At 69.2% G+C, this 101,896-nt stretch carries 84 protein-coding genes and 3 pseudogenes; 41 read left to right on the top strand and 46 right to left on the bottom strand.

Features of this window, described 5'->3' with window-relative positions:
- Both HNV26_RS04170 and HNV26_RS04165 read right to left on the bottom strand, forming a co-directional pair.
- Positions 1-753: pseudogene (locus tag HNV26_RS04170) on the bottom strand (hypothetical protein); the annotation flags it as partial.
- Between the two features lie 34 nt (positions 754-787).
- The gene (locus HNV26_RS04165; RefSeq protein WP_171445440.1) at positions 788-1,630 is read right to left on the bottom strand and encodes a hypothetical protein; all 843 of its coding nucleotides are present in this window, start codon (positions 1,628-1,630) and stop codon (positions 788-790) included.
- A gap of 157 nt (positions 1,631-1,787) precedes the next feature.
- Here HNV26_RS04165 and tnpB point away from each other — a divergent pair, with 157 nt between their 5' ends.
- Positions 1,788-1,940, top strand: coding sequence for an IS66 family insertion sequence element accessory protein TnpB (tnpB, locus tag HNV26_RS04160; RefSeq protein ID WP_171445439.1), 153 nt, complete (start codon positions 1,788-1,790; stop codon positions 1,938-1,940).
- 415 nt (positions 1,941-2,355) lie between these two features.
- On the opposite strand, the gene lnt is transcribed toward tnpB, so the two are convergent.
- The gene (gene lnt, locus HNV26_RS04155) at positions 2,356-3,984 is read right to left on the bottom strand and encodes an apolipoprotein N-acyltransferase (protein ID WP_171445438.1); all 1,629 of its coding nucleotides are present in this window, start codon (positions 3,982-3,984) and stop codon (positions 2,356-2,358) included.
- A complete protein-coding gene (locus HNV26_RS04150) occupies positions 3,981-4,634 on the bottom strand; it encodes a hypothetical protein (RefSeq protein ID WP_171445437.1) in 654 nt (217 codons plus the stop codon). Before HNV26_RS04150 ends, lnt begins: the two co-directional genes overlap by 4 nt.
- An 80-nt stretch (positions 4,635-4,714) precedes the next feature.
- Here HNV26_RS04150 and HNV26_RS04145 point away from each other — a divergent pair, with 80 nt between their 5' ends.
- A complete protein-coding gene (locus HNV26_RS04145; RefSeq protein WP_253816203.1) occupies positions 4,715-5,632 on the top strand; it encodes a hypothetical protein in 918 nt (305 codons plus the stop codon).
- A gap of 101 nt (positions 5,633-5,733) precedes the next feature.
- Here HNV26_RS04145 and HNV26_RS04140 read toward each other — a convergent pair whose 3' ends face one another.
- Entirely contained in the window at positions 5,734-6,786 is a 1,053-nt protein-coding gene (locus HNV26_RS04140) for an SGNH/GDSL hydrolase family protein (protein ID WP_171445435.1), read from the bottom strand.
- Positions 6,787-7,007: 221 nt separating this feature from the next.
- On the opposite strand from HNV26_RS04140, the gene HNV26_RS04135 reads away from it, so the two are divergent.
- Positions 7,008-8,309 carry a chloride channel protein gene (locus HNV26_RS04135; protein ID WP_171452766.1) on the top strand — a complete coding sequence of 434 codons (1,302 nt, stop codon included), beginning with the start codon at positions 7,008-7,010 and terminating at the stop codon, positions 8,307-8,309.
- Positions 8,310-8,312: 3 nt separating this feature from the next.
- On the opposite strand, the gene HNV26_RS04130 is transcribed toward HNV26_RS04135, so the two are convergent.
- The 10 genes from HNV26_RS04130 to HNV26_RS04085 all read right to left on the bottom strand — a co-directional run bounded on the left by HNV26_RS04130 (position 8,313) and on the right by HNV26_RS04085 (position 20,540).
- Positions 8,313-10,163: a putative metal-binding motif-containing protein gene (locus HNV26_RS04130; protein ID WP_253816206.1), complete on the bottom strand. Its 1,851-nt coding sequence runs from the start codon at positions 10,161-10,163 to the stop codon at positions 8,313-8,315.
- On the bottom strand, positions 10,163-11,023 hold the full coding sequence (locus tag HNV26_RS04125) for a hypothetical protein (RefSeq protein ID WP_171445085.1): 861 nt from the start codon (positions 11,021-11,023) through the stop codon (positions 10,163-10,165). Before HNV26_RS04125 ends, HNV26_RS04130 begins: the two co-directional genes overlap by 1 nt.
- Positions 11,024-11,102: 79 nt before the next feature.
- Positions 11,103-13,130 carry a putative metal-binding motif-containing protein gene (locus tag HNV26_RS04120; RefSeq protein WP_216611779.1) on the bottom strand — a complete coding sequence of 676 codons (2,028 nt, stop codon included), beginning with the start codon at positions 13,128-13,130 and terminating at the stop codon, positions 11,103-11,105.
- A gap of 132 nt (positions 13,131-13,262) precedes the next feature.
- The gene (locus HNV26_RS04115) at positions 13,263-14,585 is read right to left on the bottom strand and encodes a CapA family protein (RefSeq protein ID WP_171445087.1); all 1,323 of its coding nucleotides are present in this window, start codon (positions 14,583-14,585) and stop codon (positions 13,263-13,265) included.
- An 81-nt stretch (positions 14,586-14,666) separates the two neighbouring features.
- Positions 14,667-15,176, bottom strand: coding sequence for an MXAN_0125 family MYXO-CTERM protein (locus tag HNV26_RS04110; protein WP_253816202.1), 510 nt, complete (start codon positions 15,174-15,176; stop codon positions 14,667-14,669).
- 110 nt (positions 15,177-15,286) lie between these two features.
- Entirely contained in the window at positions 15,287-15,922 is a 636-nt protein-coding gene (upp, locus tag HNV26_RS04105) for a uracil phosphoribosyltransferase (RefSeq protein WP_171445088.1), read from the bottom strand.
- Between the two features lie 12 nt (positions 15,923-15,934).
- Positions 15,935-17,146, bottom strand: coding sequence for a DUF1688 family protein (locus HNV26_RS04100; RefSeq protein WP_171445089.1), 1,212 nt, complete (start codon positions 17,144-17,146; stop codon positions 15,935-15,937).
- Entirely contained in the window at positions 17,139-18,392 is a 1,254-nt protein-coding gene (locus HNV26_RS04095) for a GTP cyclohydrolase II (protein WP_171445090.1), read from the bottom strand. Before HNV26_RS04095 ends, HNV26_RS04100 begins: the two co-directional genes overlap by 8 nt.
- Before the next feature lie 74 nt (positions 18,393-18,466).
- Positions 18,467-19,993, bottom strand: a complete 1,527-nt coding sequence (locus tag HNV26_RS04090) for a CoA-acylating methylmalonate-semialdehyde dehydrogenase (protein ID WP_171445091.1) — start codon at positions 19,991-19,993, stop codon at positions 18,467-18,469.
- A gap of 136 nt (positions 19,994-20,129) precedes the next feature.
- Complete coding sequence (locus tag HNV26_RS04085; RefSeq protein ID WP_171445092.1) at positions 20,130-20,540, bottom strand: hypothetical protein; 411 nt, start codon at positions 20,538-20,540, stop codon at positions 20,130-20,132.
- 54 nt (positions 20,541-20,594) lie between these two features.
- Here HNV26_RS04085 and HNV26_RS04080 point away from each other — a divergent pair.
- Positions 20,595-20,752, top strand: a pseudogene (locus HNV26_RS04080) (DUF2380 domain-containing protein); the annotation flags it as partial.
- Between the two features lie 380 nt (positions 20,753-21,132).
- A complete protein-coding gene (locus tag HNV26_RS04075) occupies positions 21,133-22,797 on the top strand; it encodes a type VI secretion system contractile sheath domain-containing protein (RefSeq protein ID WP_253816201.1) in 1,665 nt (554 codons plus the stop codon).
- A gap of 2 nt (positions 22,798-22,799) precedes the next feature.
- Here HNV26_RS04075 and HNV26_RS04070 read toward each other — a convergent pair whose 3' ends face one another.
- The 3 genes from HNV26_RS04070 to HNV26_RS04060 all read right to left on the bottom strand — a co-directional run bounded on the left by HNV26_RS04070 (position 22,800) and on the right by HNV26_RS04060 (position 26,022).
- Positions 22,800-23,330, bottom strand: coding sequence for a GNAT family N-acetyltransferase (locus tag HNV26_RS04070; protein WP_171442781.1), 531 nt, complete (start codon positions 23,328-23,330; stop codon positions 22,800-22,802).
- A gap of 92 nt (positions 23,331-23,422) precedes the next feature.
- Positions 23,423-24,739 (bottom strand): PQQ-binding-like beta-propeller repeat protein, encoded by a 1,317-nt coding sequence (locus HNV26_RS04065; RefSeq protein WP_171442780.1) that lies wholly within the window; start codon positions 24,737-24,739, stop codon positions 23,423-23,425.
- Positions 24,740-24,774: 35 nt separating this feature from the next.
- Complete coding sequence (locus tag HNV26_RS04060) at positions 24,775-26,022, bottom strand: phospholipase D-like domain-containing protein (RefSeq protein WP_171442779.1); 1,248 nt, start codon at positions 26,020-26,022, stop codon at positions 24,775-24,777.
- A 146-nt stretch (positions 26,023-26,168) separates the two neighbouring features.
- On the opposite strand from HNV26_RS04060, the gene HNV26_RS04055 reads away from it, so the two are divergent.
- Both HNV26_RS04055 and HNV26_RS04050 read left to right on the top strand, forming a co-directional pair.
- Entirely contained in the window at positions 26,169-26,897 is a 729-nt protein-coding gene (locus tag HNV26_RS04055) for a hypothetical protein (protein ID WP_253816200.1), read from the top strand.
- Between the two features lie 155 nt (positions 26,898-27,052).
- Positions 27,053-27,217 (top strand): hypothetical protein, encoded by a 165-nt coding sequence (locus HNV26_RS04050; RefSeq protein ID WP_171442777.1) that lies wholly within the window; start codon positions 27,053-27,055, stop codon positions 27,215-27,217.
- Positions 27,218-27,314: 97 nt separating this feature from the next.
- On the opposite strand, the gene HNV26_RS04045 is transcribed toward HNV26_RS04050, so the two are convergent.
- Positions 27,315-28,535, bottom strand: a complete 1,221-nt coding sequence (locus HNV26_RS04045) for an ABC transporter permease (protein ID WP_171442776.1) — start codon at positions 28,533-28,535, stop codon at positions 27,315-27,317.
- A gap of 19 nt (positions 28,536-28,554) precedes the next feature.
- Positions 28,555-29,781 carry an ABC transporter permease gene (locus tag HNV26_RS04040; RefSeq protein WP_171442775.1) on the bottom strand — a complete coding sequence of 409 codons (1,227 nt, stop codon included), beginning with the start codon at positions 29,779-29,781 and terminating at the stop codon, positions 28,555-28,557.
- 416 nt (positions 29,782-30,197) lie between these two features.
- Here HNV26_RS04040 and HNV26_RS04035 point away from each other — a divergent pair, with 416 nt between their 5' ends.
- The 4 genes from HNV26_RS04035 (at position 30,198) to HNV26_RS04020 (ending at position 34,837) form a co-directional block, all read left to right on the top strand.
- The gene (locus HNV26_RS04035) at positions 30,198-31,484 is read left to right on the top strand and encodes a type II toxin-antitoxin system HipA family toxin (RefSeq protein ID WP_171442774.1); all 1,287 of its coding nucleotides are present in this window, start codon (positions 30,198-30,200) and stop codon (positions 31,482-31,484) included.
- Positions 31,481-31,873, top strand: a complete 393-nt coding sequence (locus tag HNV26_RS04030) for a hypothetical protein (protein WP_171442773.1) — start codon at positions 31,481-31,483, stop codon at positions 31,871-31,873. The genes HNV26_RS04035 and HNV26_RS04030 overlap by 4 nt, the downstream gene beginning before the upstream one ends.
- Positions 31,874-32,149: 276 nt before the next feature.
- Entirely contained in the window at positions 32,150-33,901 is a 1,752-nt protein-coding gene (locus HNV26_RS04025; RefSeq protein ID WP_171442772.1) for an MDR family MFS transporter, read from the top strand.
- 9 nt (positions 33,902-33,910) lie between these two features.
- Positions 33,911-34,837: a phosphotransferase family protein gene (locus HNV26_RS04020; protein WP_171442771.1), complete on the top strand. Its 927-nt coding sequence runs from the start codon at positions 33,911-33,913 to the stop codon at positions 34,835-34,837.
- 8 nt (positions 34,838-34,845) lie between these two features.
- Here HNV26_RS04020 and HNV26_RS04015 read toward each other — a convergent pair whose 3' ends face one another.
- The 4 genes from HNV26_RS04015 to HNV26_RS04000 form a co-directional block, all read right to left on the bottom strand.
- Positions 34,846-35,172: a hypothetical protein gene (locus HNV26_RS04015; RefSeq protein ID WP_171442770.1), complete on the bottom strand. Its 327-nt coding sequence runs from the start codon at positions 35,170-35,172 to the stop codon at positions 34,846-34,848.
- A 188-nt stretch (positions 35,173-35,360) separates the two neighbouring features.
- On the bottom strand, positions 35,361-36,131 hold the full coding sequence (locus HNV26_RS04010; protein ID WP_171442769.1) for a hypothetical protein: 771 nt from the start codon (positions 36,129-36,131) through the stop codon (positions 35,361-35,363).
- Entirely contained in the window at positions 36,128-37,297 is a 1,170-nt protein-coding gene (locus HNV26_RS04005) for a hypothetical protein (protein WP_253816199.1), read from the bottom strand. The genes HNV26_RS04010 and HNV26_RS04005 overlap by 4 nt, the downstream gene beginning before the upstream one ends.
- 85 nt (positions 37,298-37,382) lie before the next feature.
- Positions 37,383-38,870 (bottom strand): M20/M25/M40 family metallo-hydrolase, encoded by a 1,488-nt coding sequence (locus HNV26_RS04000; protein WP_171442768.1) that lies wholly within the window; start codon positions 38,868-38,870, stop codon positions 37,383-37,385.
- A gap of 451 nt (positions 38,871-39,321) precedes the next feature.
- Between HNV26_RS04000 and HNV26_RS03995 the strand changes: the two genes are divergently transcribed.
- The 6 genes from HNV26_RS03995 (at position 39,322) to HNV26_RS03970 (ending at position 46,911) form a co-directional block, all read left to right on the top strand.
- A complete protein-coding gene (locus HNV26_RS03995; RefSeq protein WP_171442767.1) occupies positions 39,322-40,995 on the top strand; it encodes a DUF262 domain-containing protein in 1,674 nt (557 codons plus the stop codon).
- 1 nt (position 40,996) lies between these two features.
- On the top strand, positions 40,997-42,226 hold the full coding sequence (locus HNV26_RS03990; protein WP_171442766.1) for a type II toxin-antitoxin system HipA family toxin: 1,230 nt from the start codon (positions 40,997-40,999) through the stop codon (positions 42,224-42,226).
- A gap of 13 nt (positions 42,227-42,239) precedes the next feature.
- Complete coding sequence (locus HNV26_RS03985; RefSeq protein ID WP_171442765.1) at positions 42,240-42,986, top strand: class I SAM-dependent methyltransferase; 747 nt, start codon at positions 42,240-42,242, stop codon at positions 42,984-42,986.
- 165 nt (positions 42,987-43,151) lie between these two features.
- Positions 43,152-45,431, top strand: coding sequence for a hybrid sensor histidine kinase/response regulator (locus HNV26_RS03980; protein ID WP_171442764.1), 2,280 nt, complete (start codon positions 43,152-43,154; stop codon positions 45,429-45,431).
- Positions 45,432-45,473: 42 nt separating this feature from the next.
- The gene (locus tag HNV26_RS03975; protein WP_171442763.1) at positions 45,474-46,550 is read left to right on the top strand and encodes an amidohydrolase family protein; all 1,077 of its coding nucleotides are present in this window, start codon (positions 45,474-45,476) and stop codon (positions 46,548-46,550) included.
- A complete protein-coding gene (locus tag HNV26_RS03970) occupies positions 46,543-46,911 on the top strand; it encodes a metal-sulfur cluster assembly factor (protein ID WP_140859843.1) in 369 nt (122 codons plus the stop codon). Before HNV26_RS03975 ends, HNV26_RS03970 begins: the two co-directional genes overlap by 8 nt.
- Before the next feature lie 51 nt (positions 46,912-46,962).
- Here HNV26_RS03970 and HNV26_RS03965 read toward each other — a convergent pair whose 3' ends face one another.
- The 5 genes from HNV26_RS03965 to HNV26_RS03945 form a co-directional block, all read right to left on the bottom strand.
- The gene (locus HNV26_RS03965; protein ID WP_171442762.1) at positions 46,963-50,103 is read right to left on the bottom strand and encodes a multidrug efflux RND transporter permease subunit; all 3,141 of its coding nucleotides are present in this window, start codon (positions 50,101-50,103) and stop codon (positions 46,963-46,965) included.
- Between the two features lie 14 nt (positions 50,104-50,117).
- Positions 50,118-51,254: an efflux RND transporter periplasmic adaptor subunit gene (locus HNV26_RS03960; protein WP_216611777.1), complete on the bottom strand. Its 1,137-nt coding sequence runs from the start codon at positions 51,252-51,254 to the stop codon at positions 50,118-50,120.
- A gap of 238 nt (positions 51,255-51,492) precedes the next feature.
- Positions 51,493-52,074 (bottom strand): TetR/AcrR family transcriptional regulator, encoded by a 582-nt coding sequence (locus tag HNV26_RS03955; protein WP_171442761.1) that lies wholly within the window; start codon positions 52,072-52,074, stop codon positions 51,493-51,495.
- A gap of 90 nt (positions 52,075-52,164) precedes the next feature.
- Positions 52,165-52,809: a glutathione S-transferase family protein gene (locus HNV26_RS03950; RefSeq protein ID WP_171442760.1), complete on the bottom strand. Its 645-nt coding sequence runs from the start codon at positions 52,807-52,809 to the stop codon at positions 52,165-52,167.
- 87 nt (positions 52,810-52,896) lie between these two features.
- A complete protein-coding gene (locus tag HNV26_RS03945) occupies positions 52,897-53,967 on the bottom strand; it encodes an isopenicillin N synthase family dioxygenase (protein ID WP_171442759.1) in 1,071 nt (356 codons plus the stop codon).
- 62 nt (positions 53,968-54,029) lie between these two features.
- Between HNV26_RS03945 and HNV26_RS03940 the strand changes: the two genes are divergently transcribed.
- Positions 54,030-55,241, top strand: coding sequence for an MFS transporter (locus HNV26_RS03940; protein ID WP_171442758.1), 1,212 nt, complete (start codon positions 54,030-54,032; stop codon positions 55,239-55,241).
- A 30-nt stretch (positions 55,242-55,271) separates the two neighbouring features.
- On the opposite strand, the gene HNV26_RS03935 is transcribed toward HNV26_RS03940, so the two are convergent.
- Genes HNV26_RS03935 through HNV26_RS03925 form a run of 3 tightly spaced genes read right to left on the bottom strand, consistent with a single transcriptional unit; the run spans position 55,272 to position 60,611 of the window.
- Positions 55,272-57,266 carry an acetyl-CoA carboxylase biotin carboxylase subunit gene (locus HNV26_RS03935; protein WP_171442757.1) on the bottom strand — a complete coding sequence of 665 codons (1,995 nt, stop codon included), beginning with the start codon at positions 57,264-57,266 and terminating at the stop codon, positions 55,272-55,274.
- A 14-nt stretch (positions 57,267-57,280) separates the two neighbouring features.
- Positions 57,281-58,897 (bottom strand): acyl-CoA carboxylase subunit beta, encoded by a 1,617-nt coding sequence (locus tag HNV26_RS03930; RefSeq protein ID WP_171442756.1) that lies wholly within the window; start codon positions 58,895-58,897, stop codon positions 57,281-57,283.
- Between the two features lie 4 nt (positions 58,898-58,901).
- Positions 58,902-60,611, bottom strand: a complete 1,710-nt coding sequence (locus HNV26_RS03925) for an acyclic terpene utilization AtuA family protein (RefSeq protein ID WP_171442755.1) — start codon at positions 60,609-60,611, stop codon at positions 58,902-58,904.
- 66 nt (positions 60,612-60,677) lie between these two features.
- Between HNV26_RS03925 and HNV26_RS03920 the strand changes: the two genes are divergently transcribed.
- Entirely contained in the window at positions 60,678-61,346 is a 669-nt protein-coding gene (locus tag HNV26_RS03920) for a TetR/AcrR family transcriptional regulator (RefSeq protein ID WP_171442754.1), read from the top strand.
- Positions 61,347-61,389: 43 nt separating this feature from the next.
- Positions 61,390-62,268, top strand: a complete 879-nt coding sequence (locus HNV26_RS03915) for an SDR family oxidoreductase (protein WP_171442753.1) — start codon at positions 61,390-61,392, stop codon at positions 62,266-62,268.
- Positions 62,269-62,471: 203 nt separating this feature from the next.
- Here the strand turns inward: HNV26_RS03915 and HNV26_RS03910 are convergent, their stop codons facing one another.
- Positions 62,472-62,936, bottom strand: a complete 465-nt coding sequence (locus tag HNV26_RS03910; RefSeq protein WP_171442752.1) for a macro domain-containing protein — start codon at positions 62,934-62,936, stop codon at positions 62,472-62,474.
- Positions 62,937-62,984: 48 nt separating this feature from the next.
- Positions 62,985-66,392, bottom strand: coding sequence for an amidohydrolase family protein (locus tag HNV26_RS03905; RefSeq protein WP_171442751.1), 3,408 nt, complete (start codon positions 66,390-66,392; stop codon positions 62,985-62,987).
- 160 nt (positions 66,393-66,552) lie between these two features.
- Between HNV26_RS03905 and HNV26_RS03900 the strand changes: the two genes are divergently transcribed.
- The 4 genes from HNV26_RS03900 (at position 66,553) to HNV26_RS03885 (ending at position 69,423) form a co-directional block, all read left to right on the top strand.
- Positions 66,553-67,554 (top strand): hypothetical protein, encoded by a 1,002-nt coding sequence (locus HNV26_RS03900; RefSeq protein ID WP_171442750.1) that lies wholly within the window; start codon positions 66,553-66,555, stop codon positions 67,552-67,554.
- 67 nt (positions 67,555-67,621) lie between these two features.
- Positions 67,622-68,074: a PaaI family thioesterase gene (locus HNV26_RS03895; RefSeq protein WP_171442749.1), complete on the top strand. Its 453-nt coding sequence runs from the start codon at positions 67,622-67,624 to the stop codon at positions 68,072-68,074.
- Complete coding sequence (locus tag HNV26_RS03890; protein WP_171442748.1) at positions 68,071-68,535, top strand: PaaI family thioesterase; 465 nt, start codon at positions 68,071-68,073, stop codon at positions 68,533-68,535. The genes HNV26_RS03895 and HNV26_RS03890 overlap by 4 nt, the downstream gene beginning before the upstream one ends.
- Positions 68,536-68,691: 156 nt before the next feature.
- The gene (locus HNV26_RS03885) at positions 68,692-69,423 is read left to right on the top strand and encodes a DUF4142 domain-containing protein (RefSeq protein WP_171442783.1); all 732 of its coding nucleotides are present in this window, start codon (positions 68,692-68,694) and stop codon (positions 69,421-69,423) included.
- 2 nt (positions 69,424-69,425) lie between these two features.
- Here the strand turns inward: HNV26_RS03885 and HNV26_RS03880 are convergent, their stop codons facing one another.
- Positions 69,426-70,862, bottom strand: coding sequence for a protein kinase domain-containing protein (locus tag HNV26_RS03880; RefSeq protein WP_171442747.1), 1,437 nt, complete (start codon positions 70,860-70,862; stop codon positions 69,426-69,428).
- 187 nt (positions 70,863-71,049) lie between these two features.
- On the opposite strand from HNV26_RS03880, the pseudogene HNV26_RS38155 reads away from it, so the two are divergent.
- Positions 71,050-71,160, top strand: a pseudogene (locus HNV26_RS38155) (hypothetical protein); the annotation flags it as partial.
- 630 nt (positions 71,161-71,790) lie between these two features.
- On the opposite strand, the gene HNV26_RS03875 reads toward HNV26_RS38155, so the two are convergent.
- The 3 genes from HNV26_RS03875 to HNV26_RS03865 all read right to left on the bottom strand — a co-directional run bounded on the left by HNV26_RS03875 (position 71,791) and on the right by HNV26_RS03865 (position 73,703).
- On the bottom strand, positions 71,791-72,114 hold the full coding sequence (locus HNV26_RS03875; RefSeq protein ID WP_171444537.1) for a pilus assembly protein N-terminal domain-containing protein: 324 nt from the start codon (positions 72,112-72,114) through the stop codon (positions 71,791-71,793).
- Positions 72,115-72,213: 99 nt separating this feature from the next.
- Positions 72,214-73,128, bottom strand: coding sequence for a sigma-70 family RNA polymerase sigma factor (locus HNV26_RS03870; protein WP_216611776.1), 915 nt, complete (start codon positions 73,126-73,128; stop codon positions 72,214-72,216).
- A gap of 242 nt (positions 73,129-73,370) precedes the next feature.
- Positions 73,371-73,703 (bottom strand): hypothetical protein, encoded by a 333-nt coding sequence (locus tag HNV26_RS03865; protein WP_140859821.1) that lies wholly within the window; start codon positions 73,701-73,703, stop codon positions 73,371-73,373.
- A gap of 277 nt (positions 73,704-73,980) precedes the next feature.
- Here HNV26_RS03865 and HNV26_RS03860 point away from each other — a divergent pair, with 277 nt between their 5' ends.
- From HNV26_RS03860 to HNV26_RS03845, 4 genes are all read left to right on the top strand, one after another.
- Positions 73,981-75,333, top strand: a complete 1,353-nt coding sequence (locus tag HNV26_RS03860; RefSeq protein ID WP_171444554.1) for an RtcB family protein — start codon at positions 73,981-73,983, stop codon at positions 75,331-75,333.
- A 133-nt stretch (positions 75,334-75,466) separates the two neighbouring features.
- Positions 75,467-76,396, top strand: coding sequence for a TIGR02266 family protein (locus tag HNV26_RS03855; protein WP_171444553.1), 930 nt, complete (start codon positions 75,467-75,469; stop codon positions 76,394-76,396).
- A 184-nt stretch (positions 76,397-76,580) separates the two neighbouring features.
- The gene (locus HNV26_RS03850; RefSeq protein ID WP_216611775.1) at positions 76,581-77,084 is read left to right on the top strand and encodes a cupin domain-containing protein; all 504 of its coding nucleotides are present in this window, start codon (positions 76,581-76,583) and stop codon (positions 77,082-77,084) included.
- A 140-nt stretch (positions 77,085-77,224) separates the two neighbouring features.
- Positions 77,225-78,124: an MBL fold metallo-hydrolase gene (locus HNV26_RS03845; RefSeq protein ID WP_171444552.1), complete on the top strand. Its 900-nt coding sequence runs from the start codon at positions 77,225-77,227 to the stop codon at positions 78,122-78,124.
- A gap of 9 nt (positions 78,125-78,133) precedes the next feature.
- Here HNV26_RS03845 and HNV26_RS03840 read toward each other — a convergent pair whose 3' ends face one another.
- Complete coding sequence (locus tag HNV26_RS03840; protein WP_171444551.1) at positions 78,134-80,410, bottom strand: ATP-binding protein; 2,277 nt, start codon at positions 80,408-80,410, stop codon at positions 78,134-78,136.
- Positions 80,411-80,654: 244 nt separating this feature from the next.
- Here HNV26_RS03840 and HNV26_RS03835 point away from each other — a divergent pair, with 244 nt between their 5' ends.
- A complete protein-coding gene (locus HNV26_RS03835) occupies positions 80,655-82,844 on the top strand; it encodes a tryptophan synthase alpha chain (RefSeq protein ID WP_171444550.1) in 2,190 nt (729 codons plus the stop codon).
- Positions 82,845-83,089: 245 nt separating this feature from the next.
- On the opposite strand, the gene HNV26_RS03830 is transcribed toward HNV26_RS03835, so the two are convergent.
- A complete protein-coding gene (locus tag HNV26_RS03830; protein WP_253816197.1) occupies positions 83,090-83,587 on the bottom strand; it encodes a hypothetical protein in 498 nt (165 codons plus the stop codon).
- Between the two features lie 182 nt (positions 83,588-83,769).
- On the opposite strand from HNV26_RS03830, the gene ppk1 reads away from it, so the two are divergent.
- Positions 83,770-85,932 (top strand): polyphosphate kinase 1, encoded by a 2,163-nt coding sequence (ppk1, locus tag HNV26_RS03825; RefSeq protein WP_171444548.1) that lies wholly within the window; start codon positions 83,770-83,772, stop codon positions 85,930-85,932.
- A gap of 32 nt (positions 85,933-85,964) precedes the next feature.
- On the opposite strand, the gene HNV26_RS03820 is transcribed toward ppk1, so the two are convergent.
- Complete coding sequence (locus tag HNV26_RS03820) at positions 85,965-87,086, bottom strand: App1 family protein phosphatidate phosphatase (protein WP_171444547.1); 1,122 nt, start codon at positions 87,084-87,086, stop codon at positions 85,965-85,967.
- Between the two features lie 153 nt (positions 87,087-87,239).
- Between HNV26_RS03820 and HNV26_RS03815 the strand changes: the two genes are divergently transcribed.
- Entirely contained in the window at positions 87,240-87,680 is a 441-nt protein-coding gene (locus HNV26_RS03815) for a DUF6209 family protein (RefSeq protein ID WP_171444546.1), read from the top strand.
- Here HNV26_RS03815 and HNV26_RS38150 read toward each other — a convergent pair.
- Complete coding sequence (locus HNV26_RS38150) at positions 87,667-87,810, bottom strand: hypothetical protein (RefSeq protein ID WP_253816196.1); 144 nt, start codon at positions 87,808-87,810, stop codon at positions 87,667-87,669. The two genes, HNV26_RS03815 and HNV26_RS38150, sit on opposite strands and share 14 nt — an antisense overlap.
- A 177-nt stretch (positions 87,811-87,987) precedes the next feature.
- On the opposite strand from HNV26_RS38150, the gene HNV26_RS03805 reads away from it, so the two are divergent.
- Complete coding sequence (locus tag HNV26_RS03805; RefSeq protein WP_171444545.1) at positions 87,988-89,031, top strand: DUF2169 family type VI secretion system accessory protein; 1,044 nt, start codon at positions 87,988-87,990, stop codon at positions 89,029-89,031.
- 4 nt (positions 89,032-89,035) lie between these two features.
- On the opposite strand, the gene HNV26_RS03800 is transcribed toward HNV26_RS03805, so the two are convergent.
- Positions 89,036-89,821 (bottom strand): Imm49 family immunity protein, encoded by a 786-nt coding sequence (locus HNV26_RS03800; protein ID WP_171444544.1) that lies wholly within the window; start codon positions 89,819-89,821, stop codon positions 89,036-89,038.
- A 74-nt stretch (positions 89,822-89,895) separates the two neighbouring features.
- On the opposite strand from HNV26_RS03800, the gene HNV26_RS03795 reads away from it, so the two are divergent.
- The 5 genes from HNV26_RS03795 to HNV26_RS03775 are packed head-to-tail and all read left to right on the top strand — an operon-like array spanning position 89,896 to position 92,979.
- Entirely contained in the window at positions 89,896-90,768 is an 873-nt protein-coding gene (locus tag HNV26_RS03795) for an MXAN_0050 family toxin nuclease (protein ID WP_171444543.1), read from the top strand.
- A gap of 21 nt (positions 90,769-90,789) precedes the next feature.
- Positions 90,790-91,374, top strand: a complete 585-nt coding sequence (locus tag HNV26_RS03790; protein ID WP_171444542.1) for an imm11 family protein — start codon at positions 90,790-90,792, stop codon at positions 91,372-91,374.
- A 17-nt stretch (positions 91,375-91,391) separates the two neighbouring features.
- Complete coding sequence (locus HNV26_RS03785; protein WP_171444541.1) at positions 91,392-91,976, top strand: MXAN_0049 family immunity protein; 585 nt, start codon at positions 91,392-91,394, stop codon at positions 91,974-91,976.
- Between the two features lie 6 nt (positions 91,977-91,982).
- Entirely contained in the window at positions 91,983-92,342 is a 360-nt protein-coding gene (locus HNV26_RS03780; protein WP_171444540.1) for a hypothetical protein, read from the top strand.
- A gap of 52 nt (positions 92,343-92,394) precedes the next feature.
- Positions 92,395-92,979: an imm11 family protein gene (locus HNV26_RS03775; protein ID WP_171444539.1), complete on the top strand. Its 585-nt coding sequence runs from the start codon at positions 92,395-92,397 to the stop codon at positions 92,977-92,979.
- Here HNV26_RS03775 and HNV26_RS03770 read toward each other — a convergent pair.
- Complete coding sequence (locus tag HNV26_RS03770; protein ID WP_171444538.1) at positions 92,936-94,057, bottom strand: hypothetical protein; 1,122 nt, start codon at positions 94,055-94,057, stop codon at positions 92,936-92,938. The two genes, HNV26_RS03775 and HNV26_RS03770, sit on opposite strands and share 44 nt — an antisense overlap.
- Positions 94,058-94,176: 119 nt before the next feature.
- Between HNV26_RS03770 and HNV26_RS03765 the strand changes: the two genes are divergently transcribed.
- From HNV26_RS03765 to HNV26_RS03755, 3 genes are read left to right on the top strand one after another with little or no spacing between them, the layout of a single operon-like run.
- The gene (locus HNV26_RS03765) at positions 94,177-94,641 is read left to right on the top strand and encodes a DUF4150 domain-containing protein (protein ID WP_011550193.1); all 465 of its coding nucleotides are present in this window, start codon (positions 94,177-94,179) and stop codon (positions 94,639-94,641) included.
- The gene (locus tag HNV26_RS03760) at positions 94,638-95,981 is read left to right on the top strand and encodes a TIGR02270 family protein (protein WP_171445412.1); all 1,344 of its coding nucleotides are present in this window, start codon (positions 94,638-94,640) and stop codon (positions 95,979-95,981) included. The genes HNV26_RS03765 and HNV26_RS03760 overlap by 4 nt, the downstream gene beginning before the upstream one ends.
- Before the next feature lie 40 nt (positions 95,982-96,021).
- Positions 96,022-98,697: a hypothetical protein gene (locus HNV26_RS03755; protein WP_171445413.1), complete on the top strand. Its 2,676-nt coding sequence runs from the start codon at positions 96,022-96,024 to the stop codon at positions 98,695-98,697.
- Between the two features lie 16 nt (positions 98,698-98,713).
- Here HNV26_RS03755 and HNV26_RS03750 read toward each other — a convergent pair whose 3' ends face one another.
- Together HNV26_RS03750 and HNV26_RS03745 are read right to left on the bottom strand one after the other, a co-directional pair.
- Positions 98,714-100,579: a glycoside hydrolase family 15 protein gene (locus HNV26_RS03750; protein WP_171445414.1), complete on the bottom strand. Its 1,866-nt coding sequence runs from the start codon at positions 100,577-100,579 to the stop codon at positions 98,714-98,716.
- A gap of 23 nt (positions 100,580-100,602) precedes the next feature.
- Entirely contained in the window at positions 100,603-101,688 is a 1,086-nt protein-coding gene (locus HNV26_RS03745) for a glucose 1-dehydrogenase (protein ID WP_171445415.1), read from the bottom strand.
- Positions 101,689-101,896 lie beyond the last annotated feature (208 nt).

The raw sequence follows: 101,896 nt of genomic DNA, 5'->3' as shown, positions 1-101,896 counted from the left end.
CAGCACCCCCAGCACCCCCAGCAGCTTCAAGCCCGAAACGTGGTCGGGAGACGCCGGGGCCCGCGCCAGCGTCCTCAAGCTGGAGAGCAGCCACGGTTGCCGCGCCCAGGCGGCGGCCCACCGGGCGGCGTCCCGGACCTCTGAGGACGCGTCCGCGAGTGCCGTCGGGAAGCGCTGGGCAAGCCGCTGCCGGAAGAGCGCCTGGCCCGGGGCTTCGAGCCACCGGAGCGGCAGCACCGAGACGGTCCCCCACGCGGCGCGGCGGACGTCGGACTTGGCGGCGCCCAGCAGTTCCAGGAGGCGGCCTCCCGGGTCGGGCTGCCCATGAAAGGCCAACGCCTCCAGGGCTGCGATGGCGTGACGCTCCGACGCGCCCGCCACGAGGCCCTTCAGGACGTCCACATGCCGCTCGGGGGGAGCGTAGCGGAGGGCGAGCCGGAAACCCTCCCAGGCGGCACCTTCCAGCCCGGCGGACAGCTCCAGCGTCTGGCGCGCCACGGCCGCGTCCTCCAGCAGGAGGAGGACGTGCGCGGCGCCAAACGCGGCGTACGCGTCCTCGGCCTCCACCAGTCGCGAGCGAAGGAGCGCCCAGGCCTCTTCTCCGGCCAGGACCAGGGCGTCGACATGCGCGGCGATGCGCTCATCCAACTGAACGAGCGCGCGGAAGTCGTACTCCTTGGAGCGCAAGGCCGCATGACGCTGCCGCCACAGCCACTCCAACTCGTCGACATGCACCTCCAGCAGGTCGACCATCCACTCTCCACCGCGAGCGAGCATGGACCGAATCTCAGGGCTGGACGTTCGGCGCGGACGGGGCCACCTCGAAGCGGCCCAGGTCCAGGGTGAGCTGGCCTTCCATCGTCTCCAGACCTCGCTCACCGCGCGAGGTGAAGTAGGTCAGCGCGGCCCGATAGGCGCCAGGGGTGCTCAGCATCTTCTTGCGGACCACGAAGCGGAGCTCCGCGCCCGGCTTCAGCGTGAGGCGCCGGCTCTCAGGAGGTTTCTGGCCTTCTGGCGGGTGCACGTTATCCATCCCCAGTTCCATCCACAGGGAGTCCCCGTCCCGGAGCTGCCCGGGCGGCTTGTCCTTCGACACGAGCAACCGGAGGTTGGTGCGGTCCGGGGCATGGGGGATGAAGGGGTTCTCCGTCTCGATAGCCTGGGTTCCCACGTTGCGCAGCGTGACCTCGAAGGAGACGGGCTTCTCCAGCGGGAAGCGCGGAGAGGTCGGCGCACCTACTCCCCGCAGCACCCGGAGCGGCCGCGTCAGCATATGCTCGGCGGCCTTGCGCATCTCGTTCAGCAACGGCGCCAGGGCGTCCGGGACGGCGTGGAGGGGGAACGTCCGCGTGTCGATGTCCTCGCCGTCGGAGCTCTCACCCACCGACACCGTCTTCGTGTCAGGAGGCAGCTCCGTGGTCACCGGCATGGCGCTGAAATCAATGTCACCTTGCAGTTGTTTCAGCCGCGCATACGTCCCGGGGGGCAACTCGGCCTCGTAGTAGCCAATCTCCTGCCGTCCCAGGAAGTTGCTCGACAGGTCCACGGAGCCCTTGCCTGCCGGAGGAAAGGCGGCCCCCAGGGAGCCATTCGGCAGGTCCATGAACAGCACCAGGTAACCCTTGCTCATCACGTCTCCTTCGCGCTGGGGATGACTGCCAGCGTCAGGTCGCTCCAGGGACGACACAGGGCGCGCCTCCCTCCGCGTGGCGGTGGGCGCGGCGCCCAGAAGTCCCAGCGCCAGTGGCAGCCAATCCAGGCCGCGGACTCCCCATTGGTAGCCTGTCATGCTCATCCGCCCTAGAGCGACAGCAGGCGGGCTGGTGGCCATTGAGCCGGTGGACTTCCGCCGAGGTGTTGATGGCCTGGTGCGGCAGTGCCGGGCGGCCCTCGCGGAGGCCTTCTTCGGCGGGGCGGTATTTGTCTTCCGCAACCGATAGCGAACGGCAGTGAAGCAAGAAGCAGCGCCAGTGGCTGGAGATAGACTCGGCGGAGTTGGCAGGCATTGTCGAGCGGACGAGGACGGGGCGCTGGGCGAGGGCCCGGGCCCCGGGGCATGGACGCTCTGCGGCGGCGGCTTATTCGGGCGCCAGGCGGGAGAAGGTGGCGCACGCCTTGCTGCACGGAGGGGACGCCTGCCAGGGTTGATTGAGGGGCAAGGTGTACCCGCGGAAGGAGCCCTCCGTGCGGGTACGGTTGCAGGGCACTACAGCCGGACTTCGAATCCCTCTCGCAGTAGCTCGCACGACTGGGCGCGCCGCCCCCCCTGACGCGGTAGCGAAATGACGTGACGCGTAGCGGCTCGCGGCAAGCGTGCCGGTGGCACGGAGCATCCCCGCTACGTCCTCATGCCCCTCAGGGCCGAGCCCTCCGCCGCGCCAGGGCCGCGCCCGCGAGGCCCACCACCGCTGACACCAGCGCCCATGGGCTCAGCCAGTCACCCCATGCCAGCGCGAGCGGCGTCAGCGCGGCCGTCTCCGGCACGCGCATGGTGAGTCCCGCGCGCTGGTTGTCGTCCACCTCGGCCACCACCGCGCCGGTGGTGTCGATGAGCGCGGTCACACCCGAATTCGTCACCCTCACCTGTGGCCGCCGCGTCTCGATGCTGCGGAAGGCCGCGTGCATCAGGTGCAGCCGGGGTGCGGGCGTGCCGGTGAACCACGAGTCATTGGACAGCGTGAGCAGCAGCTCCGCGCCCTGCCGCACGCCTTGCGCGACATACTCGGGGAAGATGGTCTCGTAGCAGATGAGCGGCGCCACCCGGAGCTGGCGTCCGTCGCGCAGCGTGAAGCGCACCGCCCGAGGCCCGGGCCCTCGCTTCCAGCGTCCCGTCCACGGCAGCCACTCGCGAAGCGTGGGGGTGTCGATGGCGTCCGGCACCCACTCCGTCAGCGGGAAGAGCATCGTCTTGCGGTACGCGGCGCGCTCGAGCGAGCCTCCAGGTGACGACGGCCCCAGGAACATGGCCGCGTTGAACTCGCGCTCACCCTCCAGGTCGTAGGCGCCGAAGACGAGCGGCACGCCGCGCTCGGAGACGTAGCCGGCGATCTCCGCGTCCAGCTTCGCGCCTGTCTCGCTGCGAGGCGTCCCAAAGGGCGTGGGGTACACCGTCTCCGGCCACACCAAGAGGTCCAGCGGTCCTTCTCGTAGCAGCGCGTCCGACATCGCGTAGTGCGTGTCGAGCACCATCCGCACGACCTGGTAGGCCCCCATCTCCGCCTTCAGCTTCTCGTAGCGGGTGATGTTCGCTTGCACCGCGCCCACCACCAGCCCGCCCTCACGCCGGGTTGCCTCGCGCACCTGCGCATGCCGGAAGGCGCCGTACCCCGACAACACGAGCACCAGCACCGCGAGCCCCGCCATGGGCCGCCAGGCAGCACACCAACCCCGCCGCCGTGCCAGACGGAGCGCCGCGAGCACGCACTCATTGCCCAGCAGCAGCACCAGCGTGAGTCCCGGCGCGCCCGCCACGTCCGCGCCCTGCCGCAGCCACTCGGACGCATAGAGCCCGTGTCCCAGCGTGTCCGCGAAGAGCTTCGGCGTGACGCCCTCCACGCCCACATAGGCGAGCGTCCCCACCAGGGGCGGCAACCAGCCCTGGCCCTCCCGCGCCAGGCGCCGCGCCGCGTACCGGGCCAGCGCGGCGGCGACGAATTGGAGTTGGAGCAGCGGCGCCACCAGCAGGAACAGCGCCCAACCGACCACCGTGGGTGCCCGCGAGTACGCCTGGAGCGCGCCCGGGAACCAGTGAAAGACGGCGGCGGTGAACGTCACGCTGAGCAGCACGCCCAGGCCCAGCGCCTCGCGCGCCGAGCGGGCCCGGTCCAGCGCCGCGAGCCAGGGCACCATCGCCACCCAGCCGAACGCCAGCCATCGCGCCTCCAGCCGCCCGAACAGCGCGAACAGGACCGTGGTCCCCAGGACACCGAGCAGCGCCGCCCCCAGGTGCCACCCGCGTCCCAGCCCCACCTGGACGCCGGTCACGGCGAGGGCGCCCCGCTCTCCGCGCCCTCGGGCAGCTCCAACCGTTGGATGGGCATTCCCGGAGGGGCCAGCTCCTCGGGAACCAGCCCGTCCGCGGGCTTGGGCACTGGCCGCCCGTTCGCATCCACGGGCTGATGGTCGGGATGGAACATCAGCACGGCCGACACGATTTCACCCGTGTCCTTGTACTGGAAATGACGCACGTATCCGGGCGGCAGCTCGAAGTCGTCGGGGACGACGAGGCCCCTCTTGATGGGCTTCGTCCCGGGCCGGTAGAGCTGCATGCCCGTCGGCTCGGACTCCATGGCCGGCTCCTGGACGTCGGTATCGGTAGCCAGTTCGGGAGCAGGCTCGGGGGCGGGCTGCGGAGCTGAAGCCGCGACAGGAGACGGTCGTGTCCGCGGCGCGCGGGCACGCGCCTCGGGCGTGGGAGGCGGAATGGGCAGCGGCGCCTCCGCGAGCGGCGGCGGCGCTTCCACCTCGATGTCGGTCGAGCCCCACCAGACACTCAAGCCAATGCACGCGAGCGTGAAGACACACGCGCCGCCCACGAGCCACACGCCCAGACCCTTGCCCGTTCGAGCGGGCGTGATGTGCGTGACGCCGTCGCTGTCGACACGACGCTTTGGTGCAGGGGACTGCGGCCTCATGTTCTCGCGAAGACCTCCGGGCTGCGTATGCTACGGAGCCACCCCCTCCGAGGCAAACACAGCGCATTCCGCTCGCCCTCATGAGCTCTTCGTCCATTCTCGTCACCGATGCCCCCGGCGGCACGCCACCCGCCCCCTCGCCCGAGCCCGCTCGCTTCGCGGTGCACGCCTGGACACCCGCGCTGCGAGGGCTCGCGGTGGTGACGCAGCTCGCCGCGATGGGCGCCCTGCTCCACTTCACCGCGCAGCTCTGGATGGAAATTTCCGAAGGGACCCAGCGGCTGCAGCCCCAGGCCATCGCCGTCGGGCTGGTGCTGCGAGTCGTGCTACCGCTCGCGTTCGTCTCCGCGCTGCGCCGCAGCCGCCGGGCCACCGTCGCCGTGGACACCCACCAGTGGACCCTGACACTGCGCGGCGGCGCGCGGATGGAGATTCCCTTCGAAGCCGTGACCGCGGTGCGCCCCTGGCGGCTGCCGCTCCCGGGCCCCGGCCTGGCGCTGCGGATGCGGTCAGGCCGCGCTTTCAGCCACGCGCTGGAGGTGGAGGACGCACTGCCCCTGCTGAACGCGCTGGGCCAGCACGGAGCACCAGGCGCCGCGCAATCCCACACGCTGGTTCGTTACGCCCATGCGCGCCATGCCCTGTGGCGCCGGCGCTGGTACCACCTGCTGGTGAAGTTCGTGTTCTTCCCGCTGGTGCCCACGGCCATCCTCTTCTACTCGTACCAGGTCATCTCGTTTGGAGGCGCGCTGGGTGAGTACAGGATGTACGGATTGGACGCGTACCTGCGTTCGTTCGGCCGGTACTACGCGCCCATCTCGTTGTGCCTGCTGCTCTTCGCCTGCTTCTGGCGCGTCGCAGCGGAGGGCGCGTCGCTCCTGGCCGCGTGGCTTCTGCCAGCCTGGGCGCGCGGCGTGCGGCGCGCGGCGGAGTGGTTCTGCAGGCTCGTCTACTACGTCGGGACGCTTGGGTTGATCGGCGCGCGCTTCATGATGTGACGCGCGCCAGGCGCTGGAAACGACAAGGCCCCCGGTTCCCGAAGGCAACCGGAGGCCCAGGCAGCGCGCCCACACCCGAGGCGGGAGCGCGGTCGCAGCGACTACGGCCTGGCGGGGTTGAACTTCGCGCTCTCCCAGCCCATGCGGTCGTGGCCCGTCTTGTTCCAGGTCGAGGTGTCGGTGGGCAGCGCGCCGGTGCCGCCCGAGCTGGAGATGGTGCCACCGGTGTAGGTCGGGTGGGTGTCGTCAGACTGGAGGTAGTCGTAGCTGGTGCTCGCGTTGACGAAGTGCGTGTTCGAGTCGCGCAGCGTGGAGCGCAGCGTGACGGAGATGCGCTGGACGTACGCCGCCTCGGACTCGCCCTCGATGTAGCGGATGGCCTCGGAGTCCACCTTGCCATCGCCGTTGGAGTCATAATCCGCGGCCATGTACTCCGCGAACGAGTCCGCGCACTTGAAGCCGTGGCGAGCCGCCAGGCTGCACGCACGCCAGTTGCTCCTCGCCAGCAGCGGCAGGAACTTCTCCCGCTTGTTCACCACCTGGCCCGTGGCGGAGTCCCGGCACTGGGTGTTCACGTTGTCCGCGTTGAAGCCCGGGTAGTAGATGTTGGAGATGATCTTCGTCGCGGCGGCGGGCGCGTACTGGTTGATGGTCTGCATCGCCCGCTCCATGTACGTGGTGCAGGTCGCCAGCGCGGCCTCCAGGCCGGAGTAGTTGCAGGTGCCCGTCTGCCCCGCGAAGGCGCTGCGCGCCTGGAGGTAGTCGTTGCCGCACATCTCGAACATGACGACGCGGGTGTTGGCCGCCTGCATGTACGAGCGCTCAGAGACAATCTTGTTGTTGTAGATGTCGTCCGCCTTCGCGCCGGACTTGGTGCGGCGGATGACCTCCACGTCCGCGTTCCACTTCCGCGCCAGGTCCTCGCCCTGCACCACGGGCGCAGCGCGGCGGGCCACGTTCCAGAAGAAGACGGAACCGTTGTAGCCGGCGTAGATGGAGTCGCCGTAGGCCACCACGCGGTACTTCGTCGACGTCGACGGCTGGTCGATGGTCCACGACGTGTTCTGGTTGAGGGTGCTCGCCATCGCGCTACCACCGACCGTGAAGGCCGCGCACATGGCGACGACGGACATCCCGCTGTGACGGAAAGACATGCCCCGCTCCTTTGGATTCCCACTGGGGGGTTGTTGGGGGAGCGCGGAGGCTACATGGCGTCGATTCGCAAATCACCCTGAAACAGGGATAACGCATCAAGTCAGAATAGCTGGTGTTGTTATGACCTCACCCGTCTTTGACACGATGTCGTAAGAATGACGCGACGCAAACCTATGACGCAGTGTTTCATCATGTTTCACCCAGGTCCGGAGTGTTTCACGTGAATCTTTCCCGTGGCACGAGAGCGCTGATGCAGTGGCTGCTCCTGGGTGGGCTGGTGGGCGTCGTCTGCGGCGTGGCGTCCGCGGTCTTCTTGTACCTGTTGGACGAAGCGACGCACTTCCGGGAAGGGCACCCGTGGCTGGTGTACGCGCTGCCGGTGGCGGGGCTGGTGCTGGGGGCGGTGTACGGGAAGTGGGGTGGGCCCATTCGCGGGGGCAACAACCTGGTGCTGGACACGGTGCACGCGAGCGACGCCCAGGTGCCGGTGCGCATGGCGCCCATGGTGCTGGTGGGGACGGTGCTGACGCACCTGTTCGGCGGCAGCGCGGGCCGCGAGGGCACCGCGGTGCAGATGGGCGGCAGTCTGGCGGACCTGGTGGCGCGGCGCTTCCGGGTGGGCCCGGACACGCGCCGCGAGCTGCTGGCCGCGGGCATCGCGGGTGGGTTCGGTTCGGTGTTCGGCACGCCGGTGGCGGGGGCGATGTTCGGGCTGGAGGTCGTGGTGGTGGGGCGCATGGGCTACGAGGCCCTGCTGCCCGCACTGGTGGCATCCGTGGTGGGAGACCTGGTGACGCGGGGGCTGGGCATCCACCACACGCCGTATCCGGCGCCGGCGGCGCTGCCGCTGACGGTGGCGGTGCTGGCGAAGTGGTTGGTGTTCGCGGTGGCGGTGGCCGTGGTGGCGGTGGTGTTCGTGGAGTTGATGCACCGGCTGAAGAAGCTGCTGGAGCAGCGCGTGCAGGTGTTGCCGCTGCGGATGGCGCTGGGCGGTCTGGCCGTGCTGCTGCTGTGGCTGCTGGCTGGTACGGATGACTACCTGGGCCTGGGGGTACCGGGCATCCAGCGGGCCTTCGAGGACCCGGCGCTGCCCGTGTCGGCGTTCGCGTGGAAGCTTGCCTTCACGGTGGTGACGCTGGCCGCGGGGTTCTTGGGCGGCGAGGTGACGCCGCTGTTCTTCATCGGCGCGTCGCTGGGCAACGTCCTGGCGCGGCTGTTGGGCCTGCCGTTGGATTTGGGCGCGGCGGTGGGCATGGCGGCCCTGTTCGCGGCGGCGGCGAACACACCGCTGGCGCTGTCCATCATGGCCGTGGAGTTGTTGGGAGCGAACGTGTTGCCCCACGTGGCGATTGTGGCCACGGTGGCGTACCTGCTCACGGGGCAACGGGGCATCTATCCGTCACAGCGGATTGCGCGGATGAAACACGGAGGGCCGCTGCTGGAGCGAATCGTGGCCCTGCGGGAGCTGACCCGCGAGGACCGCGCCCCGCCCTCAGGGCCTGAGGGACGGGGCGGAGGATGAGGGCTACGGCTCCGGGAAGTGGTAGACGTGTCCGTCGTCGCCGACGATCCAGAAGTTGCTTGAGGAGGTCATGGCGATGCCGCGGAGCGGCACGTTCGGTGCGCTTGGGGTGAAGGCTGGGGCCTTGGCCCAGCCGTGTGGGGTCAACCGCTGTAGCCGTCCTGCATTGCCCTCGTTGCCAATGACGTAGGCATTCATGGTCCCGGGCGGGGCAGCCACACTGACGTAGTTGAGCACGGGTCCCGCAGGCGGAAGCACCCGCTCCCAGTCCCTCGACTGGCCACTGCCTTTCACCACCAGGCCGGCGTCGCCCACCGCGTAGATGTGCTCCGCGCTCGCTGCCCACACCGCCCGCAGGCCGCCGTTGTAACCCTCAGTTCCCTGGAGATTGTGCGCAGCCGGAGTGCCCCAGTTGGTGTTGCGGGTATAGAGACTCGCCACCGGCGTCAGCGGTGACGACTCTCCTGTCGAGCCCACTGCATACAGTGCATCCTGGCCGTTCGCATGAAGACCCCAGTACCGACCGGATGAGTCGTGGCGATGAGTCGCCCCTGTAGCCTCATACAAATGGCCCAGAGTAGAGACTGCGAATAGTTGAGCTGGTCTTCCTACTCCAACGACGCTTGAGAAGTAGTCGTTCTTGCCAGGGAGGTCGGCCTGGATTGAGAAGCAGGAGCCCCCATTGTGCTCGCCCATCCAGCCGTCCTCGCCGACCACGACAAGATAATTATTTTCGGGATTGACCCACGCCGCGTGCCAATTCAGCGTGTTTCCGGCCGGCCCACAGTGAGTCGTCGTGTCCCCACTGTGACTCACGAACGCTGAAGTCGCGTCCATCTTCACCGCCAGCTTCCCACCCAATCCCGCCACCCACACCGGGTAACCACTCGGGTGCACCGCCACCGTCCTCCAGTTGCCCCCTGCCAGCACGGGGTCTTCCACTTTCCTCAGCGAGCCGCAGGACATCTGCTCATCCACCTGCCCATCGCAGTCGTTGTCCAGGCCGTCGCAGACCTCCGTCGCCTGGGTGTTCGTGCCGGGGTCAGCGTCATCACAGTCCCGCGTGTTGTCCGTCATCATCGGAGGCAGCGGCGTGCCAGGGCACAGTTCTCCCACCGGCGCGCCGTCCTTCTCGCCCTCTCCGTCGTTGTCCGCGTCCGCATAGAGCGGCGTCGGAGGCGTGCCGACGCAGACCGTCCCCGTCTGCGCGTCGTTGCAGGCATACGTCCCGTTGCAGAACTCCGTGCAAGCCGTCCCCAGGGCCCCCGGCCCATCCGTGAACCGCTCGTCGGCGCGTCCGTCGCAGTTGTCATCCAAGCCGTTGCACGCATCCACGGCGTTTGGATGAATGTCGGCCCGCTCGTCGTCACAATCCCCCGTCACCTCGACATGAAGTTCACTCGGCGGGTCACAGGCCTCCGTGCCAGGCCCATTACGTCCGAAGCTGTCGCGGTCGTGGTCCAGGTACCAGACCTTGTTGACGACACCCGTCTCCATCCGACCGTCGCAGTTATCATCCAGGCCGTTACAAAGTTCCGGAGCGCCAGGATAAGCCTCCGCGCGCGCGTCATCGCAGTCTCCCAAGGTCGTGGCGTAGCCAGCCGGAACAGCGCCACAGAACACGCGCGAAGGCGCATTCACTGCGGCGAAACCATCCCCATCCGCATCAAGGTATGCAACCGTCGGTGAGGCTGAACCACAGGGACTCTCCTGACAGGCACCCAAAACACATACCTGTCCCGATCCACAGGCATGTTGCGCATCACATGCCAAGGGACGTTCCCCTTGGAGTTCCTCCAGGCTTGGGACGGAGCACACGGTGAACAGCAGCAGCAACGCCACGCTCCAGCGCATCATCGTGCTCCCCCTTGCCGCGTGACGGCCTCGTCCCGCTCTCCCAACAAGAGCCAGGTCACCAGGGCACCCGCTGCCGCAACCCCGGCCGTACCAAAGAGGACGTTGGCCGTTCTCGCACTGCGCTGCGCACGGCCGTGATGTTCCACGAGCTGCTCGTGGAACCTCGCCTCCCGAGCGTCCGCGAGCTGTCCTCGGGAAGAGACGCCGAAGGCGGTTCCCGTACCGGTTGCCGCAATGCCAGCCCCCAGCAGCACCAGACTGGCAAGCGGTACCTGCCGCCCTCCTATGCGCCGCCAGGAAGCGCTCGACGTTGCTGTCCTGGCTTGGACCTCCACTGGGCTTGAGGCAGTGGCCTGTTCGGTAGGCGTCAACGCGGCGGGCAGCACTGAAGAGGTGTCCGCAACCGACTCCACTTCCACCTCGGTTTGCTCGATGCGGGCTGATTCTCGCGTGGGCGAGTCCCTTCGTCTACGCGCCAGTTCCGCTTTCGCGAGTGCTCGCTGGGCCTCGAACTCCCGCGCGACCTTGGGGGAAACGCGCAAGGGAAGGCGTGCCTCTGGCTCGAGCAGAAAAGCTGAACGGAACTCGTCACGCGCCGCCTGCCACCGCCCGAGGTCCGCGCTGATGATGCCGCGATGCAATGCAAGCGTCACTCGATCGCGCGACCCTCGGAGGCTCCCTCGAGCACGATCCAGTTGCTCGAGGGCACGCTCGTATTCGAGATCGTCATAGAGGCGTACGGCCTCCGCGACATGACGCTCAAAATCACCATCAGCTCTGGCCGCATGTACTGGAATGAAAATCCATATACATGCGGCGAGCGACAGGCACCGCCTCCAGGTCATGGCAACAAGCATGCCTGGATTTTAGTTCAGACAGACTCCCTGGGCAAAACCCTGCCAACTCCAACCCATCAACCTATCGCTGAGTGGAGGGTTACGGCTCCGGGAAGTGGTAGACGTTTCCGTCGTCGCCGACGATCCAGAAGTTGCTTGAGGAGGTCATGGCGATGTCGCGGAGCAGCACGTTCGGTGCGCTTGGGGTGAAGGCTGGGGCCTTGGCCCAGCCGTGTGGGGTCAACCGCTGTAGCCGTCCTGCATTGCCCTCGTTGCCAATGACGTAGGCATTCATGGTTCCGGGCGGGGCAGCCACACTCACGTAGTTGATTGCAGCCCCTGAAGGAGAGAGGACCCGCTCCCAGTCCCTCGACTGGCCACTGCCTTTCACCACCAGGCCTCCGTCACCCACCGCGTAGATGTGCTCCGCGCTCGCTGCCCACACCGCCCGCAGGCCGCCATTGTAACCTTCGAGCCCCTGGAGGTTGTACGCGGCTGGAGTGCCCCAGGCGGGAGTGGTGGTGCGGGTGTAGAGATTCACCACCGGCGTCAGCGGTGACGACTCTTCTGTCGAGCCCACTGCATACAGCGAATCACTGCCGTTCGCATGGAGCCCCCAGTACCGGCCAGGTGAGTCGTGGCGATGAGTCGCCCCTGTAAACTCATACAAGTGGCCCAGAGTAGAGACTGCGAATAGTTGAGCTGGACTTCCTACTCCAACGACGCTTGAGAAGTAGTCGTTCTTGCCAGGGAGGTCGGCGTGGGCTGGGACAGGGCAGACCGCCCCAGTGTGCTCGCCTACCCAACCGTCTTCGCCGACCACGACAACATAACTATTATTGGGATTGACCCACGCCGCGTGCCAGTCCAGCTTGTTGTCCTTCGGTCCACACTGAGTCGCCGTCTCCCCGCCGTGACTCACGAAGGCGGAAGTCGCGTCCATCTTCACCGCCAGTTTCCCACCCAATCCCGCCACCCACACCGGGTAACCACTCGGGTGCACGGCCACCGTCCTCCAATTGCCCCCTTCCAGCACGGGGTCCACCACCCTCTTCAGCGAGCCGCAGGACATCTCCTCATCCACCTGCCCGTCGCAGTCGTTGTCCAGCCCGTCGCAGACCTCCGTTGCCTGGGTGTTCGTGTCGGGGTCAGCGTCATCACAGTCCCGCGTGTTGTCCGCCATCTTCGGAGGCATAGGCTCGTCAGGACACAACCCTCCCGCCTGCGCGCCTTCCTGCTCGCCCTCTCCGTCGCTGTCCTCGTCCGCGTAGAGCGGCGTCGGAGGCGTGCCGACGCAGACCGTCCCCGTCTGCGCGTCGTTGCAGGCATACTTCCCGTTGCAGAACTCCGTGCAAGCCGTCCCCAGGGCACCCGGCCCCTCCGTGAACAACTCGTCGTCGCGCCCGTCGCAGTTGTCATCCACGTCGTTGCACTTCTCCACGGCGTTCGGATGAACGTCGGCCCGCCCGTCGTCACAATCCCCCGTCACCTCGACATGAAGTTCACTCGGCGGGTCACAGGCCTCCGTCCCGGGCCCATTGCGTCCGAATCTGTCGCGGTCGCCGTCCAGGTACCAGACCTTGTTGACAACTCCCGTTTCCATCTGGCCGTCGCAGTTGTCATCCAGGCCGTTACAGAGCTCCGGCGCGCCAAGGTAAGCCGCCTCTCTCGAGTCATCACAGTCCGTCCCCCGGTTCATCGGACCACCCGGTGGGACGAAGCCGTCACCGTCCTCGTCAGCGGTGTGCAAGTCCTCGAGCAACCACTCCTGCCGGCCCGCGGAGGCGAAGCTGAAGGTCTGCTTCCGCTCATCCACCAACTGCTCCGCCGCGCAGCCCTTCTCGAAAACCCTGACGGTGATTTCGACGTCCCGCGCCCAGTCCGCCTTCCGGAAGACGGCGACGTTCAACACCGGGTCGTTGGTGTCGAACTGACCGGGCTCCTTGAACTCCGCGAGCGCCGGCTCACCGGTGCCACCATGGGCCTCCACCGTGATGCAGCCCTGACTGAATTTCGGGTGGTGGCCAATCTTGACGTGAACCGCAGCCTGCTTCGTGTCCGGCTCTTTCGAGTCCTTCTTGCAGGCCAGCAACAACAGAGGCAGGAGGAGGATGGCGGATTGACGCATAGGTTGCACTCTACCCCAACCCCAGGCGTGACTTGCTCAGAAGCCGACTCACCCCAAAGTCCGCCCAAGTGAACGACCATGGACATCTCACAGCAAGGATGAACTTCGACACACCCACATGTGCCATTGCGGTCACGGCTGTGAGGCCAACCGCCCTGCGGGCACAGTCTCCGCCCCACGCCGACGAAGTTCGGGGGGCGCCACCGCGAACCCTTCCGGCAACATCCGGAGAATGCGCTCACGCCGGTGCTTGGAGCCTTCCAGCCGCCGCTCCAGCAAGGCCTTCTGCGCGCGTGTCTCCTTGTCCAGAGGCGCGGGGCGCGCCGCCAGCAACGCCAGCCGCGCCGTCACCTCCTCCACCTCCCGGTCGATGAGCACGGGCTGGATGTTCCGCGACTCATTTCGCGCCCGCCCCACCGCGTTGTTCTCAATCCACACCGGCAGCACCGCCACTTCCTCCAGCGCCACCGATACACCGGGCATGGGCCGCACCAGCGACAGCCGCAGCAACATCGAATCCCGCCGGTCGCCCCCCGAGCGCTTCGCCCCCGCCTCGTGCTGGTAGAAGCGGTCCTGGTTCGCCACCAGGTTGCCCAGCGAGTACGCGATGAGTCCCTTGCGCCCATCCACCGTCTGGTACGACTCCAGCGGCTGGAGCACGTGCGGATGGTGCCCGATGACCGCCCTCGCCCCCGCGTCCAGCAGCGCGCGGCCCAACTCACGGTCCTCGGGGCGTGGCTCCCCTTTGTACTCCGTCCCCCAGTGCGCCAGCACGATGAGCGCGTCACACCGAGCCGCCGCGGCGCGCACGGCTTCCACGACCTGTTCGGGCTGCATCCCCCGGTGCGCTTCGTGCCCCGCATAGGGCACCAGCGCGACGTGCGGCGCCTGCGCATCCTTCGGATTGCTGAAGCCATTGAGCATGCGCGTGAAGGACAGGAACCCCACCTTCACGCCGCGCACGTCCACGAAGGCGGGCTCCCACGCGGCGTCCTTCGTCGCGCCCGTGCCCGTATGACGGATGCCCGCCGCATCCAGGTGCCGCAGCGTCTCCAACATGCCCGCGGGGTGCTGGTCCCTCGCGTGGTTGTTCGCGGTGGACACCACCTTCACCCCGGCCGAGGCCAGCGCATGCACCATGGCCGACGGCGCGTTGAACAAGAGCTCCCGCGCGACCGCCTTCTTGTTGTCGGTGACGGGCGTCTCCAGATTCACGACGCCCACGTCCGCGGTGCGCAGCACGTCCGCGATGGGCCCGAAGACGTGGTCCCAGCCCTCATGGTTGAGCGAGGGCGCCCGGCCTCCCTCCGGTGGCGGCGCCCCGGCGCGGGCGTGCAGCCTCGCGACCTCCTTCACCTCGCCATGGGGAATCACATCCCCACCAAACACCAGCTCCACGCGCGTGGGGGAGGAGGCACAAAGCAGGGGCAACAGCAGCAGGACGGAGGCGGACACGCCTCCACCCTAGTCCAGACACCCGGCATCCCTGGAAGAGCCTCCCGGGTGCTGGCGGACCGTGCCGCTCAGCGCCTGCGCTCAAGCGCGACGGCGCCTGCGAGCCACCGCGCCCACCAGCAGCGCCACCCCCGCCGCGCCCAGCGCCCCCGGCGCCGCTGCACAACCATCGGAATCGGGGACGTCCCTGCACGTCACCTCCGCGCTGATGGCGAGCCGCTGGTCCACGCCGTCCACGCGCACCGTGTAGGACTGCTCGACGAAGCGCGACCGCTCGAACGCCGCCCTGCCGAAGATGAAGCCCGCCTCGTCACCTGGCGCGAGCGCCTGGGTGCACACACTGTCCGAACAGCTCGACAACGGCCAGTCGACCAGCGTCACCGTCCGCGCACAGGCGTTGCGCACGCTGCTCAGCCCGCATCTGACGGACGCGCGGAAGATGAGGCACGGCACCTCGGAGACGACGCTCTGGTTCGACGTGGAGCACGGGCACGGCTCCGACTCCGCCCGGGCGATTCCCGACAGTCCCAGCACACTGGCGCAGCCCAGCCAGGCCATCATGCGCCGGGCGCGAACGAGCATTCCTTGCATCACTGCACCCCAACCGATTGCGCCGGCCCCGTCCGCGGCGCGCATCCTGTCCCGGACACGGCCGCGCGCCAAGTCACCGTTGCCGGGTGAGGGGTATCTCCTCCACCGCGCTACTTGGTGCCGAAGAGCCGGTCGCCCGCGTCGCCCAGGCCCGGGAGGATGTAGCCGTGCTCGTCCAGCCGCTCGTCGACGGCCGCGGTGTAGACGTGGACGTCCGGGTGGTGCTCGCGCAGGTTCGCCAGGCCCTCCGGGCACGCCAGCAGACAGACGAAGCGCAATGAGCCGGGCTTGCTCTTCTTCAGCCGCTGGAGCGCGGCCACCGCCGAGTTCCCCGTGGCGAGCATCGGGTCGCACACCACCACGTCCCGGTCCGCGAGCTGGCCGGGCACGCGGTAGTAGTACTCCACCGGCGACAGCGTCTCCGGGTCCCGGTACAGGCCGATGTGCCCCACGCGCGCGGAGGGCACCAGTTGCAACATCCCGTCGAGGATGCCCTGCCCCGCGCGCATGATGGCCACCAGCACCAGCTTCTTGCCGTCCAGCACCGGCGCCACCGTGCGCGCCATGGGCGTCTGGATGTCCTCCTCGCGCACCTTGAGGTCTCTCAGCGCCTCATAGGCGAGCAGCAGTGAGATTTCCTGGAGCAGCGCCCGGAAGGAGGCGGTGCTCGTCTCCACCCGGCGCATCTGCGTGAGCTTGTGCTTCACCAGCGGGTGGTCCACCACCGTGCAGTTCGGAAACTCCATTGCGTCCTCCCGTCAGAACACCGTGCCGTCACTGTCCACCCGGATGGGCGGCCCACCCCCGGGACGCCGCTCCGCCGCCACGCGCCGGCCCGCGGTCCACGTGCCACCCTGGAGCACCTTCCCCAGCGGCAGCTCCTCCGCGCTCAGGCCCAGCCGGCCCCGCACCAGCGCCGCCACCCGGTCCAGCAGCGCCACCGTCAGCGCGCGCCACTCCACGATGGGCTCGTCACCCGGGTGGAAGGACTGCGTGAAGAGGCGCGGCTCCCGGGGAGACAGCACGCCCAGGTCCACCAGCAGGCCACCGTTGCGGTACTCGGGCAGGCCGGTGAGGCCATCCAGCTCCGTCACCACCACGCCCGCCTCGGACAGCGGCTCCACCAGGGAATACGTCAGCCACTGCGACAGCTTGTGGAAGGGCACCAGCGCCTCCAGGCTCTCCACCGACCCCAGCGCGGGATGTGGCCACACGTCGCCCAGGTTCACCGCGTCCACCATCACCCGGCCCGGCCAGATGGGGCCCAGCACCTCCAACACCAGCCCCAGCAGCTCCGCGGCGCGCACGCTGCGCTGCTGCGCGGTGATGATGTCCAGCAGCGTCCCTGGCCGAGGCAGCACCTTCGCCAGCCCGTGCAGCAGGTGCAACCGGCCCTCCAGCCCATCCACCGGGTTGGCCTCCGTCACCTGCATGCCCTGCGCGAGCGCCTCGCGCGTGAGCCGCCCCAGCGCCTCCGCGTCCACGCGCAGCGGCCGGTCCGGGTCCGACGAGAAGCGCCCCTCCATGAACATGCGGAAGCTGGCCACGGCCAGTCCCTCGGAGCGCGCCCACGTCTTCCCGCCGGCCTCCTGGTAGCGCCACTGCGGGCCACTGCCCGCGTCCAGCAGCACGCTCACCACCACCAGGTCCAGCTTCGCGCGCGCCCGCTCTTGAAGAGAGGCGTCCTTCAGCCGCGCCTCCAGCTCCGCCAACCGCGCCACGCCGCCCACGTCGAAGTGGCGCCAGCGGCTGTGCAGCGGCACGTCCAGCGTGGGGTAGTGCTCGCGCGTCACGTGCAGCACCGTGTCCACGACGATGGGCAGCCGCGACGGCTCGACGCGGAAGTGCTCCAGCTTGCCCGCCAGCCCCAGGTCCAACAGCTGGTGGCACCGCTCGCGGATGGCGGACGGCGTGCGCAGCCACGCCACCGCGGGAGAGAGGTCCGACCTGGCCAATGAGGAATCAGACATCGAGGTCCCGCCCCTTCACCTGCGCCAGCCCCGCCGCGTCCGCCACCGGCCCTTGCGTGAAGTAACCCGCGGCCTTCTTCGCCTCCATCTCCACCTTGGCGTCGGCGGGGATGAGCTCGTCGGGGATGGGGACGCGCTCCAGGATTTCGATGCCCGAGCGCGTAATCGCGTCGTGCTTCATGTCGCTCATCGACACGAAGCGGTGGATGCGGGTGATGCCCAGCCAGTGCAGCACGTCCGGCATCAGCTCCTGGAAGCGCATGTCCTGCACGCCGGCCACGCACTCGGTGCGCTGGAAGTAGGTGGCCGCGGAGTCGCCGCCCTCCTGCCGCTTGCGCGCGTTGTACACGAGGAACTTCGTCACCTCGCCCAGCGCCCGGCCTTCCTTGCGCAGGTAGACGATGAGCCCCGCGCCGCCCGCCTGCGCCGTGCGCACGCACTCCTCGATGCCGTGCGCCAGGTAGGGCCGGCAGGTGCAGATGTCGCTGCCGAACACGTCGGAGCCGTTGCACTCGTCATGCACGCGCGCCGTCAGCGGCACGTCCCGGTCCGCCAGCGTCTCGATGCCGCCGAAGACGTACAGCGTCAGCCCGCCAATGGGCGGCAGGAAGACGTGCAGGTCCGGGCGCGTAATCAGCTCCGGGAACATGCCGCCCGTCTGCTCGAAGAGGCCGCGGCGCAGCGCGCTCTCCGTCATGCCGAAGCGCTTCGCGATGCCCGGCAGGTACCACACCGGGTCCACCGCGGCCTTCGTCACCTTGATGTCGCCGTTGTCGCGCAGCAGGTCCCCGTCCGGCGTCAAGCGCCCGGCATCGATGGCGTCGCGCACCTCGGGGAAGTTGATGTGCGCCTTGGTGACGGCGATGGTCGGCCGGAAGTCGATGCCCTGCTCCGCGAACGGCCGGAAGGCCTGCGGCGCGATGGCGCCCCACGGGTCCAGCGAGACGATGCGCTGCGGGTCGCTCCACGACGGATGCGGCCCCACCTGCGCGGCGGGCGCGGTGTTCTTCAGGTCGGCCCGGTGGTCCTGCGGCAACATGCCCGCGGCCACGGCGAGCGCGCGGTACACGGCATACGCGCCGGCATGCGTGCCGATGACGTTGCGGTGCCCGGCTTCCGTCAGCGTGGCGACGACAGGGCCGCGGCGCGTCGGCTCGCCGTCTCCCCAGCGGATGGGGACGCTGGGGACGTCGCCATCCGGGTGGGAGGTGAGGCGGATGTGATTGGGATTCTTTTTCTCGGCCATGGGAGCGCCCTCCTTGCGGGCGCGGGAGCAAAGTCGGGGTGCGGGGGGCGGGGCTTCGCGTCGTGGGGCGCGCTTCAGCTCATCCACGAGCCGTCGGTCCGGGCCGACCACTTGCGGGTGACCTTCTTCACCTGCGTCCAGAAGTCGAGGCTGGACGGCCCGGTGATGTCCCCGTGCCCGAAGCGCGAATCACCCGTGCCACCGAAGGAGAACGGCTCACGCGGGACAGGGACGCCCACGTTGACGCCCACCATGCCGGCGCGAACGCCCTCCACCACCGTCTGCGCCACCCCACCGCTCGTGGTGAAGATGGACGCCGCGTTGCCGTAGGGCGACGCGTTCTCCACCGCCAGCGCCGCGGACAGCGTGGGCACCCGGACGATGGAGAGCACCGGGCCGAACAGCTCGCGCCGCGCGGCCTCCATCTCCGGACGCACGCCGTCCAGCAGCGTGGGGCCCAGCCAGTTGCCGCCGGACCACGGCTCGCCCTGCGGCTTGTGGCCACGGCCATCCAGCAGCACCCGCGCGCCCTCGGCCTCCGCGCGGGCAATGGCCGTCTCCAAGCGGTCCAGCGAGCCCCGGTCGATGAGCGCGCCCATGCCGGGGCCCAATTCCAGCTTCGCCGCGCGGCGGACGACTTCCTGGAGAATGGACTCCACGTTGCCCACCGCGAGCAGCACGCTGGCCGCCATGCAGCGCTGGCCCGCGCAGCCGGTGAACGAGTCCACCACCGCCTGCGGCGTCAGCTCCGGGTCCGCGTCCGGTACGACGATGAGGTGGTTCTTGGCGCTGCCCAGCGCCAGCACGCGCTTGCCGCGCTTGCAGCCCTCCGCGTACAGGTGGCGCGCCACCGCGGACGAGCCGACGAAGCCCACCGCCTGCACGTCCGGGTGCGCCACCAGCGCGTCCACCGCCTCCTTGCCGCCGTGCACGACGGAGAAGACGCCCGCGGGGTAGCCGGCCTCGCACATGAGCTCGCCCAGCGCGCACGCGGTCAGCGGCACCTTCTCCGACGGCTTGAGGATGAAGGCGTTGCCCAGCGTGACGGCGATGGGGAACATCCACATCGGCACCATGGCCGGGAAGTTGAACGGAGTGATTCCGGCGACGACGCCCAGCGGCTCGCGGCGGTACTCACAGGAGATGCCGCGGCTGACCTCCAGGTGCGCGCCCGTGTCGAGGTTCTGGAGGGACAGCGCGAAGTCGCAGACCTCCATCCCCTTGAGCAGGCCCGCGCGGGCCTCCGCCACCGTCTTCCCCGCCTCGCTGGCGGCCAGCTGGGCCAGGGCGTCCAGGTCGCGCTCGAGGAACTGGCGGAAGCGGTACAGGTACTGCGTGCGCTCCCGCAGCGGGGTCTCCTTCCAGGCCGCCGCCGCCGCCTTCGAGGCCTCCACCGCCTGGGCGACGCCAGATGCAGGCGTGAGGGGAACCCTGCCAATGACGGTGCCCGTGTAAGGACTCCGGACATCGAGGTGCGCCGCACCGGGCGGCACCTGCCAGCTTCCTCCAACGAGGTTACGGCACGAGACGACGCTCCGCGGAAGCTGGATGAAGGACACGCACACCCCCCAGGTGTCTGGCGTGAAGAAATGGCCTGCCATTGTAACCAGGGGAATGGACTGACATGCAACCCCGGGGTCCCCGAGGGTGCCTTCAGACACGCCCAATGGAAGACATCCAGGCGCTCACTCTGTCAGGTAACAGACCCATCTCTCGGACGGGTGTGAGGGATTGCGTTCAGCGGGCGTCAGGCGCCGCCAGCAGGCCGCGCAGCCGGGCGATGGTGGCCGTGTCATCCGCATCCGGCGGGAGGCCCAGGGCCTGGACTTCGTCGTACAGCGCGAGCGCGTAGTGAACGCGGGAAGTAGCCGTGGCGGCGTCGCCCTGCTCGGCGATCAACTCTCCGTCCTCGGCGACCAGGCGCGCGAGCACCTTCACGCGCGTGGGGGAGCCCAGCAGTCGCGCGGTGGACACCGGGTCCGCCATCAGCAGCGCGGCGTACTCCATGCCCAGCGTGGACAGCGCCGTCTCCTGGATGAGGCGCTGAGCGTCCGCGAGCTTCTTCTCCCGGCGCGCCTTGATGATGCGGGCCAGCGCGGCGGCGAACTCCTCGATGAGCCGCTCGATGTAATCCTTGCGAAGGGACATGGCGGCTCGAAGGTAACCGCGGAGCGGGGGACGTGCACGCCCGGGTCTTCCGTCGGCCAGGGTGGCGCTTGGAATCAGGCATGGCGCGACTTCATGCTGACCCATCCCAGGGCGACACCCGAGGAAATCTACCGGCACGCAGGGGACCTCATCTTTGCTTCCAGCTTCTGGGCGGCCCCATCCAGTCGTACTGCTCCCAGCCTGGAACATGAGGACTTCGACGCCCCGATGACACGGTTCTTCTGGCTAGGCTGGAAGACATCCGGAGCCGGAGCGCGGACGGAGGAAGAGGCGGCGCCTCAGAGAGGAGAGAGGCGCATGGGGAAGCTCCTTCCGGGAGGGGTTGGAGGGCCACTGTAGGCGCCTCACGCACCAGTAGTGACAGGTGTGCCAACCGTCGGAAACCCTCGCGCACCCGCCAAGTCCCTGATTTCGCTTGAGCCTTCGGGGCATCCGCGCCCCGTGAGGTCCTGCCCCCTGATGACTGCGGTCAGGGGGCGGTGGTCGCGGTCACCAGGCGCCGTCCGGCAGCCGTGCCGACATGCTGGCGCGCTAACGTAGCGGCCTTCTCGTCGTGGAGGGGATGCGGGACATGAGCCAGAACGGAAGCAGTGCCGAAAGCGCGCGCGTGCGCTGGCTGGTGGTGGGTGCCTTCTCACAGTCCCCCTCGGGTCGGCGCTTCCCGCTCACGGTGAACACCTTCGGGGATGAGCTCACGCGCGCCGCCAGCGGGCTCCGCGTCACCGTGGCGGACCGGCTGGGCGCGGGTGACACACGCACCGTCGAGCTGTCTTTCGACCGGCTGCGCGCCTTCAGCTACGCGGACGTCATCACCCGCGTCCCGGAGCTGCGCGCCCTGCAGCACCTGCACGAATCACTGTCCACGTCCGACCCGCTGCGCACGCTGACGCCCGACGAGGCCGCCACGCGCGTGGCCACCGTCACCGGCCCGGGCCGCCTGCCGGACGCGGTGGCCCAGGCCCTGCGCGCGGCCTCCACGCCGCCCGCCCCCACCGCGCCTGCCGCGCCCACCGAATCCGGCGAGGACCTGGTGGAGACGCTCCTCAGCCGCGCCGACGCGAGCACGCCCGCCGCCGCGTCCCGCGCGGTGGATGCCTTCCTGCGCGCCATCAATCCGCGCGTGCCCGCCACGCCCGCGCCCGTCGTCACGCCGGAGGCCGCCACCCGGCAGACGGCCCGGGGTCTGGTGGAGGAAGCGCTGCTCCTCACGGCGAAGGACCTGCTCGGCGCCGAGCCCGTGGCCCACCTGGAGTCCGCGTGGCGCGGCCTCAAGTGGCTGCTGGACCAGGTGCCCGCGTCCTCCGGCATCTCCGTGGAGGTGCTGGACGTGGCGCGCGCCGGGCTGCTGGACGCCCTGCAGGGCGCGCTGGGCGCCGAGCCCTTCGAACGCCCTGACGCCGTCTTCATCGTGGATGCCACCGACGACGTCGCCCTCCTGGGCAAGCTCGCGGCGATGGGCGAGCGCGCGCAGCTCCCGGTGGTGGCCGCCGTATCCGCGCCGCTCCTGGGCGTGGCGCAGGCGGAGCTGGCCGTGGCGCTGGAGGAGGAGCGCGAGCACGTCTCCGAGGCCTGGACGGAGCTGCGCCAGGACGAGTCCGCGCGCTGGCTGTGCGCCGTCATCAACCGCGCGGTGGTGGCCAGCGAGGGCCGCGGCGTGGCCCGACGCGTGAGCTTCACCAGCCCCGCGCTGGCGGTGGCGGCGATGCTGGCGGCCAGCTTCCGGGACACCAGCGCCTTCGCGCGCATCATGGGCCAGCAGGGCGGCCTGAAGGCGCCGGCCATGTGGGAGCTGCCCACCGGCCGCGATACCGGGCTGAGCATTCCCACCGAGCACTTCCTCCCCATCCGGGCGCAGGCGCGGCTGGAGGAGCGCGGCATCCTGGGCCTGGGCAGCGGGCGCAACGCGGACGCGGTGCTGCTGGCCGCCGCGCCCATGGTGTTCGGCGGAGGCTACGCGGTGCCACTGCCCGCGCAGCTGCTCACCGGGCGCATCGTGCGCTTCGCCACCTGGGTGCGGGACCAGTTGCCCGCCGGCACCGGCGGCGACGACGTGGACGCCATCTTCTCGCAGGCCGCGGAGGTGTTCCTCTTCCGGGGCGCCACGGAGAACGGGCAGCTGCGCGGCCAACTGGTGGCCACGGACACCGGCCGCGGCGTGCACGTCACCGCCACCGTCCGCCCGGAGCACGCGGGCACGCGCTTCCAGCTCGCCTTCACCCTGCCGCTGCGCGGCTGAAGTCAGTCCTTCTTGAAGCGCAGCACGTAGCCTTCGAGGAACACCGTGGGCAGGTCCAGGTCGCCCACGGGTTCGCGCACGAAGCCGCGCCGCTGGTACATGCGCCCCACGCCCTCCGCGCCCCTGCGGACGTGGAGGCACACGGCGTCCACGCCCCACTCGCGAGCCCGGGCCTCGGCGGCGTCCAGGAGGGGTTGGGCCAGCCCGGTGCCATGGTGGCTCACGGCGGTGGCCAGGCCGCGCAGGTCGGCGGCGTTGGGCAGCCAGGCCTCGGAGCCGGGGGCGCCGGGCTTGAAGAGCGCGACGGTGCCCACCACCTGTCCGTCCAACTCGGCCACCAGCACGGTGGCCACCTTGCGCCGGGACGCGACGTCCCGCAGCTCGCGCTTGCGCTCGTCGCCATAGACGACTTCCGGGAGCTTCTTCGCGTACTGGGTGAGGAAGGCCTCCACCAACAACTCCCCCACCGCCGCGTCATCCTCGGGCCGCGCCTCGCGAACGAGGGCCCGCTCTACGACATGCCGGGTGTCCATGGCCCGGAACTCTACGACCGGCCGCGCGTGCGCGCGATTTCACCCCGGCCAGCGCCGCTCATGCCTGCGTGCAGGCGGACACTGCGCCGGCGTCACCACGTGCCCAGGGTGCCAATCAGGTTGCCCGTCTTCGCGTCGAAGACATCCAGCCACACCCAATGCGGAACGTAGACGCGCCCACCGTGCAGCTTGATGTCGGACGCCCCCGAGCCGCTCTTGGAGTTGGGAATAGGGACGTCCCAACTGACGCTCCCCGTCCGCATGTCTCTGCGAATGAGCTGCGCGCCCCCCTCCTTCAACTCATAGGCCATGACGAGTGCGTCCTCGGAGAAGGCGAGGACCTCCACCACGCGCTCCTTCACCTTCTTGGGGTCCATGTCGGCGACGTTGCCGTGCCACAACGGGGCCTTCTGGCCCTGCTGGAACACCGCCGCCATGGGCACCCGGCTCCCAGGACTCCGCTCACCCAGGACGACGCTCAGGTCATTCAGCGTGTAGACGTGCTCGGGCGAAAACCCGGGGACGTCCGGCAGGTTGCGCGGGCGTTCACAGAGGATGGGGCTCCTCCTCACCAACTGGGAGGGACACATCCGGGGGTTCCATTTGAACGGCGCGCAGGAGGGGGGCGGCTCGATGACGGTCCGAGCGGCCGCCGTTTTCGTGTTGAGCAGGAGGTTCTGCCCATCGGCAACATCGACCCAGACGGACTCGGCGTCGCCCCGTGGGATGCAGAGGTTGCGAGGCTTGTCCGAGAGCGCCACCCGCCCGAGCTGCTTGCCCGTCCGCGGGTCGAGGATGCTCACCGCGTCAGGCGAACTCATCACCACGCGCCCGCCCTGATGAACGACGTGCACCGCGCCGGACAAGTCCGAGGCCGTCCCCTCGAGCTCCGCTTCCCAGAGCAGGTCGAACGACTTCCCATCGAACGCGGCAACCTGGTTGCGCGTCTCCGTCTTTCCGGGGGCGAGGCTGAGGCGACGGATACGGCCGATGATGTCATCCGTTCCGTCACCGTTGAGGTCCACCGCGAGGGGCACCCCCTGGGAGTCCCATTGGAACTTCGCCTTCCTCTCCGACACCGGTGAAGGCGCCGCGACGACGGGAGACGCCCCCAGGACGCTCGTTGGAGTGGGCCCGTCGGTGGACTCCGTGGCGGAGCTGAAGCTCAGGAAGGCCACGAGCCCCGCCATGAAACTGAGCGACACGATGCCCCCCACCACCAGGGCCGCCGTGTTCGCTCCCGTCCCCGTCACGGCCGGCGACTGGTACTCGGGACGCGGCGCCTTCTCGCCCTGCGTGTCGATGGAGGCGTTGCAGTAGCCACACGTATAGAGCACCCGGCCTTCCTCGAGGACGATGGGCGCATGACAGCGAGGGCAACGGGGTGATGTTGGACGGGCACGAGCCATGCCTGGTTTCTATCATCCGGCCCCGTCCGGCAGCGTCAGAGATAGTTGCCAATGAACCACGGCAGCCGCTCGCCCAGCTTCTGCAAGAGCCCGCGCCGCTTCCACCCGCTCCAGTGAATTTCTCGCGAGTGGCGCAAGTCTTTCTCAAAAGACGCGGCGAGCTGCGCCGCCAGCGTCGGGTCCTCCACCACCACCGAGCACTCCTCCAACGTCGTCAACGCCAGCGGGTCCATGTTGGTGGAGCCCACGACGGACAGGGAGTCATCCACGAGCATCGTCTTGGAATGCATCATCGACAGCTCGTACTCCCAGATGCGCACGCCGCCCTCCAGCAAGCGCGCATAGGACGCCCGCTGCGCCGCGTTCACGGGCCCGACGTCATGGTGCCGCCCGGGCACCAGCACCCGCACGTCCACGCCTTGCTTCACCTTCTCCAGCAGCATGTCACTGATGGCGTCGGAGGGAATGAAGTAGGAGTTCGCAATCCAGAGCCGCTCCTTCGCCGCCGCGATGGTGAGCAGCGTCATCCGCCGCGCGTCCGACAGGAAGCGGTTGTCCGTGCTGGCCACGAAGCCCGCGCGCGCATCCCCCGCGTAGCGAGGCTCCGGGAAGTCCGTCGCCGGCAGGAAATCTCCACCCGCCTCCTGCCAGTTCTGCGCGAAGGCGACCTGCATGTCCCGCACGGCCGGACCCTCCACGCGGATGTTCATGTCGCGCCAGGAATCCGCGCCCTGCGCGTTCCCCATCCAGCTCTTCCAGATGCCCCAGCCGCCGGTGATGCCCACCTCGCCATCCCGCACCACCATCTTCCGGTGGTTCCGCGCCCTCAGGCGGATCGCGTCCAGGGCCATGAAGTCGCCTTGGATGGGCCGGAAGTAGCGCGCGTCACAGCCGCTGGCCGCCAGCGCGGGAACCACCGCCTCGAAGTTGACGCTGCCCAATGGGTCCACCAGCACGCGGCACGCCACCCCGGGCCGCCGCGCGGCCAGCGCCCGGACCAGCCGGTCCGACGGCTCACCGGGCCGCCAGATGTAGCTGGTGATGTGGATGCTGGTGCGCGCGGCGAGAATCTCCTCCTCGATGGCGTCGAAGATGAAGCCGTTCTCCACCAGCTCCACGCGGTGGCCCGGCACCAGCGCCACGCCCAATGACTGGAAGAACGCGAGCGAGCGCGCCTCCGGGCTGCTCCCCGGCAACGCGCGCAGGCGCAGGTCATGCCGGTGATTGGGAGCGGGACACCCGGCGGCAATCAACACCACGGGCACGAGCCAGGCGAGCTTCACCGCCGGAAACTAAGCGCCCATGGCCCGCGGCGCACCTGCCGATGTCTCACGCAAGACACCCCGAGACGCGCGGAGGGAACATCCCCACCGTGAGGGTGGAAGCCCCCGCCCCGCGTGCGCACCTTCGGGACACACCGCGTGTCGCCATGCCCAACGAGCCCTCACACCGACGTCCCATCACCGCGTGCACGCTGCTGCTGGGCTGCCTGCTGTCCGCCGTGAGTCACGCGGCGGCCGCGGACGCACCGCTGCGCGACACGCCACCTCCTGAAGCACGCTCCAGGGACCTGGACACGCCCGCCGCCCCGTCACCGGAAAGAGCCGCCGTGCCCACGTACATCGAGCCGGAGGACATCCCGCTCCCCCAGGGCGCATGGGTGGCGCACGGGGGGCTCGCGCTGCTTCCCGTGGCCGGCGTCTGGGGCGCAAGCCGCGTGGGCGGGGACACGCGCGCGGGCGCCACCGCGGCGGAGACGGCGGCGGGAATGCTCCTGGGCGCCATCCCCTCGCGGCTCCTCTTCTTCCGTCCCGCGGCGCCCAGCCCGGGGCGGTGGATGGAATTGGAGACCGTGTCCTTCGGCGGCGGCCTCGTGCTGACACCGCCGCTGACGGCGCTCGGAACGTGGGGCCTGGGCGAGCTCGCCTTTGGCGAGAGTCACCATCCGGGCCGCGCCTACCTGGGCGCGCTCGGCGGCGCGGCCCTGGGCACGCTGCTGGGCGTCATCGTCCACGAAGCCCTGGTGAAGCTGTCCAAGCCCAGCGCCCGCTTGAAGAGCGGCCGTCGGCTCGTCGGCCTGGGATTCATCGGCGTGGGCGCGACGTTGGGCTATCAATGGGCAGGCGGCGGACCTCGCCCAGACGGACACACGCGATAGTTCTGTTGCGTCTGTTTCAACACGCACGCGTTGTGCACCGCCCAAGTCCTTGCAGTCTCAGACGCAGTGCGTGTGACATGCCGGGCATTGTGATTGTCAGACCCGGGCTCCACACTCCGCCGCGCTGTACGGACACCGCTGTTGGAGAGACCGCAATGACTGCTCGCAAGCACCTCCGTATCGCCGTCGTCCTCACCGCCGCCGTGCTGGGCCTGGGAATCACCATGACGCCGGCCACGGCCGTCGCCGATGACTGCCAGCCGCCCTGCTACAAGCACCCCATCACCGGTGAGTTGATTTGCGGCACCCCGTGTCCGTAATCCCCGGACACCCGCGCTGAAACACCTGGGGCCTCTTCCGCACCGCGCGGAGGAGGCCCCGTTTCATTCCCAGCCACCCCGCGGCACCGGCGAGGGGTCAGTCCGTCCGCATGGCCTCCACGGGGTCCAGCTTCGCGGCGCGCGCGGCCGGGTAGATGCCGAACAGCAGGCCCACGCCGCTGCTCATGGCCAGCGACAGCATCACCGCCCAGGCCGGCACCTGCGCGGGCAGCCCCACCATCCACTTCGCCAGCTGCGCCAGGCCCATGCCCAGGCCCACGCCCAGCGCGCCCCCCACCAGCGACAGCACCACCGCCTCGATGGCGAACTGCGCGAGGATGCGGCGCTTCTTCGCGCCCAGCGCCTTGCGGATGCCAATCTCCCGGGTGCGCTCCGTCACCGCCACCAGCATGATGTTCAGGATGCCGATGCCGCCCACCAGCAGCGACAGCATGCACACGCCGAAGCTGGCCGCGGAAATCACCTTCGAGATGTTGTTGAACATCTCCGTGGCGCTCTCGTTGGAGAACACGAAGAAGTCATCCTCCTCCAGCGGCTTCAGGTTGTGGCGCCGCCGCATCAGCAGCGTCACCTCGTCCTGCGCGCGCTGGAGCACCTCCGCCGACTGGGCCTGGACGCTCACCCGGTAGTTGCGCACCCCGAACAGCGCCTTGTAGACGGACAGCGGCATCATCACCTGGTTGTCCTGGCTGCCTCCGCCCATGAAGCTGCCGCGGCGCTTGAGCGTGCCAATCACCTGGAAGCTGCGCCCCAGGATGCGGATGTTCTGCCCCAGGGGCTGCACGCCCGGGAACAACGTGTCCGCCAGGTCCTGGCCAATCACCGCCACGCGGCGCCCATCCAGGTACTCCGCGTCCGTGAAGGGCCGCCCGAACTCCACCACCACCGAGTTCGTCTGGAAGTACTCCGGCGTGCCGGCCCAGATGACCACATTGGCGCGCGACTCGCGCTGCTGCGTGGACACCTTCTGTCCACCCTTGGAGTCCTCCGCTGCCGCCAGCAGCACCGACGGCTGCAGCCGGATGGCCTCCAAGTCGCCCTCGTTCAGCCGGGGCCGCCGCGCCAGCTCCGCCAGGGACAGGTTTCCGCCGAAGGGCAGCCGCTGCACCTGGAAGCAGTCGGAGCCCAGCTCGGACATGCTCTCGTTCACCTGGATGCGCAGGCCCTCGATGAGCCCCATCATCGACACCACCGTGGTGGCGCCAATGACGATGCCCAGCAGCGTCAGGAAGGAGCGCAGCAGGTTGGAACGGAACGTTCCGAACGCCAGCCGCAGGGTGTCCCAGATTGCCATCATCGCCGCCGTCTCCCGTCCGTCACTCGTGGCGAAGCGCTTCCACCGGGTCCAGGTTCGCCGCCCGCGCCGCCGGCCAGATGCCGAACAGCAGCCCCACCATCGCCGCGAACCCCACGCCCGCCACCACCGTCAGCGGCTCCACCGCCGCCGCCAGCGGCGTAATCAAGGACACGATGCGCGCCAGTCCCAGGCCCACCACCGTCCCCAGGGTGCCGCCCAGGGCGGACACGCAGGAGGCCTCCATCAGGAACTGGAGGATGATGGTGCGCTTGCGGGCCCCCAGCGCCCGCCGGACGCCAATCTCCCGCGTCCGCTCGCGCACCGACACCAGCATGATGTTCATGATGCCGATTCCGCCCACCAGCAGCGTGATGAGGCCCACGCCCATGGCCGCGCCATAGAGCGCCCCGGTGAGCTGCGCGTACATGCTGGCCAGCTGGTCCGGCCGGTTGATGGCGAAGTCGTCCGGCAGTCCCGGCGGCGTGTTGCGCTCCCGGCGGAGCACCGCGGTGAGCTTGTCCACCACCGCCGGCGCGTGCTCCGGCGACGTGAGGGCCACCGCGATGTTGGGTGAGCGCTTCTTGCCGAAGTGCGCCAGGAAGGTGCGGGAGGGCACCACCACCACCAGGTCCTGGTTCTCTCCCAGGATGGTGCCCTTGGCCTCCAGGGTCCCCACCACGCGGAAGGGCTTGCCCTCGAAGAGGATGCGCTGCCCCACCGGGTTCACTCCGGGGAAGAGCGAGCGCACGAGCTCCGCGCCGATGACGGCCACCTGCGCCCGGTTGTCCACGTCCGCGTGGGTGAGGAAGCGGCCCCGCTCCAGGGTGAACGAGCCCACCGTGGCGTAGTCCGGCGTGGTGCCCACCAGCAGCACCGAACCGATTTTGCGGTCCAGGAAGCGGCTCTCCACGCGCTCGAAGAAGAGCGGCGCCGCGGCCAGCACGTGCTCGGACGCGTTGAGGATGGGCGGCACCAGGTCCGCGCTCAGGTCCTTGCGGTTGCGGTACGACCACCAGTCGCCGTTGAGCGTCCAGGGGAACTTCGAGATTTGGAGCGTGTTGGCGCCAATGCTCGAAAGCTGGTCCTCGAAGGAGCGGTTGATGCCCTGGATGATGCCGACGATGGCCAGCAGCGTGCACACGCCCACGCCAATGCCCACCGTCGTCAGCACGGTCCGCAGGCGGTTGGAACGGAGCGAGAACAGCGCGATGCGCGCCCCCTCCCACACATCGACCCGGATGCTCACGTCAGATTCTCTCCGCTGCGTTGCACGTCGCGCTGGTTGGTACGGGCCCCGGAACGGGTGATTGCACGCGACATTCCCTCGGTGCAAATCCAGTGTGCTGGAAATCCGTCTGGGACCCCGCGCCTCCGCACTTCGCGTGGACCGTCGTCCAACGGCGCTCAGCACGCGACGACGCAGCAGGTCGAAGCTGGCTCTGTTGGTCCTCGCCCCCAGGCCCGCGGAGGAGCGAGCCCTCTCCAATCGGCGCACGCATGTTCGGCACCCAGCCCAGGCGGCTGTCCCGGAAAGGCCTCTGCCTCAGCACTTGAGTTCATCCGTTATAACGGATGGAGAGTGCGCCATTTGGGCTCATTAAATCCGGCATAGTGGATTAAATGCCGCAGCCTGAGCCTCTTGAATCCGTTATAAAGGATTATATGAAGGTCCATCTCCAGGTGCTGATCGAGGGGGCGTGGGAGCGGGCGGCGCTCCTTGAGTTCCCTACGGCCAAGGAGGGGCGACGCGGCGAATGCACCTTTGAGTACGAGCATGACTACCTCTTTCGGTGGATTGCCGACTCGCCGCCGCTGGCGGCAGTGAGTCTCAATCTTCCGGTCGAGTTCGCCCCCAAGGTCTGGCGCCGTTGGCCAGCGTTCCTCGATGACCTGCGCCCCATGGGAAGTGCCCGCGGCTGGTGGCTGCGGCGACTGAACCTCCCGGATGAAGCGGCGAGTGACATCGACCTCCTGCGGCACGGCACCATCGCACCAGTCGGCAATCTCCGAATCGAGGAGGCCGTTCCCGCGAAGAAGGAACCTCCTCATCGGTTCCCGCGCCAGGCCGTCATCGACCGCGAGCACGCCTTCATCACGTACGCAGCCAACGCCGGAGCGCAAGTCGGAGGTGCGACAGGCGCCGGTGGTGATTCTCCGAAGCTCCTGCTCCGCTGCGACGATACAAACCATGTGTGGATCGACGTCTGGCAGGATGACCCTGCCTGCCCGGATCGGCACTATCTGGTCAAGTTCGCGCGCAGTCGCAACGAACGCGACCGAACCATCCTCCGGTCGGAGTACGTTTATTACAAGGCGCTCGCGGAGCTCGGATTCGAAACGATTCCGCAAGAGGGGCTCGCGCTTCACGAAGGCCCTGCAGGCCCGAGCCTCTGGCTTCCCCGCTTCGATGTCGCGCGACGAGACGGCCGCGAGATTCGGTTCGGACTCGAATCCATCTACTCGCTGCTCCAGGCCGAGCCAGGCTCCTTCCAGAAGCATCAAGCGGCCTTGAGCGCACTACAACACGTCATCCCCAAGACAGACTGGCCGACGGTGCGCCTCGAATACCTGAAGCGGGACCTGCTGAATCAGGTGTTCGGCAACTCGGACAACCACTGCAGGAACATCGCCGTGCTCAAAACGGATAGCACCGTCCGCCTCGCGCCCATCTTCGACTTCGCGCCGATGAAGATGGACCTCGAAGGCATCACCCGCACCACGACATGGGAAGGGTACGAAGCCGGTGGAGAAGTCGACTGGGATGCGCTCCTCAAGAGCTTTGGTCGAGATGAGACATCGTTGCGCGACGGCCTCAACGACCTCGCCTTGCGCCTTCGTCGGCTCCCCGAGCTCCTCACCGACCTCGGGCTGCCGGGAGAAACGCTGGACTTCGCGGGACTCGACCTTCGCGGCACCGAGAAGCGCCTCCGCACGTGGGGATTCCTATGAAGCGCGCCGACGTCGCCCGGCTGACCTCGCTCGAACGAAAGGCGCTGCTGGAAGAACTCGCCGCGATGGTCGCCATCGGCGAGTTCAACCTCGGAGACGCCTCGCGAATCCTCCGCAGCACGATGCTGGGAATGGACCGGAAGACCTTCGCGCGCGCGGTGAAGCTCGCCGCCAGCGTCATCGCGAAGCTGGAGGACGGACCGAACGCGAACCCGACACTGGAGACGCTCAACAAAGTCTTCGCGCCGTTCGGCGGAAAGGTCGCGTTGACATTTCCCCGCATTGAGGAGCCACGCCCGCTCGATGATGCCGAGAAAGAACGTCGAGCGATGCTCCGCGCCGCGCTCGCGAAGAGCAAGCGGCAGCGGCGGCGCTCGACAGGGCCGTAAGCCTCTCAACACAGGTAGCCCCCTGGGCCTTTCCCTTGTCCGGCAGGCCTCATGCGTTCTCGGGTGTCTGCGATTTCGTCAGGAGGCCTCATGAGAGAGAGTGAGGCGCGGTGCGGCAAAGCCTCGCCGTTCGACCGGGGCGCCGGAACGGGCGCAATCTTGCCGCCGCACGGGAACATCTGGTGCCGCAAAGGGACTCTGCCGGTGGCCGTCTGGTAGGAGTATCCCCACCTTCCCCCTGGCACCCCATCCATGTCCCGGGAGCCACCGCGACACATGGCCCCGTCCGCCGCTCCCGCCACCGCCGATGCGCCGCCCGCCTTCCCGGCGTTCACGCGCTCCCAGAAGGTCTTCACCCTGCTGGGCGCGGTGCTGGGGCTCTTGCTCGCCGCGCTGGACCAGACGATTGTCGCCACCGCGGGGCCAGCCATCCAGGCGGACCTGCGAATCCCCGCCTCGCTCTACCCGTGGCTCACCACGTCGTACTTCGTCGCGTCGACGACGATGGTGCCCGTGTGGGGCAAGCTGTCGGACCTGCTGGGCCGGCGCGCGGTGTTGGCCGCGGGCATCCTCATCTTCCTCGCGGGCAGCTTCCTGTGCGGGATGGCGCGCTCCACGGTGGCGCTCATCCTCTTCCGCGCCGTGCAGGGGCTGGGCAGCGCGGCGCTGTTCACCGCCGCGCTGGCGGTGGTGGCCGACCTCTTCGAGCCCCGTGAGCGCGGCAAGTACCAGGGCCTCTTCGGCGCCATGTTCGGCCTGTCCAGCGTGGTGGGGCCGCTCGCCGGTGGGTTCATCACCGACCACCTGGGCTGGCACTGGGTGTTCTTCATCAACCTGCCCGTGGGCGCGGTGGCGCTGGCGCTGGTGCTGTCGCGCATGCCACGGCTGAAGCCCCAGCGTCATTCCCGGGGCGGGCTGGACCTGGTGGGGGCGTTCACGCTCGCGGTGGCGCTGGTGCCGCTGCTTCTGGCGCTCAGCCTGGGGCAGACAGACGGCGGCGACTGGGCCTGGACGTCGTGGCGCATCCTGGGACTGTTCGCGCTGTCGGCGGTGGGCCTGGTGGCCTTCCTCTGGGCGGAGCGGCGCGCGCCCGAGCCCCTGCTCGACCTGTCGCTGTTCCGCCTGCGGGCCTTCAGCGCGGGCAACACGGCGGTGTTCATCATCGGCGGGGCGTTCCTTTCGGGCGTCGTCTTCCTGCCGCTGTTCATGGTGAACGTGGTGGGGCTGTCGGCGACGCGCTCGGGGCTGACGGTCATGCCGCTGACGCTGGGCGTGGTGGCGGGGAACGTGCTGAGCGGGCAGCTCGTGTCCAGGGTGGGCCGCTACAAGGCACTGCTGCTGGGCTCGCTGGTGCTGCTGATAGCGGGCTTCGCCGTCATGGCCTTCACGCTGACGCCGGACTCCACCCAGGCGGAGGTGACGGCGAAGATGGTGCTGGTGGGCCTGGGCCTGGGGCCTTCGATTCCGCTCTACACGATGGCCATCCAGAACGCGGTGCCGGCAACGCAGATTGGCGAGGGCACCGCGGCGGCCACGTTCTTCCGGCAGTTGGGCATGACGTTGGGCGTGGCGCTGCTGGGGACGGTGTTCGCGTCCACGCTGTCTTCGGAGCTGGAGGCGCGCATGGCGCAGGCCACGTCGGCGCTCCCGGACTCCGTGAAGGCCGAGGTGACGCGCGCCGCGCCGGGCGTCAGTGGCGAAGGCGGCCCCACCGGGCAGGTGTTCCGCGCGGAGGAGGTGAAGGCGCGAGTGCGCGCGGAGTTCGACGCCGAGCGGCGCCGTGCGGAGACAGCGGCCGCTCCCGAGGCCCGGGCGAAGGTGGACGCGGACGAGCGGCAGGCCCTGGCGGCGGTGGACGCGGCGGACCGGGCGCTGAAGATGGCGTTCACTCGCGGCGTCTCCGCCGTGTACCACGTGGCCCTGTTCATCGCCGGCGCGGCGCTGCTGGTGACACTGTTCCTTCCGGAGCAGCACCTGCGCCGCAAGCGCCGGCGCATCGAGTCGCGAGCCAGCGCCCCGGAGCAGTAGAGTCGCGGCATGGCTCACGACGCGGAACAGCCACCCGCGCTCACGGACGCGGAGGCCGCCGAGCGCATCCACGCGCGCTTTCCCTCGCTCGCGACGGCGCGGGTCGTCCGCCTGGGGGAAGGCACGGACCATCAGGCCTTCGAGGTGGCGGGGCGCTACGTCTTCCGCTTCCCCAAGAGCGGCGAAGCCGCCGAGCACCTGAAGTGGGAGGCGCGCCTGCTGGCGTGGCTCGAGCCTCGGCTTCCCCTGCCGGTCCCCGACTACCGTTTCCTCGCGCCCCCTGCCGCCGACCTCGCTGTGGGCTTCGCCGGCTACGAGAAGCTCCCGGGGACGCCCGCGCTCCTCGTCGTGCCCGAGCAGCTGGACCTGTCGGACCTCGGCCGCAGGCTCGGCGCCTTCCTGGGGGCGCTCCATGCGCTCGCCCCCGCCGAAGCCGGTGCGCTCGGCGTGCCGGCGGACGACGACCCGGAGCTCGAAGCGTGGTCAGCCGCCGCCGTGGACGATTTGCGGCTCGCCGTCGAACACGGCCATGTGGAACGGCACCTGGCGGCGGCCTGGGAGCAGCGGCTCAGGGTGCGTCCCACGGAGGGACGCGGCGAGCCCCGGCTGGTCCACGGCGACTTCGCCGCGGAGCATGTCCTGGTCGATGCCCACGGTGCGCCCACGGGGGTCATCGACTGGAGCGATGCGTGCGTCGGAGACCCCGCGAGGGATTTCGCCGGACTGCTCCACTGGGGCGGAGCGGACATGCTGACCGCCGCGCTGGAGACGTACGGCGCGGTCAGCCCCGCCGTCCTCACGCGGGCGCGGTGGTTCGCCGCCTGCCGCGCGGTGGCCGACATCGCCTTCGGCCAGACGCAGGGACGGCCGGAGTACATCGCCGCCGGGCAACGGGCGCTCACCGGACTTGGGAAGCCCCTGCCCTTCGACGCGTAACGCACGGCTCAGGAGCCGCTGCAACGAACCTGGAGCGGGTGGCTCTCCAACACCACGCACTCCCCGCTGCTGCACTTGAACAAGTCACAGATTTCCGGGGACTGGACGCAGCGGACTTCGGGGCCCGAGCCCAGGTTGAACGAGGCGCAGGAGAGGCCCTCGGGGCATTGCTTCTGCTCCCCGGTACACGGCGGGCCGAGCACCTGCCCCTCCTTCAACGACAGCCTGGACTCAGTCCCCGTGGGCACCTCGCCCTCGGCGCCACGACAGCCCGCCAGGATGAACGCGGCGATGACCCACTTCAGCCCCGGAACACGCGTGCCTTGCTTCATCATGAATGTCCTCCCACGAACCAGTGACTGTCCGGACCGAGCAAGACATACGCCAACGCAGACGAGGCCCGTCAACTGAGCAGCCACCCACGTAACGCCGGCGCCGCCATGCTCCAAGGGGTGCCTCGGAAATCCAAGGGCCCCCAAGCCGCCCTCAGTTTCCCGAGGTCTTCGACTGACCAGAAGTGAGCTTAGAGATCGGCGAACAAGTCGACGGCCGCCTGAGCAAGCAAAGCCCGGTCGACCTCTTCGAGTCCTTCTGCATAGGCAATGATATCCAGCACACCTGCGGCATCCGTGCTCCAGAACAAGCGCTGCAGTTTGGCGCGGAGCGCCTGCCCTTCCTCGCCGGCCTGCTTCAGTGATGCGCGCACGTCATCCAGCCCCACGAGCTTGACGTAGGCAAAGATGTCGAAGCTGTCCTTGGTCTCCGTTGGCCGCTGCTCCAACTTTGCGCGAACCTTCATCGAGAGGAATCCAACTGCGTCCGGCAGCCGGATTCGCAGCGAGGTCTCTCCCATGGGGAGAGACACGGGCTGACTTCCACGCAGCGCCAGCCGCGCATCAGGCAGCGGCGTCATGCTCGTGGGGAGTTGTTCCAAATCGACTCCAGCAGGTGCGAACAGGTCGAGGTGCATCACCCCTCCCGGAAGGGTTTTCGACCAACGAAAACTGCGCGTTCGCTCGTACCCCCGGAGCTTGAGGACCTCAGGTAGACGCTCCGCCCCGAATTCGGTGCCATCCATGTCGAAGAGCAGATCAGGCTCGTGGGAATAGCCACGCTCAATCACGGCTCCTGTGTCGGTCGTGACGGCGATGACCCCCGACCCACCCTTGCGGAGCGACTCCAACGCGAGCACCTGCCCACCGATGAGCACGACGTTCCAGGAGAGATCTCCCAGTTGCAACAGGAGTTCACCCAATTCTCGCAGAATCTCTTCGAACTGCTCCTGCTCGGTCATGGCGCTTCCTCTGAAATGGGCAGCGCCCGTGCGAATCGCTGCACCAACTCATCCGCCTGTTCCTTGCCGCGCCCCCCACTTTGATGGAAGTCCACGGTCAACTGAGGCAACGCCACACCCAGGCCATGAGGAAGCGTTCGTGGCGAAAAGAAGACCCCTCCGGCATCCGTCTCAGCCGAGGGCTCCGCCCGCAGCACCCAGAAGTTATGGGGCATCAGACGGCGCAGCCCGAAGGCTTCGACAGCCGCGTCGATAGAGCCCGTGAGATAGAGCCCGTGAGGCAGTCCCGACACGAAGCGCTCTTCAGGCAGCAAGGCGCTCGCCAGCGTGTAGATGCCCCGAATGCCTTGGGCCTTCAATCGCTCAAGGCCCTTCCCCAACAACTCCGGCGTGGTGGAAGGTGCGTTGAAACCATCCAGTGTCACGGAGGTCTTCTCGCCACTTGCCATCCACGCCCTCAGCAGGCGCACGGGAGCCCTCAGCCGAAACCCACTCCGCTTGCCGACCGGCTCGACATACCCATCGAGCACGAGGTGACGGACGACGCCGTATGCATAGGAGTAACTGGTCTGCGTCCGCTCCGACAACGCGCGGACCGTCTGCGCTTCTCCCGGCGACTGCAACAGGGTCCGGACGATGCGGCACCCCTTCCCGTGGAACACCGGCTCACGGGGACGCCGCTGCGACGGTTCGCGCCCCTGTACACGAATGAAGGTGCTGCCTGAGCGCAGGAAGAACGTTCCTCGCTGATCGACCAATGCGACGTCTTCTTGCTCACAGGCCGCGATGACTCCAGATGACGCGGAATCCGTCGCAATCATCGGGATGCGGACAACGGGCAGGCGCTCGGCGGTCCCATCCCGCTGGTCCAGCGCCACGCTCGCCGCGCGCAGGCGTTCCCGAAGTGAGCGAACGTCCGCCGGGAGCAACGGCGCGCGGTAGGCCATCAGGACCGGCACTCGTACCTGGGGGAGAACCACCTCGGCGAGCTCATAGACCGCCTGCCCACCAGGCCCTCTGCGCGGCAACAGGAAGACGTCTTGGCGCAGGAGCTCCACCCCCCGAGGCAACCGGAGGTCCTGCTTCCAGAATGCTTCTCGAAACTCCGCGGTCGAGTCCATTAATTCTGTCGATAATACGTAGATATGCGCAAAATACGTGCGCATATTGGCCGAAAACGACCAGTATCGACAAAATTACGAATCATGAGGTCCAAGGACGTCCCGGCTGGCCGCCCACCAAGCGGCCCCCTTAGTTCCCTGAGGACTTCGACTGCTGCGCGGGCGCGGTGACCGGCGCGGGCCCACGCGGCGCTGGCGCCTCGGGGCGCGTGAGCGTGCCGGGCATCTCCGCCAGCGCGTACGTCATCCACGCCACGGCGGCGGTGCTGCGCGCCAGGTCCTGCGGGTCGACCTTGTCCAGCGTGTCCGCCTCCGTGTGGTGCACGTCGAAGTAGCGGCTGCTGTCCACCTCCACGCCGAAGAAGGGCACGCGCGCGGGCATCAGCGGGCTGATGTCCGCCCCCCCCGCCTCGCGCGCGGAGAACTGCGTCACGCCCAGCGCCGTCAGCGGCGGCAGCCACGGGCGCAGCAGGTCCTGCCCGCCCTCGCCCGCGCGCACGCTGACGCTCAGGGGCCGCCCGCCGCCCGCGTCCATCTCCAGCGCGCCCACGTGCCGGGGCAACTCCGCCGCGTGCGCCTCCGCGTAGGCCCGCCCACCGCGCAGGCCATTCTCCTCGTTCATGAAGAGCACCACCCGCACCGTGCGCCGGGGCGCCTGCGGCAGCTTCGCGATGAGGCGCGCGGCCTCCATCACCATCACCACGCCCGCGCCGTCGTCATGCGCGCCCGTGCCCACGTCCCACGAATCCAGGTGCGCGCCAATCAGCACGATTTCCTGCGGCTTCTCCCGGCCCCGAATCTCCGCCACGACGTTGGCGGAATCCGCGTCCGGCAGCTCGGAGCTGCCCAGCATCAGCTTCACGCGCACCGGGCCGCCCGCCAGCAGCCGGTGGAGCAGGTCCGCGTCCTCCGTAGCCACCGACGCCGCCGGAATCCGCGGCCCCTCACTGGGGAAGTTCGTCGCGCCCGTGTGCGGCGTGCGCAGCGACGCCGTGGCCAGCGAGCGCACCAGCGCGCCCACCGCCCCGTGCTTCGCGGCGGCGGCGGGGCCTCGTGAGCGCAGCCCCGCGAAGCGCCCGTAGTCCGCGGCCACCGTCATGGTGTGGTTGAAGAAGACGAACTTCCCCTTCACCGCCGCGCCCAGCGACTCCAACTGCTCCAGCGACGTCACCTCCACCACCTCGGCGCTGAGTCCCTCGGGCGCGGTGGGCGGGCTGCCGCCGAGGGCCAGCAGCGCCAAGCGGTGCCCCCGCGTGCGCTCGGAGGCCAGCACCTCGCCGGACGCCTCGCCTCGCACCCAGTGCGGCACCTTCACCGGCTCCAACCACGCCTTCACCCCGTCAGCCTTGAAGGAGCGCAGCGCCCACTGCACGGCGGCCTCGGCGCCCGGCGACCCCGACAGGCGCGGGCCAATGCCGTCCGTCAGCTCGGCGAGCCGCGCATAGGCATGGCCATCCGTGAGCGCGGGCCCAATGAGCTTCTCCGCGGTCGCCTGCGCGTACACGGGCGCGGCGCGCTTCGCGGGGACGGCCTTGGGCGCTGACTTCGCGGCGGGTGCGGCTCCCGACAGCAACTGGAGCGCGAGGGAAGCGGGCAGGATGAAGGTGGCGACGGGCAAGGGGCCTCCTGGGGGAGGTGCTCACTCTCCGTCGGGCCCCTGGGCCTCGCAAGCGACAGTGAGCGTCACCACCACCCGGAAGCCGACAACGCCCGTGCGTCCTGCAGGCATGGAACCGAGGGGCGGAGCGATAGTCCCAGGGGCCACCGCGCGCCGAGAGGGGGAACGCGGCGCGCGGGGCTCAACTGGGACTTCCACGACGGTGTCGCTTTTGGGGGAGGCAATCACCGCCGCCGCGTCTCACTCCGAAGAGGAAACGTGGACGGCATGTTGAAGGGCGAGCGAGCGCCCGTCAAGCACGCGCCCCCTCCAAGCCCATAATCGAACATTCACACCCGGTGAACACAGACGATTCCACTGTCACTGTCCAAATCAGGCAATTCCCCAGGGCCGCCACCGGAAGGCGGGCATCCCGTGCGGGGCGTGTTACAGGCCGGACAGAGGTAAGCGCATGCAATCCACCCTGACGCGGCGGCCCCAGGCGACGGCATTCAGCATCGAGGACCTGCTGGACCGCGTCCGGCGCGGTGAGGTGCGACTGCCCCACTTCCAGCGGCCCCTGCGCTGGGAGGCCGGCGATGTGAGGGATTTGCTCGACAGCGTGTACCGCGGCTATCCCATCGGCACGCTGCTCTTCTGGAAGCGCGAGGCACCCGCCGCCAGCGTGAGCTTCGGCCCGGTGCGCATCGACGCGCCCTCCCACAGCCAGGCGCTGTGGGTGGTGGATGGGCAGCAGCGCATCACCGCGCTGGCCGCGGTGCTCCTCCACCCGGAGCAGGAGCCCGCCGCGCGGGACGGCTTCACGCTCTTCTTCGACCTGGACACGCAGGAAATCGTCCAGCCCGCGCACGGCGAGCCGACGCCCCCGCACTGGCTGCCACTCAACCGGGTGCTCGACAGCGAGCAGCTGCTGGGCTGGCTGGACCGCTACCCGGGGCGCGAGAAGAACCCGGAGCACGTGCGCGCGGCCATCCGTCTGGGCAAGGCGGCGCGCGAGTACCAGATGCCCGCGTACGTCGTCGAAGCCGCGGAGGAGAAGACGCTGCGCATCATCTTCAAGCGGCTGAACACCTCCGGAAAGCCGCTCACCGACGACGAGGTCTTCAACGCGCTCTACGGCGGCACCGCGGGCTCGCGGCTGCCCAACCTGAAGGCGCTGGCCACCAGCCTGCTGGAGCTGGGCTTCGGCCGCATCGATGAACCCCTGCTGCTCAAGGCCGTGCTCGCGGTGCGCGGCCTGGACTTCACCCAGGACTTCCAGAGGCAGCTCCGCGAGGAGGACGACCTCACGCAGACGCTGCTCCAGACGGAAGCGGCCCTGCGCAGCGTCATCGTCTTCCTCAAGCGCGACGCGGGAATCCCCCACGGGCGCCTGCTGACGAACCCGCTCTACTTCGTGCTGCTCGCGCGCTTCTTCCACCTGCACCCGGAGCCCTCGCCGCGCACCCGGGATTTGCTCGCGCGCGGGTTCTGGCGCGGCAGCCTGGTGGACAGCTTCCTCGACAGCCGGGCCCTGTCGCCGCAGGAGCTGCTGGCCGCCATCGGCCCCGACGAGGAGCAGTCCGTCCAGTCCCTGCTGGCGCAGGTGCGGCCCCTCTCCGACGAATGGCTGGCCCAGCACGCGCAGCCCGCGACGTTCGGCCTCGCGCTGCGCTCGCGGGGCATGGCCCTCAATGCCCTGTACGCGCTCCAGCCGCGGCACCTGCGCACCGGCGCCCTGCTGGAGCCATCCCAGCTCTTCAGCGACACCGACCCCGCCAGCCTCAGCCCCGTGCTCAAGTCCCTCACCGTGCAGGAGCCCGACGCCGAGCTGAAGCTGGACCCCGCGCTGTACCGCTCCTTCCTCTACACCCCCGCCAACTACCTGCTGCACCCGCCCCTGCCCGGTCAGCCCCTGCTGGACGTGCTGCGGGGCGAGCCCGCGCCGCCGCCCGAGGTCCTCCAGAGCCAGGCCATCACCCCCGCCATGCGCGACACGCTGCGCGAGGGCGGCACGCTCGAATTCCTCATGCAGCGCATGGAGCTCATCGATAGACACATCATCGAGTTCCTGCGGGCCCGCACCCGCTACGAGGAGTCGGACCGTCCGTCCCTCCAATCGCTGGTCGTCGAGGAGGAGGACTGACTTGGAGCCCACCCGCACCACGGCCGGAATCCTCGACGTCCACCTGGGTGACGTCCACGTCGGCACGCTGACGCTGCTGGAGGACGAACGCATCGAGTTCGTCATCGCGGAGGAGTACCGCCAGCGCTACCCACGCCCGGTGCTGGGACAGATTTTCGAGGACGACCTCTCACGCCGGCACGTCAGCCGCCTGCGCCTGCCTTCGTACTTCTCCAACCTGCTCCCGGAAGGCTCGCTGCGCGAGCTCATCGCCGAACGCGAACAGGTGGCCCGCCAGCGCGAGTTCTTCCTCATCGCGCGGCTGGGTGAGGACCTGCCCGGCGCCATCGTCGTGCGGCCCGCCAGCGTGCTGTCGCTCAGCGGAATGGAGCCCCTGGAGGAGCCCCAGCCGTCCCACGCGCCGCAGGAGCAGGAGCCGCTGCGCTTCTCGCTCGCGGGCGTGCAGCTCAAGTTCTCCATGCTGCGCCGGGACAAGGCGATGACGCTCCCGGCGGGCGGACGCGGCGGCAACTGGATTGTGAAGCTGCCGGACAACCGCTACGACCGCGTCCCGGAGAACGAGTTCTCCATGATGACGTGGGCCCGCGCCGCCGGCATCACCGTCCCCGAGGTGGCGCTGCTGGACGTGGCCGACATCCAGGGCCTGCCCGAAGGCATCACCCTGCGCGAGGACGTGGCCTACGCCGTGCGCCGCTTCGACCGCCCCGAGCCCGGCCGCCGGGTCCACATGGAGGACCTGACGCAGGTGCTGGGGCTGTACGCGGATGAGAAGTACAAGAAGTACAACTACGAGACGGTCGCCAACGTCATCTACAAGGTCGCCGGCCTGGACGCGCTGCACGAGTTCCTGCGGCGGCTGGTGTTCATCACCGTCATTGGCAACGGGGACGCGCACCACAAGAACTGGTCCCTGCTCTACCCGGACGGCACCCGCGCCACGCTGTCGCCCGCGTACGACCTGGTGTCCACGCTGCAGTACATGCCGGCGGACACGCTCGCGCTCAACTTCGCGAAGTCGAAGCGCTTCGAGGACATCTCCCTGGGCAGCTTCGAACGGCTGGCGCGCAAGCTGGCGCTGCCCCCAGGCGACGTGCTGCCGGTGGTGACGTCCGCGGTGGAAGCGTCGCTCGACACCTGGTCCTCGCTTCACGCGCAGCTGCCCCTGCCGGATGAGAGCCGCCGCCGCATCGAAGCCCACTGGAAGCGCGTGCCCCTGCTCCAGGGGCAATGAACCGGAGCCCGCCATGAGCGAAGACGCCTTCTTCACCGTCTATGACAACCTGCCCCGTCACGGCCCTGGCAGCGACGACTGCACCCGGGAGGCTTTGCGACGGCTGCCTCCGCTGCCACCGCACCCGCGCGTGGTGGACCTCGGCTGTGGCGCGGGCGCACAGACGCTGGTGCTCGCCGAGGCGCTGCGCACCCGGGTCATCGCGGTGGACCTGCACGGGCCCTTCCTCGACCAACTCCAGGCGCGGGCGCGCGAGCGGGGCCTGGACGCGCTCGTCGAAACACAGCGGCAGGACATGGGCGCCCTGTCGCTGCCCGAGGCTTCCTTTGACCTCCTCTGGTCCGAGGGCGCCATCTACCACCTGGGCTTCGGCCCGGGGCTGCGGCGCTGGCGCCCGCTGCTCGCGCCCGGAGGCGTGGCCGCCGTCACCGAATGCTCCTGGCTGACCGATGAGCGCCCCGACGAAATCGCGCGCTTCTGGGGTGAGGCCTACCCCACCATGGGTACTGTCTTGGAGAACCGCGCCGCCGCAGAGGCCGCGGGCTACGAGGTGCTCGACACCTTCACCCTTCCCGCCTCCGCGTGGTGGGACACCTACTACACGCCCCTGCTCCAGCGCGTCGCACACCTGCGCGCCCGCGGTGACGCGTCATTGGAAGACGCGCTCTCGGCCGCCGAGCAGGAGACCCGCCTCTATCGCCAGTACGAACACACCTACGGCTACGTGTTCTATCTGTTGCGCAGCCAGTCAGCGCCCTGACTCCGCGTACGAGCCGCCTCATCCATAAAATCAGGACATGCAATTTTTCCACAAATAGTGTCTATGTCCTGGAAAGCGCAAAGGCGTCTACGAACACCTCGCATGCCATGACCCGGCCTTCCCCCCGAGCCGGCATAGGCTGCGCCCTGGCAACCCAAGGGAAGCATGTCGACCGAGCAGTGGGCCCACCGCTTCTTCGAGCTGTCCACGGAGCCCTACGTCATCCTGGGCCGTGATGGCGTGTTGCTCGAAGCCAATCCTGCCTTTGGCCACCTGGTGGGCCTGTCTTTGACGTCACTGCGTGGCATGGCCTTGCAGGATTTCATCCCCATCGAAGACGCCGCCGTCCTGTTCGCGCATCTGGGCTCCACGAGCCCTACCTCGCGCACCTGCCGCTGGCGCCGGCCGGATGGGTCCTGGCTGCCTCTGTCCTGGCGCATCACCGCCGCCGCCGTGGAGTCGGAGCCGCTCTACTGCGCGGTGCGGCGGGCCGAGGAACCCTCCGCCGCCCCCTGGCCAGAGAGTGACTACCTGCCCTTCGGCCTCTACCTGGTCGACATCCGCACGCGCCGGGTCCACTACGTCAACCACCGCTTCTGCCAGCTATGGGGCATCACCGCATTGGAAGGCGCCATCCAGCGGGGTGAGCTCTCCCATGACGAGGTGATCCACCACTGCCTCAAGGCCGGCGACGCGGCGGAGTTCCTGCGCCTGTGCGCGGCCCCGGACCAGGGCTGCGTGCCGGGCCTGTTGGAGGATGAAGCCACCCTGTCGGATGGACGCACCCTGCGCAGGCTGTCCACGTCCTCCTCGGTGGCGGGGGACGCCATGCGCTACCGGCTGTTCGCGTTCGAGGATGTCACCGAGCGCAAGCGCACGCAGGAGGCGCTGCGCCGCTCGGAGGAGAGCTTCCGCAGGCTCATCGACCGGGCGCCCGAAGGCATCTTCGTGCACACCCAGCGGCGCTTCATCTACGCCAACCCCACGCTGCTGCGGGCCCTGGGCTACGACGACCCGGCCGAGCTGATGGCCAAGCCCATCTGGAGCATCGTCCATCCGGATGACCTGGAGCTCGTGAAGGACCGCGTGCACACCGCGGCCGTGAAGGGCGCGCTGGCCCCGCTGCGGGAGGTCCGCTACCTGCGGCGCGACGGCACCTGGTACGACGCGGAGAGCGTGGGCATCCCCATCGAGTTCGACGGGCACGAGGCCGTCGTGGTGATGGCGCGCGACATCACCGAGCGAAAGCAGGCCCAGTCGCAGCTCCTGCAGAACGACCGCATGGTGCTGGCTGGCACGCTGGCGGCGGGCGTGGGGCACGAAATCAACAACCCGCTGACCTACGTCATGGCCAATCTGGCCTCGGCCATCGAGTCCATGAACCGCCTGGGCGCGGAGCTGACGCGGGCCGGGGAGCATGGTCCCGGCAGCGTGGCGTGGCCCGCGACGCTGCATGACACGGAGGCCCTGCTGAAGGAGGCGCAGGAAGGCGCCATGCGCGTGCGCAACATCGTGCGGGACTTGAAGTTCATCTCCCGTCAGGACGAGGAGCGGCGCGAAGCGGTGGACGTGCGGCAGCCGTTGGACTTCTCCATCAACATGGCCGCCAGCCAGCTGCGTCACCGGGCGCGGCTCATCAAGAAGTACGAGTCCGTCCCCCGCGTGTACGCGGACGGCTCGCGCCTGGGCCAGGTGTTCCTCAACCTGCTGGTGAACGCGGCGCAGGCCATCCCCGAAGGCAACGCCGAGGAGCACCACATCACCGTGTGGGTCCGCGCCGGTCCACCGGGCATCGTGCTGGTGGACGTGAGCGACTCCGGCTGCGGCATGACGCCCGCGGTGCTCTCCCGCGTCTTCGACCCCTTCTTCACCACCAAGCCCGTGGGCAAGGGCACGGGGCTGGGGCTGTCCATCTGCCACAGCCTCATCCGCAAGCAGGGCGGTGACATCACCGTCCGCAGCGAACTGGGCCAGGGCACCACCTTCACCGTCACCCTGCCCACGGCGCCGGACGCCGTCCCCACCCAGGCCGCGCCGGTGGCATCCGCGCCCCACGCCGAGCGGCGGGGACAGGTGCTGGTGATTGACGACGAGCCCGCGGTGGGCCGCTCCCTGGCGCGCATCATCGGCATGCGGCACCGGGTGACGGTGGTGAACAACGGCGAGGACGCGCTGGCGGTGCTGACGTCGGGCGCGCCCTTCGACGCCGTCTTCTGCGACCTGATGATGCCCGGCATCTCCGGCATGGACGTCTACGAGCGCGTCCGCGAGCGCGGGGATGGCATCGCCGAGCGCTTCATCTTCATCACCGGCGGCTCGTACACCACGCGGGCCCGTCAGTTCCTGGAGCGCGTGCCCAATCTACAGATTGAGAAGCCCTTCGACGTGGAGTCGATTCATCAGGGCCTGGGGCAACTCCTGGGTGCCTCTCGTGGTAGCGAATGACGCCGGGCGTCCTCCCGGCCCAACTGTGAAAGGAGTCCTCGGGTGATTGACGGCAACTTCGTCATCGATGCGGTGACACACGCCTACAACCTCCATCCCACGAACTACCGCGCCGGCAAGTACGCCGAGTCGCTCGCGGGGCTCATCTGGGGGCTGCACAGCAGCCTGTCCGGGGACACGCACCGCGTCCCCACGTCGGAAGGCTTCCTGAAGAACTGGTCCGTGAAGGAGCTGGCGCACCTGCTCTTCGTGGAGAGCGGCGTCGACCTGGCGGTGCACCACGTGCTGCCGCTCCAGACGCTGTACCACGACGGCCTGTGCTCCTATGAGAAGACGCTGGAGATTCACCGCAACTATCCCCACCGCTTCCTGGTGTACGCGGGCGTGGACCCGCTGCGCGGCACGGCGGCGCTGGATGATTTGGAGCAGCAGTACGAAACGCTCAAGCCCAGCGGCCTGAAGCTCTACCCGGCGGCGTGGCTGGGCGACAAGTTCCGCCACACGGGCTGGCGCATGGATGACCCGACCATCGCCTTCCCGCTCTTCGAGCGGGCGCAGAAGCTGGGCATCAAGAACATCGCCGTGCACAAGGGCCTGCCCATGGGCGCGGTGCCGCTGGAGCCCTACAAGGTGGATGACATCGGCGGGGCGGCGGATGCCTTCCCCGGCCTGAACTTCGAAATCGTCCACGGCGGCATGGCCTTCCTGGACGAGACGGGCATGCAGCTGTCGCTGTTCCCCAACGTGTATGTGAACCTGGAGGTGACGGGCGCGCTCATCGTGAAGCGCGAACGCTGGTTCGCCGAGTCCCTGGCGGCGCTGCTGAAGTGGGCGGGCCCGGAGAAAATCATGTGGGGCTCCGGGACGGTGTTCAGCCACCCGCACCCGGCGCTGCACAAGTTCTGGCATGAGTTCCAGCTGCCGGACGACCTGGTGCAGGTGGCGGGCATGCAGGTGACGCCGGACGTGAAGCGGATGATTCTGGGCGGCAACTACGCGCGCTACGCGGGCGTGGACGTGGAGTCGGTGAAGAAGCACATCGCCAACGACGAGTTCGCCAGGCTGAAGGCGCGCGGCGACATCCAGCCGTACGGCTACCGGGAGAGCCTGTATGAGTGAGCAGGCCCTGCGCGAGCGCATCCAGGACATCCCCGACCCGTGCAGCTGCGCCACGGGCGTGCCGCTGGGCATCGGGGAGATGGGGCTGATTGAGTCGGTGAAGCGCACGGAGGGACAGGTGACGGTGCGCCTGCACATCACCTCGCCCATGTGCATGATGGCCGCCTACTTCATGCGGGAAATCGAGCAGCGGCTGCTGACGGTGGACGGCGTCACCGCGGTGAACGTGGAGTTCGACCACGACCTGAAGTGGACGCCGCAGGACATCGAGCCGGAGGCCCGCCAGCGGCTCGCGGCCAAGCGCATCACCATGCTGGGTGGCCGCCTGCTGCCCCAGGACTCGGCGCAGCGCCGCTCCTGAGGGGTGCTGCGGCGCTGGCGGGAAGCCTCCACCCGCCAGCGCCCGGCCGCGCTAGCTGTTCTCCGCGGGCGCGTGCTTCACGAGGGGAGCGGGGCTCGCTGACTCGCGCCGTTTGAGCAGGCTCCGCACGGCGACGTAGAACGCGGGCACCAGGAAGATGGCCAGGACGGTGCCTGACACCATGCCGCCGAACACGCCCGTGCCGATGGCCCGCTGCGTCTCCGCGCTCGCGCCGCTGGCCACCACCAGCGGCACCACGCCCAGGGCGAAGGCGAGCGACGTCATCAGGATGGGACGGAAGCGCAGCCGCGCCGCCTCCACCGCGGCCTGGAGCGGTGAGCGCCCCTGCTCCTCGAGCTGCTTCGCGAACTCGACGATGAGAATCGCGTTCTTCGCGGACAGGCCGATGATGGTGATGAGGCCCACCTTGAAGAAGATGTCGTTCATCAGTCCGCGCGACATCACCGCGGCCAGCGCGCCGATGAGTCCCAGCGGCACGACGAGCATGACCGACAGCGGAATCGACCAGCTCTCGTAGAGCGCCGCCAGCACCAGGAAGACGACGAGCATCGACAGCGCCAGGAGGATGGGCGCCTCCGAGCCGGAGAGCCGCTCCTGGTAGGAGAGGCCCGTCCACTCCACCGCGAAGCCCGCTGGGAGTTCGCCCGCGATGCGCTCCATCTCCGCCATGGCGTCACCGCTGCTGAAGCCCGGTGCCGCCGCCCCGGCGATGCGCACGGCGGGGTAGCCGTTGTAGCGGACCAGTTGCATGGGCCCCCGCTCCCAGACGGGCTCGGCCACCGAGGACAGGGGCACCATCTGCCCGCGCGCGTTGCGCACGGGGAGCTTGAGCACGTCCTCCACCTGCATGCGGGACTCCGCGCGCGCCTGCAGGATGATTTGCTGCATGTAGCCCTTGTTGGGGAAGTCGTTGACGTACGTCGACCCCAGCGCGGTGGAGATGACCGAGTTGATTTCCGCGAACGACACACCGAGCGCCGCCGCGCGCTCGCGGTCCACCTGGATTCGCACCGTCGAGCCGTCCGGCAACCCCTCCTGATAGGGGAAGGCGATGACCGGGCTGTCCGAGGCGCGCCGGAGGACGTGGTTCATGGCGTCGTTGAGCGCCTTCGGGCCGTGTCCGGAGCGGTCCTCCAGCCGCATGGCGAAGCCCGCGCTGTTGCCGAGCCCGTCCACCGCGGGCGGCAGCACGTTGATGACCATGCCCTCCCGCGGAGAGGCGAAGCGCGCGTTGGCGGCGGCGACCTCACCCGCCGCCGTCTCCCCCTGGCGCTCGTCCCAGTCGCGCATCATCACGAACATGAGGCCGGCGTTCGCCCCCGAGCCGAAGAAGCCGAAGCCCTGGATGGTCAGCACGTCCTGGATGCCCTCGCGCTCGCTCAAGAAAGCCTCCAGCTCCCCGAGCACGCTGTTCGTCCGCTCGGCCGTGGCGTCCGACGGGAGCTGCACCGAGACGTTGAGGAACCCCTGGTCCTCCTCCGGGAAGAAGGCGCCCGGCAGCCGCCAGAACGCCAGGGCCACCATGGCGACCACCACGGCGTACGCGAAGAACGCCCTGCCCAGGCGTCCGACAATGGCCCGGGTCCAGTTGGCATAGCGCCCCGTCACCCGCTCCAGGAGCCGGTTGAACCCGCCGAAGAAGCCGCGGCGCTTCCCCGCGTGGCCGGGCTCCACCGGACGCAGCAGCGTCGCGCAGAGCGCCGGGGTGAGCGTGAGCGCGAGGAACGCGGAGAAGAGAATCGACACGGCCATCGCCAGGCTGAACTGGCGGTAGATGGTGCCGACGGAGCCCGTGGCGAACGCCATGGGGATGAACACGGACGTGAGCACCAGGGTGATGCCGATGACGGCGCCCGTGATTTCCTTCATCGCCTTCTTCGTGGCCTCGAGGGGAGAGAGCCCCTCCTCCGCCATGAGGCGCTCGACGTTCTCGACCACGACGATGGCGTCATCGACGATGATGCCAATCGCCAACACCATGCCGAACATCGTCAGGACGTTGATGGAGAACCCCGACGCCAGCATCACCGCGAAGGTCCCCAGCAGCGCGATGGGCGCGACGATGGCGGGAATCAGCGTGTAACGCACGCTCTGCAGGAAGAGGTACATCACCGCGAAGACGAGCAGCATCGCCTCGAAGAAGGTCTGGACGACCTTCTGGATGGAGACGCGCACGAACGGCGCCGCGTCGTACGGAATCGTGTACTCGACGCCCGCGGGGAAGGCCCGGGAGAGGTCCGCCATCCGCTCGCGGATGCGCTCGGAGGTATCCAGCGCGTTCGCCCCCGGGGCCAGCTGCACGCCGAACGTGGCGGCGTTCTTCCCATTCTGCCGGGTGGACGAGGCGTAGCTCTGGGGCCCCAGCTCCACCTTGGCGAGCTCCTTGAGCAGCACGTTCGAACCATCCGGATTCGCCCGGATGATGACGCGCTCGAAGTCCGCGACGTCCAGGAGCTGCCCCTGGAGCATCAGGGGAGTGGTGACGCGCTGGCCCGGAACCGCGGGCATGTCCCCCAGCCGTCCGGGAGAGGCCTCCGCGTTCTGCGCGCGAATCGCCGCGGCGACCTCATCCACGGAGATTCCGTGCGAGATGAGCCGCTCCGGGTCCAACCAGACGCGCAGCGCGCGGGCCGGCGTGAAGAGCTGGACGCGCCCCACGCCGGGCACGCGGCGCAGGTCCTCGACCACGTTGCGGCTCAGGAAGTCCCCCAGCTCGGCCTCGTCGTAGCGGCCGTCGCTCGACACGAGCGTGGAGAAGAGCAGGAAGTTGGTGGTGGTCGTCTCCACCTGGAGCCCGAGCTGCCGGACCATCTGCGGCAGCCGCGATTCGACGGTCTTCAGGCGGTTCTGGATGTCGACCTGCGCCAGGTCCGGGTCCGTTCCGGGCGCGAACGTCACCACGATTTGCGCGACGCCCGACGTGTCGCTCGACGACTCGAAGTACAGGATGTTCTTCACGCCGGACAGGCCGCGCTCAATCAACGACACGACGCTGTCGTTCATCGCGGCCGGCGTGGCGCCGGGATAGGTGGCGGTAATCGTCACGCTCGGCGGCGCGATGGACGGGTAGCGCTCGATGGGGAGCCGGGGAATGGAGATGGCTCCGGCGAGCACGATGAAGATGGCAATCACCCAGGCGAAGACCGGGCGTTCAATGAAGAATCTTGGCACGGCTCACTCCAGGTTCAGCGCGAGGCCGGGGCGTGCTGCCACTCGACGGGGGTGACCTGCTGGCCTGGCGCAAGACGGTCCTGCCCCTCGACCACGACGCGCTCTCCGGCGGAGAGTCCCTCCTCCACCAGGTAGCGTCCGCTGACGATGCGTCCGGCGCGGACATTGCGCGCCTCCGCGGTGTTGTCCTCTCGGACGATGAAGACCTGCGCCTGCCCCTGCGCGTCGTGAAGCACGGCCTGCTGGGGAACGAGGAGCGCACCGGCCACCTCTCCGAGCACGACGCGCGCCTTCACGAACATGCCCGGCAGGAGCTTGCGCTGCGCGTTGGGGACCAGGGCGCGCACCGTGAGCTCGCCGGACCCGGGGTCGACCGAGATGTCCGAGAACTGAACGCGGCCTCGCTCCGGATAGGGCGCCCCCGTCGGAGAGAGCACGATGACCTCCGCCCCCGCTTCCCCGTCACCGCGCTGGAGTGACTGCAAGCCCGCCGCGCGCTCCACGGGTGACTTGATGTCGACGAAGACACGGTCAATCTGCTGGATGACGCTCAACGGCGTGGCATCCGCGGGGCTGACGAGCGCGCCCTCATTGACCTGGGAGATGCCGATGTGCCCCGCGATGGGGGCGGTAATCGTGGCGTAGTCCAGGTCGACGCGGGCCCTGTCCAGCGCCGCGCGGGCGCGCGCCACCTCCGCGTTCGCGATGGCGAGCGCGGCCCGGGCGTCATCGTGCGCCTGCTGGGTGCTCGCGCCTTTCTCGAAGAGGGACTGGATGCGCCCCGAATGCAACTCCGCCTGGAGCCGCCCGGCCTCACTGGCCGCATGGGCCGCCGCCGCGCCTTCCACGTTCGCGCGGAACACCGCCGCTTCCAGTTGGTAGAGCGGCTGCCCCTTCTGGACCGTGTCTCCTTCGGAGAAGCGCCGGCTGCGCACGAGCCCGCCCACCTGCGGGCGGACTTCCGCGACCCGGAACGCGGAGACACGCGCGGGGAACTCGTCGTGAAGGACAACGGCCTCCCCTTGCAGCTTCAGCGTGGACACCTTCTGGACCGGCGGTGCGAAGGCTGCTTCTTCCTGCTTGCCGTCACAGGCGAGCAGCGGGAGCAGCGTCCATGCAAGCAGAAGACGCTTCGAGCGTTGGATTGGCATTGTCGTCTGGCGAGGAAAACGTCGAGAAACACGTAAAACCATACTTTTCACGCAACACCGCGCCCTGGGCCGCCAGCAGCCAGGGAATGAAACGTCACCTGCGCCCGAACAGATGACATGACGAATGAGGCATCTCGAGACACAAACCCGCCACGGACGGCCCCTCACGGGAGACCCTGACAGACGAATTCTTGGCGGGGTGTCAGCCGGAGACAGACACGCTGACAGCGAGGGGCGCCTACTCCCGGGTGAGCTCCTCGAGCCTTCGGATGACGGCGGCTCTCACTTCAGGCCTGATTCCCTGGTCCTCGATCAGGTCCGCGAACCACAGGCCGTCGGTCGCGAGCCTACAGATGATGGAATTGATGTCCTGGGGGCTGACATCACCGGGCTTCAGCTGGAGGTCATCCTGCCAGCTACAGTTCCATCGTTCGCGAAGGTCGGGCTCCACCATCATGCTTCCAATCAGGGCCCTCAAGCCCCGAATCTGCTCGGAGTTGGCGGGGCTGGAGACCATGGCACGCAGATACGCACGCGCCTCGCGCCCATGGGCCTCCGGGTCTTCCGCGATGTTCGCGTGGAACGACTCGACGAACTGTCGGTTCATCTCCTCGAACAGCGCGTCGAGCAGCAGCTGCTTGCTCTTGAAATGATGCTGGAGGCCGCCCTTCGTCACCCCCGCGAGCGCCGCGACGGCCTCGAGCGTCACCGCCTGGGTTCCCCCTTGCATGACGAGCTCCGCCGCGGCGCGGAGCAACTGCGCGCGAATGACATCGGGCTGCTTCTTGCGTTGGTGGGCGCTCGTCACGGCGCGAAACATGCCGTCCGGATGGATTCTTTTCAACTTTCATTTGAGGGCCTGAAAAGGCCCTCAATTCAGACACTTACGCCCGACGAGTTCTTCAGACGCTCAAGCGCGAGGCTGCTGGAACGGCGCCATCTGGGCCGCCAGGGCGCGCTGGAACGCAGGCCGGGCCTCACAGCGTTCCTTGTACGCCTTCAGCGTGGGAAAGCCGTCGAGCACGTCCGTGTGCCGGAGGATGCGGAGCACCGTCACCATCATCAGGTCGCCCGCCGTGAAGCGGTCCTCCAGGTACTCGCGCTCACCCAGATGCGCCGCGAGTTCTCCCAGGCGCTCCTTCAGCGACTCCACCGCGCCCGGCCTGCGCAGCTTCGCCCACTCCTCCTGGGCAAAGAACAGGTCCACCTCGGCGAGCGGCTGAATCACGATTTCGATGGAGTTGAGCGCCGCGAAGAGCCACGTCACCGCGCGAGCCCTGCCCGCCGCGTCCGCCGGCAGCAGCGCCTCACACTTGCTGGCGATGTGGAGCACGATGGCGCCTGATTCAAAGAGGACGAGGCCGTCCTCCTCCAGCACCGGCACCTGGCCGAAGGGATGGAGCTTGCGGTAGTCGGGCGAGGCCTGGACTTTGTTGTCGATGAGCTTCACCTGATACGGCAACCCTGCCTCTTCGAGCGCCCACCGCACCCGGAGGTCCCGCACCAGGCCCTGTGCGAACGGCGGAACCCACTTGAACGCACTGACGGTCATCATCGTGATGTCTCCTGGTCGGTGAGCGGTTTGCGCGCGCCGAAGCGCGTCATCCGCCGCAGCGCTCTCAAGCATGCGACCCGGGCTCCGTCAACGCGGTAACGGTCCTCGGGGTGTCTCCTCTGGCAGTGCCGCGGGCGCTCGCTCCCACACCCGCCGCACCAGCTCCGGAAACACCTTGGACACCTTGTCCAGCAGGTAGTCGCCGTACGTCCCCTGGAAGGCGTGGACGCTGGCACCATCCCAGCGGCGGGCGCGGTCCTCATCGACGTCAGCGCCCGCGCCGCGTGGCAGGGGATGGACCTCGGCGGCGAAGTCCGGGTCGAAGAAGAGTGGGAAGGACAGCCTGTCCTTGCCGCTCACGTTCCTCACCCGGTGCGGCGTGGAGCGGTACCAGCCGCCTGTCATCCGGTCGAGCATGTCGCCGATGTTGCACACCAGCGTCCCGGGCAGCGGCGGTGCCTCCACCCAGCCGCGCGGCGTCTTCACCTGCAACCCGCCGTTGTCGTCCTGGGCCAGCAGCGTGAGCAGCCCGTAGTCGGTGTGCTCGCCCACGCCCCAGCGCTCCTCCTCGTGCTGGGGCTCGGCGGGGTAATGGAAGATGCGGAAGAGCACCGTCGGGTCCGCCGTGTAGTGCCTCCGGAAGTAGTCCGCGTCCAGGCCCAGGCTCAGCGCCATGCCCTCCATCAGCGCATGCGCGGCGCGTGTGCAGGCCGCCACGTAGTCGAGCACCGCCGCGCGCAGCTCCGGCACCTCCGCGGGCCACAGGTTGGCGCCGTGCAACGGCCAGCCGTCCTTCACCCGCGGATGCTCGCTTCCGAGCTCCGTGCCCAGGTACAACCCCTCCTTCCGGTCCGGACGCCCCGAGGTCAGCTCCCCCCCGAGTGGAAACCAGCCTCGCCACGCGACACCGCCCATCGACATGGCGATGGCCTCCTTGGCCGCCCGGGGCAGCGCGAAGAAGCGGTGGCTCTCCCGCTCCAGCCGCGCGAGCACCTCGCCGGACACGCCGTGGCCCGTCACGTAGAAGAAGCCGCTGTCGCGGCAGGCCTGCTCGATTTCACGCGCGACGCGCGCACGCTCGGTGACGCGGGATGCATCGAACAGTGACGCCATGTCGATGACGGGCAAGCCGCCCCGTGCGGAATCCGGACCTGTCATTCCCGGGAGCCTACACAGGTCTGGACCCCGGCAGGGCGCGGCGCGAGAGTCCGCCCGGCTCCATGACGACGCATTCTCCACCGGACGCTCCCCACGCCGCGCTGTCCACCGGGCTCGTGTGGCTGATGGCCGCCGCCTCGGGCGCCACCGTCGCGAACCTCTATTACAACCAGCCGCTGCTGGGAGACATCGGCGCGGCCCTGGGGGCCTCGGGGAGCGCGCTGGGGCTGGTGCCCACGCTGACGCAGGTGGGCTACGCGGTGGGGATGCTCTTCATCGTCCCGCTGGGCGACAGCCTGGAGCGGCGGCGGGTCATCGTCACCATGAACACGCTGGTGGCGCTGGCGCTCGTTGGCGTGGCCCTCGCGCCGACGCTGCACTGGATGGTCGCCGCGAGCTTCGTCGTGGGCGTCACCACCATCATTCCCCAGCTCCTCGTCCCCTTCGCGGCGCACCTGGCGCCCGCAGCGCAGCGAGGCCGGGTGGTGGGCACCGTCATGAGCGGTGTGCTGATGGGCATCCTCCTGTCCCGGACGGCGGCGGGCTTCGTCGGGACGCACCTGGGGTGGCGCACCATGTTCTGGATTGCGGCGGGGCTGATGCTCGCGCTGGCCGGCGTGCTGCGCTTCACGCTGCCGTCGCAGCCACCCATGGCCTCCATGCCGTATCCGCAGCTGCTGCGCTCGCTCATCCACCTGGCGCGAACCGAGCCCGTGCTGCGCCTGCACGCGGTGCTGGGCGCGCTCAGCTTCGGCGCGTTCAGCGTGTTCTGGTCCACGCTGGCGCTGTACCTCCAGAGCCTGCCGCAGAAGTACGACGCGCAGGTCGCGGGGCTGTTCGGCGTCGTGGGCGTGGCGGGCGCCGCCGTGGCTCCGCTGGTGGGCCGCTCCGCCGACCAGCGCGGGGACCGGCGCATCAACGGAGCGGCCATCGTCGTGTTGCTGCTGTCGTTCGTCGTGATGTGGCCCCTGGGACGCTGGCTGTGGGGCATGGCGCTGGGCGTGGTGCTGCTCGATTTGGGCGTCCAGGCGAACCAGATTTCCAATCAGACGCGGGTGTACGCGCTGCGTCCGGAGGCCCGCAGCCGGCTGAACACGCTCTACATGGTGACGTACTTCGCGGGCGGCGCCGCGGGCTCGTGGCTGGGGACCTTCGCCTGGACGCACTGGGGATGGAGCGGGGTGTGCGCCTCTGGCGCCGCGCTGTGTGTCGTGGCCCTGTTGGCGCTCAAGCGAGGGCCGAAGGGCGGCGCGCCTGAAGCGGCGGAGGTCTGACGCTCCGCCGCTCGAGCCAGTCCGAATCGCTCAGGAATCCTTCTGCGCCGCCAGTGCCACCAGGAGCTGCTTCGCCTTCACCTGGCTGCCCACGGACACGTTGAGCTCCGCGACGGTGCCCGCGACGTCCGCCACCACCTGGAACTCCATCTTCATGGCCTCCAGCACCACCAGGACGTCCCCGGGCTTCACCGCCGCGCCCACCTGTGTGTCCACGCGCAGGATGCGCCCGTCCATGGGCGCCGCCAGCCGTCCGCTGCCCACGCCGTCCGACTTCGACGGCGGACGGAACGTTACGTCCGTCACGGCGTGCGCGCCCGAGCCCAGGTCCAGCCACAGCGTGTCCCCGTCCCGCAGGTAGCGTGCGCGGCCCCGTGTCCCGGCGCTGGAGAAGTCGAGCACGCCCGCGGACAGCCCCAACACGGACACGTCGAACGACGAATCCTCCACATCCACCTCGTACCCTTCCGCGGACACGGGCTGGAGGGTGACGGACGCCTCCGCGCCACGGCTCACGAGCTTCATCCGCACGGGGTGGCGGTGGGACGTGTTCCAGTTCAGCAGGGACACATCCAGTCCCACCGTGTCCGCCAGCTTCAGGCCTTCGTCGTGGAAGAGCAGCGCCGCCGCCAGCGCCCTCGCCTTCGCGTCCGTCTGGTACAGCGCTTCCACCTCCGTCGCAGGCGCGTGCTTCGCGATGAACGCCGTGTCGTACTCCCCTGAACGGAACGCCGCGTGCTCCAGCACGTACAGCAGCAGGTTCTTGTTGGTGGTGACGCCGAACACCGTCAGCTCGCGCAGCGCCTCCACCAGCCGCCGGCGCGCCGTCTCCCGGTCCGGGCCGTGCGCAATCACCTTCGCCTGCATGGAGTCATAGAAGGGCGGAATCTCCTGCCCCTCCCGCACGCCGTGGTCGATGCGCACGCCCTCGCGCACCGGCAGCCTCCACGTCAGCAGCCGCCCGGCCTGAGGCGCGTAGCCCTTCGCCGGGTCCTCCGCGCAGAGGCGAACCTCGATGGCATGTCCCGACGCGGAAATCGCCTCCTGCGCCCGGGGCAGCTTCTCCCCCGCCGCCACGCGGAGCTGCCACTCCACCAGGTCCAACCCGGTAATCAGCTCCGTCACCGGGTGCTCCACCTGGAGGCGCGTGTTCATCTCCATGAAGTAGAAGTCACCGCTCGGCGCGAGGAGGAACTCGATGGTGCCCGCCCCCCGGTAGCCAATGGCCCGGGCCGCCGCCACCGCCACCTCGCCCATGCGCGCGCGCAGCGCCGGGCTCACCGCCGGTGACGGGCTCTCCTCCACGATTTTCTGGTGCCGGCGCTGCACCGAGCAGTCCCGCTCGCCCAGGTGCACCACGTTGCCGTGCGTGTCCGCGAAGACCTGGACCTCCACGTGCCGCGCGTCGATGACGGCCTTCTCCAGGATGAGCTCGCCGCTCCCGAAGGCGTTCGTCGCCTCCGAGCGCGCCGCGCGCAGGGCCGCGCGAAGCTGCGACACCTCGTGCACCAGCCGCATGCCGCGCCCGCCGCCGCCCGCCGCCGCCTTGACCATCAGCGGGAAGCCGATGCGCTCGCCCTCCACCGCCAGCGCCTCATCATCCAGGTCGGACGCCTCGTAGCCAGGAATGCAGGGCACGCCCGCCGCAATCATGCGCAGCTTCGCCTGACGCTTGTTCCCCATCAGGGTGATGGCCTCGGCCTCCGGGCCGATGAACACCAAGCCCGCGTCGCGGCAAGCGCGCGCGAAGTCCGCGTTCTCCGACAAGAAGCCGTAACCCGGGTGGATGGCCTCCGCGCCGGACGTCTTCGCCGCTTCCAGAATCTTCCCGATGACGAGGTAGGACTCCTTCGCCGGAGACGGGCCAATGGCCACCGCCTCGTCCGCCGCCAGCACGTGCGGCGCGCCGCGGTCCGCCTCGGAGAACACCGCCACGGTGCGGTAGCCCAACCGCTGACAGGTGCGAATCACCCGGACGGCAATCTCGCCGCGGTTCGCGATGAGGACCTTCTTGAAGCGCTCCATCGTGTCCGCTCCTCTCACAGCCGCGCGACGCCGAACGTGTTGGGGTGGACCTGCCGCCGCTTCGCCTCACGGCACACCGACAGCGCGAACCCGAGCACCCGCCGCGTGTCCCGCGGGTCGATGAGCCCGTCGTCGAACATCCGCGCGCTGCAGTTGAACGGATGCGACTCCTTGTCGAACTGGTCGATGATGGGCTGGCAGAACGCCTTGAGCTGCTCCTCGTCCACCACCTGTCCCTGCCGGGCCAGCTTCTCCCCGAAGACGATGGACATCACCTTCGCCGCCTGCTCGCCGCCCATGACGGCGGTGCGCGAGTTGGGCCACCCGAAGATGAAGCGCGGATGGAACGGACGGCCGCACATGCCGTAGTTGCCCGCGCCGAACGCACCGCCAATCAACACCGTGAGCTGCGGCACCGTCGCGTTGGCCACGGCCTGAATCATCTTCGCGCCGTGCTTCACGATGCCCCCCTGCTCCGGCTGCGTGCCCACCAGGTAGCCCGTGGTGTTCTGCAGGTAGAGGATGGGCGTGTCCTTCTGGCAGCACAGCTGGATGAACTGCGCCGCCTTCGTCGCGCCCTGGGGCGAAATCGGCCCGTTGTTTCCGATGATGCCCAGCGGGTGGCCGTACAGGCTCGCCCAGCCGCAAACGGTGTGCGCGTCGTACTCGTCCTTGAAGCCAGTGAACTCCGAGCCGTCCACGATGCGCGCGATGACCTCGCGGCAATCGTAGGGCTTGCGGTAGTCCACGGGCACGGCGCCGCAGAGCTCGTCGGGCGAGTACACGGGCTCGGCATACGCGGGGCGCTCGGTGGGCGGGAGCTGCGCGTTCCACCCGAGCTTCGCCACGATTTCGCGGGCCATGCGGATGGCGTCCGCGTCGTCCTCCGCCAGGTAGTCCGCAGTGCCCGCCACCGTGGCGTGCATCTGGGCGCCGCCCAGCTCCTCATCCGTGGCGACTTCCCCCGTGGCCGCCTTGAGCAGCGGCGGGCCCGCGAGGAACACCTTCGCCTTCTTCTTCACCATCACCACGTAGTCGGACAGGCCCGGCAGGTACGCGCCGCCCGCCGTGCTGGAGCCGTGCACCACCGTCACCTGGGGGATGCCCGCCGCCGACAGCCGCGCCTGGTTGTAGAAGGTCTCCCCACCCGGGATGAAGATCTCCTGCTGGTACATCAGGTTGGCGCCGCCGCTCTCCACCAGCGACACCATGGGCAGCTTGTTCTCCAGCGCCAATGCCTGCGCGCGCAGCGCCTTCTGCACACCCCACGGCGACGCGGTGCCGCCCTTGATGGCGGAGTTGTTCACGAAGACGATGCACCGCACCCCGGACACGTAGCCAATGCCGATGATGCTGTTGCCGCCCGCCAGCGAGCCGTCACTGTCGTCGTGGTAGCCATAGCCACACAGCGTGGACAGCTCCAGGAAGGGCGAGCCCCGGTCGAGCAGCAGCATCAGCCGCTCCCGAGGCAGGAGCTGCCCGCGCTTGTGGAACTTCTCCTTCGCCTGGTTCTCCGTGTTGCGGACCTTCGCCTCGATGGCGCGCAACTCCGAAACGCGGGCCAGCATGTCCGCGCGGTTCGCCTTGAAGGATTCGGAGCCCGGGTCGATTCGCGAGGTGATGCGTGGCATCGGTCTACTCCTGTCCTTCGCGCAGCAGCGCCTCGGGGATGTCCATGTGTCGCGAGCGCAGCCACTCACCCAGCGCCTTGCCCTGCGGGTCGAAGCGGGTGGACGAGGAGACGCCCTCCCCCAACAAACCATCAACGACGAAGTTCAGCCCCCGCAGGTTGGGGAAGACGTGCCGCTCGATGCGCAGCGGCGCGGCCTCCGGGAGCAGCTCGCGCAGCGTCTCTTCCGTGAGCGCATGCGCCAGCCACCGCCAGGCCGCGTCCGTGCGCGCCCAGACGCCGATGTTCGCCGTGCCGCCCTTGTCACCACTGCGCGCGGCGACGATGCGTCCCAGTGGAACCCGGCGCGTGGGGCCGCCCGGCAGTGGCGGCGGCAGCGGCGGTGGCTCCACGGACTCCAGCGAGCGCGTCTCGCCGGGAGGCGTGATGGCTGTGCGCGTTCCATCCTCGAGGATGGCGACGTGCTCCACGCGCCCCGCTTCGACATAGGCGGGCGTGTAGACGCCATACGGCGCGCCGTCGGAGGGAGGCGCCGTCATCGTGAAGCCGGGATAGCTGCCCAGCGCCAGCTCCACCGCCGCGCCGCTGAAGGCCCGGCCTACCACCTTCGCGTCGGCGTCCTTCACCACCACGCGAAGGAAGGCGGCGGCCTGCTCCTCGGTGGCCGCGTCCTCGCGGTCCGTCCGCGTCAGCATCCACTGGAGTTCCTTCGGCTTGCGCGTCAGCGCCGCCTCCAGTTGCTCGCGCACCAGTCTCGCCTTCTCCTCGATGTCCAACCCCACCAGGATAAACGTCGCCTCGTTCCGGTACCCCCCCAGGTTGTTGAGGCACACCTTCATCGTGGGCGGTGGCGGCTCGCCGCGCACGCCGGAGATGCGGACGCGGTCCTTGCCGTGTGACGCCAGGGCAATGGTGTCGAAGCGCGCCGTGGCGTCCGGGCCCGCGTACCGCGCCCCGGTGATTTCATAGACGAGCTGCGCCAGCACCGTGTCCACCGTCACCGCGCCGCCCGTGCCCGCGTGCTTGGTGATGACGCTGCTGCCGTCCTCGTACAGCTCCGCCAGCGGGAAGCCGGGGCGCCGCGCGTCCAACTCCGTGAAGAAGGAGAAGTTACCGCCCGTGGCCTGCGTGCCGCACTCCAGGACGTGGCCGGCGACCATGGCCCCCGCCAGCCGGTCCCAGTCATCCACCTTCCAGCCGAAGTGCGCCGCCGCCGGGCCCACCACCAACGAGGCATCCGTCACCCGTCCCGTGACGACGATGTCCGCCCCCGCGCGCAGGCACGCGGCGATGCCCCACCCGCCCAGGTACGCGTTCGCGGTGAGCGGCGAGCCCAGGCCCAGCGCGTCCGCCTGCCCGGAGAGGTCATCTCCCTCCACGTGCGCCACTCGCACCTTCACGCCCAGCTTCGCGGCGACCTCGCGCAGGGCCGCGGCCAGCCCCGCGGGGTTCAACCCTCCCGCGTTGGTGACGACCTTGACCTTCTTCTCCACCACCAACGCCAGGCACTGCTCCATCTGCCTCAGGAACGTCTTGGCATAGCCGGTGGACGGGTCCTTCATCCGGTCCCGGCCCAGTATCAGCATCGTCAGCTCGGCCAGGTAGTCGCCAGTCAGGACGTCGAGCTGGCCGCCTTCGAGCATCTCCCGGACCGCCGAGAAGCGGTCTCCATAGAAGCCCGAGGCATTGCCGACACGCAGGGGGGACGCAGGCATGAGCTCTCCACTCGGCAGCAACGAAAGACGCGTGAGTCTGGGCAGGCACCGTTTAAAAAAGCAAGCGTGCTTGCTTTTTTAGTCCTTGGCTCGCATCCTCGCCGGGTGAGTGAGGCATCCGGTACGTCCGGCAGGCAGGAGCAGGAGCGCAGCCGCGTCACGCGCCAGCGTCTGATGGAGGCGGCCATTGGCGCGCTCTCCGAGCTGGGGTGGGCGGGCGCGACCATGACTGTGATTGCCGAGCGCGCGGGTGTGTCCCGGGGCGCCTGTCAGCACCACTTCCCCACCCGCGCCGACCTGGTGGCCGCCGCCGTGGAGTACGTGGGGCACCAGCAGGTGGAGGCCGTGCTCCGCAAGGCCGCCCAGCTGCCGGCCGACGCTCGCCGCACGGAGGCCATCCTCCACATGCTGGCCGGCATCTACCTCAGCCCTGTCTTCACCGCCGCGGTGCAGCTCTGGGTGGCCGCCGTGGGGGACGCGGAGCTGCGCGCGCAGTTGGCTCCGCTGGAGGCCCGCGTGGGGCGGGAGTTCCACCGGCTGACGGTGCAGCTTCTCGGCGTGGATGACAGCGTGGCGGAGGTGCGCGAGCTGATTCAGGGCACGCTCGACCTCATCCGGGGACTCGCGCTGGCCAATCTGCTGAGAGACGACAGCGCGCGCAGGAAGAAGGTCCTCCACCGCTGGGCGCTCACCCTGGACGAGGCCCTGAGCGCCCGACGTACCCGCAGGAGCTGAGGACCACGGGTTTCACGAACGACCGCCACATCAGGAGCTGACCATGGGCTACCGCTCTCTCTTCGCACCGGGCTGTTTCAGCAACCGCACCGTCGTCGTCACCGGCGGCGGCAGTGGCATTGGCCGCTGCACCGCGCACGAGCTGGCCGCGCTGGGCGCCAACGTCGTCCTGGTGGGCCGCAAGCCCGACAAGCTGGAGGCCGTCGCGCGGGAAATCCAGGAGGACGGCGGCAAGGCGTCCTTCGAGGTGCTCGACATCCGCGACGAGGAAGGCGTGAAGGCCACCGTGGCGCGCATCATCGCCGCGCACGGCCCCATCCATGGCCTGGTCAACAACGCGGGCGGGCAGTTCCCCTCGCCGCTGTCGGCCATCTCCAAGAAGGGCTTTGACGCGGTGGTGTCCACCAACCTCACCGGCGGCTTCCTGATGGCGCGGGAAGTCTATCTCCAATCCATGAGCAGCCACGGAGGCTCCATCGTCAACATGCTCGCGGACTCGTGGGGTGGCATGCCGGGCATGGGGCACTCCGGCGCGGCGCGCATGGGCATGCTCAACCTGACGCAGACGGCCGCCGTGGAGTGGGCCGCGTCCGGCGTGCGCGTGAATGCCGTGGCACCCGGCTGGGTGGCCTCCAGCGGCATGGACAGCTACAAGGACGAGGGCGTGCGGGCCATGATTCCCCTCCTCAAGAAGGAGGTGCCGCTCCAGCGGCTCGCCACCGAGTCCGAGGTGAGCGCCGCCATCGTCTTCCTCCTCACCGACGCCGCGGCCTTCATCACCGGCGACGTCATCAAGATTGATGGTGGCGCGTCGTGCAACACCAAGATTTTCCCGCTGGAGGAGACCACCGCCTCCAAGCCCTACGAGGGCTTCCACCGCGCGTCGGCGCCACGCATCCTCGGGGGTGGGTCGAAGGAGTAGAGACGACACCCCGCTTCCGCCACCGTCGCGCGGAAGCGGGGCGCCGATGAGGGCCGGGTCGAAGTCGAAGCCACTCGCCACCTGGACGGCCTGCTCCTGGCACAGCCCCTGGACGCCGCACACGGTGCCCGTGGGGCACCCCGGGTCGGCGGCCATGAAGTCACACGTGGCCATGCACGTGCTCGACGAACCCCAAGCCGTCGCTATGGCCGGAAGCGCACGACGCGCACGTCGAGGGCGCCAGCTTCCACATCCAGGACCTGGCGCATCAGCTCCAGCGCGCGCGCTTCATCAAAACTGCCGGAGCCCGCGCCAATGACGGGGAAGGCGACGGAGCGCAAACCCTGCTCGCGGGCCTTCGCCAGGGCATTGCGGACCGAGTCCTGGATGGAGCGCACCGAGGCGCGCCAGAGCAGGTCGATGCCCGCCACGTGGATGATGGCCTTAAATGGCAACCGCCCGGCGGAGGTCACCACCGCCGAGCCCAGGGGCATGGCGCCTGCCTTCGCCACCTCGCGGAAGGGCCCGACCCCGCCCCGGCGCTTGATGGCGCCGGACACCCCCTGCGGCAGCAGCAGCCACCAGGGGATGATGTTCCGGTTCCAGGCATTGACGATGGCCTCCACCGGCTGGTCCAGCAAATCCCCTTCGATGACAGAGACGGGCATGGCGCGGACTCTAGCGCCCGCCCGCCTCGGGTGGAGGTGCCTGGGGGCTCAGTCGCACGCGTGCGTGTGCGCGTGCTCCGTCGCCTTCGGGCTCCAGCCTTCGTTCCCGTCCTTCTCGAAGAAGAACTTCGCGCGCGGGCGTTGGCGCGTCCCCACCTCGTTGAGCGTGGCCGCGTCGTACAGGCGCCCGTTCACCATGGTGTAGCGCACCGAGCGGCTGTGCTTGAGGTCCTGCAAGGGATTGCCATCCAGCACGATGAGGTCCGCCAGCTTGCCCTCCTCCAGCGAGCCAATCTCCCCGTCCAGGCCCAGGTAGCGCGCCCCGCTCAGCGTCGCCGAGCGCAGCGCCTGGAGCGGCTTCATGCCGCCATGGCCGAACATCCAGACCTCCCAGTGCGCCGCCAGGCCCTCACGCTGGCCGTGCGCGCCCAGTTGCACGCTCACGCCCGCGTCACTCAGCTCGCGCGCCACGGTGGCGGCGGCGAAGTGGTTGAACTCGTCGTCCGGCACGTGCATGGACGGCCGGCGGCTGCGCGAATCCACCACCCGGCGCGGGACGAAGGATAACAGGCGCTCGTCCTCCCACACGTTCGTCTTCTGGTACCAGTAGTTCTCACCCCAGACGCCGCCGTAGGCCACGCCCAGCGTCGGCGTGTAGCCAGTGCCGCTCTTGCCCCACAGCTGCTTCACGTCCGCGTAGATGCGCGCCACCGGAATCGCGTGCTCCACGCCCGTGTGCCCGTCCACCACCATCGTCAGGTTGTGCTGGAACAGCGAGCCGCCCTCTGGCACCACCAGCATGTCCAGCTCGCGCGCCGCCTGGAGCACCTTCTGCCGCTGGTCTCTGCGCGGCTGGTTGTAGCTCTTCACGCTGAAGGCCCCCATGGCCTTCATCCGCCGCAGGTGCGAGCGCGCGTCGTCCACCGTCTCAATGGGCGCGCGGTAGCCCGCGCCGGACGCGCCATAGAGGATGGTGCCCGTGGAGAAGATGCGCGGCGCCACCACGCCGCCCGCCCGAGCCAGCTCACTGGCCGCGAAGACCTCTTCCGAGGAGTTGGACGGGTCGTGCAGCGTCGTCACGCCGAAGGCCAGGGACGACGCATGCACCCAGCTCTGCTCGGGCATCAGCCCGTCCATGCCCATGGCCCCATGCCAGTGCACGTCGATGAGGCCGGGCATCAACGTCTTGCCCTTCACGTCCACCACCTTCGCCCCGGACGGCACCTGCACCTTGCCCACCGGGCCCACGGCGACGATGCGGTTGTTGCGCACCACCACCACGCCCTGCTCGATGACCTCGTCCCCCTTCATGGTGATGACGCGGCCCCCCACCAGGGCCAGCGTGCCCTCCGGCGCGTCCGCCTTCACCGGGAAGGAGAGGTCCACGCCCTTCTCCGGCGCCTCCGGCAGCTTCTCCGGCGCGCCGTCGATGAAGGCGAAGCTCTCCTTCAGCGCGCGGGTGAAGAGCTCGGGCCCCAGCGCCCAGTGCAGGCGCTGGCTGTCGCCGGACCAGTGCAGGTACTCGCCCGCGTCCCGGCTCACCTTCGCCAGCGGCAGCGCCTTCGCGCCGGGCCCCACCGTGGCCGACTTCGCGCCCAGGGCGAAGGGGACCACGAAGGCGTTGAAGTTCTCCCGGAACGCCACCCACCGCTCGTCCGGGGAGACGCGCAGCTCGGTGGCCTCCGCGCTGGTCAGGTGCGTGCGCTCCTCGCTCCCGCTCAACCCGATGCTCTTCAGGGAGCGGACGTCCTCCTTCTCCTTGTGCTCCACGTGCAGGAAGTAGACGCGGTCCGAGCGCGCGCCGAAGTGCGGCTGCTCACCGTCACGCGCCAGGCGCTTCGGCGTGCCGCCGCCCGCGGGCATGGCGAACAGGCCCGTGTTCCGGCTCCACAGCCCGGGCATCAGGTAGCCGTCCCCGGACGCGCGGTACACCAGCGTCTTGCCGTCCGGGCTGAGCGCGGGCTCCACGTAGTAGCCCGGCTGCTGCGTCAGCACCTTGCCCTCGCCGCCGGTGGCGGGCACCACGCGGATGGTGCCCAGCTTCTCGTCGTCCCACGTCGTGTAGACGATGGAACGCCCGTCCCGGGAGAACGACGGATAGAACTCCAGGTGGTCGTCCTGCTTCGTCAGGCGCCGGGGCGTACCCGCCGGCAGCTGCTTCACGTACAGCTTGCCCAGCGCCTGGTACACCACGCGGTCCCCCTTGGGGGACACCTGCACCCAGCGCAGCATCTTCGTGGAGAAGCGCTCGGGGGCCACCGCCTGCGGGCTGCGCACGGCCTCGAAAATCGTGCGCGTCCCCCGCACGCGGAAGGCAATGGGCGTCACCTTCTTCGTGGCCACGTCGATGCGGTGCAGCTTGCCGCCCGCCCAGAAGACAATCGCCTTGTTGTCCGGCGTCCACGCCATGCCCGGATACACGCCGTGGATGGCCCACGTCTCCTGCATGTCCCGGTCGAGCCCGTCATACAGCGGACGCTCCGCGCCGGACGCCACGTCGGTGACGTAGAGCACGCTCTTGGCGCGCACCCGGCGGACGAAGGCCATCTGCTTGCCGTCACGTGACGGCGTGGGGCGGATGGCGCCGCCGGGGCCCGTGAGGAAGGGCTCGATTTCCTTCGTCTCCAAATCCAACCGCTGGATGGCGTAGATCTGGCCGTTGGGGTCCTTGTTGTATTCGAAGCTCTTCCCCGGCGAGACGTCCTGGCTGAAGTAGACGTGGCGCCCGTCGGGTGAGAAGGCGGGCTCGCCCAGATCCTTCTGGTCGTTGGTGCGCTCGGTGAGCTGCACGCCCTCGCCGCCAGCGCGGTGGTACATCCACACCTCCCCCGCCCCCAGCGAACGCCGCGCGGTGAAGTGCTTGCGCGCCACGATGAACTGCCCGTCCGGGCTCCACGCGGGGCTGTTGAGCAGGCGGAACTTCTCCTCCGTCACGGCCCGCGCATTCGAGCCGTCCCGGTCCACCACCCAGATGTTGTCTCCGCCGCCCCGGTCACTGGTGAAGACGATGCGCTTGCCGTCCGGGCTGAAGCGCGGCTGCATGTCCCACGCGACGCCGGACGTCAGCGCCTTCGCTTCGCCGCCGCCCATGGGCAGCACGTAGATGTCCCCCAGCAGGTCGAAGACGATTTCGTCTCCGCGCGGGCTGACGTCCACGTTCATCCACGTGCCCTCGGTGACGTCGATGTTCACCTGACGGGCGGGGAAGCCCGGCGCGTCCACCTTCCAGGTGTCTCCCCCTTCCTTCTCCGCCTTCTGCGCGGCCTCACCGGACGGCGGACGCGGGGCGTCTACCTCCGCGGCGCGGGCCGCGTCGCGCGCGGCGTCCTTCGTGTCGGGTGCCGGCCGCGGCGGGTCCTGCCGGACCGCGGGAGGCTTCGCCGGAGCCTGCTGCGCGGCCATGGGCGCGGCGGGCATCAGCAGGACGGCGAGGAGGGAGGAGGTCAGTCGTTTCACCAGAAGTCCTCTTGAGGAAGAAACCGTGTGTCGGGTGGCGGAGACTATCCGGCCCCCAGGGGCTGTTGGATGCCGGCCGAGAACAGGCGAACAGGCGAGCCTCTTCCGGGCCGTGTAGGCTCACGCCCGCCGAGCAGCACTGATTCCGGGGGGAGTCTCCATGCAGACGCGTCAGAAGCTCGCCGTGCTCGTCATCCACGGCATTGAAGTGGATGACCCGGGTCTCTATGACACCGCCGTGCGCCTGCTGCGCCAGCACTTCGCGCAGCACGCGGGGGCCGGGCCGGACACACTCGCCGTCGAAACGGTGAACTGGGCCTCCGTGCTGGAAGGCGCGGAGAAGGACCTGCTCGCCCGCTACTCCCCGGCCGACGCGGACACGTACTGGAAATCCCTCTATGACAGCGTGCGCACGGTGAACCAGGGTCACGAGTCCGCGCTCGTGCCGATGATGCTCCGCTTGATGCGGCCGTCCCTGCGCGGCATGGACCTGCGCTACCCCGGCCTGCGGTGGATGCTGGTGCACTTCGTGGGCGACATCATCGCCTACCAGACGAACCCCGCCGACCCGGACGTCTACACGGGCATCCACCGCAAGGTCGCCGAGGCCCTGGGCCGTCTGCGCGAGCAGGCCGGTGACACCGCTCCTCTCTGCGTCATCGCGCACAGCCTGGGCAGCGTCATCGCCAGCAACTACTTCTACGACTTGCAGGCTCAGCGGCTGGCCGGGCGGGACATCATCGAGGAGACGGTGCGCGCGGCCCAGGGCAGCTCGCCCCTGGAGCGCGGCGAGACGCTCAGCCACTTCTACACGCTGGGCAGTCCCATGGCCCTGTGGAGCCTGCGCTATCCCCACACGGAACTCGACCAGCCCGTGCAGGTCCCCGCGCCGGAGCTGGCACGCCACCATCCGGGGCTTGGCGGACGGTGGCTCAACTTCCACGACGAGGACGACGTGTTCGCCTGGCCGCTCCAGCCCCTCAGCGCCGCCTATCACGCCGCGGTGGAGGACCGCGCCGTGCGCGTGGCGGGCCCGCTCTTCTCGTGGACACCCCTGGTCCACCCCTTCTACTGGTCGGATGACGCGGTGATGCGGGACATCGGCACGTCGCTTGCCCACGCGTGGAGGCAGCTCTCCAGCGCCGCGGCCGTGGCCTCCTAGCGTGGCGTTGCGGGCCCCGTCAAAACACTGTGCGCCACGCGGCCCTGAATCTGGTATCGCGCCCCTCATGTCGGACGACTTCACGCTTCCTGAAGACAAGGCCGAGCGGATGGAGCGCTGCGCGATCTTCTACACCGACGTCGTGCCCCACAATCACGCGCTGGGGCTGCGGCTGGTGGACATCCGCGCCGCCGAGGCCACCGTCGAGCTGCCCTACGCGGAGAACCTCGTCGGAAACCCGGAAACCGGCGTCATCGCCGGCGGCGCGGTGACGACGCTCATCGACGCCACCTGCGGCACCGCCGTTTTCCTCAAGCTGGACCGCTTCGCCCCGCTCGTCACGCTGGACCTGCGCATCGACTACCTGCGCCCCGCGCGGCCTGGCATCGTTCTCACCTGCGTGGCCGACTGCTACCGGCTCACCCGCCAGGTGGCCTTCGTCCGCGCGTTCGTCCACCAGGGCGACCCGGGCCACCCCGTGGCGTCCGCCCAGGGCACCTTCATGCGGACAGAGGAATGACGACCATGTCCGAGTCCACGACGCCTCCCCTCGCCGAGCTCGTGCGCCAGGTGCGCAAGACGCGCGAGTACAAGCGCCTCACCGACGCCATCCCCTACACGCGTTTCATGGGCATCGGCGTGGAGAACCTCGCCGGCGAGATGCTCTGCCGCATGGCCTTCAACCCGAGGAACATCGGCAACAGCCTGATTCCCGCCCTTCACGGCGGCACGCTCGGCGCGCTGCTGGAATCCGCCGCCGTCTTCGAGCTGCTGCTGCAGACGAACACCGAGCGCGTGCCGAAGGTCATCTCGCTCACGGTGGACTTCCTCCGCTCCGGCAAGCCGCAGGACACCTTCGCCAAGGCGCTCGTCACCCGCCAGGGCCGGCGCGTGGCCAACGTCCGGGTGGATGCGTGGCAGGACGACCGCACGCGGCCCATCGCCAGCGCGCACGCGTTGTTCCTGCTGTCGGAGCCATAGGCCTTCCGGGAGTGGAGCCGCTGACGGCGGGATGCCCTCGAAACCCCGGAGGCACTGAGACAGGAGCCCTCGCCCCACTGCCCGCCCCCTTGCTCCGCGCCATCCTCCGCCTCCACCTTCGGTTGGATGTCTCGCTCGAGACATGGGAGGCAGATGATGAAGCGATGGATGGGTGGGGTGGTGGCGGGCGCGCTCGCGCTGGGCGGCGGCGCTCTGGCGCAGCAGAACGGCACGGACGACACGGAGAGCATGGTCCGCATGGGCCGTCCGGAGGCCATCGACCAGGGGCAGGCCCCGGAGCCGTTCGAGGAAGGCACGGGGGGCGCCGGTTCCCAAGGCACTCCGCCTGATGCGCGCGGCGTGGCGCTGCTGCGGCAAGGCCTGCTGCCCATCCCCACTGACGAGAAGGCCTTCCTCGACGAGCTCCACCAGGGCAACCAGCACGAGGTGGAGCTGGGCCAGCTCGCCCAACGGAAGGGCAGCGCCCAAGGCGTGAAGGACTACGGCGCGCGGCTGGTGAAGGACCACAGGCAGGCAGACCAACGCCTCATGACCTACGCCCGGAAGCAGAACCTGACGCTGGCCAAGCCCCAGGCGGACACCGACTTCGCCAGGACGATGGAGCGCGCGGAAGAAGCGTCGCTGGCGAAGCTCCAGTCCCTCCAGGGCCCCGCGTTCGACCGCGCCTTCCTGGCCGCCATGGTGGGCGACCATGACGCGGACATCGCCAAGGTGATGGCGGGGCAGCAGCAGTTCTCCGGCAACGCCGGGCTGCAAGCGCTGCTCGGGGACACGCTGCCCACGCTGCGCGAACACCGGCAACAGGCGTACCGGCTGCTGGGACAGGAAACTCCCCGCCAGGCACGCAGGGCTCCCGGCGGGCGCTGACGTCAGCGCGCGGTGACGTCCAGGACCCGGGACTTCATCTCCCCGGCGCGACTCCACGTAATCAAGTCCGTACGGCCCTCCTCCTTCCCCCGCAGACGCACCACGCCCTGACGCGGCACGGTGACTTCGACGAGGCTCGGTTCGCCCACCGCGATGCGCTCGAGTCCTGGAACGGCCAGTTCGTGCACGTCGCCGACGCGCAGGACAACCGGCGATGCGGCCGTGCGCCCGGGCCTCTCGGGTCGCGGCGTGGCGGCATCGGACTGGAACAGAAAAGACGGCTTCCACAGGAGCACGCCCAGGACCACCAGGAAACCCGCTCCCGCCAGGGCCAGGATGCTCCGGCGGCCCCATGCCGGCGAAGGCAGGGAGAGCACCGCCATCAGCGCCTCCATGCTGGGGAAGCGGTCCTCGGGCGCGTTCGCGAGCCCCCGCGCCAGCGCGGTGCGGAGGTGCCTCGGCACGCTCGACGTTCGCGGTGCGGCGGAGACAGCGAGGTGGCCGGGACGCTCACCGTGGAGCGCTTCGTGGAGCGCGACGCAAAAGCTGTATTGGTCGCCGCGGGCGTCCACGGCCCTTCCCGCGCGCTGCTCGGGAGACATGTACGCCGGCGTTCCCGCGGCCTGCCCCCACTCCGTGAACATGGAGGCCTTCGATGCCCCCTCGCTCACATCGGCCGGCGCCTCGGGAGACGCCGCCGTTCCGCGCCTCGCGAGCCCGAAGTCCGTGACGCGTACCCGGCCGTCGCGCCCCACCAGCACGTTGGACGGCTTGAAGTCGCGGTGCACCATCCCCGCGCGATGGGCGGCGGCCAGCCCCGCTCCCGCTGCCAGGAAGACCTCCAACACGTCCCACCATGGACGCTCGCGTTCCCGAAGCCAGTCCGCGAGCGTCGCGCCATCCACCCACTCCATGGCCAGGAAGTCGTGCCCCTCCGCCGTCCCCAGTTCGAAGAGCGGCAGCACGTTGGGGTGCGAGAGCCGCGCCATGGACTGGGCCTCGCGAAGCAGCCGCTCACGACCCTGGTCCTGCGCGCCCGCGAGCAGCGGCCTCAACAGCTTGAGCGCCACCCGCCGCCCCAGCCGCAGGTCGTCCGCCGCGTACACCACGCCCATCCCTCCCATGCCCAACACGCCCTGCAGCAGATAGGCTCCCAGCCGCGTCCCAGGAGGCAGGACCGGCTCCGCCCGCGCGTCCGGCAACGTCGCCGCGCCCGTGTCCCACCGCGTGGGCGCCTCCGCCTCACGCTCAACGGCGACCGCGCCCGACAGGGAGGAACTGGCCGCCACCGCCGCCACCAACGCCCGGCAGTCCGCGCAACTGTCGAGGTGCGCTTCCACCACCGCCACCTTCCCCACGGGAGCCGAGCCACTGACGAAGGCCGCGAGCAGGTTCTCATCCGGGCATGCGGACATCGGAGGACGGCGCAAGAGGTTCATGGCGCGCCTCGAATCATCGCAGCCCGGGTCCGCTCCGAACAGCCCACCCGAGTGTTCCCACCCTCGGGGGCGGCTCCGCTGGCGCGCCGCCCCGCCCCCACCTCGTGTCAGCCCCTCCCTGTAGACAGGTCATCGTGGAGGGAACGTTCCTTCCACGCGACGGCCGCGAAGGCAGGGGGACGGGCGGATGTACACGTTGGCGGAGATGCGCGCTTTCAGGCTGCGTGACGCGGCGGAGCTGCTGGCACAGCGGGGGTTCGACAACGTCCGGGCCGCGGAACTGGCCCAGGCCACGCGGCTCTCGGTGGGCTCGCTGTATCGTTACTACGGCAGCAAGCAGGGCATTGCGAGGGCGATACGGACCCTCACCGAGCGCGAGCTGTCCTACACGGGTTTCGTCGCCTACCAGATGGCGGATGGCGACCCGCTGCGGCAGGGCTTTCGCGACGTCTTCATCGCCTTCTGGCGCGAGTTCGCGACCTGGGCGCTGTTGCAGCCCCACCTCGTGGGTTTCACCTTCCTGCACAACCATCCAGACACGGACCCACCGGGCGAGCATGACGGACGGACGCGCGCGCAGGTGCTGGAGGTCCTCGAGCATGGCGAGCGCGAGAAGGTGTTTCCCAAGGGCCGCACCTGGCTCCATGAGTGCATGGTGTGGGGCATGCTGTCGGAGCTCGTGCGCCGGGCGGGCCGGGGCGAGGTGGTGAGTGAAGAAGACGTCGAGACCGCCGCGGAGGTCCTCTGGAAGGCGCTCTCTTTGGAAGATGAGCCCTCCAAGCCTCGAGGGGGTGGCAATCCGCCTCCGGGAGGTGACCACGCGCATCCAGCGCTCACGGCGGACACGTCCGCTGGGACGAGTGGGGCGGTGGTCCCCACCGCGTCCGCTCATGCCCCATGGCGGCACCATGGCCACCGATGCCCTGCATCAATCGGTGACGACGATGCGGTAGCTGCTGCGCTTGTTCTCAGACCCCACCCACACGAGCAGCGCTGTCTCACCGGCCTGCTGACCGATGATGCGCAGCCCCCCTTTGCCGAGCGCCTTGATGTCCGCAATCTCCGGTTCGTCAATCGCGATGCGGACCATCCCCGGAATTTGAAGGTCGCGATGGCTGCCCTTCTTCACGACCACCGTTTCCTCGGTGCTGGCCGAGGCCCCAGAAGACGGGGCCGGCTTCGACTCCTCCGCCAACGCAGGCGCTCCCATCAACGCCAGGGCAATCAGGGCAAGGCCCATTCTGTGATGCATGGTGTGTGTCCTCCAAGAGGGGGGGTGTTCCACCTTCACCCGGATGACACCGGCCGGGTCGGAGCGTTGCACGCGACCGCGAAAAAAGTCCGCGGCCTCTCAGGAAGCCCCAGACACGGTCAGCAGGGACGGCAGGCTCAGGTCCAGCTCTCCCTGTACCACCCGCATCAGACTGTGCAGTTCGCCGGAGGTGAGCCGAAGCCGCTCCGCCAGCCGCTGACGTGTGCCCTCCAGCGCCGCTTCCCGGGCGCGGGCCACCCAGCGCGACACGGTGGACTTGTGCGTCTGGTACATGGCGCCAATGCGCTCCAGGCTCAGCCCCTCCACCACGTGCAAGCGCAGCACGGTGCGCTCCCGCGTGGGCAGGGCATTGAGTGCCTCGGAGAGCGCCGCCTGGAAATGCTCGCGGTGATTCTTGCGCAGGTAGTCCAACTCGACGTCCGCCATGCCCGCGTGGGTTGGCAGCGGGAGCGCCTCCGCCTCCTCTTCGGCGTGGGCCCTCCGGCGCTCCGTGCGCTGGAGGTTGAGGGCGGTACGCACCGCTGCCGCCCGCAACCAGGCCGCGAGCGGACCACTGCCCTGGTATTCCGCCATGCGTCCCGGCCGGGCACCTTCTGGGACGAGCAGCCGCTCGCGCAGGTGTTGAACCACCTCGGAGGGGTCCACCCCCGTGTCCCGCATCCGAGCCAAGGCCGCCGCCGCCTTGGGAAGAACGTGGCGCTCCAGCGCGGCATGCGCCGCGGCGTTCCCCCGCACACAGGCGCACGCCAGATAGAGGTCCGCGGCATGCACGGTGGCCAGCACCCGTGAGGGGACCTCGTCCCGTGGCAGGCGCGACGCAAGGTGGCGTAGGAAGTCCTCCTCCGCCAGCGTCACGCCCGGCCAGGCCTGCCGCGCCTCGGCGCAGAGCGCGACCAGCGTGTCCTCCAGCCCGGGCAGGGCCTCGTAGCCCTCACGTGCCCCGGAGCCGAGTTGCTGGAGGAAGACGAGCGAGCGGCTCTGCTGCGTTCGCATGCGCACCTCGGCACCGCGCGTGCCTGGAGCGGCACGCCTCACCCGCCTTGTTACCCCGTTCCCTCCCCCCGTTTCCACCCGGCCATGACGACAGCTCGGCGCGCAACTGCGCCAGGAAGTCGCCAAGGGCCTTTACCTTGGACGGCGTGGGGCGCGCGGGCAGCGACACCCGCCACAAGGCGACCCGCTCCCCCCTGTGCTCGCACACGAAGGACCGGACGCGGCGCCCGCGCGCCTGGGGCCTACATGGACACGGACTTGCTCGGGTCGAGCTGCTTCTTCTCGGGCTCGCGCGTCCGGGCCTGCGTGTCCGCCTTCTTCGAGGCGTCCCGGCTCTTGCGCGGGGCCTCGACCGCCGCCTTCACCGGCGCCTCGCAGTGGTCACCCTTCCGGTTCGGGTGGCAGTGCCGGATGCCATACACATGGTGACACCCACAGGGGTCCACCCGCTTCTTCGCGCACGCGGAGGGATTGAACACCGGGGCTGCCACCTCCACCGGCGTCTGTGCCTGCTCCTTCTCCACGGGTCCCGCCTGCAACGCCACCGCCAGGAAAATCCCACCAAGGAAACCCATCGCCCACCCCCTACCTGGATGCTGCGGAATGGATGGGAATGGAATCCGGACGTGACAAGTCCTGGGGCGATCGGAACCTCGTCGTCCGCTCGCGGGCTGACTTTCGCCCGGCCGGGCACGTCCCGGCCGCGGCCTCGCGCGGCTCCGAATTCGCTCGCCTTCCCGCCTGTGCCCCCAGCATCCTCTGCTCCTGTTTTCGGGTTTCGGCTCCTGGCGTCAGCTTCCCTGGACGCTCCCGTCGCTTCCGCGTGTTCATCCCATCTGGGGAATCAGAGTCATGAGTTGGAAGCAGCGGCTGGAGAAGGTCTCAGAAGGCCATTACGTCCTGGCGAAGACCAAGAGCATGAAGGTCGATGCGGACCTGTTCCTGTCCGACAAGTTGCTGTGGGGGGAGGGCCCCGAGCAACCTGGACTGGAGGACTCTGTCTTTGACCAGGTGGTGAATGCGGCATCCTTCCCCGGGGTCACCCGCGTGGCTGTCACACCCGACTGTCACCTGGGCTACGGCGTCCCCATTGGCACGGTGGTGGAAACGGACGGCATCCTCCTGCCCACCGCCGCCGGCTACGACATCGGCTGCGGCATGGTGCAGTTGCAGACGACGCTCACCGCCGAGGACGTCGCCGACGCCACGAAGCGCCGCCGCTGGATTGAAGAGGTGACGAAGCGCATCGCCGTGGGCGTGGGCGCCAGCCGCGTGCAGAAGCAGCGCAGGGTGACGGACCGCACCTTCGCGGACGTGGTGCGCCACGGCGCCAAGGCCCTGGGCCGGGGTTCGTCCGTCACCGAGCGCGACTACATCCCCGTCGAGGACGACCGGGTGGACATCCCCGAGCGCGCCTTCGGCAAGCGTGCGCAACTGGGCAGCCTGGGCGGCGGCAACCACTTCACCGAGATGCAGGTGGACCAGGACGGCCGCGTGTGGGTGATGCTGCACACCGGCAGCCGCGGCTTCGGGTGGAACATCGCCAAGCACTTCTTCGTGGAGGGCGCCGCGCAGTTGGGCCTCAAGAGCCGCAGCGAGGACCATGTCTGGCTGGACGCGGAGAGCCCGCTGGGCCGCGACTACTGGAACCTCCACAACATGGCGGCCAACTTCGCGGTGGCCAACCGGCTCATCATCGGTGAGGCGGTGTGCGCGGCGCTGGAGGACGTCTTCGGCGGCACGGCCAGCGTGTATTACGAAATCTCCCACAACCTCATCCAGAAGGAGGCGGGGAAGTTCGTCGCCCGAAAGGGCGCCACACGCGCGTTCCCCGGAGGACACCCCGCGCTGAAGGGCACGCCCTGGGAGATGACGGGCCACCCCATCCTCATCCCGGGCTCCATGGAGACGGGCAGCGCCATCCTCTTCGCCGAGCCGGGCGCCCAGAAGTCCATCTATTCGGTGAACCACGGCTCCGGCCGCCGCATGTCGCGGGGCGAGGCGCGGCGGGTGCTGAAGCAGGACGTCACCGACAAGCGCATGGCCGAGGCGGGCATCCTCCTCAACACCCGTCAGACGCCGTTGGACGAGTCCGGCCCCTGCTACAAGAACCTGGACGACGTCCTGGAGACGGTGGAGATGGCGGGGTTGGCCCGGGTGGCCTACCGGCTCAAGCCGGTGGCCTGCATCAAGGGCGCGGACTGAGACGGCGCATGGCCGCCTGCCTGCCGCCAAGCCCTGGGAGGCGGGCGGCCCCGGGTCATTTCGGGCTCGGCGCGTGGGGCTCGTGGGGCCGTCCGGGGGGCGCTACAGTGGGCGCCCCTGGAGTCTTTCGCCCATGAGTTCGCCGACCCCTGCTGCCCGCATGCCCCCAGCTGCTTCGCGTGAAGCGGAGCTGGCTCGCGCCGAGAGCGACCTGTCCACGCTGGAGGGCCGGCTCCATGAACAACTCGCCCAGGCCACGGCGGAGGCGTCCGCGCTGGCCACCCGGCTGGAGCAGACGCGGCAGGCGCTGACGCGGGCGCACCAGGCCCCCAGTGCCGACCCCATGTTGGGGGAACAGGCCTCCCGGTTGCAGTTGGCCGTGGCGCCCGCGCTGGACGTGGAGGCGCCGCGCTCCCGGGCGCTGGAGGCCCGTCAAGCGGCGCTCCAGGCTCGGCGGCAAGCAGGTTCGGAGATGCAGTCACTGCTGCGAGCCCATCAGGAGCAGGCGGCGCAGGTGGCCCGCGCGGTGACCGAGGCGGAAGCGGTGCTCAAGCGTCAGGCCGAGGCGGCCAAGGCCCGCCAGGAAGCCGCGTCGCGGGCACAACACGAGGCCGCCAAGGCTCGCCAGGCCGAGCTGGCGCGGGCCGCCGCCGCGGCGAGGGCCCAGGGGCACGCACCTCCCCCAGCAGCCGCGGCCCGGCCCGCCACTCCGCCGGAGAGCGACGCGCGGCGCAACGGACGGGTGCGGATGCACACGTCCATCGACATGCGCAGCGACTCCAACTTCTTCACGGGTTTCTCACTGGACATCAGCGAGGGCGGCGTCTTCATCGCCACCGTGGACGCGGTGCCGCGCGGCACGCAGGTGGAGCTGGACTTCACCCTGCCGGGCGGCCGGCCCATGAAGGTGACGGGCGTGGTGCGCTGGGTGCGCGAGGCCAATTCCCGCACGCCGGAGCTGATGCCAGGCGTGGGTGTGCAATTCACCGGACTGCCGGCGGAAGTGGCCAGCGCCATCTCCTCGTTCGTCACCACGCGCGACCCGATGTTCTTCCCGGACTGAGCTCGAGACAGACGCCTTCGTGACACGCGGGCGCGATGTTTCACGTCATCCGTCGGGAAGTCGACCTCGCGGCCACTCCCGCGCGCTGACAGGCGGGATTATCCTCCGCAGAAGACAGACACTCCGACGACGAACTCATGGCGCAAGCCAGTGCAGCGGCGCCGCGGAAGGAGATGACACCCGCATGAGCGCGCCTCATCGCAGCCCCACGGTCCTCACCGGACGTCGTCCGCGCTGGGACTCCCGCCGCCACGCGGACACTGCCCGTGCCTTGGAAGGCACTGACACCCCGCTCGCACACGCCGCCCTGGAGACGCCGGCCCCCGAGGTGGACAAGGTCAACCTCGCGCAGAAGCTGGCCCTCTTCTCCGAGCACGGGTCCCCGAAGGTGGTGGGCGAGCTGAACGGCCAACACGTCCGGCTGGCCCGGCTCCACGGCCCCTTCGTCTGGCACCAGCACGACGCCGAGGACGAGCTGTTCCTCGTGCTCCACGGCCAGCTGCGCATGGAGCTGCGCGAGCGCACGGTGGACGTGGGCCCAGGCGAGTTCATCATCATTCCTCGCGGCGTGGAGCACCGGCCCGTGGCGGAGGAGGAGGTCCACGTCCTGCTCTTCGAGCCCGCCACCACGCTCAACACCGGCAATGTCCGCGAGGAGCGGACGGCCGAGCACCTGCAGCAGCTCTGAAACGGACGTCCAGGCCTCCCCGCCGGGCGGGCGAGCCTCCCGCCATTCCGCTTGCGCGGATTCCTCCGTGGCGTCGCGCGGCGCACCTTGAGCTCCGGACCCGGGCCGCCCGAGCGGCTCCCTGCCGAGGAGCGGAAGCGATGCGCATCCACCACCTGAACTGCACCACCATGTGCCCACCGGGCGGCCGGCTGGTGGACGGGCGAAAGGGCTTCACGGGGCCCGCGGCGCTGACGTGTCACTGCCTCCTGGTGGAAGGCCGGCAGGGACTCATCCTGGTGGACACCGGCTTCGGCCTGGAGGACGTGAAGCACCGGCGCCCCCGGCTGTCGCCCCTGTTCCTCGACCTGCTGACGCGGCCCCAGCTCAACGAGGGCGCAACGGCCGTCCGGCAGATTGAGCGCATGGGCTTCCAGGCCAAGGACGTGCGCGACATCGTCCTCACCCACCTGGACTTCGACCATGCCGGCGGCCTGGACGACTTCCCACACGCCCGGGTCCACCTGCTGTCGGATGAGTACCAGGGCGCCGTGGCCCAGGCGACGCCGTTGGACCGGCGCCGCTACCGGCCGTTGCAGTGGATGCACGAGGCGCAGTGGGTGATGTACCCCTCCGGTGGAGACGGTGAGCGCTGGTTCGGCTTCGAGTGCGTGCGGGATTTGGCAGGCCTGCCGCCGGAAATCCTGTTGGTGCCACTGCCGGGCCACACCCTGGGCCACGCGGGCGTGGCCATCCAGAATGGCGGCGGCTGGCTGCTGCACGCCGGAGACGCATACTTCTACCACGGGGAGATGGCCCCGGACCGGTACCGGTGCACGCCAGGGCTGCGCGCCTACCAGAAGCTGATGCAGAAGGACGGCTACCTGCGCTGGCACAACATGCGCCGCCTGCGCGAACTGGTGCAGCGGCACGGACGGGACGTCACGGTGTTCTGCGCGCATGACTCGCTGGAGTTCGAGTTGCTGGAGGAGCAGGAGAAGGCACCGGAGCGGTCGCCACTGCGGACCTTCGTGGACACCCGGCCGCCGCTGCACGCGTGACGGGCGGACTCACGAGTGCAGGGGAGTATCGGGTGGCTCGCGCAGCTCCGAGCCCAGCAGCAGCAGCGGCAACTCCACGATGAAGGTGGCGCCCTCGCTGGGGGCGCTCTCCACGCGGATGGTGCCACCGTGCGCCTCCACCAGCTGCCGGACGATGTAGAGCCCCAGCCCGAAGCCCGCATGCTGGCCGCCGGAGGGCTCTCTTGTGAAGCGCTCGAAGATGCGCCGCTGCGCCTCCGGGGCAATCCCCACGCCGTGGTCTCTCACGCACAGCCGCGCCCGCGCCACGCCCGCGTGCTCCACCCGGACCTCCACCGGCCGCCCCCTGCCGAACTTCAGCGCGTTGGACAAGAGGTTCGTCACCACCCGGTCCAACCGCAGCCGGTCCCACCGGCCCACCAGCCCCAATTCCGCGCCGAACTCCAGCTTGCAGCCCGCCTCCGCGGCCTGTTCGGCGAAGCGCTCCACCACCTCGTGCACCAGGTCCGACAGGTCCACCGGCGCCACGTCCAACATCAGCTTCCCCGATGACAGCCGCGACAGGTCCAGCAGGTTGTGCAGCAGCTGCCCCAGCCGCTGCGTCTGCTTCAGCGCCGCCGCCAGCCCGTCACGCGCCTTCTTCTCCTCCGCGAGCTCCATCCGCTGAAGCCTTCGCAGCAGCAACTGCAGCGTGTTCAACGGATTGCCCAAGTCGTGCGCCGCCACGCCGATGAGCTCCACCGCGTCCTGCGCCTCGCTCCAGAGCCGGGCGTTGTCCAGCGCGAGCGCGGCGCGTCCCGCCACCTCCTCCACGAAGACCTGGTCCGTCGCCGTCAGCCGGCGCTCCGGCGCGGACGTCAGCAGCACGAACACGCCGCGCGTCTGCCGCCCCACCCGCAGCGGCACGCCGAGGTAGGAGCGCACGCCCACCTTCTCCATCAACGAGAGGTGCTCCGGGCCCACCAGCCCCCGGGCCAGGGCCTCCGGAGACACGTCGCTCTTGAGCTCGGAGCGCCCCGTGCGCATCACCTGCCAGATGCCCCACGGAGACTCTGGTGGCGGCGGAAAGCGCCGCGCCGCGTCCCACAGCCACGCCTCCTTCTCCGGCGTCGCGTGCGCCACCGCGCGAGGCCAGAGGTCACCACTGGCCGACAGCAGGTAGAGCAGGCAGGCGTCCGCCACCTCCGGCACCATGATGCGCGTCAGCTCGGCCACCGTCTGGTCGGGGTCCTGGAACTGGTGGAAGAGGCCCCCCACCTCCGCCAGCAGTTGCTGCGTGCGCTCGGCCCGGCGCCGCTCGGTGATGTCGCGCGTCACCTTGGCGAAGCCGCGCGGCTGCCCGCGCGCGTCTTGGAGCACGGTGACGTTGACGTCCGCCAGATAGCGCGAGCCGTCCTTCCGCACTCGCCAGCCCTCCGTGTGCAGCCGCCCATCCCTCCGGGCCCGCGCCAGGTCCTTGTCCGGAATCCCGGCCGCCACCGCATCCGGCGGGTAGAAGACGCTGGAGGGCTGGCCCAGGATTTCCGCCTCGTGGTAGCCCATGATGCGCTCCGCGCCCGGGTTCCAGCTCTCCACCCGGCCCCGCGCATCCAGCAGGAACAAGGCGTAGTCGCGCACCCCCTCCACGAGGAGCTGGAAGCGCTCGGCGCTGGCCTCGGCCTCCTGTTGGATGGGACGCAGCTTGCGCGTCAGCGTCCACGCCAGCATCGTTGCGCCCGCGAGGCCCAGGCTCCCCGCGAGCAGCGACAGCCCGAGCGCGCTGCGGTCCGTGGCCAGGCTCTCATGAATGCCGTCGGACAGCCGGGCCTCCGTCTGCTGGTGGAGCGTCCGAAGGCTGTCCATGACACGGCGGCGCGTGTCCGCCACGTGGCCGTCGAAAATCTGCTCCAGCCGCTTGCGGGGCACGCCGTCCTCGCGTTCCATGATGAGCGCCTGCATGGCCTCCTCGTGCTCCAGCTCCGCGTGGGAGACGGCCTCCAGTTGCGTGGCCAGGGGCTCCTGGGTGAGCCGGCGCTTCAGGGCTTCGTAGGTGGCGATGAAGCGCTCGCGCGCGACGGACATGTCCTGGGCGAAGAAGGCATCTCCCGATAAGGCGAAGCCCCGGCCACTGACGACCTTGTCGTTGAAGTTCCGCTCCAGTTGTTTGATGTCCAGCACGTCCCGGGACAGCTCCAGGATGCGCGCCTTGTGATTGGCCCGCACGGAGAGCAGCGCCACCACGGACGTTCCCGCCAGCACGAGCGCCACCACCAACGAGATGATGAAGCCGGCACCCGCGCGCTGCGCGAACGTCCACGGACGTGCCACCTCCCCTCCTCCCCAGACGGTCCACCGCCCATGCCTTCGGGCAGGTTGAAGCGCTCCGCATCCTGAATCCAGGGGGCTCGCCGGGTGACGCGAACGTTGGAAACCAGGCGCCCGCGCAGACGGCGCCCGTGCCCACGCGTGGCGGTGTGTGCACCGTCCAACCCCGCGTCACACCCCGGCTGGGCACGCGCGAAGCCCGGACCCACGTTGGGCGCGGGTGGTGGCCTGGGCGGGACGGGAGCGCATGCGCGGAGCGGGGTGGAGGGGAGCGTGGTTCTGGGCGTGTGGGCTGGTGCTGTGGGTGGCGTGCAGCCAGACGCAACCGTACGAGGACGCGGACAGCCGCCGGCCGGCGTCCGCCTGCGAGCCGATGACGTGCGCCTCCCAGGGCATGGACTGCGGCGTCGCCATTGACGGCTGCGGCGGCACGCTCGACTGCGGCGCCTGTGACCCCGGTGAGGTGTGCGGGGGCGGTGGCCGGCACAACGTGTGCGGACCGGCGCCCTGCGAGCCCACCACCTGTGAGGCCCTGGGGAAGGACTGCGGACCGGTCTCGGATGGCTGTGAAGACGTGCTCGACTGCGGCACCTGCAGTGCGCCCGAGTCCTGCGGCGGCGGGGGCACACCCAACGCATGCGGCGAGCCCACCTGCACGCCGAACACCTGTGAGTCGCTGGCGCGCGACTGCGGCGCCGTACCGGACGGCTGTGGCGGCATGCTCGACTGCGGCGTCTGCGCGGACGGCCTGACATGCGGGGGCGGCGGCGCGCCCAACGTGTGTGGCCGCGGCATCTGCAAGCGGGCCACCTGCCACGCGCTGGGGAAGGACTGCGGGCAGGTGTCCGACGGCTGCGGCGGCATGCTCGACTGCGGTGCCTGCGCGGGCGGCCTGACGTGTGGCGGCGGCGGCGTGCCCAATGTCTGCGGCGACTCGCCGTGTACGCCGGGGACGTGTGAGACGCTGGGGAAGAACTGCGGGCTGGTGGCGGACGGGTGCGGCGGCGTGCTCGACTGCGGCGTCTGCGCGGACGGCCAGACGTGCGGCGGCGCCGAGCCCAACGTGTGCGGCGGCGGCGTGTGCACCCCGCTCACCTGCGAGTCCCAGGGAAAGAACTGCGGCACCGTGCCCGATGGCTGCGGCGGACTCCTTCACTGTGGCCTCTGCCCGGAGGGCGAGACATGCGGCGGGGGCGGCGTGGACCACGTCTGTGGCCGCCCCCTCTGCACACCGGCCACCTGCGGCCTGCTGGGCAAGGACTGCGGCACCGTGCCGGACGGGTGCGGCGGCGCGCTCCAGTGCGGGGCATGCGCGAATGGCGAGACGTGTGGAGGTGGCGGCACGCCCAACGTGTGCGCGGCGCCTTCCTGCCGCCCCTACACCTGCGGCCTGCTGAGCAAGGATTGCGGCACCGTGCCGGACGGGTGTGGCGGGTTCCTGGCGTGTGGCACCTGCACGGCGCCCGAGTCCTGCGGAGCGACGGGCGTTCCCAACGTCTGCGCGGCGAGCGCCTCCGTGTGCGTGGACCGAAACCTGGGCAGCGTGTTGCCGGTGATGGTGAAGGGCACCACCGCGCACGCGGGGGATGACCATCAGTCCTCATGCGGCGGGAGCGGCGCGCCGGACCGGGGCTTCCTGTGGACGGCGCCCAAGAGCGCGCTCTTCACCTTCGACACGGCGAAGTCGGCCACCCGCTCGCTCGTCTCCGTGCGCAGCGGCGGCTGCGGGGGCGCGGAGCTGGCGTGCGCGAAGGACGGCATCAGCTATGGCGGCGGCGCGCGTGTCTCGGTGCCGCTGGTGCAGGGACAGACGGTGCTGGTGGTGGTGGACTCGGCGAGCCTGGACCGGTTCAGCGCGGGGTACTTCGAGCTGCACATCGATGAGCTGCGGGCCAGCGAGGCGGGCTCCTGCTTCGACGGCATGGACAATGATGGGGACCGCTGGGTGGACTGCGCGGACACGGACTGCCACGACGCGCCGGGCTGCGGCGGTCGTGGCTGCGCGCACCATGACTTGGGCAGCGCGCTGCCGGTGACGTTCCATGGCGAGACGGCGGGCTCCGGTGACGGCTTCCAGGGCACCTGCGGCGCGCTGCTCCAGCAGGACCGCGCGCACCTGTGGACGGCGCCGCGGGCAGGCACCTACGTCTTCGACACGGCACCGAGCGAGTGGGGCAGCGCGCTCTACGTGCTCACGGGTTGCCGGGGCACGGAGCTGGGTTGCGCCTCCACCCCGGACAGGGGGCCCCAAGGCTCGCCCGCCGTGAAGGTGACACTGGCGCAGGGCCAGACGGTGCTGGTGGTGGTGGACGGCATGGCGAATCCCGACCAGGACACGCCCATCCGGTACACGCTCCACATCAGCGAGGACGCCGCCACGGAGAGGGGCCGGTGCGCGGATGGCGCGGACAACGATGCGGATTCCAACTGCCGGTAACGAAACGCAACCCATGTGGCGGAGTGCCTCGATGGGGCACGCCCGCGCTCATGCGCTGGATTCCCAGCGTGTCAGCGATGCGCCTGCCGGAGCGCCTTCACCACGACGTCGCGGATGCCAACGGCGCGCGCGTAGGTGCCCCCTCCTCCATGGAATACGAGCGCATTGAACGGAGGGAGCCTGGCACCCGCGGCCCGCGGGCAGCCACGCATGGTTCCATCATCGTTTCGGCGGGAAGGCCCTGCTCAGCCTTCCTGCGCGGGCACGGGCGCCGCGTCCGCGGGCGCCTCGCCCGGCGCCGCGAACGTCCCTGTGGCGGGGTCCACGTTCCAGGCGGAGTACTGGTGCGTCTTCACGTCCCGCAGCTTCCCGTCCTCGTAGCAGACCGAATAGATGAGGAACTGCGGGTTGACGAAGTTGGGCTGCCCGTAGCGGTAGCACTCCGCCCCGCTGGTGTCCCGCTCCAGGGTGATGGGCCGTCCGAGCACGGCGCGCACCTGCTCCGTCGTCATCCCACCCCGCATGGACTTGAAGCCTTGGGGGGTGACGATGCGGAACGTCTGCTCCTCGCCCTTGGCGAGGGTCCAGAAGCCCACGACCAGCACCACCGGTATCAGGGCCATCAGCAGGGCGCCCACCCACCGTCCCCGAGGCACCTTCCTGTCCTTCTGGAAGGCCGTGAAGAGGCCATTGGCCGCGTCCGCCTGGGGGTTCATCTCCGTCGCGCTCACGTCGCCTGACATGCAGTCCTCATATCGCGGATGCAACAAAGTCCACGCCTCCCGCCCTTTCTCCCTGCCCGCCCACCTGGGAGGACTTACATCGCCTGACGGCTCCCTCTCCCAGGTCACACGCGAGTTTACAACGAGCAGGGGGGCGGCCTGCTACATCCCCTCCAAGGGAGTCAACGAGGAGTCAAGTCACCATGCCGAAACGCGGCGGCGGCGGTCGCAGCGTCACCCAGAAGCCCTCCAACCGGGACGTGCTCCCGGCCGGCGCGGAGTCGAAGGACACGGAGCTCTTCTTCAACCGAGAGCTGTCCTGGATGGCCTTCAATGACCGTGTCCTCCAACTCGCCGAGTCTCCGGAGATTCCGCTGCTGGAGCGACTGAAGTTCATCGCCATCTACGCGCGCAACCTGGACGAGTTCTTCATGATTCGCGTCGCCCGTCTGCACGAGCAGATTCGCGGCGGCGTGGCGCGCCTGGTTCCCGACGGAGCCTCTCCCAGCGACACCCTGGACAAGCTGCACGACGGCATCCTCAAGCAGACGCGCCGGCACGGCGACGCCTTCGAGAAGGTGCTCCGCCCCGCCCTGGCCGAAAAGGGCCTGCGCATCCTCTCCGCCATGGATTTGGACGCCGAGCAGCGCGCCCAGGTGGACCAGCGCTTCAAGGAGCAGATCTTCCCCGTCCTCACCCCGCTGGCCATCGGCCTGGGGCGGCACTTCCCCTACATCTCCAACCTGTCGCTCAGCCTGGCGGTGCTGCTGAGAGACCCGGACGCGGACGAGGAGAGCGTGGCCCGGGTGAAGGTGCCCAAGGAGCTGCTGCCGCGCTTCCTGCCCCTCAAGGGCAACGTCTTCGTCCCCTTGGAGGAAATCATCGCCCAGCACCTGGGGGACTTGTTCCCCGGCATGGAGGTGCTGAGCTGGGGCACCTTCCGCGTCACCCGCGACGCGGACTTCACCGTGTCCGAGGACGCGGAGGACCTGCTCAAGGCCGTGGAGACGGAGCTGCGCGAGCGCCGCTTCGGCGACGTCATCCGCATGGAAGTCCAGGCCGGCATGAGCCCCAAGCTGCTCGAGCCGCTGGTGGAGGCCATGGGCCTGGAGGCACGCCAGGTCTACGAGGAGCACGGCCTGGTGGGCCTCAACGACCTGCAGTCCATCGCCTTCGCCCCGGGCTTCCCGGAGCTGAAGGACCCGCCGTGGGTCCCCGTCACCCAGGCCCGCCTGCGCACGGACGCGGACGCGCCGGATGGCGGCACGGTGATGTCGTCCATGCGCCGGGGGGACCTGCTGGTCCACCACCCCTACGAGTCCTTCGCCACCTCCGTGGAGCGCTTCGTCACCGAGGCCGTGGCCGACCCGGACGTGCTGGCCATCAAGCAGACGGTGTACCGCACGTCGGACAGCTCGCCCCTGGTGCCCGCGCTGATTACCGCCACCGAGCGCGGCAAGCAGGCGGTGTGCATGGTGGAGCTGAAGGCCCGCTTCGACGAGCGCACCAACATCCGCTGGGCCAACGCGCTGGAAGAGGCGGGCGTGCACGTCGTCTACGGGATTCCGTCCCTGAAGACGCACGCGAAGGCCATCCTCATCGTCCGGCGCGAGGGCGACAAGGTGCGGCACTACGTGCACATCGGCACGGGCAACTACAACCCGAAGACGGCGCGCCTCTACACGGACATGGGCCTGTTCACCACGGACCCGGACATTGGCGCGGACGTGGCGGACGTCTTCAACTACCTCACCGGGTTTGGCCGGCCGAAGAGCTTCCGCAAGCTGCTGGTGGCCCCGCTCACCATGCGCCAGGGCCTGCTGGAGGAAATCAAGCGCACCGTCGCCGCGCACACGGCCGAGCGCCCCGCGCGCATCCAGATGAAGATGAACGCGCTGGTGGACCCCGGCATCATCCACGCCCTCTACGAGGCGTCCCGCGCGGGCGTGAAGGTGGAGCTGAACGTGCGCGGCATCTGCTGCCTGCGCCCGGGCGTTCCCGGCGTGTCGGAGAACATCCGCGTGGTGTCCGTGCTGGGCCGCTTCCTGGAGCACTCGCGCATCTACATCTTCGAGCGCGGCCCGGAGCTGCGTTGCTTCATCGGCTCGGCGGACTTGATGCCGCGCAACCTGGACCACCGCGTGGAAATCCTCGCGCCGGTGGAGGACGCCAGCCTGGCCGCCCAGGTGAAGGACTCGCTGGAGCGCTGCATGGCCGACACCACGTCCGCCTGGGAGCTGGCGGCGGATGGCGGCTGGCGCCGCCGGCTGCCGCGCGCCGGTGACGAGAAGCGCTGGGCCCAGGGCGAGATGATGGAGCGCGCCCAGCGCATGGCCCAGTTCCAGGGTGGCCGTCCGCTGCCCTGACCGCACCTGCACCGCGGTGGGCGCCGGGGCTCTCAGCGCGCGGCGTCCTCGCGGCGGTGGGCCTCCACCTCGCGCACCTCGCGCCACTGAATCCACCCCTCGCGCGCGGCGTGACGGGCGGCCTCGGTGGTGTCATCCACCGCGAGCATCTGGCTGCCCGCGGCGCGGATGTCCCCGGCGATGAGCGCCAGCTCCTCGGCCCGGCGCTGATGCCCGGGCACGTTGCGGATGTAGACGCAGAGGATGCGCCCGGGAAACTCACGGACGATGGTGCGGTAGTGCTCCGCGTCCTCCTGGCCGCTGTCGCCAATGAGGATGAAGGGCAGGTGCGACAGCGTGCCGAGCACCGCGCGAATCTTCTCCAGCTTGTGCCCATGGCCCCCGCCGGGCGCGAAGCCCTGGCTGGACAGGCCCCAGTCGCGCAGCAGCAGCGGACCGGTGGGGATTTTGTGCAGGGAGAGGAACTCGTCCAGGTGCTCGTAGAGGTTCCACGGGCTGCTGGACACGTAGAAGATGGGGTTGTCCGCGTTCGTGCCCCGGCCGTGCTGGAGCGCGGCGTAGAAAGCGTCCACACCCGGAAAGGGCAGCCGCACTCGGTGCTCGGTCAGGAAGAGCGCCCAGGCCCGCTTCAGCAGGTCGGTGACGCCGGTGACGATGACGGTGTCGTCGATGTCGCTGATGACGCCGAACTCCGCGCCGGGCCCGGCCATCCGCACCGGCGCGGCCACGCGGGACACGCCCTCCGCGTCCGGCGACAGCAGCTCCAGCTCCACCATGTGCCAGCCCGAGCGCACCCCGTCCGGCGGAGGCACCCACAGCTCCAGGAAGCCCTCCTCGTCGGTGGTGCCCTCCCAGCGCTTGTCGCCCCAGCGCACCGCGACGTGCGCGCCCGGCACCTCGCGCGTCATGTAGCGCTTGTAGGAGGCCACCGCGCTGCCCACCAGCGTGTAGCGCTCCTGCGGCGGGCGCACGTGCCGGTCTTCCAGCACGCGGGCCTTGATGACGGCGCGCTCGGGCGTGCCATAGCCCCGGTAGGGGAGGATGCGCAGCGGCGGCGCGATTCCCAGCTTCTGGCGAAGCTTGCGGCTCAGCGCGTCATAGTGCGCGTCCACGCGGACGGCGAGTCGATAGAAGCGAGGAAGAAAGTCGGCCATGGCGCGGAGCGTAAAGGTGAGGAGCCTGACTCTAGAGGAGTCCACGATTGAGCGGCACAAACCCGTGAGGGTCCACTGGCGGACCGTCACAGCCCTTGCCTGCCACGGTGTGCGTATCCGCAACGCAGCTTCCTCTCAACCTGGAGCTTTGCCTTGCCGCGTCAATCCCCCCGCTGGTGTCTCGCCGCCGCCGTCACCGTGCTGCTCGCCGGAACGGCCGCTTCCTCGCAGTCCGCCTCCAGCATCACCTTCCAGTCGCCAGCGCAGGGCTGGAGCGTATTCGCGTCCCCCAACCCGCTGCCCTTTGGCTCCACCGCGGCCATCCACTACAGCGCGGACCGGCTGACGCAGTGCCGGGGCAACATCAACGGCACCACGCTCGGGTGGACGATGACGGGCTACTACCAGTTCAACGACGGGCCGGTGCAGCGCTTCTGGGTGGCGGGCTTCTCCTCCACGCCCAACCCGCCCGCGCCGTCCATCCCACTCAACACGCGGGGCACGCTGGCCATCTGGTTCGAGAACACCAACCGCTGGGGCTGCCAGGCCTGGGATTCGAACTTCGGCACCAACCACGTCTTCACCGTGCGGTGACGAGCTCCACCCGGCCCAGGGGGCTGTAGCCCTTCTTCGCCAGCAGCCGCCGCGCCGCCAGCACGGACACGCAGTCATCCGTGCTGTGGATGTCTCCGAAGAAGATGAGCGGCGTGGCCGGGTCCACCACGCGAATCCCCCGGCGTCCACGGACGGCACGCGCCGGACGAAGACGTCGAGCAGGACCTTGCCGGCCTCATCGTGCCGGGGTGTGAGGGCACGGCGTGGACGGGAGGTGGAACGCGGGCTGACAGCCGGGCTCCGGCTGCCCGTGTCCCAAACGGGTGAGGACTGGTAGACATGTTTCATGGGGCACCCCTCCACCGAGAACCTCACGCCCTTCACCTTCGAGCCGCTGTTCCTCACCGACGAGGCGCTGCGGCCCCTGTTCGTGCCCGTGTTGAAGGCCACGTTCGACCTGCGGCCTCGGGGCGCGCCGACGCTGTCCGCGGAGCAGGCGCCGCTGCTGACCGGAGGTGAGCGTTGGGAAGGCGGGGATGCGGCCAGCCTCCGCCTGGAGCCCGAGAGCGCCTTCTTCAAGGCCGCCACGGACGTGGTGCTGGTGGGGCATGCCCATGCGCCCGCGGCGGGGACTCGCGAGCTCCTCGCCGAGTTGCATGTCGGGCCGGTGCACAAGCAGGTCCGTGTGCTGGGGGACCGCACGTGGTTCAAGAGCATGGGCGGCATCGGGGTGACGCAGCCCCTCCCCTTCGAGCGCATCCCCTTGCGCTATGAGCGCGCCTTCGGCGGGAAGGACGGCAGCGCCTTCGAGCCGCGCAACCCGCTGGGCACGGGCTTTCGCGAGAAGGGCAGCCGCTTCGAGGAGAACCTGCGGCTGCCGAACCTGGAGTCTCCCGCCGAGCCGCTGAGGTCCTGGGGCCAGCGTCCTCCGCCCACGGGCTTCGGGTTCATCGAACCGCACTGGCAGCCCCGAGCCGGCTACGCGGGCACCTACGATGACGCGTGGAAGAAGTCGCGCAGCCCGTTGCTGCCGAAGGACTTCGACCGGCGCTTCCTCAACGGCGCGCCGTGGGACCAGCTCGTCCCGGGCTACCTGCGAGGGGGCGAGGCCGTGCTGCTGAAGCACATGGCGCCGGGTGCGCCGCTGACGTTCAGGTTGCCCGCGCTGCCGTCTCCGGAGGTGCTCGCGCCCAGGGCCCGGGGGCTGGATGACCTGGAAGGAGCGCTGCGGCTGGACACCGTGGTCCTGGACACGGACGCGATGAAGCTGTTCCTCGTGTGGCGCGGCACCTTCGCGTTGCAGCGCGAGCCCACGGAGCTGCGCTCCATCCAGGTGACGTGCGAGGGCGCGGAGACGCTGGAGCCGGGGCAACCCGTCGGAACGGACTGACGGGTTATCGCGTCGGCGCCGTGTCGACGGCCCAGTCGCCCGAGTACGTCGCGGTCATCGGGACGCGGGCCAGGGGCGGGCAGTAGCGGAAGCCGGTGTCCCCGGGTGCGATGCCGGCGCGCTCGGCGAGGCGCAGGAGGGCCAGTCCTTCGAGCCAGACGAACCGGTGCGGCGCGAAGGACGTCACGGGTGTGGCCAGCGAGCGGGCGCGCTTCTCCGTGACGATGCCGTGGTCCAGGCAGGCGGCGGCGAAGGCCTCGGCGAAGGCGGCGGCGTCCCTGGACACCAGGGCCCGGGCCATGGCCACCCGGCTGGCGTAGGGCTCCTGGCCCACCTTCTCCAGCGGGACGAGGATGGACTCCAGCGGAGCGGACGGCGTGCGGGTGAGGTGCTGGAGGGCGGCGGCCCAGAGGAACTCATCCTCGTATTCGGCGCCCTGCTGCCACTGGGTGGCGGCGCTCGCGGCCACGGCCTCCGCGAGGGAGAAGTGGCCGGCGGCGAGCGCGCCGAGCAGCGGCGTGTTGCGCCGCGCGGGCGGTGGCGGAAGGCCCCGGTCCGCGAGGAGGCGCTGCACCCGGCGGCCGTTCTCCGCCATCCGGCAGAGGTTGAGGAAGAACCCCTGTGGATTACCATCCACCAGCAGCGTGGCCACGGCGATGAGGTGCAGGTCGAGCGTGATGGCGTCCAACCGCGCGAGAATGCTGGAGCGGTCCGCGCCCGGGTCGAACCGGCTCAGCCTTTCTCCCAGGGAGTCAGCGGCATCTGCACGGAGGGAGATGAGACGGGCCATGATGAGAGGTGCGGGTGAGCGTAGCCTGGAACGGGGCGTTCAGGCACCATACAACGTGAGAGGTGGGTACGCGCATGAGCAACCTGAGTGCGAGCGAGATGAACACGGAGTTGGCGCAGCGGCTCCTGTCCATCTTCGAGCGAAGCAGGGACCGGAAGTACACGGCGGCCAAGGCGGCGAAGAAGAAGAAGCCGAAGCCCGCGGCCAGCGCCGCGGACGACGCCGACCACGTGGACGACAGCGCCGCGCCCCGGGGCGTGCTCGGCAAGGACAGCGACTACGCGCAGAACGGCTCTGACTACATCGCGTCCCTGGACGGGCGTGACGTGTACCGCGTCTTCGACCATTCCTACCTGGATGAAATCCGGGACCTGGTGAAGCAGACCGCTGAGTTCCCCGGGGGGCCACCGGAGAACTTCAACCCGAGGGCCAAGGACAAGGACAAGAAGCCCGCGCTCCAGAAGTACCCGTACGCGTGGGAGGCGCACCACATCCTCCCGGGCTCGGCGTTCTACTACGAGCTGAAGGACGGGCCTGCCTTCACGTACCGGCAACTCCGCCTCATCCTCCAGTCCGACTACAACCTGAACCACGGCCACAACATCATCATGCTGCCGGACCAGGCCTGGGCCGTGCCCGTCCACGCGCTGCTGCAGCACCCGGGCGACCATCCCATCTACACGCACGAAGTCATGCTGGATCTGAAGGTCATCAGCCAGAAGCTGCAAAAAGAAATAGACGCACAGAAAGACCACGAGGCGCTAGTCACAAGCATTTTCGAGCAGCTCAAGGATTTGGAAGAAAAATACTGGGACCTGCTCGTAGGATTGAGCCGAGCTGTCGTTGAATCCATCACAGCCGGAACGCAGTACGTGCATGAATTCGTGCGCTACGCTCCCAAGGACAAGAAGGCCAAGAGTCGCTACGAGTGGGGCTCGCTCTACTAAGAGCATTGAGATTCTGAAACCATGAAATACTTCGTCTTCAAAATTCGAGGTACTGAAGCTGGGTTTATTGACTCCTATCCTCGAAACAGCCCGACGGAATGGAAATTTGCCGAGGGTATCAGCCTCGCCAAGGATTTCCCTATCGGCGGCGAGGTCTCCTTTTCCGATAACTACCCTGACCATCGGAACCTTTACGACTTTCAGCCCAATCTGATGAACGGGCATCTTGTGTCAGGAAAAGCTCGCAGCGTCATCGATTCATTGGGAATCACCAACGCAGAGTGGTTGCCGGTCGTCGTCAAAGACCACAAGGGCAACGTCGTGGGTCCCGACTACGCTTTTCTCAACCTATTGGGAGCGGAAAACGCCATCGACATGGAGCGCTCCGTCTACAAGATGGACCATCTCGAAAAGGATCAGATCGGTCGCATCAAGAAGCTTGCGCTCAAATACGAGGCCATTGACTCCCAGGCCAAGATGTTCCGTTGCACCATGGAGCGTCGTCTCATTCTCATTCGAGAAGACGTTCATGCTGCATTCCTTCAAGCAGGACTCACTGGCTTCAAGGTCTATAGTGCCGAGGGATGGAATGGTCTGATGCTTTAACCAAAGGACCGCCCCAGATGAAATACTTCGTATTCACGGTGATGGCTGAAGAGGCGGGGTTCATAGAGAGCTACCCGCGTGGAAGTCCGACAGACTGGAAGTTCGATATGGGCATCAGTCTTGCCAAAGACTTTCCCCCGGGAGGCGAGGTCTCCTTCTCCGATAACTACCCGGAGAACAGGAACCTCTACGACTTCCAGCCTAACCTCATGAGCGCATTGCTCGTCTCTGGGCGAGCACGCAAGCTCATCAATTCACTCGGTGTCTCCAACGCTGAGTGGCTTCCCGTCGTCGTCAAGGACCACCAGGGCGCTATCGTCGGTCCGGATTACGCTTTCCTCAATCTCCAGGGGGCAGAAGACGCCATCGATATGGAGCGCTCGAACTACGAGATGAATTCGATCGACAAGGAGCAGATCGGGCTCATCGACAAACTGGCCCTGCAGACCACCGCCATCAGTCCCGACGCAAAGCTGTTCCGCTGCACGAAGGAACTCCGTCTCATTCTCATCCGTGAAGACGTCCACGCTGCTTTCGAGCAAGCGGGCCTGACCGGCTTCAAGGTCTACGAAGCTGAAGGCTGGGACGGACTGGAGCTCTGACCCATCATGTTCGAAGCCAATTGCATAGAAGAGCAGCCCGCCGACATCGTCGCCCGGGTCCTCGAGGAACAGTCTCCGTGCTTCATCGCCGCACGCGAGGGCGTCCGGGGGGTACTGGTCCCCCTGGATGAGGTCTACACGGAGGTGATGGAGGCGCATCCGCGCGTCATCAATGCCCGGCTGAAGGACCTGGTCCGTCCCGGTAAGGACATGGCCATGTACTGCGTCCAGGTCAGCCTGTCTGATGAAAAGGATGCCATCCGCTTCCTGGACGAGGAGGGAGCGCCGGTGCTCGCCCTGGTCGGTGCCATGCGCTTCCTGCGCTGGCTTGAAGAGGAGGACGGCGAGGTGGACGAAGAATCATGAGGCACAGCCACCAGGGGATGGCCCGGCATTTCATGCAGGATTGGAGTCGTCCGTGAACTACTTCGTCTTCAAGGTCCAAGGCATCGACGCAGGCTTCATCGATGAATATCCCCGGGGAAGCCCGACAGACTGGAAGTTCGACGAAGGCATCAGCCTCATCAAACAGTTTCCTGTGGGTGGTGAGGTCTCCTTCTCCAAGAACTATCCAGACGACCGGACTGTCTATGATTTTCAACCGAACCTGATGAGCGACCTGCTTGTCTCAGGCCGCGCGCGCAAGCTCATCGAATCCCTGGAGGTCACCAACGCGGAATGGCTTCCCGTCGTGGTCAAGGACCATCAAGGCGCCGTCGTGGGTCCCGATTACGCCTTCCTCAATCTCCAGGGGGCCGAAGACGCCATCGACATGGAGCGGTCGGTCTACAGGATGAACGCCATCGCCAAAGACCAGATTGGCCGCGTGAAGAAGCTGGCCCTGAAGTACGACGCCATCTCCCCGCAGGCGAAGGTGTTCCGCTGCACCATGGAGCGCCGCCTCATCCTCATCCGCGAGGACGTGCACGCCGCCTTCGTCCAGGCGGGCCTCACCGGCTTCAAGGTCTACGCAGCCGAGGGTTGGAACGGCCTGGAGCTGTGAGGTGAATCACGGCGCGCTCCCCTGCTTCCGCGGAGGAGAGCACCAGCACCGACGACGTGGGCGCGTAACCTCGCGCCAGCCCCCGGAAGACCATCGCCGTGGCCACCGCTCCCGAGGCCACCCCCGTGTGTCCGAAGCTCTTGGCCGGCATCCACACCGCGCCTTGCTCGAAGCGGGCGTCTGTCTCCCTGAGCCGGACCTGGAGCATCCCCCACTCGAAGGCGCGCGCGTATTGCCCGTCGTGGTCCGACACCATCAACGGCGCGGACGCGTCCTGTCCCAAGGGCCCCAAGGCCGCGAGGACCTGACGCGCCAGTTCCTGCCCGTCCGGTGGCTGCTCCCCATCCAGCGGCGCCGCGTCGCGTCCCTGCGCCACCCGCACCACGGCCATGGCGGACTCCGCGGTTTCCTCGCGCGTGAGCAACAAGGCCACCGCGGCCTCCCCCGCCATCAACCCCGTGGGCCGGCCCGGGGTCTTCAGGCGCTGCTGCTGGTGCAGCAACGTCAACGTCTCCGGGGAGAGGAAGCTGTCCACCGCGCAGACGAGCGCTCGCTCCGCCTTGGACGCCCGCAGGTCCTCGCCCGCCGCGGCCAGCGCCTGGGCGAAGGCCACGTTCCCCGTGGGGAACGCGCGCACCAGCCCCTTCCACGCGGGCCATCCCAGCGCCTGCCACGTCCCCTTCACCAGCCGGTCCACCAGCCGCGCGATGCGCTCGCGTGCGTCGTCCGGGTCTTCCTCGGAGGGGTCCTTCCCCGTCGTGAAGCCCCGTGCCTCCGGGTCGGGCAGCACCAGGTAGAGCCCCACGCCCGGCCCCAGCGCCGCGACGTCCACCCACGTCCCCAGGTCCACCAGCGCTTCCGCCAACAGCGCCACCAGCCGCCCCACGCCCGAAAACCCCAGCGTGGCTTCTCCCGCCGCGTGCACGGTGACGGGGCTCGGCGCCTCGTCGCCCTTCAGGAAGACCTCGAAGTCCGGCGCCGCCGAGGGCCAGGACATCCCCGCACGAAACGCCGCCGAGGCAGGCACCAGCCCACCCAGCGACGACGCCATTCCCATCGCCTGGACCCATCCCAACATGCGCGACACAGCCTCCTACACCGGAGGGACAGCCTTCCACGGCACGATACAACGAGCCACCTCCCTGGCTCGTGCCACGAGCCCAGGAGCGATACACTCCCGGGCGAGGAGCCATCCGCATGAGCGCGACCGTTGGCGTCAACAAGCTGTCCGTCGTCCACAAGGACACCGGAGGGACCACCATCGCCTTCCCGGACGTCTGCAAGACGCCCAGCCCCGCCGGCCCCGTGCCCATCCCCTACCCCAACGTCGCCATGTCCTCGGACACGGCGAAGGGCACGACGAAGGTCTCAGTGGATGGCAAGCCGGTGTGCGTCGAGGACTCGAACTTCAGCACCAGCACCGGCGACGAGGCGGGCACCGCGGGCGGCGGCGTCGTCTCCGGCAAGACGAAGGGCAAGGCCGAGTTCGTCAACTACTCCTTCGACGTGAAGTTCGAGGGCAAGAGCGTGGCGCGGACCTTCGACCTCATGCTCCACAACGACAAGAACACCCCGCCCGCACCGCTGCTCCAGGGGCCGGTCATCGCGCTCGGCAAGAGCGACACGAAGGCCAAGTGCCTCGTCTGTGAAAAGGAGCTGTGAGGCCCTTGTCGCCCCCCCGTCCAACGGTCCGCTGGGAGCTGCTGGAGCGCCACCTCGAGGAAGCCGAGTTCCTGTGGACGCAGTGGGAGCACGGCCTCTGGAGCCCGGAGCTCACCCTGTCCTCGCTGGCCGAGGGCGATGAAGGGCGTCTGCGGGCCCACCTGGATGCGCTCGTGCTGGGAGGCAGCGCCGCCGCCACCCGCTTGCTGCTCCCCGCGCTGACCTCCGAGGACCCCGCGCGCGTGGCCAGCGCGGCCTGGGCCCTGCTCTCCGCCGAGGACGCCGACTGGCGCGAGCCCGTGTTCCAACAGTTGGAGCAGGGGGCCGAAGAGACGCATCCGGGCCTCCTCCGCGCGCTGGAGCTGCTCGACCGGCCGGACCTCCACGCCCTGCTCCTGAAGAAGCTGCCGACGTTGCAGCCAACGCTCCAGGCGGGGGCGCTCCGGGTCGCGCGCGTCCGTCACCTCGACACGAGCGCCGCGCTCGAGAAGCTCGACTGGGAGGCCGACCCGGCGCTGCATGCCGAGGCGCTTCGTGCCCTTCCCTTCGCTCCCAGGACGCAGACAGGGGAGGCTCGGCTGTCACGCGCCCTGGGCCACGCCCATCCCACCGTGAGCACCGCCGCCCTGGAGACCGGGTTGCTGCTGGGCTCGCGTGAGGCCTGGGAGCACGCCCGAGGTTCCTCGTCGCGCGGCGCGCTCCTCGCGCTCGCCGTGGCGGGTGAGCCGAAGGACCTCGCGGGCCTCCTCGCGCGCCTGAAAGACGGCTCCGCACCAGCGGAGGTCATCTGGGCGGTGGGCTTCAGTGGCAGGCTCCCGACGGCCGAGGCGTTGCTGCCGCTGCTGCGCGATGAGGCCCAGGGCCCGCTGGCCGCGGCCTCCTTCGCCGCCATCACCGGACTCCCCTTGGTGCCTCCCTTCCTCGTGGAGGCACCCACCGACGAGGATGAGGACGCGGAGGAGGAGGCCGAACCCGAGGCCGAGGACCTCCAGGCGCGGCTCCCCAGCCCCCGGGTGCTCCCCGGCGAGGTGGACGCCCAGGCGGTGGAGACCTGGTGGACGCAGCGGCGCGGCGGCTTCACGGAAGGCGCGCGTCTCCTGAGGGGTACCCCCCTCACGGTGGAGGTGCTGGTCAGGGCCCTGGAGACCGAGCCCATGAGGCGGCGCCCCTCGCTCGCCTGGGAGGCGGCCCTGCGCGGCGGGGGCACGCTCCAGGTGGAGTCCCGGCAGTGGACGCGGGTGCAGCGCGAGCAGGCGCTTCCCCTGCGGGGACAGCGCCCGGAATGGCTCGCCCGGGCAGGGAGCTGGCCGCAGGGCCGCCGAGGCGACATTCCCGCCTGATGGGGTAGAGGCCTGCCGCCTCGGTGGATAGGGTGCATCCATGGCAACCTGGAGCCCCACCGCCTTCGCCCGCGGACTCGCGTCGCTGCGCGCCTTCGCCAACGCCGAGCCGGAGCTGTCCGCGAGCGCTCGCGCCGACTTTCCAACGACGTGGGACGACGAGCAGTTTCCCTGGATGAACGCCGCCCTGATGGCGTGGACCCTCCATGGACGGGAAGACGCCGAGGGCCGCACCGCGGCGGACCGTCAGCTCCTCAGGGACGGGCAACGCCTGTCGCGCGCCGAGCGCGGCTTGCTGTCGGCCCTGGCCGCGTCCTGGTGCTCGGTGTTCGAGGTGGAGGAGGTGCGGTTTGGCCAAGGACTGCGCTTGAGGGACCTCGTGCTCGACGAGGTGCTGGAGGTGAAGGAGCGCAGCCTCACCACGCAGGTGGCCCGCTACGACTTGATTGTGAGCTGGGTGATGCCCACCGAGGACCACCTGGAGCTGGTGGGAGGCATCGTCTCGATTCCCCGCCCCCTGCGTGAGCACGTCGTCGTCGCCGCGCGTCACGCGTTCGCCACCCATCAGCCTCCGGCCGACGACGTGCCCGGCCGCCGCAGGCAGGCGCGGCGGCTGGCGCCCTTTCTCTTCACGCGCGTGCTGGAGCTGTTCACCACCGAGCGGCCACTCCTCGACTTCGATGGCGCGCCGCTGCGCATCTGCACCGCGCGCTTCCGCATCCGCCACCCGGCGAAGGTCGAAGAGCGCCTGCGCCGGCACGACGGCTTCACCCGCGAGGGCAAGGGACTCTACAGCTGGGAGGGTCCTCGGGCGGCGCTGTGGGGTTCCCTCTCGGTGGAGGGCAAGGTGCTGGTCCTCACCACCCACTCCGCGCAGCGTCTGGAGAAGGGCAAGGCCCTGCTGGAGGAGTTGCTGGGCGCGGAGGCCGAGCACGAAGAGGACACGCTGGGGCCGGCGAAGTCCGTCCGAGGAGAGCCCGCGCGCGCCCTGCCAGACGACGCGCCCCCCCAGTTGGCGGACGCATTCGCGTTGACGCTCGCGCAACGGGCCCGGGCGGAGCTGGCCCAGGGAATCCCCGCCTGGGGTGGAAGGAGCGCCAGCGACTTGGTGCGCTCCACCGAGGGCCGCGCCCAGGTGCTCGAATGGCTGAAGGACTGGGAGTCGCAGGTGTCTCACCTCTCCGACGCCGCGGACCTGCTCTGGGATGACCTCTACGCGGAGCTGGGCCTGTCGCGTGACGAACGCATCCCGCTGACCCAGGTGTACACCTCGAAGGAGGCGCCTTCCCTCGAGCCCATCCGCGCGGAGCTCACCACCACCGAGCTCCCCGAGGACCTCTCTCTTGAACCTCCTCCTCGCCGCCGGGCCTTCCAGGATGCCGCCCAGCGGAAGCCTCGGCGGAAGCCCCCAGCGCCCGAGTTGGAGCCAGGGGCCCTCTATGCCTTCAAGCTGGGGCCCATCGACGTGGGTGTGGATGGCCGCGCATCCATCTACGTCGCGCTGACGTCCGACGGTGAGGCCCTGCCCCCCGTCTTCGGGCGCCGGGACGCGGAGGGGCTGGAGTCCCTGGCGCGGGACCATGTGGGGCTCAAGCGCTACTGCGAGAGCCGGCTGGCCCGCTCCGGCGCGACCCATGGCTTCGCGTCGCGGCCCATGCCGGACTCCGTCGCCCGCTTCCGGGCGGCGCTCACCCTCCAGTTGCACTGGGCCTCCGCGGAGCCGGGCTTGAAGGTGATGCCAGAGGTGACGACGGCGCTCCTCGACGCCACGGCGGCGCTCATCCGCGCGGAGCCCTGGGAGGAGTGGACGAACGAAGAGGTCTTCACGGTGCACCTGGAGGGTGCCGTGCGGGGCACCCGGGAGCTGTCCGTCATGGGGAGCGGGGGCAGCGAGTTCGGCTTCGCCCTCTTCGACCGGGCCGGCTCCGTGGAGCGGATGAGCATGTCTGGCCTGCCGGGCGGCAACGTCGACGTGCTCATCCCGGACTCGCTGGGCGTGACGCTGGAGGACGAGCCGGACTGGGTGGTGAAGACGGTCAAGGACGTCACCGGCCTGCCCTTCGTCCCCGACGTGATGCGCGTCCAGCGCAACACACCGCGCCTGGGCAACGCCGAGGAGCTGCTGCTGGCGGCGGCGGTGGCCCGGGCGCTCGCCCTGGCACGTCCCGAGGAGCGCGAGGTGAGCGTGGAGCTGAACGTTGGGGACTTCCAGGTCCGGGTGCGGCTGGAAATCCCCCTGCCGCTGCTGACGGGGAGCTACGTGGGAAAGCTCGACCTGCTGTCGCTGGCCACCCGGCGGCCCAAGGCGACCCACGCGCCTACGCGCTCGCTCCCCACGAAGAAGGTCTCCGAGACGCTGCTCGAGTTTGCCAAACCCATCCTGGACGACGTGGAGGACTCGGACGACCCGCAGGCCGAGCTCTTCACCTGCCTGGCGCTGGCCCTGAGCGCGTGGAACGCCGTGGTGCAGGACACCTGGGAGCCGGAGAAGGGCTGGGTGGAGCGGGCGCGCGCCACGCTGAAGCGGATGCCCCGAGACGTCCGGGAGATGATGCTCCACGACTTCGAGCTGCTGGTGGAGCGCAAGCGGCGCCACTTCGCGGACGACCCCCGGCTGCTCGACGCCCTGGACATCGTCCAGCGGCCGGATGACCTCGGCGTGCGCCTGGTCGGCGTGGTGACGCCCGGCGCCTGGCCCGAATTCGTGGGCGTGTAGGGCGCATGACGCGGCCTCAGTCGCGCCGGCCCAGCGTGCGGTCCAGGTTGTAGGCGGAGCTGATGAGCGCCAGGTGGGTGAGCGCCTGCGGGAAGTTGCCCAGGGCCTCGCCGGACATGCCCGTCTGCTCCGCGTACAGGCCCACGTGGTTGGCGTAGCCCAGCATCCGCTCGAAGATGAGCCGCGCCTCCTCCAGCAAGTCGGGCCGGGCCACGCTGGCGCGCGTCATCGCCTCCACCAGCCAGAAGCTGCAGAGGTTGAAGGTGCCCTCGCTGCCGGCAATCCCATCCAACGTGGCCTCCACGTCGTAGCGGAACACCAACCCGTCCGACGCGAGGCCGCCTTGGGACGGCGGCTTGCGCATGACGTCCAGCGTCTGGAGCATGCGCGGGTCCACCGGGGACAGGAAGAACACCAGCGGCATCAGCAGATTCGCCGCGTCCAGCGCGTGGCCGCCGTAGTACTGGACGAAGGCGCCCCGCTCCGGGTTCCAGCCCTTGTCCATGATGTCCTCGAAGATGGTATCCCGCACCTTGTGCCAGCGGGCCCGGTCCGCCGGGAAGCTGCGCTTGTCCGCCAGCCGGATGGCCCGGTCCACCGCCACCCAGCACATCAGCTTCGAGTACACGAACTGCCGCCGCCCGCCGCGCACCTCCCAGATGCCCTCGTCCGGCAGCGCCCAGTTGTCACACACCCAGTCCACCAGCCGCCGCAGGTGCCGCCAGAAGTCATAGGAGATGGGCGCCGCGTACTTGTTGGACAGGTACACCGAGTCCATCAGCTCGCCGTAGATGTCGAGCTGCAACTGGTCCGCCGCCGCGTTGCCGATGCGCACCGGGCGCGCGCCGCCATAGCCCGACAGGTGCAGGAGTTCCTGCTCCTCGGGCACGCGCTCGCCGTCGATGCCGAACATCAGGGGCAGCGGCCCGTCGTCGTACTCCGCGCAGCGCGCCTCCACCCAGCGCATGAAGGCCGCCGCCTCCTGCTTGAAGCCGATGCGGAGGAACGCGTACACGGTGAAGGCCGCGTCGCGCAGCCAGCAGAAGCGGTAGTCCCAGTTGCGCGTTCCGCCCGGTGACTCCGGCAGGCTGCAAGTGGGCGCCGCGACGATGGCGCCCGTGGGCGCGAAGGTCATCAGCTTGAGCGCCAGCGCCGAGCGTTGCACCGTCTCCCGCCACCGGCCCGTGTACTGGCAGCCCGACAGCCAGTGACGCCAGTACTCCACCGTCTCCCGGAAGAGGTCCTCGGAGGACTCATGGTTGTGCACCACCGCCTCGCAGGACGTGCGCGCGCCCGGGTGCAGGGAGAAGACGGCGGACTGGTTCTCATGCAGGGTGAAGGACGCGGTGACGCCCCGCTCTGTCTTCTTCAGCTTCACCGACGAGGACAGCGTGAGCCGGAGCGTTTCAGAGGAGAAGGTGGCCCCGCTGTGGATGAGCTTCGTCTCGTGCGTATCCCGCGCGTAGTTGAAGGCCGGGAAGCACTCCATGCGGAAGACCATCTGTCCACGCACCACCCGCACGCGCCGGAGGATTTCCCGCTCCTCCTTCATCCCCTTCCTGCCCGACATGGGCATGAAGTCGACCAGCTCACCCACGCCATCCGGCGTGTAGAAGCGCGTCACCAGGACGTTGGTCTCCGGCCAGTAGAACTGCCGCTGCATCACCCCGTCGGGCTCCGGCGCGATGCCCCAGTGGCCTCCCCTCTCACGGTCCAACAGCGCGGCGAAGACACTGGGACTGTCGAAGTGCGGAAAACAAAACCAGTCGATGGTGCCCTCATGGCCCACCAGCGCCACCGTCCGCAGGTCGCCGATGATGCCGTGGTCCTCGATGGCCACCGGCTGTCCCGTCACCGAGGCACCGCCGCTTCCCGTTGCCATGCGTCACTCCTCGTCGAAGGGGTTCAGATGAAGCGGATGACGTCCTTGATGCCGCCGGACTTCTTGCCAGTGGCGACGTCGCGGAAGTCCTCGGGCGAGTACCTGGCGCAGATGAGCCGCTCCAGCCCCCCGGGCCAGCGGGCCTGGAAGTGCCGCAAGTCCTCCAGCGCCATGTCGAAGTCGACCTCCGCCGCGTTCACCGTGCCCACCAGCACCTGGTTGCCCAGCACCACGTCCTTGAGCACCGGTGCCACGTCGAAGGGCTCCTCCTTCGACGGCACACCCGTGAGGATGCAGACGCCGTTGGGGCCCAGCGCCTTCAGCGTCTCCAGCGCCGCCTTCGCCACGCCCGCGGCCTCGTAGATGACGTCCGCGGCGCCGACCCTGCGGACCAGCTCCTCCGGCCGCACCTCCTTCGAGGAGATGTAGGGCACCCCCAGCGCCTCGGAGGCCTCGGCCTTCGCGTTGGGCTTGGGGCTGCGCGAATACACCGTGGTGGCATACCCCCGGCGCGCCAGCGCCATGGCGCCCAGCAGCCCCACCGGCCCCGCGCCCAGCACCACCGCGCGGCCCGGCCCCCCCTTCCAGGGCAGCCGGTCCTGGAAGCGCTCCAACTGGCGGAGGGACTTCTCCGCGATGGTGAGCGGCTCGGTGAGCACCGCCACCTCGCGCAGCTCCGCGGGCACCCGGTGCAGGTAGGCCACGTCCTCCACGAAGAACTCGGCGCCGAAGCCGTGAGCGCCCTTGATTCCCCGCTCGGTGTAATCACCGGTGATGCAGAAGTCCGGCTGGCCCTCGCGGCACGGCGGGCAGGTGGCATGCGGGCACGGCCGGCGCACGCGGGGCACCACCCAGTCCCCGCGGCTCAGGCCCCGGACGGCCTCGCCCACCTCCACCACCTCGCCCAGGCACTCGTGGCCCAGGATGAGGTGGTCCGAGCCCGGCGGCGGGGAGCCGTAGACGAACTCGGTGATTTCCTTGTCCGTGCCACACACCCCGATTTCCCGCGTCCGCACCTTCACCTGCGTGGGGGATTGGATGCGGGGCTCGGGGGCGTCGGTGATGACCCGCACCTCGCGCTTCTGGGGGAAGACGGCCACGGCCTTCATACGGGCTCCTTGCGATGCACGTCCCGGCACGCGGCCAGACGCGGACGAGGACACGGTGATGCCTGCCAGGTACGGCTGCTCGCTCAGGCACGGGCCCGTGGCGGCACGGGCCCGCTGGTGAACAGCGCCCGCTCCCACGTTGCCCAGGGGTCAACGCTGTGCATGCACGAAACCGCTGCCCACCCGGCCCGCCCGGGTCTATGCTGTC

The sequence above is a fragment of the Myxococcus xanthus genome (assembly GCF_013116825.1).
GTDB classification, from domain to species: Bacteria; Myxococcota; Myxococcia; order Myxococcales; family Myxococcaceae; genus Myxococcus; species Myxococcus xanthus_B.
Note: the sequence above shows the minus strand (reverse complement) of the source record. Positions and strands in the feature narration are given on the sequence as shown.

Excerpts from the sequence above, each read along its gene's own strand:
- HNV26_RS04165 (WP_171445440.1), bottom strand. The coding sequence starts at position 1,630 with ATGAGCAAGGGTTACCTGGTGCTGTTCATGGACCTGCCGAATGGCTCC.
- tnpB (WP_171445439.1), top strand. The coding sequence starts at position 1,788 with ATGCTCATCCGCCCTAGAGCGACAGCAGGCGGGCTGGTGGCCATTGAG.
- HNV26_RS04150 (WP_171445437.1), bottom strand. The coding sequence starts at position 4,634 with ATGAGGCCGCAGTCCCCTGCACCAAAGCGTCGTGTCGACAGCGACGGC.
- HNV26_RS04145 (WP_253816203.1), top strand. The coding sequence starts at position 4,715 with ATGAGCTCTTCGTCCATTCTCGTCACCGATGCCCCCGGCGGCACGCCA.
- HNV26_RS04140 (WP_171445435.1), bottom strand. The coding sequence starts at position 6,786 with ATGTCTTTCCGTCACAGCGGGATGTCCGTCGTCGCCATGTGCGCGGCC.
- HNV26_RS04130 (WP_253816206.1), bottom strand. The coding sequence starts at position 10,163 with ATGCGCTGGAGCGTGGCGTTGCTGCTGCTGTTCACCGTGTGCTCCGTC.
- HNV26_RS04125 (WP_171445085.1), bottom strand. The coding sequence starts at position 11,023 with ATGCTTGTTGCCATGACCTGGAGGCGGTGCCTGTCGCTCGCCGCATGT.
- HNV26_RS04120 (WP_216611779.1), bottom strand. The coding sequence starts at position 13,130 with ATGCGTCAATCCGCCATCCTCCTCCTGCCTCTGTTGTTGCTGGCCTGC.
- HNV26_RS04110 (WP_253816202.1), bottom strand. The coding sequence starts at position 15,176 with ATGCAAGGAATGCTCGTTCGCGCCCGGCGCATGATGGCCTGGCTGGGC.
- upp (WP_171445088.1), bottom strand. The coding sequence starts at position 15,922 with ATGGAGTTTCCGAACTGCACGGTGGTGGACCACCCGCTGGTGAAGCAC.
- HNV26_RS04100 (WP_171445089.1), bottom strand. The coding sequence starts at position 17,146 with ATGTCTGATTCCTCATTGGCCAGGTCGGACCTCTCTCCCGCGGTGGCG.
- HNV26_RS04095 (WP_171445090.1), bottom strand. The coding sequence starts at position 18,392 with ATGGCCGAGAAAAAGAATCCCAATCACATCCGCCTCACCTCCCACCCG.
- HNV26_RS04090 (WP_171445091.1), bottom strand. The coding sequence starts at position 19,993 with ATGGCAGGCCATTTCTTCACGCCAGACACCTGGGGGGTGTGCGTGTCC.
- HNV26_RS04085 (WP_171445092.1), bottom strand. The coding sequence starts at position 20,540 with ATGTCCCTTCGCAAGGATTACATCGAGCGGCTCATCGAGGAGTTCGCC.
- HNV26_RS04075 (WP_253816201.1), top strand. The coding sequence starts at position 21,133 with ATGAGCCAGAACGGAAGCAGTGCCGAAAGCGCGCGCGTGCGCTGGCTG.
- HNV26_RS04070 (WP_171442781.1), bottom strand. The coding sequence starts at position 23,330 with ATGGACACCCGGCATGTCGTAGAGCGGGCCCTCGTTCGCGAGGCGCGG.
- HNV26_RS04065 (WP_171442780.1), bottom strand. The coding sequence starts at position 24,739 with ATGGCTCGTGCCCGTCCAACATCACCCCGTTGCCCTCGCTGTCATGCG.
- HNV26_RS04055 (WP_253816200.1), top strand. The coding sequence starts at position 26,169 with ATGCCCAACGAGCCCTCACACCGACGTCCCATCACCGCGTGCACGCTG.
- HNV26_RS04050 (WP_171442777.1), top strand. The coding sequence starts at position 27,053 with ATGACTGCTCGCAAGCACCTCCGTATCGCCGTCGTCCTCACCGCCGCC.
- HNV26_RS04045 (WP_171442776.1), bottom strand. The coding sequence starts at position 28,535 with ATGATGGCAATCTGGGACACCCTGCGGCTGGCGTTCGGAACGTTCCGT.
- HNV26_RS04035 (WP_171442774.1), top strand. The coding sequence starts at position 30,198 with ATGAAGGTCCATCTCCAGGTGCTGATCGAGGGGGCGTGGGAGCGGGCG.
- HNV26_RS04030 (WP_171442773.1), top strand. The coding sequence starts at position 31,481 with ATGAAGCGCGCCGACGTCGCCCGGCTGACCTCGCTCGAACGAAAGGCG.
- HNV26_RS04025 (WP_171442772.1), top strand. The coding sequence starts at position 32,150 with ATGGCCCCGTCCGCCGCTCCCGCCACCGCCGATGCGCCGCCCGCCTTC.
- HNV26_RS04020 (WP_171442771.1), top strand. The coding sequence starts at position 33,911 with ATGGCTCACGACGCGGAACAGCCACCCGCGCTCACGGACGCGGAGGCC.
- HNV26_RS04015 (WP_171442770.1), bottom strand. The coding sequence starts at position 35,172 with ATGATGAAGCAAGGCACGCGTGTTCCGGGGCTGAAGTGGGTCATCGCC.
- HNV26_RS04010 (WP_171442769.1), bottom strand. The coding sequence starts at position 36,131 with ATGACCGAGCAGGAGCAGTTCGAAGAGATTCTGCGAGAATTGGGTGAA.
- HNV26_RS04005 (WP_253816199.1), bottom strand. The coding sequence starts at position 37,297 with ATGCGCACGTATTTTGCGCATATCTACGTATTATCGACAGAATTAATG.
- HNV26_RS03995 (WP_171442767.1), top strand. The coding sequence starts at position 39,322 with ATGCAATCCACCCTGACGCGGCGGCCCCAGGCGACGGCATTCAGCATC.
- HNV26_RS03985 (WP_171442765.1), top strand. The coding sequence starts at position 42,240 with ATGAGCGAAGACGCCTTCTTCACCGTCTATGACAACCTGCCCCGTCAC.
- HNV26_RS03980 (WP_171442764.1), top strand. The coding sequence starts at position 43,152 with ATGTCGACCGAGCAGTGGGCCCACCGCTTCTTCGAGCTGTCCACGGAG.
- HNV26_RS03970 (WP_140859843.1), top strand. The coding sequence starts at position 46,543 with ATGAGTGAGCAGGCCCTGCGCGAGCGCATCCAGGACATCCCCGACCCG.
- HNV26_RS03960 (WP_216611777.1), bottom strand. The coding sequence starts at position 51,254 with ATGCCAATCCAACGCTCGAAGCGTCTTCTGCTTGCATGGACGCTGCTC.
- HNV26_RS03955 (WP_171442761.1), bottom strand. The coding sequence starts at position 52,074 with ATGTTTCGCGCCGTGACGAGCGCCCACCAACGCAAGAAGCAGCCCGAT.
- HNV26_RS03950 (WP_171442760.1), bottom strand. The coding sequence starts at position 52,809 with ATGATGACCGTCAGTGCGTTCAAGTGGGTTCCGCCGTTCGCACAGGGC.
- HNV26_RS03945 (WP_171442759.1), bottom strand. The coding sequence starts at position 53,967 with ATGACAGGTCCGGATTCCGCACGGGGCGGCTTGCCCGTCATCGACATG.
- HNV26_RS03940 (WP_171442758.1), top strand. The coding sequence starts at position 54,030 with ATGACGACGCATTCTCCACCGGACGCTCCCCACGCCGCGCTGTCCACC.
- HNV26_RS03935 (WP_171442757.1), bottom strand. The coding sequence starts at position 57,266 with ATGGAGCGCTTCAAGAAGGTCCTCATCGCGAACCGCGGCGAGATTGCC.
- HNV26_RS03930 (WP_171442756.1), bottom strand. The coding sequence starts at position 58,897 with ATGCCACGCATCACCTCGCGAATCGACCCGGGCTCCGAATCCTTCAAG.
- HNV26_RS03925 (WP_171442755.1), bottom strand. The coding sequence starts at position 60,611 with ATGCCTGCGTCCCCCCTGCGTGTCGGCAATGCCTCGGGCTTCTATGGA.
- HNV26_RS03915 (WP_171442753.1), top strand. The coding sequence starts at position 61,390 with ATGGGCTACCGCTCTCTCTTCGCACCGGGCTGTTTCAGCAACCGCACC.
- HNV26_RS03910 (WP_171442752.1), bottom strand. The coding sequence starts at position 62,936 with ATGCCCGTCTCTGTCATCGAAGGGGATTTGCTGGACCAGCCGGTGGAG.
- HNV26_RS03900 (WP_171442750.1), top strand. The coding sequence starts at position 66,553 with ATGCAGACGCGTCAGAAGCTCGCCGTGCTCGTCATCCACGGCATTGAA.
- HNV26_RS03895 (WP_171442749.1), top strand. The coding sequence starts at position 67,622 with ATGTCGGACGACTTCACGCTTCCTGAAGACAAGGCCGAGCGGATGGAG.
- HNV26_RS03890 (WP_171442748.1), top strand. The coding sequence starts at position 68,071 with ATGACGACCATGTCCGAGTCCACGACGCCTCCCCTCGCCGAGCTCGTG.
- HNV26_RS03885 (WP_171442783.1), top strand. The coding sequence starts at position 68,692 with ATGAAGCGATGGATGGGTGGGGTGGTGGCGGGCGCGCTCGCGCTGGGC.
- HNV26_RS03880 (WP_171442747.1), bottom strand. The coding sequence starts at position 70,862 with ATGAACCTCTTGCGCCGTCCTCCGATGTCCGCATGCCCGGATGAGAAC.
- HNV26_RS03875 (WP_171444537.1), bottom strand. The coding sequence starts at position 72,114 with ATGCATCACAGAATGGGCCTTGCCCTGATTGCCCTGGCGTTGATGGGA.
- HNV26_RS03870 (WP_216611776.1), bottom strand. The coding sequence starts at position 73,128 with ATGCGAACGCAGCAGAGCCGCTCGCTCGTCTTCCTCCAGCAACTCGGC.
- HNV26_RS03865 (WP_140859821.1), bottom strand. The coding sequence starts at position 73,703 with ATGGGTTTCCTTGGTGGGATTTTCCTGGCGGTGGCGTTGCAGGCGGGA.
- HNV26_RS03860 (WP_171444554.1), top strand. The coding sequence starts at position 73,981 with ATGAGTTGGAAGCAGCGGCTGGAGAAGGTCTCAGAAGGCCATTACGTC.
- HNV26_RS03855 (WP_171444553.1), top strand. The coding sequence starts at position 75,467 with ATGAGTTCGCCGACCCCTGCTGCCCGCATGCCCCCAGCTGCTTCGCGT.
- HNV26_RS03850 (WP_216611775.1), top strand. The coding sequence starts at position 76,581 with ATGAGCGCGCCTCATCGCAGCCCCACGGTCCTCACCGGACGTCGTCCG.
- HNV26_RS03845 (WP_171444552.1), top strand. The coding sequence starts at position 77,225 with ATGCGCATCCACCACCTGAACTGCACCACCATGTGCCCACCGGGCGGC.
- HNV26_RS03835 (WP_171444550.1), top strand. The coding sequence starts at position 80,655 with ATGCGCGGAGCGGGGTGGAGGGGAGCGTGGTTCTGGGCGTGTGGGCTG.
- HNV26_RS03830 (WP_253816197.1), bottom strand. The coding sequence starts at position 83,587 with ATGTCAGGCGACGTGAGCGCGACGGAGATGAACCCCCAGGCGGACGCG.
- ppk1 (WP_171444548.1), top strand. The coding sequence starts at position 83,770 with ATGCCGAAACGCGGCGGCGGCGGTCGCAGCGTCACCCAGAAGCCCTCC.
- HNV26_RS03820 (WP_171444547.1), bottom strand. The coding sequence starts at position 87,086 with ATGGCCGACTTTCTTCCTCGCTTCTATCGACTCGCCGTCCGCGTGGAC.
- HNV26_RS03805 (WP_171444545.1), top strand. The coding sequence starts at position 87,988 with ATGGGGCACCCCTCCACCGAGAACCTCACGCCCTTCACCTTCGAGCCG.
- HNV26_RS03800 (WP_171444544.1), bottom strand. The coding sequence starts at position 89,821 with ATGGCCCGTCTCATCTCCCTCCGTGCAGATGCCGCTGACTCCCTGGGA.
- HNV26_RS03795 (WP_171444543.1), top strand. The coding sequence starts at position 89,896 with ATGAGCAACCTGAGTGCGAGCGAGATGAACACGGAGTTGGCGCAGCGG.
- HNV26_RS03790 (WP_171444542.1), top strand. The coding sequence starts at position 90,790 with ATGAAATACTTCGTCTTCAAAATTCGAGGTACTGAAGCTGGGTTTATT.
- HNV26_RS03785 (WP_171444541.1), top strand. The coding sequence starts at position 91,392 with ATGAAATACTTCGTATTCACGGTGATGGCTGAAGAGGCGGGGTTCATA.
- HNV26_RS03780 (WP_171444540.1), top strand. The coding sequence starts at position 91,983 with ATGTTCGAAGCCAATTGCATAGAAGAGCAGCCCGCCGACATCGTCGCC.
- HNV26_RS03770 (WP_171444538.1), bottom strand. The coding sequence starts at position 94,057 with ATGTTGGGATGGGTCCAGGCGATGGGAATGGCGTCGTCGCTGGGTGGG.
- HNV26_RS03765 (WP_011550193.1), top strand. The coding sequence starts at position 94,177 with ATGAGCGCGACCGTTGGCGTCAACAAGCTGTCCGTCGTCCACAAGGAC.
- HNV26_RS03755 (WP_171445413.1), top strand. The coding sequence starts at position 96,022 with ATGGCAACCTGGAGCCCCACCGCCTTCGCCCGCGGACTCGCGTCGCTG.
- HNV26_RS03750 (WP_171445414.1), bottom strand. The coding sequence starts at position 100,579 with ATGGCAACGGGAAGCGGCGGTGCCTCGGTGACGGGACAGCCGGTGGCC.
- HNV26_RS03745 (WP_171445415.1), bottom strand. The coding sequence starts at position 101,688 with ATGAAGGCCGTGGCCGTCTTCCCCCAGAAGCGCGAGGTGCGGGTCATC.